The sequence below is a fragment of the Oceanimonas pelagia genome, assembly GCF_030849025.1.
Taxonomy (GTDB): Bacteria; Pseudomonadota; Gammaproteobacteria; order Enterobacterales; family Aeromonadaceae; genus Oceanimonas; species Oceanimonas pelagia.
In genome coordinates this window covers 971,391-1,082,540 of sequence record NZ_CP118224.1, presented here as the reverse complement: position 1 = coordinate 1,082,540, position 111,150 = coordinate 971,391, and the positions used below count along the sequence as shown (strand labels likewise).

Here is a 111,150-nt window from a genome sequence, read left to right as displayed (position 1 = left end):
CCTTCAGGTTTTTGGTGCCGGTTTCGATGCTCATGGCCGGGTTGTCCGGCGCCTCTATCTGCACCGGGAAGGCGTTATCCACCCCAGCGTAAGGGAACACAGCATCAAAGCCGCGCCGGCTGGGGGAGGACAGGAACAGCAGGAACTGGGCCGCCAGGCTCTTGGCCGTGGGCTCGTCGTGGGCAAAGATTGCCACCTGGGCCCGCACCTCGCCGGCCACCATGCGCATTTGGAAGAACCGGCACTTGTCGTCACCCGGCAACTGCACGTCGATGGCATCCGCTATCTGAGTGCCCATGTTGCCGGCAATGGGGGTGTAGTCGTTGGCCACGCCCACCAGAATAACCGGCAGTTTGGGTGGCCGGGTTGGCGCCTGCGCGCTGTCGTTCTTCATCCAGGCACCCAGCATGTCCTCCGCCTTGTCCACCATGCGCCCAGGGGCCCAGGCCACGCACTGAGCAAAGCCCCGGGCGGTGAACTCGGTCAGTGGCCTGGTGGTCGGCACCAGCCCCAGATAAAAGTCCTGCATAAAGCCGCCCAGACCGGCCTTGACGGGTTCAAACATGGCGGATCACCTGACTGGTCAGGGCCAGGTACTCCCGCTCTGCCTGCTTGTCTTCTGGCTTGCGTTCGGGGTTGATAAAGGCCGGCAGGGTGGAATCGAGGAACATGAGGCGCTCACGCTCGATGCGCTCCGCCTCGCTCTGCGCGCGCTTGCCGGCGGCGGAGTCCAGCACGGCGGCCGCCAGTGAATCGCCAGCCTGATGATTGGCACGGGCCAGGATCTCCAGCAGCTCATTGTTGTCCTGCTCGAGGCGGGCGGCGGAATCCAGTGCCAATGCCATTTGCCTCTCCATCACCTCCATCAGGGCGGTCTGGCTGGCCAGTCGCTCCTGCTGCTCGGCCATCAGCACGTCAAGGAAGCTCATGCCGCCGTCGGCCGCACTGTCCAGTGCCAGCTGATAAGGCCGGTTGGTGGAGTAGTTGGGGTCATTCACCCAGTCGAAGCCGTACAGCTCGTTATCGACCGGATCAATGGCAGAGCTGAAGCCGCCCACCCGATTGGCGTACATGCGGGCAGCAATGGCGCCGGGCTCGGTGTCGAGGAATTCGGTTCTGTGCTCCACGTCCCCGTTCGGGTGCGCCTTGAGGTAGACGGTCACCACGGCGGGCTCCACCGAATGGGCCTTGCCGCCGAACAGCCCACCCTCGGGCGGCTCCATGCCGAAGCGGATCCGCGGCCAGTGACCCAGATACCCCAGCATGCCCCGGGTTTCGACCCGCTCCTGGGTGGCCGGGCCGTTGATGGACGCCACCAGGGCGGGAATGTTAAAGCTGCGCTCCTGACCGCGATACTTGCGGCCGCGCTCCTTGAGGTTGTAGGTGATCACCCCTGGTTGTTGCATGAAAAAACCCTCAGTGCGGTTGCATTGAGGGTTATGGTAGGGCTGGCTGATTGATGTAACGCTCTGTCTTTTCCTGAAACCTAGTGAAACGCGATGAGAACTACCTGTACTCGGCAGGCTTGTTGAGATACTGCAGCACCTGCTCCAGATCCTGAATGCGCACGTTGTAGGAGTGCACCAGGCAGCTGGGTTGCTGGCACTGGTTGCGCTCCTTCACCCACTTGCGCTGGTCCTGCTTCCAGTATGTCTTGTCGTCGCCCATTTGCAGCACAGAGGCATAACGGGCGGCCAGGGTGGTGTCGAGCTCAGCCAGGGCGGCGTCACTGCAAATCATCTTCTCCACCCGAGTGCTCGCCTTGGCACAATCAAAGCTGGCCTGAATGGCCGGCGATGAAGATGCGGCAGCGCTTTTCGACCCTGCGCCACCACCGCCGCGGCTGATAATCACCTCGCGCTCATTATCCAGCAGGCTCCTGACATGCAGAAGGCGCATGGTCTGACCGTTGGGGGGTGAAGATCTCAAGCGTGCCACCCACCCGGTTCAGCGAGTACACACCGCCAAGCTGGTTGGTCATCACCGCCTTTATCTGGATGGGGCTGACAATGGTAACGTCGTTGATCTCAAACGGGATCAGGTTGCCGCCCTGGACGAAATAGGCGGTATCGCCGTCGCGCTCAATGAATGCGGGGCCCAGTGCTGAACGGTCGCTGTATACCCCAGACACCCATTCATCAAAGGCCTTGCCGTGCACCACGTTCAGTGCCTGCGCCGGTAGCGCCACCAGGCCCAGCAGGGCGGCCATCAGTAGTTTTTTCATGTCGTGCTCCTTGTTGTTTTTGTTTGAGCCTGCATTGCAGCAGAAAGGGGTGAGGCTGTCACCCTCCTTCAGTGACCACCACATCAGGCAAGGACTCTGCCGTGATGCGGCTTATCGCATCCCTTTTCCCTTTCGGGTGGCGCTTGGCCAGCGGCCTGACAGAGCCCTTGCGGATGCAGCAATCAAGCATCATCCACCTCATCTTTCCCTCAGCGGGGGCCGGTTATGCCCGGCCCTGGTGGTTACGGCCAAATTTGGTCTTTGAGTTTGCCGATCACACAGTTCAACTGGTGCCGTTCGTCTTCGCTCAGTGTTTCAGTGCCATAGTCGTATGCCTTGAGCACGGTCATGGCCTCAAGCTGGGTCAGTTCGGCTTTCACCGGCAGTGGGCCTTGAGGCACCAAGTCTTTGTAGTAATCCAGTCCCTTCATGATCCTTCCTCTCATTCTTCCAGGGCGGGGCAGTCGTCAAAATCAGTGCCTTCTGCACCATCTATCACGACGCACCCGCATGGGGCAGGGCCACCCGGCCCCCATTGGAAATAGCGGCACTCATGGCATGAGTCGCTGGTCTCAAACACGGCGATCACTTGCTCAATACTGGCCATTGTCTTTCCCTCAGAAAATACCTAGTTCAAGATCTTTGGGCAGGTTGTTTGCGCAATCCCTGATCGACTGTGACGAGATCAGGTCGCTGCTTTCCTCATGGCCTTCGATGCTGTCGGCCAGAGTGTTCAGCGCGGCCATCGAATGTTCGAGTCGCAGCTTGTCCAGGCACTCCACTGTCAAGCCGTGAGACAGGCGCTCGACGGCGGCCCAGGTGCTGTCGTGGATCGGCCAGTCCGACTCAACCACCACACACTCTAGCGGCGTTTTACCCGCTACCTCCCGGTGGGCTGCCACCTTCTGCATCAGTGCCGCCAGTTGCCCCCGCTCCTGTTCAGTCAGTGCAGCATTGGCATCTGACACTTTCGCTACCCAGTAGCGGAATTCACGATGAAATGTGCTCATACCCCATCTTTCCCTCAGTTGGATTCCCGCGCAATTTCGCGCTCGTCAATTTCTTCGCACTCGTCTTCGGTTAGCCCAAACACCGAGCCATGCCGCTCAAATTCTTCTGAGCCTGAATCCCACCAGGCTACCCACCAGGTGGAATCAAACCGTATCCAGTAATACCCCTCGTTCCTCACGGCACCCCTCCTCTCAAATTTCATTTAATGGGTGACCAAATCGGTCAAGTGACCTATGGGATGATCCGCCAGTCAGTGCCTCATGCGGCCGATTCACGCAAATTCCAGCTCATACTGCGGCTCACCGTTGAAAATCTCGCAGCTCTCGGAACAGCTGCCGGTGTCGTAGCGTTTGGCCGCCAACATGTCGGCATAAAGCCGTTGGTATTCCATGTCACTGTGCATTTTCGCTATCCCCTCCAGCGACAGGTGGCCCCGGTACATCACCTGCTTTGGTGTGGCCCGGTGCCCGTCTCGGGTCTCCTTGCTGTTGATGACGTCGTGGTTGAAAACACGCATTGCGCCCGGTTCGTCGAGGGTGGCGAGACCTACTTTCTGGGTGCTCTTCTTGATGCAGAAAATGCAGTTGCCCAGGTGCCCGGGTATCAGTAGGTCAAAGGGCTGATCTTTCCACCAGTCGAGCACATCCTGCTTGTCGAAGTCGGACAGCTCAGCCAGGTAACGGATACCCACCCTCTCCTTTAGTCGGCGCGGTTCGTCGGCCCGAATGCCGATCCAGGTGGTGTAATTGCCCTTCCCGAAAGTGTCGTCGCACCACTTCTTGAAGGGCTGCAGCTTCATTCGGTCTGTGCAAAACTCACCTCCGATATACGGCGTGCCGTACTTCCTCACCACATCCATAAACGGCGTCAGCGCCGGCATTCTGTGGGTCTGTATGTCGGCGGGACTGAACACCTCGTAGCCGTTGCCCTGGCCCAGCTGCGGGTTGATTTTCACGCGCAGCACGGTCAGCGGAATATCCCAGAACTTCACCACCTCGCGCACAAAGCGGTAGGTCAGGGGGTGTTCGGCGCCCGTGTCCATGAAGACATAATGCACGTCCCACCCTTCATCCCTGCGCTTCTGCTCCATCAGGTGGACCAGATAGGCGCTGGTTCGACCTCCAGAAAAACTCACCACGTGCGTCACCACTACCCCTCCCTCACCCCTCTTGCGGCATGACCTCATTCCCCACAGAAGGCCTGTCCATTAATTAATGTCTGTACAATAATTATTGTACACACAAAAATATCTGTTTCCAGTCTTTATTGTCTGTACTAATATGGCGCTCATGAGCAAAGAAGAAACTAAGCGCGGCCCAGGCCGCCCAAAGACCAGCAATCCAGCAACCCGCCGGCTTGATATGCGCATCACTGATGAGCAGCACGAACGCTGGAGCAATGCTGCTGTGCGGGACGGCTATGTCCGTGCCGGCGATGCCAATATCTCCGGCTGGCTGAAAGATCTGGCTGACAAGTCCGCAAAATAAAAAGCCGGCAGCAATGCCGGCCTCTTCTCGCCCACGAACAATCAATCCCCTCAGATTTCACACGTCAGCAAACAGCTCGTCCACCTCGCTCTCCACGCTGGCCCCGAGATCACGCTCAGCATCACCGGCGCCAGACACCGGGTTGTAGCCCACGCCCTCAAGGAAAGCGAAACATATCGCATCCCACAAGTCCGGCGACGGCATCCCTTCCCACTCGGTGCTGTGCTTGGGTGGTACCCGCACTCGCCCCTTGTCGGTGAACGTCTTGGGAATGCGGCTGGACTGGGCCAGCAGCACGTTGCGGTGTTCGTTGGTAAGGATGGACAGTCGCCCCTCTCTCGCTGCCCTGGCCGCCTGGTGCATGGCCTGGGCGCGCAGGTTGAGGTAACGGTCCTTGTTCTTGTTCTGAAAGCAGGGGTTACCCCAGTTCACCCGCTCCACCGGCTTATTCATGTCCTCCAGATCCTGGCACACGTTAATGCCCAGACCGCCGGAGTCCACCACATACCGGGCGCCCTCGCAGTCGTCCCCCGCCTCCACCATGGCGCCGGCGAAACGGTTGGAACGAATGCCGTTGGTGTGAATGGGCACCGCCACCACTTCCACCCGCCGCGCGTTCGGGCCCCGATCGCCGTAGCCGATCACTCGGGCCAGCACCACCGCCGACTTATCGCGCAGGCCTTCGCCGCTGGCCACGTCACCCAGCACCAGCCAGCCGTAGGCCTCGCCGGGCTTGATGATGCGCCCCCGCTTGTACATGGCCATGGCGTCCGGCAGGCTCATCATGTGCTTGCTGCTGTCTTGCGGGAACAGGCCCAGAAGACGCACCCGGCGCTCGTCGTCGTCGTAGCTGTCCCACAGTTCGCGCAGGGCATCGTCGGACACCAGGGGCGATTCCAGCGAGCTGAAGGTCAGGTTGGCCCACTCACCGCCGTTGGTGCGGGCCAGTTCGTGATGGGTACGCCAGAAGAAGCCAGCGTTGCGGGTGGGCTGGCTGGTGAGCAGCATGCGGTTGTGCTGCTCGGTCAGCGCGCCGCGCAGAGTGGTCAGTACGGTATCGGACAGGGTGGAGGCCTCGTCCCCGATGATCATCAGCCACTCACCGTGACGGCCGGCCATTTTGTTGGCGGTTTTGTCGTTGGCGGTCTTGGACTCCACGAACCAGGTGTCCTCAAACCCACGAATGCGCATGGTGGCGTTGGCCAGAATCTCGATATGGTCGGCAATCCAGCCGTGCGCACTGCGCCGAATCTTCTCTACCGCAATGCCAATCTCTTTCCATAGAGTTGCCTTGAGCTGGTCCATGTCATTGGCGGTCACCAGGGTGATGGACTGGGGGAAGCAAAGCAGGTGCCACAGCACCATGTTGGCTACGCTGGTCGTCTTGCCGGTGCCGTGGCCGGACGCCACCGACACCCGGGAGCGTGACGGAGCCACTTCGGCATACAGCTCCAGCTGCTGGGGTGTGGGCGTCACCCCCTGCACTTCCACCGCAAAACGGGCCGGATCCGGCGCGTAGCGCTCGCAGAACGGCAGCCAGCGGGGATCTTCATGCAGGGGAATGCGCTTGGCCATCAGGCATCGCCCTCGTCGTCGTGAGCAATGATCACCTCGTCGTCGCGCACCGCGCCGCCCTTTTCGCTGTCCATCAGCAGACCAAGCCGTTCAGCCCGGCTTTGCAATGCGGCCCGCTTCTGCTCGGCCTCCTGCAGCACCTGCTCATACACCTTGTCCATGGCTTCCTTGTCCACCAGGGCAATGGTCGGCTTCTCGATAACCTCGACTTTCTCTTTCCACAGCTCGGGCTGGCGGTTGATCAGCCAGAATCGGGCGCTTTGCGGATCCGGCGGATAGTGCTTGGTGGTCATTACCCGTTCAATGCCACCGTCCACCACCTTGATTTCCTCGGCTTCGTGGGTGTAGCCCATGGCGCGCTGATACAGCCGGCTGGCCACGTTGGCGTCGGCGGTGTTGCGGCCGTTGTTGATGGCCGTTGAAAACTCGGGGTGGGTGTCCATCCAGGTATACAGGGTGGTTTTCGATACACCGATCAGGCTGGCCAGATCTTCCATGGTGGCACCCAGCAGCATAAAGCGAAACGCAATCACCGAATACTCCCGACGATACACACCGAATCCGCCCGGGGCGGGGCCCAGCAGATCACGCAGGCCGCCATAGGCAAAGTCATCCATGCCGGGATCGCGTGTGCGCGCGCGCGTACGTTCAGGTGAACAATCGGTCCCCCGCTCGCCATGCAGGTAGTCGTGCGCCGCGTCGATTTCCTCTTGGGTGGGTTCGTGCGGGTCTTTTCTGCTGGCTGGGTTTCTGGTTTCCGGTTTCTCGTCGGTTTTCGGTTTTCGGCTTTTGGTTTCTGGTTTCTTGGTTTTGGCCGGCATTTTCGGTTTCTGCTTTTTCGCGGAAACCTTGCTCCACTCCTGCTTAAGCGCGGTCTTGCGCACCGCCGGCGCGGAAACCGGCAATTCCAGTTCCCGCACCAGCCAGGTGTATCCATCGCGGGAGTCGGTTTCCCATACCCGCCTTACCTCGGCCCATTGCTCGGCCGTGAGTTTCGGTACTGCCATGTCGTCACACAAACACCAGGTCAAGTTGAGGGGCACCGCCGGCGGCCACATTCTCAGCCCGGAACCGCTTGATATTCTTGCGGGCGGTACGGGAGGCGGCAGCCGTGCGCTCGATGGCGGAGGCCAGCCGTGCGCCGCCCTTCATGTCCTGCCAGTCATCGGGGTTCAGCTCAGCAACCCGGGCCAGGGCATGAGCGGCGTCTTCGGCCTCCTGCTCTATCAGCAGAATACTGTTCTCCACGTGCTTGATTCGGTTCAGCATTCCTACCTGCACCAGTACGTCCCGCTCGCGGATCCGCTCCCAACGCTCGCGCATGTGCACCATCATTTCACGCAGGGCGGTATGGCGACTGTCTTCCTGCTCCATGGTCTCGGTGATACCCATCAGGTAATCGAGGGACACGTCATAGATTTCAGCGGCGCGCTTGAGCACCCAAATGGGGATCTGGCTGCTGTGCTTACCGCTCTCAATTTTGCTCAGCTTGGTGGAGTTGCTGTAGCCCAGCTGCTTGGCGGCATTGAGCTGGCTCAGTCCGACCATTTCCCGGGCCTCTTTCAGGCGCAAGCCCACGGCGCGGGCCAGTTCGGCCTGCTCCTGCCGATTGGGGATGCCTGAGGTGCTGATACGGGTTTTCTTGTGCTGTTCTGACATGGCGCGCGGCTCCTTGTGTGTATTCCCGGGTGTTGCTCTCATTGTTGTTGTGTGGCGGTTACTCTGTGCGGATAACGATGCGGCCCTCCACACCCCATCGCTTGCTTACCCTGCCATCCCAGATACGGCAGTCCTCACCAAAAATAGCGTCCAGCAGGGCCTTTTCGAGGTTGTCCTTGTCTGGTTTTTGCTGATGCGGTTGACCGGCCATTTCCAGACGCTTGCGCTTACTCCAGCTGGCCGGCATGGGCAGATAGAAGGTGACGTGATACCCCGCCTCCGGCAGGGTGACGCCGGCAGCGCGCACCTGGTCGCAGTAGTCCCGGTAGCGCAGCACGGCGGGGCGCCTGGCCCACTTGTCACGCTGGGTCATGCGGGGCTTGGGTACCGGAGTGATCTGGAATATCTGCTCAGACACGACACGCCCTCTCCTGCTCCACTTCAGCCCGCACCTGCTGCAGCAGCTCTTCCTCGGTGCCGTGCTCCAGCTGCCAGCCTCTGGGGTCGGCGTGAAAGCCGGTCAGGTAGCAGGCGCGGTGATGGCGAGGGCAAAGCGGCAGCACCTCGGTATGTTTGGCCCGTTGCGCCATTCCCTGGCCGGCACGAATGTGGTGAATTTCAGCGGGCGATGCCCCCAGTCCCAGGTTGCGACAGCACACACAACCCAGGCCGGCCACGTCACTCAGCCACTGCCGCTCTGCTTTGGTTTTTGAGCCCCTGGCCATTACGCATACCCCATCATCTGGTTTACTGCGGCTTCCGCCTCGTCTTCGCTGGCAAAGGTATTCACCAGCACATGCCGCCAGATCACGCCAAAGGCGGCCTTGTACAGCTCGTTGAACTCGTGCTCGGTCATCTTGCTGAACTTGAGCGAGCGGGCCTGTTTGCGCACGGAGCCATCCGGCAGGGTGATCAGGTCATAAAATCCGGCTTCTTCCACCACCCACTTGCGGTAGGCCTCGAACGACTTGGCAGGAACCGGAAACCTGTCAGCTCTGTGCTGCTCCAGCTGCGCCAGAAAGGCGTCCGCCGCCTGGGTCATGGTGTCCAGCGCCGCCCACTGGCTCAGGTACTTCACAAAGGCGCGCACGGCACGGGTCTCTGCCGGGGTGACCAAGCCGCCCGCCGGCTCCCAGTAGTCAAAGCCAAGGTTCAGCAGGCTGAAGAACTTGCGGTGAAAGCGCACATTGCGCCGGCCGCTGCCCTTGCCGGTGAACAGGGTGCCAATGGGCAGCTGCGCGGTGGCCTCATGATCCACTTCAGTGGCGGGGAGCCATACCCCGCCCAGGTGCTTAATCAAGCTGAACTCGGCCATCACGCAGCGCCTTTATCGAGCGGATAATCCGGTTGCAGGCCTTGCGCTCGTCGTCCGGCAGGCTCAGAAACCACTGTCTGGCCCGCTCCGTGCTCCAGGTCAGCGATTCCTGACAGCGCTGGTACCGCGCCAGGCACTCCTGCTTGTGCGCTTCCACGGCCTGACGCTCGGCCTCGGTCTGCCCGGGATACGCGACGTTGATCCACTCCCCACAACGGGTCATTGCCATACCTCACATGAACAAGAATGTCGTCCAGAACATTGCCTGCCAGCAGCAGGGTGAAAGTGAGCAGATTGAAGGTCTCGACGGTCATCAGCTCGCCACCGCCTTGAGCACGCCGGCAGAGATCAGCCGGTTGGTGAGCCACTGCTCGCCCTTGCCGGTGATCAGCGGCGTGTGATTGATGCGGATCTCGGAGTTGGCTTCGTAGGTTGACTGGCGCACGGTGAAATACCCCCGATCCACGAACTCCTGATAGGGCAGGTTGTGCCGGGCGCCGCCGGTCATCAGTACGCGCTGCTCACGCAGAATGTCGAACACCTTGCGCGGACCCAGGCCCACCGATTTAGCGAAGTTACCCAGGTGAACACCCTTCTCGGCGCTGGCAATGCGCTTGGCGAAGTCAACGGCGGGTTTCTGCTGCTCAATCAGGGCGCGCTGCTGCTCCAACTGCTCCGCCTGCTCGGCAGCCAGACGCAGGGCTTCAGGCAAGGTCTGAGGGATGCGAAAGGCGCTTTGGGCTTCCAGCTCCTGCCAGCGGTCCACCAGGCGGGCGGTGAACTCGGGGGATAACTGGGCAACCACGACGTAACTGTCGCGCTTGTTGATCAGGTACACGCTTTCCGTTCGCATCCGGCCCATTGCGTCTGGCTTCTGTTCATCCCCCATTGGGGGGCGAACAATTACGCCGCGATCGGCTAGCCGCTCGATGGACTGCTTCACCTTGTCGTGGCGGGATTCCACCAGTTCCGCAATTTCGCGGCTGCTCATGGTCGGCTGGGCATTGGCGGCGATCAGTGTCAGTTCGGTCATTTCAGTTGGTCCTTTTGGTTGAGTTGGTCCTGTTTGCTTTTCAGCTCTGCGCGCTCGGCGTCGGCCACTACGGAGATCATCAGCAGCGCGAAAACCAGGGTGAGCAGGCTTGCGCCCATCCAGAATTCATAGGTCACAGCGCACTCCCCACCACGTCCACGCCCCTTGCCCGGTAGTCGCCCAGCAGCGATTCGGTGGCGGCACTGATGGCTTCCTCGCTCACTGCCTCACCAGCCAGATACAGGCTGGACTCGGCAATCATGCGCACGGCAGACAGCGAGATCTGCGGCTTCCGCTCCCCCCGCTTGCGCTTGGCGGCAGCTTCCCGACACAGGTCCAGAAACTCGGCCGGCCGCGGCGCAAACTCCCGATCCTGCTCCAGAGCCATCAGGTGGCCGGCGCGAATGTCACCCACGGTCAGCCCGCGACCGGTCAGGAACTCGGTGTACACCCTGGCCATGTTCGGCAGATTGCTGTCGATGCGGCCGGCGCTGCCCGGGTAGTGCACGCACCAGGCCGGCAGTATGGTGTTGGTCAGCAGCACGGTGATCTGGTCTGTCGGGCTCATGCCATTGGCAGTGGCCACGGCGCGCTGCTGGGTGCCGGGGTGTCGCTGGTTGATAACGCTCAGTTCGCCCACGTCACACCTCCTGATCATCGTCAAGCAGGTCGGCGTAGGCGGACGCCCGCTGCTGAGCAGCCAGCACGTTACCCATGGCAGCCGGCCTGGCGCTCTGGGTGGCGTTGGCGGCCTTCAGGCGCAGCGTGTCCCAGTTGTCGCGCAGCTTGGCGGGGGATTGGGTGAACTCCAGCTCCCGGTGATGGGAGCACACGAACTTGAACAGCTCGCAGATATCGCGGTGACTGCGGCCGTCACGGTCGCGCATCAGGCGCACGTCGTTGGCCCACAGCGCCATGTCTGGCCGCTTGGGCTGGGCCAGCTCGCGGCGCTCAAAGGCCTGGTCTCGCAGTCCGGCCAGCCACTCGGCACAGCGCAGATCGTCATGGGTGCCCCAGAGGGTGCGCTTGCCGCGCTTGGCGTGGATGGCGGCCCCATCAGGAACGCCATGATCGTCAGGCTCCTGCCCTTCCGGGCCGGGGGAGTGCCCGGCGTCAGCCGTGCATGACCCAACAGAATCAATACTCTGATCTTTACTTTGTTTATTTGTTTTATTGTTTAGATCTTCGGCGTGGTATTCGGCGTGAAAACCTGCGGCTAATTCGGCGTGCCCACCCTCTGAGCCCAGCACTGGCGCGGCTTTAAAATCGGCGTCAAAACCTGCGGAATAGGTTTCTGTAATTCCGCGCTGATAATCGTCGTAATTGGACAGGGTGATCACCGAATAACCACGGGTGCCGCGCTTGGTGAACAGGCTGACCATGCCCTCGCTCTTGAAGAACTCCAGGCTGCGACGGGCGCTGTCTTCGGTAATGCCACAGGCCTGCGCCAGGTGGCGGGCAGAGGTAACCACCTGGCCGCGGCGGCGCTTGATGGTGTTGCGGTTAAACGATACCTCGGTGGCCTCAAAGCCGGCTTCCATCAACAGGTGGACCCAGAGGCAAAACCGATCGGGGTGTTTTTTGAAAGGGGCGTCCTGCAGGCTGCGATACAGCAGCACAAAGCCGGAACGTTTATTGTCGGACACGCGCTTACCTCGCGCAGCATCAGAAACGGGCAAGGCCGGTGACGCATCATCCGGCCGCAATTGAAAGACGTTGTTACTGCTCATGGTCTTTGGTCCTTATCGTCTTGGTGGCGCAACCTGCTTAGTGAATCAGAACTGGCTCGGGGGCTTCCTCTGCGGTCTCTTCAGAGGCGGGCACCAGCTTCATGTTGATCTCTTCGGCCAGTGCCTTTACCAGCTCTTTCACTCTCGGGTCGGTTGCTGCTGTCATGGTTTATCCCTGCTTGTTGGTGATGGATCTCTGTCGTTCGTTGGCCAGTAGTTCAACCACCGGCCCCTCGCGCAAATCTTCCAGCAAGCCGATCAGGGTTAGAGGCTCATACCCCTGGCCGGCCAGCACCCGGTTGGCTCGTTTGATGGCCCTCGCCATCAATTCCGGATCGTGCTTTGCTAACAGCACCAGAGTGAGCTCCATTGAGCCCCTGGCGAATTCGGTAGGCAGCTGACCAAGCTCGCCGGCTACCTCGCGGCATAACTGCCCCTTTGAGGCGTTAAACCGCATTTTGATGGTCTTGCGATCATCCATTCGTTCATCTTGGGGGAGGTTTTTACGGCCCATGGCAGGCTCCTTTTTTATTGGGTGGCAGCTCCGTTCGCCGTTCGCCCCGGCATATCGACAAGGCGAAACTGGGTAAACGCACCGGACGTCATTTCCAGCAACTGACGGGCCCGGACTTCCGGGATGTAGTCAGGCCAGCTGGTGATGGCAGATGGAGAGATGCCAAACGCCTGTGCGGTTTTTACGCGGTTTCCAAAGTAGGAAATCACGTCGTCCTTGCGTACAAGGCACTTTTGGGGTCGTGCATGAACTGTCATGGTGGTCCTCTGTAAGAGCTGGCTGGTCCTAATTTAAATTTTATTAAATTCTCGACCCCAAGGAAAGCGAAGTCAACCGCCCGTTACCATTTAAGTCATCTTTAATTTCTGAACGGAGTGACGGTGGAATCCTTAGGTGCGCGACTGAAACAGCGACGGCTTGACCTGGGTTTGACTCAGATCCGCCTTGGCAAGCTCGTAGGGGTGTCTGGGGTAACCATTTCACTGTGGGAGTCTGGTGACGTCCGACCCAAGAATATTCACCGACTGGCTGAGGCGTTAAGAACCAGCGTTACCTGGCTGGAAGAGGGGGTTGGCGATCCGGACACGATTGGTGACGTTACCGATGTGCAGGCCGCTGTCAGGGTGCTGAAGGGCAAGGCCAGCATCGCGCTTCTGCCCATACTGCAAACCGGGCAGGAGGTGCGGGAGTGGCTTGCCAGCGGCGTCTCGGCCGACCAGGCTGAGGCATCGGGGCTGACGGCAACTCACCTTGAAGTCAGCGACCGAGCCTTTGCTTATGTGATGAATGATGAAGCCATGAAGGGCTGCCTTGAGCCCTCCGACATTGTTGTGCTGGATCCGGCTGCAACCCCTCGCCCTGGCGATGTGGTGGGAATGATGAGCAAGAGCGGAGAATTCCTGGTTCGGCTTTATCAGCTGCGCAGCATGAGCAACCCCGACGATTTTGCACTGGCGCCTGCCAATCCGGCCTACCCCGGGGCCGGCGCGGACATGCTGGATGGCAATGCCGCCGTCATGGTTGAGAGGAGAAGTTTTCGGCGCTGACCGGCAAAACAAAGCAAAAGCCCGCTGCGATGCGGGTTTTTTTATGGGCGCAGAAAAAAATTTAAATAAACTTAAATTCTCTATTGACCTTGAAAGGCTGCAGATCTAAATTACTTACCAAGCAGGACTTAAGAAAACTTAAGTTTAAGTGAAGGGAGAAACCCCTCGGACCAACAAGGGGTTTCAAGCGGTGGCAAACCACCAAGACTATAACCGCGTTCAGAGGACCAACTCTTGTGCGGCCATGCCGCCAAGAGGACCAACTCAGGCGACACAGGGGAAATATAACATGACCACTCCATTTTTTGCCAGGGCCAAGAAAATCATCACCACTCGCGCCATCAACCTGCGCGACCTGCTCAACGGCAACGCCGGCCGCCGTCAGCGCCTGCGCGCCAAGGCACTCTACGCCACTGTCTGCTGCGAAAGCCACCACATCATCAAGGCCAGGGAAGCAGCCCGGCACAAACTCCAACACCCCTAACGGCCCGGGCTCGGCCAGCGAGCCCAAAGCCAAGCACCTTTCAGAACCACGCATAAGGGTTCTTGGCTTTCTGCGCCCGAATTTCGGGCCACAGAACAATTACAGCGCCGGAGCAACCCCGGATAGCAAGGAGAGTGGCGAAGCACTCTTCCAGACCCCGCGAGGGACCGACCTGCAATGAGTTCTTTACCGAAGCCCGCTTTCGAGCGGGCAACGGCAAGCCCATTCCCTCCCCTTTTACCTTTACTTGGCAGTTCAGCGGCGAAGATGGGGAGTGGGCTTGACCGTTGTGGTGAATGCGCAGTGATGTTGATGTGGCAAGCCTCTCAAGGAAGCTTAAACAAGCGCGTAGGGTTACGGCCACGACCTACGTAAGCCGGAAATGCACCGGCCACCACAACCCACTCACTAGCACCGTTGTTAGCGGTGATGTTTCACCCCGGCCAGTCCGGGGCTTTTTATTCCAATGGAGAAGTTCATGAAGAAACAAGACACCTTGCTGCTTGGCGTGATTGTCGTTTTGATGGCCGCCGCCAACTTCATCGTCAAATTCTTTGGCATTGAGCTGGATGAGGTAACCGAGGCGGGTATCGCTCTGGCACTCGCGGTTATCGGAGTCCCGGTCATCCTGTTGGCTAACCGAAAGACCAAATAAGGCCACTGGCCACAACCAAACATCTGTGCCCCAGCCGGCGGTGGGAAACACCGGCAACCGGGCCGCGCACCTCCAGTGTGGCTGCCTGCCACCAAAAAAAAGCGCGGTGACCGGCTGACCGAGGGGAAAGGCCCTCACCCAGCCCTTATTGCAGGGTGCGTCCAGCACCTTGTTAGAACTGTTCCGTCCCTTTTCTTCAACCCGGGCGCATCCTGCCATAGGAGGCTGCATGCTGTTCATCAAAACCCAACCACCCATCAAGCGACCCAGCCTGAGGCAACTCAGGACTGAACTGGCCGCCGACGGCTGGCAACTCTGCTACAGCCTTCGGCGCGAGCGCACCAGTTTTTATATCAAGGGCGAACGCCATGCCGCGCGCGTCCAGCCGCTGCCTGCCGGCGGCGCCCAGGCCGATATCGGCATTCTCAACTGAACAAGAGGACCAACCATGGACCAGATCACCCGCACCGTTGAGCCCGCCCAGGGCTTTGTATTCAACGCCGAGCAGATCAAGCCCGGCATTTATCAGGGCATCAGCAACGACGACTACCAGCGCGGCCCCGGCATCAGCAAGGGCCATATCGACCACGCCCTCACCAATGGCCGGGTTTACCAGTATTACAAGGTGGACGGCAACGAGCAGAAAGAAACTGCCGCTTTCCGTGAGGGCAAAATCCTGCACAAGGCGCTGCTGGAGTTCGACGACTTCCACACTGAATACGCCGTGATGCCAGCCATGCCCGAAGGTGCCCTGAGCAGTGCCGACGAGTTGAAAGGCTGGATTGAGCAATACAACGCCGGCCTGCCGCAAAAGCCGGACGCCGCCGACCTCATCACCGCCATCGAGGCTTATAACGAGGGCCTGGCCGCCCCCCTGCCCGCCGGCAACCTGGAAGAAGCCGAGGCCAGCTACAGCAAGCTGCCCGCCGAGCACCAGAAGATCGGCGAAGATGAAAAGCGCACCCTCACCCGGCTCAAGGCCTGCATCAAGGCCCACAACGACACCCTGCCCAAGCCGCTCAAGGCCAAGGGCAGCTACGCCACCCTGCTGGAAAGCTACGCCGCCTGCAGCAGCGAACACGCCGCCCAGGTGGAAGAGTGGAAGCAATACCCCGAGCCCCTGAGCATGGGTGGCAGCAAGGCCGACCTGATTGAGCGGATCCGCTCGGTAGACGAAAGCGTCCAGTTCGTGGATGAAATCGTGGCCGAGTTCAAGGCCCACCACGAAGGCAAGGAAATCCTCAGCCAAGACGAATGGATCCACGTTCAGCGGATCCGCGAGGCGGTGCTGGCCGAGCCCGAGGCCGCCATGCTGCTGGAAGAGGGTGTGGCCGAGCAGAGCATTTACTGGCGGCACCACAAAACCGGTGAGCTGCTGAAATGCCGGCCCGACTGGGCCACCCCCGACCATGTGCTGGTAGACGCCAAGTTCGTGCTGGACGCTTCACCCGCCGGCTTTGCCCGGGACGGCAGCAAGCACAACTACCACATTCAGGACGCCCACTACAGCGAGGGCTACGAGTCCGTTACCGGCATCAAGCCGGGCTTCGTGTTCATCGCTATCCAGAAGGACGCGCCGCTGGGCCAGGAGGCGTTCAAGCCGGTGCTGGTGGGTGTGTACCACTACAAGGACGAAGACCGCGCCCGGGGTCTTGCTCTGCGCGACCTGGGGCTGACCAGCATTCTGCGCTGGCGAGCCGCCGGTTACTGGCCGGGATACGACGGCATTCATGAAATTGAAGTGCCGCAATACCAGGCCAACCGCGAAAAAGCACTGATCGACGGTTACGACTGGTCACTGGCCGACCTGCAGACCGACGAGCAGGAAGAAGAGTTCAACGAAGTGCTGTTTTCATAAGGAGCGACGATCATGTTCGGACAACAACAAGAGCAATACCAGCAGCCGGCCGCCGCTCCGGTGGTCAGCCACCCGGCCAGCGTGGCCAATGAGCGCGGCCAGCAGAGCGTGCTGTCGCTGATGATGAACCCGGCGCTGATGCAGAGCATCGACAGCCTGGCCACCCTGATGGCCGAGGGCACCGTGTCCACACCCCAGCACCTGCGCGGCAAAAAGGCGGATTGCTTTGCCATCTGCCTGCAGGCCATGCAGTGGGGCATGAACCCCTTCCCGGTGATGCAGAAAACCCATCTGGTTAACGGTGTGCTGGGCTACGAGGCGCAACTGGTCAACGCCGTGATTGTGAACTCGGGCGTTATCAAGGGCCGGTTCTCTTACCGCAAGTTCGGCCCCTGGGAGCGGGTGCTGGGCAAGTTCGCGGTGCGCGAGAGCAACAAGGATGGCAAAAAGAGCACCTACCGGGTGCCCGCCTGGACCCCGCAAGACGAAGAGGGCTGTGGCGTTGAGGTGAGCGCCACGCTTACCAACGGCAAGACCGAAACCATTGAACTGCTGCTCACCCAGGCTCGCACCCGCAACTCCACCCTGTGGGCCGACGATCCTTATCAGCAGCTGTGTTACCTGGCAGTGAAACGCTGGTCCCGACTGTATACCCCGGACGTGATCATGGGCGTGTACACGGTGGACGAGCTGCAACCAGAGGTGGAGATAAACCCACCGGGCGACGACGCCAAAAGCCGCATGGAAGAAATGGCCGAGCGCGCGAAGAAACGCCGCGAAGCCATGCGCGCCTACCAGCAGGACGCCGAGGAGGTGGTGGTTGACGACGAGCCGGCCGAGCCCGAACAAGCCGAGTTCGACCGCGACACCGGCGAGGTGTACCAGCAGGAAGACGACGCACCGCCCAGCCCGGCGGACGAGTTCAAGATTTACATTGGCGAGTGCCAGACCCTGCAGGAGCTGAATGCCCTGGGCAAGGAAATTGGCATGAACAAGCAGTTGTCGGATGCCGACAAAGCCGCCATTCAGCAGGCCTACACCCAGCGCGCCATTGCACTGAAAGGCCAGTAACCCAATCAGGCCGGGGCAACCCGGCCCTCACCCACGGAGGCAGTTATGGAAGAGCCCTGCGTGTCACTGGAAGAGGCCCAGGCAAGGGGCCTCAAGTTTTACTGGACCGGCGAGGCCTGCCGGCGCGGCCACGTCGATTACCGCTACACCAGCAGCAAAAGCTGTGTGCAATGCCTGCGCGACCGAAGCGGCGGCAAGCCCGCGGCGCCCACCTCATTCACCAGCAACCAGACCCGCAAGCGGGCCGCCCGATTGGCCTTTGACCTGGAGCTGAAGCGGATAGAAAAGGAGCACCAGCTTTGAAGTACACCCTGATTTATGCGGACCCGCCCTGGCAATACCGCGATAAGTGCAACAGCGGCGAGCGCGGCGCCCACTTCAAGTACCCGGTAATGAACCTGACCGACATTTGCCGGCTGCCGGTGCACACCCTGGCCGCCGAAAGCTGCCTGCTGGCGATGTGGCATGTACCAACCATGCCCGCCGAAGCGCTCAAGGTGATCGATGCCTGGGGCTTTCGGCTGATGACCATGAAAGGCTTTACCTGGGGCAAAACCTACAAAAACAAGACCGACAAACACGCCATCGGCATGGGCCACATGACCCGGGCCAATAGCGAGGACATGCTGTTTGCAGTCAAGGGCAAGCTGCCGCCCCGCGTGAACGCCGGCATCTGCCAGCTGCAGATTTACCCCCGCATGGAGCACAGCGCCAAGCCACCCGAGTTTCGCGATCACCTGGTAGATCTGCTGGGTGACGTGCCGCGCATTGAGCTGTTCGCCAGAGATTCGGCGCCCGGCTGGGACCACTGGGGCAACGAGCTGAAAAGCGAAACGTCGCTAATCCCCGGCGGATTCCTGAAGGGAAAGTGGGTAGCAAAGCCAGATAGCCTGAAGCCAGACAGGCGGGAGATAGATCGCCTTGTGAACATTGTTAAGGGGAGCAACACGGCATGCAAAGACCCGATTTAAACACCGTTATCAACAGCGCCTTTACCGGCCTGCGCGCCCAGATTAACACCGCGCGCGAGCTGGCCGCCGGGGCCTCCGCCGGGATCCTGGATACCCTGCTGAGTGAGACCGGCTTGCTCAACATTCATCACCAGAGCCTGACCGACGCCGCCAGCGCCGAGGCTGACGACTACAACGAGCTGATCGGCGAGGTAGAGCGTCGGGACGAGCAAATCAGCAACCTGCAGCTCAAAGCCGAGAGCAAGGAAGCCGAGCTGCGTCAGGCCCGGGCCGACCGCGACGGCGCGGTGGCGGACAAGGCCGAAATGGCTGCCGCCCTGGCATCCAGCGAGGCCCGGCTTGCCCTGGAGCAGGACGCCACCAAGCAACTGTCTCGGGAGCGCATCACTCTGGCCAAGGAGCTGAAAAACGCACAGAGCGAGCTGGAAGGCATGGAGCGACTGCGCAAGCAGAACAAGGCCAAGCAGCAGGAGCTGGTTGAGCTCAGGAAGGCCGCGGATCAGCTGCGCGCCACCAACATCCAGATCCGCAACGACCGCGCCGAAACCGAAAAGCGCCTGGCTGACCTGGTGAAAGACAACCTGCGCATGAAAGAGGAGCTGGAAAACGCCCGCCTGCGGTTGATGGACAACGACGGCAGCGTGATCAACAAAACCTACGAGGGCGAGGATGGCGTTGCCTGGTATGTCTACCAGTTCAACTTCGGCCTGCGCTACCACCGCTGTGGTGACATGGATCTGGTGGGCGATTTGGAGTGGCATGCCGAAATCCGCACCACCACCGGCCATTGCGCCCTGGTGCTGGTGGATGAATACCTGCGACCCGAGCACCCCGACACCAGCCATTACACCGGTGCCGTGCCCGGCGAGCTGCTGACCGACCTGCAGGAGCTGATCCTGCGCCGCTGCCAGGACAGCCACCCGGACCACTACCAGCGACACCTGTGGGCCCGCGACACCGGCATCGAAACCCTGGGGATGACCACGCAGCTAACCAACAAGCTGATCAGCCTGGGCTACTGCACCGTGCTGGATCTGCTGTCGGCCACCGTCGCGCAGCTGGCCAAGCACCCGGGACTGGGTGACAAAACCGCCCGCCACGCCTGCGAGCAGGCCCGAAGCGCCGCCCGCATCTGGATGAAGGAGCGCAAAGACGAACTGCGCCGCCAGGCCAAGCAAGAGAAAGCCGCATAACCAACAAGAGGACCAACCCATGATTTTCAAAAGCCTGATGATTTACCGCTTCACCTGCCCCTTTGAGCTGACCGCCGAGGAGCTGGAGCAACAACTGGCCACCCTGCCCTTCACCCCCTGCGGCAGCCAGGAGCAAACCCGGTTCGGCTGGGTATCCCCGCTGGGCAAACAGGGCCAGACCCTGACCCACATCGCCGGCCGGCAGATTCTGATCTGCGCCAAGCGGGAAGAAAAGATGCTGCCGACCTCCGTGGTCAATGATGAAGTAGCCGAGAAGGTGGAAGCGCTGGAGGCCGAGGAAGGCCGGGCGCTGAAGAAAAAAGAGAAGGACGCCATCAAGGAAGAGGTGATCGTCAGCCTGTTGCCCCGCGCCTTCAGTCGCTTTCAGCAGACCATGGCCTGGATAAACCCGGATGCCGGCTTTATTGCCGTGGACGCCAGCTCCGTCCGCCGCGCAGAAGATGTGCTGGCCCTGCTGCGCAAGAGCATTGGCTCACTACCGGTGGTACCGCTGGCCATGACCACCCCGCCCGAGCTGACCCTGACCGACTGGCTGAAGGCGCAGCAGGCACCGGCCGGCTTCAGCCTGGAGGACGAGGCCGAACTGCGCTCAGCGCTGGAGCATGGCGGCATTATCCGAGCCAAGCAGCAGAACCTGCTGGATGACGAAATGAAGGCCCACCTCGATGCCGACAAGCTGGTCACCAGCCTGGCCCTGAACTGGGCCGACAGCCTGAGCTTTGTGCTGAAGGACGACATGAGCATCAAGCGCATGAAGTTTTCGGAAGAGCTGCGCGAGCAGAACGACGACGTGGGCACCGAAGACGTCCTCGCCCGCTTTGACGCTGACTTCACCCTGATCACCGGCGAGCTGACCCGTTTTATTGCCGATCTGATTGAGGCCATGGGTGGGGAAGAACGTGACGGCAAGGAGCAGGCAGCATGAGCACCAAATACTACAAAACCAGCGAGCCGGCAGTGATTGCCGCCTACCAAAAAATGATGGCCGACGCCCACGACCTGCGCGACCGCGCCCAGGCCTGCTGCAACGAGTTTGACGCCATGCCGGTGATTGGCCAGTGCGCCAGGGAGTACCGCTACCATGGCATGCGCCTTAACGGCTTCGACGTCCGGGAAGACCGGCACCTGTGGACCAGGCCGGACCCGAACTATGGGGGGCTCAGCAAGGTTCGCAGCCGGTTGACCGGCCACAGCGCCGAGCTCAAGGAGCTGAGAGCCAGAGTTAAGCAACACTGGCCGGAGCCCGACACGGTATCAAAGGACGGGCTCTATCAAGCCCTGGGCACCAACTGGGGAAACATCCTGCTGTGTGGCATAGCCATCACCGAGTACAACGGCACCCTGTACTTGGCCACCTCCGCCACCCTTACCGGTTGCACCGAGATAACCGGCAGCGAGTACCAACAGGCTGAGCGCGAAGAAAGGGAGAAAGCCGCATGAGCAAGTACCGCAAGGGCAAGCTGTACATTCGTCGGATGAAACCCACCGACAAATCAGACAGCTTCTTCACTGCCATGGATATGGCCGTCAATCAAATGATATGCCAGACGCACAAACGCAAGCCACCCATGGTGCTGGTGCGCCACGGCTTCAAGCGCGCATCGGTAATGACCGCGGGCTACTCCCGCCGGCAGGTAGAGAGACGCCTGCTTGGTCGCGGTACCGGCCCCAAGCAGGGCGGCAACCGTTTCAAGCGCATGGCCAGGAGCTGGAAGGTTAAGGAGGCGGCATGACCAAACTAAGCCAGGGCCTGCTGCACACCTGCGCGAATGGTGACTGCACCTGCGGCGCCATTCTTGATCATCAGTCCGACTATATAGCTACGGCGCACAACCCTGACAACCAGCGCCGGCTGGTCGCTTGCTGGAACGCTTGCCACGGGCTCAGCACCGAAGACCTGGAAACAAAAGGGCTGGCCATGGCGTTCGGCAATCAGCTGCTGGAATTGGAGCGGCAGCGTGATGAGCTACTAGCTGCACTGGAGAGCCTTAACTACGCGGCATCAGCCGATAGTCGTAACGCAAAGATCGTGCGGGCCGCTATCGCCAAAGCCAAGGAGGCATCATGAAACCGCTCAATTTCATTGAGGAGGCGGCCAGGAAGAAGCTGGCCGCCCCAGCTGGCTGGGCAATGTCCGGGTGGGAGCGAGTAGGCGACACCAACGACCTGATTGTTAAAGGCGGCATCCCCTACACCGTCAAGTCCGGCACCAACAAAGGCAGGCGTTCATGGCAGGGCGTAAAGCTGGACCGCGCTGCCGTGACCGAGGCAGAAACTCGTCAGGCAAAGCTGGACTACGAGCGAGACACCGGCAACTGCGCCGTGTGCCAAGGCAGCGGAAAGGCCTGGGCAGGCTGGGACCACATTGACGGCAACAGATACGAGCCATGCCAGCGCTGCGGGGCTACGGGCAAAGCGCCACTGATCGCCAAGGAGGCATCATGAAACTGGAAGTCAGCAGCGTCACCAAGCTCCGCCTGACCGAGCTGGAGAAACTGGATCCGGTCACCGTCATCCTGGAAGACATGGGGCCCGGCCGCGGCAAAATTATCATCGAGAGCTTCGGGCAAAGCTGGGCCAGCTTCTGGCCGGCTATGGGTAGTAGGAACATCGCCCAGTTCTTCGTCAGCTGCGACGAGCACTATCTGGCGGGAAACCTTGCGGGCAGCATCCGGGATGAAGTAAACGATGAAGACGCCGTAGAGCTCGCCTGCAAACAGGCCATTCTTCGTGTTCGCCGGCAGCGCCCGGAAGACCTGAGCGCGGAGGACGCCCGCCTGTTGTGGGATGACAGCATTGGCCTTGAAGATCTGGCGCACAGGCACTTCCTCATTAGTTACGAGCGTGACCTTTGCGAACTGCTTTTCGAGTGCAGCTTTTACGAATGGGATATTCCCCAGAAACCCAACCCCTACTATGAGCGCCTTTGTCTGCTGATCCGCACGGTTCAGGATGGACTACGCCAGTACCTGAAGGGCCAGGAAGATGCAGCCTAAGAAACCCACCCGGGGCGCCAAGGTAGAGCGCCCCTGCGCAACCTGCAGCAAGCCCATGCAGGTGCGCGCAGCAGATGTAAAACGCGGCTGGGGCCGCTTCTGCTCAAAGTCCTGCAAGGCCAAACACAAATCCAATGAATGCCAGGAGGCACCCATGTTCAACCCGCCCCGCCCCACCCTCACCCCTGACATGATCAAGGCCGCCGCCGAGAAGCTGGTAAGCCAGCCCTACTTTCCGCTCGATGAGATCGGCGTAAGCAAAGACGAAGCCATTGAACACCTGACCTGCTGCTACCGTCACCATATGGACAGCTACGAGCTGGCCAAGTCGCTGGACGACAACCACGGCTGGCACGTCAACAGCGTGCTGGTGGATGACCTGGGGTGCATGGGCGCCTTCGTCAGTGGCGCACTCAAAGAAGCAGAGCGGGCGTGGCTGGCAGAGCACAACATTCAGCCGCCGCTGCCGGTGGGCACCGAGCTGAACATTGGCGTGATCACCGACGTTGCCTGTCACCACTCCCCCGGCTGCTACCTGGTCAAACTGCATGACGACGGCCCGGACGAGCAAACCGGGCACCGCCGGAGCATTGTCCGGTTTGAGGACGCCAAGCTGAAGGAGCAAGCAACATGCTGAACCACCACCCCAGCCAAATCGGCATCTGGTTTGAATACGACGGCGGCCGGTATAAGGACGTCTATCACATTCGCCTGCACAGCGGCGAAGAGCTGCGCTGCATGTACCCCAACGGCAACGCCTGGTTCCGAGGATTTAACGGTGACGAGGCGGCTATCGGTCGCGATATTCGGGACATTGATGTATCCCACATCATGCTGGCTCCCGATGAAGACCTGCACGAACTGAACTTTACCGGCGAAGAGCGACTCAAGCGAAATCTGAGGATGTTTGCCGGACTCATACCCGAACTGGAGGCCGATAATCCATGACCAAGCGATACGAATGCAGCCGCCGGCACTGTCGCTGGACCGGCACCGATGACGAAAAGAACCGCACCACCGAGAAAATGGACAAGCTGGAAATCACCACCCTGGTTTGCCCCAAGTGTGGCTGCGACAGCTTCTATGAGCTGCCCGACCCGGCCCCCAGCGAGCGGGCGGACAAGGCCAATGAATGGCTCAGATTTATCGGCGACCACGGTCGCCGTTTCTTTTTCCACGATGGCCACTACGCCACCCTGGAGCAGGACGCCCGTGGCCGGGTGTGGTTCGTTGACTACTACAGCCGGCGCCGCATCTATACCCATACCGAACGAAAGTGGCGCGGCTTTACCAGCGGCGGCACCCTGCGCGGCGTGGTAGAGGTGCTGCGCGATTACATCCGACTCGGTCATCAGTTCAACCCGGGGTACTTCACCCATACCCGCCTGAGCGGCGGCCATATCTGGGGCTACAGCACCGAGGACATGACAGCCATCCGTGACGAGGGCGTCCGGCTGGGCATCGTCACCAAGCCGCAGGAGGCCGCAGCGTGAGCACACCAGGGCACATAGATCGCATCATCGAGCGCCTGGATCCGGTAGGCCGGGAGGCGCTGGAACAACAACAAGCTGAAATGGAGGCCGGAGTGAGCAAAGAAGGTGAATCCAGCAATGAATTGATAATCCGAGCGCTGTCTTTTATTGCCACAGCAAAAGAAGAAGATGGCGGTGAGTACAACGCGCTTATGGATGGGGCAAAGCGGATTAGTTCGCTATCTCAAGAATGCGAGAAATTGAGACAGGAACGGGACGAGCTGGCGGCGCACGCAACAGAACTGGCCTTACATGCCGGAAGATGTGCTACCGAGTTGGCCGATCTGATAGACAGGCACAACACCCAGGGCCCTGATGACGGCTCTATGCGCTATGACCACCAGACACCCTGGGAGACGTTACAGGTAACTCGTCGCCGCCCTGTCGCCAGCCTGGCTGAGGTTAAGGCCAGAGCCATTGAAGACGCTATGAGCCGAATCAATGTCTCCTCGAATGGGAGAATTTGTTATTACGAGCTGATGGATCACGCTGACCACCTGCGCAAGGAGGCCCAATGAGTGAGGCTTCAGAGAATCCACAATTGCTGCAGCCCTCGGTGCTGGATCCCTGCTGCGGCTCACGAATGATGTGGTTTGACCGTCAAAACCCGAATGTGATTTTCGGTGACCAGCGACACGAGGTGATTACAGTCACCGACAGGAGCCACGGCAAAGCGGACGGCACAAGAACCTTGCGCATTGAACCTGACGTAATGCTCGACTTTCGCGACCTGCCGTTTCCCGACGGGGCATTCAAGCTGGTCGCATTCGACCCGCCACACCTGGAGCGGGCCGGTCCCAAGTCATGGCTGGCAGCAAAGTACGGAAAGCTGTCGGACAACTGGCGTGAAGACTTGCGCCTGGGCTTTGCTGAGTGCTTCCGCGTACTGGAGCCACACGGAGTTCTGGTGTTCAAGTGGAACGAAACCCACGTCAAGCTGAAGGAAGTTCTTGCCCTCACCCCAGAGCAGCCGCTGTTCGGCCAGGTTTCCGGGCGCGGAGGCCTCACGCATTGGCTGGTTTTCATGAAGCCAGGCCGCACACAGGAGGCCAAGTGATCTACACCTTGAGACCCTACGGTGGCCCCCACGCCGGCAGCCTGCATCATGTTGTGCACGCCGAAACCGGCGCTGTTATCCGCAACGCTACACGGCTGGAGGTAAAGCTCTGGCGCCACTGCCAGGCGCTGGAGAAAGCCAATCGTAATCTGCAGGCGCAGCTGGATGACATGACCGCCGAGCGGGATGAGCTGGACATGCAGCTCGCACAGCAGTCCGCCACCAGCGAAACCGCAATCTAAACCTTCTACCGCAACACCCCAAGAGGACCAATCATGACTTTATCCGTCACCCATGTGCTGGAGGGCAAGCTGTACTCCGGTGAAACCGTTATTGCCGAGTTCATTGATCACCAGATGGCCGAAGACGCCGCCGCCATCCTGGCCGAGCGCGACGAGCTGGCCCAGAAGCTGGAATGCGCCACCGACGTGGCCGGTGAGTACCAGCAGATGCTTGATCATATCGGCCAGATCCTGCAGGTGCCGGCCGAGCCGCACCAGGGCCGCGACTACCTGATCATGGAGGCCGCCGCCAACCTGGTGGAGCACAACCGCCGCATGAAAGGCGCCATCGGAAGCCTGACCGCCGAGAGCGCCGGCGTGGCCGGCCTGCATGGCAACGGGGAGATTGCTCCCTGGGGTGAGCTGATGGCCGGCGGCCGGTTCGAGGAGTGGCTGCTGCCCTTCTCGGAGGGGGTTGAATACCGCGAAAGCCACCGGGTTGCCGAGGCGGTCAAGGAGGAAATGGAGCGCTGCATCAGGGCGGTTGAGGTGGAGCCGGAATACCCCGACAAGGCACCACCCGAGTTGATGGAATACATTCGAGAGGCGATAGAAAGCAAGGATGAAAAGCACATCCTTCACATGATGCGTCACTCGGTTCGCCTCACCAAGGGAGACGTCACCAACCGGATCCGCCGGGGCGCGCTTGAGCCGGTGGAGGTGATCAGGGCCGCGGGCGGAAGTTACCTGCACCCCGCCCTGCCGGAGGATTTTTTAGACGAAGGAACCAGCATTGATGGCTGGCACCATTGGCTCAACAGTATGGGCATCCAGTACCTGTGGAGCAGAATGGAAAACGACGCCGACGAATCGGTATGGGAGGCCTATGACCGTGACGGCTCGTTAAACCACTGGACTCCAAGCGCCCCCGAAGGCAGCGGCTGGTTCCTGCTGACCCTGCATGACACCGAAAACGGCCCGGTTTGCCTGTGGGGCCGCAAAGTCTGCCTGGCCGAAGGCAACCGCCCCCGCCGAGGCTGCCCGGATTGCGGCCCGGTGATGGGTGAAGCCACCTACCGGGAGTGCGAGCAGGCACTGAAGGACGCCACCGAGATGGGAGTCTCGAGATAATGACCCACTGGCTGGAGCAGGCGCTTTGCCCGCACGAGCACCACCGCGGACCTGACGGCATCGTCCGCTGCTGCATGTGCGGGCACGTCACCAATAAAAAGAGAACCAGGGTAAGGTCGCGCACCGTTTACTGCGTCGCCCTCGCCTTCATCATCATTCCCATCGCTGTATCCCTGGCCATATTCGGCTGATAAAGAGGACCAACATGAACTGCATTGATTTGTTCGCCGGCTTCGGCGGCTTTTCTACGGGCGCCCGCATGGCCGGCGCCAACGTATTATGGGCGGCCAACCACTGGCCCGACGCTGTGCACTGGCATAGCGTCAACCACCCCGACACCGCTCACGCCTGCCAGGACTTGCATCAGGCCGACTGGTCACAGGTGCCGGCCCACGACCTGTTGCTTGCGTCGCCCTGCTGCCAGGGCCATTCCAAAGCCCGGGGCAAGGCCAACGGCAACCCGGAGCATGACGCCAGCCGCTCCACCGCCTGGGCCGTGGTGTCCGCCGCCGAGTATCACCGGCCCGAGTTCGCGCTGGTCGAGAACGTACCGGAATTTGTGGACTGGACCCTGTTCCCGGCATGGGAAGCAGCCATGAATGCGCTGGGTTACAGCCTGGCACCTCACGTGGTGGACGCCGCGGATCTGGGTGTGCCGCAAAACCGGGTGCGGCTGTTTATCGTGGCCAGCCGCTCAAAGGCGCCGCTCAGGCTTAACCTGCCAAAACTCGACCATGTGCCGGCCAGCTCGTTCATCGACTGGGAGGGCGGGCGCTGGTCAGCCATCGACAAGCCAGGCCGGGCGGCTGCAACGCTCGAACGGGTCGCCAACGGCCGGGCTCAGTACGGCGACCGCTTTGTCATGAGCTACTACGGGAATACTAAGAGTGGGCGGGATGCTGGCCGGCCCATTGGCACCATTACCACCCGTGACCGCTGGGCCGTGGTAGACGGTGACCGTATGCGCATGCTCAGCGCTGACGAGAATCTGGCCGCCATGAGCTTCCCGGCATGGATCCAGCGCCCCAACAACCACCGCCTCACCGTGCACATGGCCGGCAACGCCGTGGCGCCGCTGGCTGCCAAGCACCTGATTGAAGCCATTAAACAGGCCGCATAAGCGAGAGCCAATTATGTACAAGAGTTCCTTTGAAAAAGAACGAGAGCAGGCGGAAGACGCCGCCAAGGCAATTCGCATTGGTCGTGCCACCGTGCCATTCGGATATATCAAACAGGAGAAAGCCAAAGGCTGGCTACTCCCCGGCGGCAGGCACACTTTTATTCGCGGTGAAGCCGTGAAAGCCGCTATTTCAATCAACAGAAAGCTAAATGAGCCCAGCAGTAAAAAAATCATCACCAGGAGAAAGTCAAAATGACCGATATCAGTAAAAAAATAACCGATCTTGAGGCTTCCATTGCTCGCCAACGCGAATCGGCAGCTTATGCAGAAGGCAGTTCTTACCGGGAAGAAATGAGCCGCCTCAGCCGAATGGAGCGGGAGCTTCACCAGCTCAAGAAAGAGCGTGATGCCAATGCGATCACTTAAACGAAAGCTGGCCCATGCCAGGCGGCAGTGGTATTGGTATCACAGCAGGATCCTGCCGCCGCTTGCATAGCATTTCATGGCCCTGTTAAACCCGGCGCCCGCTGACCATAATTCAACCAACTGGTCAGGAGGCGCCACCATGTCAAAGTCCGAACAGCAATTGATACTCGCTTTCAGAGAAGATGAAGATCTTATTTGCGAACTGCTCAACATAGTGCGTTCAACCACCCTGAGCCACAGTGCCAAGGTGGCGGAAGTATCGCGCATGCTGAGACCGTTCGGGCTCGACATAGCCCCCATAGAGTGCGAGCAAGCCACTTGGACCGCCACAGAGATCGCCACCGAACTTGGCGTAACCGCCGCCCTGGTGGGGCGCATAGCCAACCAGCACCAGTTAAAAACCCCCGATTATGGCGAGTATCGCCTGAGTAAGTCTCGCTCCAGCAGTAAGCAAGTTGAAACCTTCTGCTATTACGAAGCGGGCAGGCGCGCCATTATCGATGCAGTAAATCAGAGGACCAATGACCACAAGAACACCAGCGCGAAGAAGCGCAAAGGCCAGTAACCCCACTCCCTATGCTTACCCGTGCGCCCGCTGGGTAAGACCAAAGAAATTCGCCGAACTGACCGGCATGACCGAAAAAGCCGCCGAAGGCCGTCGCCTAAAGGGTGACTGGCCAGAAGGCGTGATATGGGTAACCGCCCCGGACGGACAGATCAGATACAACGTGCAGGAGTATGATGCGTGGGTAGAGTCAAGCCTGATGATCTGACCAGTGGCGTTAAGGGGGTAGAGATCCACGGCAAGAAAATTCGCATCTGCTTTACCTACAAGAAGCAACGCTGCCGCGAAGTGCTCGATATCCCCACCACCAAGCAGAACATAAAGTTCGCCGAAAAAAAACTGAATGCCATTAAATATGAAATTGCCGCCGGCAAGTTTTCATATTCCGAGCACTTCCCCAACTCGAAAAAAGCCACGGCGTTTGGTGAGTCGAACAAGAATGTCACCCTGAGCCGGGCGCTTAAAATATATTGGCCCATAAAGCAATCAAGCATCGGACTGTCAAGCCAGCGAACTTATATTAACGCCATCAATCAGGCAGTGAATATCATTGGCGGCGGGCGCCTGCTGCTGACATTAAAGCCAATGGAGATTGAAGGGCTGCGAAAGGAATTAATGGAGAAGTACAAGCCAAGCACCGCCAATTATTATTACATCTGCTTCTGCGACCTACTTAAGTGGTGCGAGGCCAACAAGATGACCGACCCCGCCATTAATTTCTCGGAGCACATAAAGAAAATACCGATCGGCAAGGGGAATGCCGATCCCTTCAGCAATGAAGAGCTGAGCGCAATCATCAGTGCCTGCATTCACCCACAGCACCGGCACATGATCCTGGTGTCGGTATACACCGGCATTCGGGTTGGTGAGCTGCGGGCGCTGTGCTGGGAGGACGTGGACTTCGACAGGAGGCAACTGCATATTCGTCGCAACGTCATCGATCTCATCGGCGGGGAGCGCAGCTTTAAGCTGCCAAAAACCGGCTTTGCCCGCACCGTAGATCTGCAGCCTCCGGCCTTTGATGCCCTGGTGGCGCAGATGAAATACACCTACCAGCATCTACCGACCACCATTACCGTAGACACGGACGGCGTTCCGGTGGCCATTGCTGTTCGCCCGGTGTTTTCACCCCTGGTGTCAGCAATCAATAAAACCAGCCGGGCCGGCCTGTTCTTCTCCCAGCCGGCGATCACCAGCATGTGGAGCAAGCTGACCAAAAAATCCGGCGTTCGCCACCGCCACTACTATCAACTGAGGCACACCTACGCAAGCTGGAACCTGACCGCTCATGGTAACCTGGCTTACATCGCCAACCAGATGGGTCACACCAGTTACAAAATGCTGCAGCAGGTGTACGGCAAGTGGATTCATTCGGCAAGCAAGTCAGAAGCCGAGGTGATCTGGGAGAAAATGAAAAATCACACCCTGTTTGCCCCAGTGGTGCCCCAGGATTTCAGTGATCCGCCGCAAGATGATGATAAATAATGGAAATTATAAACAACAACGAATACTGTAACTACGAGCTGATGTTCCCCCACCAGGGCAAGACCATGAGCGCCGACGACGTCAAGTGCGCCCAGGCCGCCCACGGCGTGTCCATTCTCACCCTTGAAAAGCGCGACGGCCGCTGGCGCATGGTGAAGGACGGCCAGTACAACCGCCGCATTCACGCCAACACCCCCATGGCCATCAGCGGACCGGCCAAGGGCCACGATCTGCTGAAAACCGCCGCCGACCCCAAGGGTGAGCGCGCGCTGGGCACTTTCAACAACTGTGCCAACGGCATGACCCCCTGGGGCACCTACCTCACCTGCGAGGAAAACTTCAACGGCTACTTCGGCAGCCGGCAGCAGGCCGACATCACTCCCGCCATGGCCCGTTACGGCATTGGCCGGGAAGACGCCGGCTGGCAATGGCACCGGCATGACCCGCGTTTTGATCTGGCCGAGCACCCCAACGAGCCCAACCGCTTTGGCTGGGTGGTGGAAATCGACCCCAGGGATCCGCACGCCATGCCGGTAAAACGCACGGCGCTGGGCCGCTTCAAGCACGAAAACGCCGAGCTGGTGATGGACGACAGCGGCCATGTAGTGGTGTATCTGGGGGACGACGAACGTGGCGAGCACCTGTACCGTTTTGTCAGCCAGGGCAAGTACAACCCTGATGACATGGCCGCCAACCGGAACCTGCTGGACGAGGGCACCCTGTACGTGGCCCGCTTCCATGAAGGCGAGAACGGCGAGCTCAGGGGCAAGGGCGAGTGGCTGGAGCTGACCCACGGCAAACACGGCCTCACCGCCGAAAACGGCTTTGCCAGCCAGGCCGACATTCTTATTCACGCCCGCCTGGCCGCCACTCAGGTGGGCGCCACCACCATGGACAGACCCGAGTGGGTAGCCGCTCACCCCACCGAGCCGGTGGTATTCTGCACCCTCACCAACAACAAGAACCGGGGCGTGAAAGACAACCAGCCGGTGGGCGGCCCCAACCCCCGCGCCGAAAACCACTACGGCCAGATCCTGCGCTGGCGCCCGGCCGGTGGTCGCCACACCGCCGCAGAGTTCGACTGGGATCTGTTTGTGCTGGCGGGCAACCCCGGCGTGCATGCGGACAACCTCTACGCCGGCTCCGCCAACATCAACGCCGACAACATGTTCAACAGCCCCGACGGCATCGGCTTTGACCAGAGCGGCCGGCTGTGGATTCAGACCGACGGCAACTACTCCAACAGCGGCGACTTTGCCGGCCAGGGCAACAACCAGATGTTGTGCGCCGATCCCGGTACCGGTGAAATCCGGCGTTTCCTCACCGGCCCCGTGGCCTGCGAGGTCACCGGACTGGCCTTTACTCCGGATCAGAAAACCCTGTTCGTGGGCATTCAGCACCCGGGCGAGGAGCTGGCCGGCTCCCACTTCCCCTTTGGCGGCGACAGTACGCCCCGCTCCAGCGTGATGATGATCACCCGGGAAGACGGCGGCATTATCGGCGCTTAAAAGCAGGGAGTGGGAAATTGGGACTGGGGAATGGCAGGCCAGGTGCTTCGACCATTCCCTAATCCCTGCTCCCTGGTCCCCGCCCGGACAACCGTGATCTTCCGCACAGTTTGCTGGTATGCTGTTTTTCAAAAAACGGCACCAACCTGTGGGGAGCGCAATGCAATACCGAAAACTGGGTAACACCGATATCGATGTCAGCCTGATTGGTCTGGGCACCATGACCTGGGGCGAGCAGAACACCGAGGCCGATGCCCACGCTCAGCTCGACCTGGCCCTGGATCAGGGCGTCAACCTTATCGACACCGCCGAGCTCTATCCCATTCCGCCCCGGGAGCACACTCAAGGGGCCACCGAAACCATGATTGGCAACTGGCTGGCCGCCCGTGGCCACCGCGACCGGGTGATACTGGCCACCAAGGTGGTGGGCCGGGCCCACGATCCCAAGCGCCCGTCCTACTTTCGCGACGGCAAGCCCATGCTCGACCGGGCCAATATCGTTCAGGCCCTGGACGACAGCCTGCGCCGGCTGCAGACCGACTACATCGACTTCTACCAGCTGCACTGGCCCGACCGCCAGACCAACATGTTTGGCCAGCTCGGTTTTGAGCAACTGGATGAAAACGACGCCGATACCGTGCCCATCGCCGAAACGCTCTCGGTGCTCGATGAACTGGTGCAGGCCGGCAAAATTCGCCACATTGGCCTGTCCAACGAAACCCCCTGGGGCGTGCACACATTCCTGCTGGAAGCCGAACGCCACGGCTATCCGCGCATTCAGGGCATTCAGAACCCCTACAACCTGCTCAACCGCACCTATGAAATCGGCCTGTCGGAGTTTTCCCTGCGCGAGCAGGTGGGGCTGCTGGCCTACTCGCCCCTGGCCTTTGGCATGCTTACCGGCAAATACGAAAACGGCGCCCGCCCCAAAGGTGCCCGGCTCACCCTCTACAACCGTTTTCAGCGCTACAACAGTGCCGATGCCCGGGCTGCCACCAGCGCTTATGTGGCCTTGGCTCATGAGCACGGCCTGACGCCCGCCCAGCTGGCCCTGGCCTTCGTCAACACCCGGCCCTTTGTCACCAGCAACCTGATTGGCGCCACCAGCCTGGAACAACTGCAGGAAAACATCGACAGCGTGCATGTGGTGCTCACCGAGGAGCTGAGACAGGGCATCGCCGACATTCATCGCCGCTACTCCAACCCGGCACCCTGAGCACCGGCGCGGCTCACCACTCGCTGCCACAAGGCGGGGCGTTCAGCCAGCGGGCCAGACCGGCGGCGCCGTCCCGCATCACCGCATGGTGGCTCCAGATAAACAACGGCCTGGCCAGGGGGGCCGCCAGGTTCATCCAGCGGCGGGTGGTTCGCACCCGCCACTCGTGGCGGACCCCGGTCAGGCCGCCCCTTTCCCTCAGCTGCCAGCAGCCCCATCCTTCCAGATCGCCGCAGACCTTTCCCACGATAACCTTCGGCGCATAGTGCCGAACCAGATACACATCAAACACCAGCCGGTAACCCAGCCGGCTCTGCCAGTGGTAGCGATAGCCCCTGCCAATGCCCCGCGCGTTACCGGCAGCCAGCTCCCTCACATCCACCAGCCCCCGCCACCACAGGGGCCAGTACCGGGACTGGCTGATGGCCCGGTAAACCGCGACCTGGGGCGCGGCTATCTGCCAGCGGGTCACCAGCCGGTAAGTTGCCATACCGGTCCCTTCACGGAAAAAACACATCACCGGCAAAGTCCGGATCCAGCTCGATATGCTCCAGCCAGACGGTTTCCATTAAATTGCCCCTGGCATCATGGCTGATTACCCGCACGGGGAACAACAGGGTCTTGTCCAGCCACAGCTCGTAACGGGCCACCTGCCCGGGATCTGCCGGGCCCCGCACCCGCAGTTGCCATACCTCCCGCTCCGCCAGGCTGAGGCTGCGCGCACTCAGGCTCGCCCCCCGCCGGCGCAGACGCTGCACATTTTCCAGCAAGGCTCCCACGTCGGATCTGTCCAGCCGGTGACCATGGGGGCTTTGCACCAGCCGGTTGTCGGGACTCATGCTCAGGGAAGGCCCTTCAAGGCCAAAGGGCCAGAGCCGGACCCGCCGGCTCCAGGGGCTGTAGATCAGCACGGCGCCGGCGTAAGGGGAGATCACATCGAGCCGTACCAGGCCGGGTTTGCGGTAGGCATAGCGCAGCCGCTGGCTGCCCCCGGGGCCTTCGCTGCGCAGCTCCAGCCGGTAGCCCTGCAGCCGGTCGAACCGCGCCCGGGCCTGGGCCAGCAGATCCGGGCTATCCAGCGCCAGTGCCATCAGCAACAGCATGCCGCTCAACATGGCTCACTCCACCACCTCCATTATTCCCGCCATGCCGCGCGCCCGGTGGCCGGCAAAAAACAGCAGCTTTTCCCGGCAGTAAAACGGGGTCTGGCCGGTGCTTTCGGGAGTAAAGCGGATCACCCGGCCCAGGCTGTTGAGCGTGACCTCCACGTCGATACCCATGCGCGGCGACCAGATCACCAGGCTGTGGGGCACCAGTCCCGGCTCCCTGCTGACCGTCAGCTCCACCGGCACGCCCGCTTTCACCACTATGTGATCGGGGCGAAAAAAATAGCTGCCTCCGACCACTTCCAGCCGCTGCACCCCGTCGGGGTCAAGCCGGGCCGGCACGGGCGCTGACATGGCTTCCGGCACCAGTGGCATCAGCCCCAAAACCAGCCCCCTCAGCCATCGTCCCTTCATCATGCCCTCCCGCTCTCTCCTTGCTGAGTTGAGCATAGCAACCACTCGGACCGACCGGACACCGGTGCCGCCCCGGGCCACACCAGACGACGCGATAACGTTCGAAAATTATATTCTGTTGAGTCCGCCCCGCTTTGCCGTTCAGTTGCTAATCTTGTTGAAAACAAATGTAAAACAACGAGCAGGGGCCATGTCATACATTCGCTCTTCCAGGCTTACCCTTTTTTCCTGGCTGGTGCTTGCCGGCGGTCTGGTGCTCTCGCCACTGGCCGCACTGACCATGACCCGGGCCGAAGAAGCCCGCGCCGTGGCCGAGTTTGCCGCCCGGGCAGACCGTATCAGTCAGGGGCTGAAAGACCGCCTGGCCGGCCACGGGCTCGTACTGCGCAGCGCTGCCGCCCTGTTTGACGCCTCCGATCTGGTCACCGAGCAGGACTGGCACCGGTTTGTGGAGCGGCTGCAAGGGGGCCCGGCCCTGAGCGGGCTGGACAGTCTGGGATTTGCCCGCTTTGTGCGCGAGCCCGAGCGCCATGCCCACGGCGCCTGGCTGAAGCGAAACAACATTCAGGCTCACACCATTATTCCCTCCGGCAAGCGCGAGGCTTACGGCTATGTGCTTTACAGCAGCACCCTGAACGGCACCGGTCGCATGGCTCCCGGCCTGGATTTGCTGACCATTCCCGCCTACAGCGCCGCCATGGCACGCGCCGAGCACACCGGCAAAACCAGTCTGTCGGGCAGGGCCGGCCCGGACGAAGACACCGGGCCCGAACCCCTCACCATGATGTTTAAGCCCGCCTATGTACAGGGGGAGCTGCTGGGCTGGGTATTTGCGGCGGCAAGCCCCGGCGGGCTGGTCAAGCCCATGCTGGAAGCGGATCTGCACCGGCAGGCGCCCTGGACCACCCTGCGCATCTACGACGGCAATACTCCCGCTGCCGGCAAGCTGATTTACCAGCACGGCACCGCACACCGCCCCGGCACCGCCTTTCTGCAGCAGCGCTTTATCGATTTCAATGGTCATCAGTGGCTGCTGGAGTTTGATCACCTCAACCCGGCCGCCGTCATCAGCCATCAGCAGAGCCTGCTGGTGCTGGGGGGTGGCCTCGGGATGAGCATTCTGCTGTTTCTGTTGCTGCGCTCGGCGCTGACCTCGCGGGCGCGGGCCGAAGCCCTGGCGGAGCAACTGAGCAATGAAATGAGCGCGCGTGAAGGCCGCTACAGCCGCCTGCAGTCCCGCTTCGACAATATCGCCGCCCGGGTTTCCGGCATGCTGTTCGAATACCGCCTCGAGCCCAGTGGCCGCAGCACCTTTCCCTATGCCAGCGACGGCATTCGCCAGCTCTTTGGCCTGGCCCCGGAGCAGGCCAGAGACAATGCCGCCGCCATGTTTGATGCCATTCACCCCGACGACGTCGAAGCCACGGCCGAGACCATGCTCAGCTCGGCCCGCACCCTCACGCCCTGGCATCACACGTTTCGCGTGAACGGCGCCGACGGCCAGCCACGCTGGCTGCTGGGAGACGCCCTGCCCCGGCGGGAAGCGGATGGTGCCACCAGCTGGTTTGGCATTATTTACGACATTACCGGGCGCAAGCAGGCCGAGCAGGCGCTGAAAGCGGCCCACAGCCAGTCCCGCCACTTTCGCGCGGCCCTCGATCAGGTGTCGTCCTTTATTTACATGAAGGACACCCGCTTTCGCTATATCTACGCCAACCGGGCGGCACTGGAGCAGTTCGGTTGCAACGGAACCACCCTCAAGGGCTGCATGGACGAACAGTTTTTTGCGCCGGCAACGGCCCGGGCTCTGCGCGAGTCCGACAGCAGGGTGCTCGCCGGCGAGCCCTGCTCGGAAGAGGTGGAAATTATCGGCAAGGACGGCCGCCGCACCGTGTTCATGGACGTGAAAACCCCCATTTTTGATGATGCCGAACACCGGGAGATCGTCGGCCTGCTGGGCATTCGCACCGACATTACCCTGCTGAAAAACAGCGAACAGCAACTGCGGCAACAGGCCCACTTCGACCCCCTCACCCGGCTGCACAACCGGGTGCTGCTCTCCGACCGGCTGCGCCAGGCCATGACCCAGGCCCGCCGCCATGAGCAGTCGGTGGCGGTGGTCTACCTGGATCTCGACGGCTTCAAGACCATCAACGACACCCATGGTCATGCCGCCGGCGACAAGCTGCTGATGGCGGTGGCCGGGCGCATGAAGGAAGTGATCCGTGAGGGCGATACCCTGGCCCGGGTAGGCGGTGACGAATTCGTGGCCATCTTGCTGGATCTGGCCGATACCCAGCACTGCACGCCCCTGCTCGAACGGCTGCTGCAGGCCGCCGCCCGGCCGGTCAATGTAGACGGACTCAGGCTGCAGGTGACCGCCAGCCTGGGCGTCACCTTTTATCCGCAACCCGAAGAGCTGGATCCGGACCAGTTGCTGCGCCAGGCGGATCAGGCCATGTATCAGGCCAAGCTGGCCGGCAAAAACCGTTATCACCTGTTTGATGCCGAGCGGGACCGCTCGGTGCGCACTCACCACGAAAGCCTGGAGCATATTCGCCACGCCCTGCACAACGGCGAATTCGTGCTTTACTACCAGCCCAAGGTCAACATGCGCACCGGCCGGGTGGTGGGCGCCGAGGCGCTGATCCGCTGGCAACATCCGCAGAAGGGCCTGTTAACGCCCTATCACTTTCTGCCCGCCATTGAAGAACACACCCTCAGTATTGAGCTGGGCAACTGGGTGATTGATGCCGCCCTGCAGCAAATTCGGGAATGGCAGGCCCGGGGCCTGAAGCTGGTGGTCAGTGTCAATTTAGGCGCCCGCCAGCTGCGCCAGGAGAATTTTGTGGAGCAGCTCAGACAACTGCTGGGCCACTACCCCGACATAGATCCGGCCTGGCTGGAGCTGGAAATTCTGGAAACCAGCACCCTGGGGGATCTGGCGCAAATTTCCGAACGGCTGCGTCAGTGCCGGGAACTGGGACTGGGCGTGTCCCTCGACGACTTCGGCACCGGCTATTCCTCCCTCACCTACCTCAAACAGCTGCCCGCCGGCACCGTCAAGGTGGATCAGAGTTTTGTGCGCGACATTCTGGAAGACCCGGAAGATCTGACCATTCTCGACGGTGTCATCAGCCTGGCCCGGGCCTTTGGCCGCCAGGTAATTGCCGAAGGGGTGGAAACCGTCAAGCATGGCGACATGCTGCTGCGCATTGGCTGCGAGCTGGCCCAGGGTTATGGCATTGCCCGCCCCATGCCCGCCGCCGAGCTGCCCGGCTGGGTGGCCCGGTGGTGCCCCGCCCCCCACTGGGCCAGCCTGCCCCGGGCCGAGCGCGACATGCTGCCGCTGCTCTATGCGGTGATCGAGCACCTGGCCTGGGTCGAGGCCATTGCCGAAGCCCTGCACCAGCCGGGCAGCCCCTGGCCGAGCCTTGACGCCGAGCAGTGCCGCTTCGGCACCTGGTACCGCCATTGCCCCGGCGACACTCGAGAGCGCCTGGGCTCCCTGGCTGCGCTGCACCGGCAGTTGCATCAGCAGGCCGGCCAGCTGCAGCAATGGCAGCAACAAGGCGAAGAGCAGCTGGCGCGGCAGGGCCTTGACGAGCTGCGGGTGCTGCACCGGCGGCTCACCGACGAGCTGGAGCTTCGTCTGGCCCCTCCCAGCAACATCGCCGATCTGCGACCCAAACTGAAGACGGTATGACCCGGCTCAGGGCATCAGAAAACGGCTTTCGGTGCGTGCCTTGTCCTGCGCACCGCGGGCCACAAACACGATGGGCCGGGCCCCCTGCCCCTGCGCCCTCAGCGACAGGCTGATCGGCACTTCCGTCACCTCTCCCGGCACCAGGATCAGTTGCCGCGGGCCATGCCAGTCGGGCTGCTCCAGCCCCTCTACACTCAGCACCACCCGTTGCGGCTGCTGGTGCCTGTTGGCGAGCTTGAGGGTAAAGGTGTTTTCCACGTCGCCATTCAGGGTTTCCCGGTACAGCTGATGACGATCACGCACCACCTCCAGCGCCAGGGTCGAGCGGCCGGCCACCGCCAGCACCAGCAGGATCAGTGCCACCACCGTCACCACACCATAACCCCAGACCCGCACGTGGGCGCGACCGGGGCCACCGCCGGCCAGGGCATTTTCACTGGCGTAACGCACCAGGCCGGTTTCATAGCCCATGCGCTGCATGGTCTGATCGCAGGCATCGATACAGGCGCCGCAGTTGATGCACTCGTATTGCAGGCCGTCACGAATATCGATACCCGCCGGACACACCTGTACACAGAGGTTGCAGTCGATGCAGTCCCCCAGTCCCTGAGCCCGGTGATCACTGTGGCGGGAGCGGGGCCCACGCCGCTCACCCCGGGCCGCATCATAGGCGGCACTCAGGGTATTGGCATCGAACATGGCCGACTGAAAGCGGGAGTAAGGGCACATGTGGGTGCACATAATGGTGCGCATCCAGCCCGCATTGAGGTAGGTGCACAGGGCAAACAACCCCACCCAGAATACCGGCCAGGGCGCCGCCGACAGGGTCAGCAGCCCCTGCGCCAGCTCGGTGGCGGGGGTGAAATAGGCCACAAAGGTAAAGCCGCTCAACAGGCCGATCAGCAGCCAGAGCAGGTGCTTGCCCCCCTTGCGCAGCAGCCAGGCGGCATTGCGCGGCCCCCTGTCCCGCTGGCGACGGCGGTTGGCGCTGCCTTCCAGCTTTTCTTCTACCCAGATAAACCAGAAGGTCCACACCGTTTGCGGACACAAAAACCCGCACCATACCCGGCCCAGCCAGGTGGTGATGAAAAACAGGGCAAAGGCGGCCACCGTCAGCAGCAGGGCCAGCAGGGTCAGATCCTGGGGCCACAGGGTTATACCAAACAGGTGAAAACGCTGCTGGGCCCAGTCCAGCAGAATGGCCTGGCGCCCGTTCCAGCTCAGCCAGGGCCCGGCCAGAAACAGCAGCATCAGCCCCCAGCCCAGCCGGCGGCGCAACCGCTGCCAGCGCCCCTGCTGGGCCCGCACATAGATATGCCCCTGATCACGGGGCCGGGAAGGGGTGGTACATACCTTGACGTCGATTCGGGAGGAAGTGTCGTTCATAAGGCTCACTTGCGTTGTGGTTCAGGCTCCGGCAACAGGCCGGCGCCGTGCGCAGTAGAGCACGTGGCTCCCGGCCACGACATAAACAGTCGTGGCCGCAAAAACCATAACAGTTCAATTCCGGGGTTACACAAAAACTATAACAGTGGCCGCTCAGCGTGCTGCCAGCAGCTCAGCGGTCAGCACCGCCAGCCGGGCCACCGCCGCCTCGCTGGCGGCATTCCAGGGCAGTGACACATTCAGCCGGAAACAATGCCGGAACTGCTCGCCGGCGGCAAACATGCGACCGGGCGCCAGAGTGATGTTCGCGGCCAGGGCGCGATGATACAGCACGGTGGCATCCAGCCCGGCGGGCAGACTCAGCCAGAGAAAATAGCCGCCGCGGCTGGCATGCACCCGCACCTCGGGCGGCAACTGCCGGCACAGGGCCTGGTAAAACCGCCCCTTGCGCCGGGCCAGGCGCCGCCGCAGGGTATGCAGGTGGCGGTCGTAGTGGTGCCCCCCCAGGTAATCGGCCAGTGCCAGTTGCATGGGGGCGCTGGTGGACAGGGTGCTCATCAGTTGCAACCGCTGAATGGCGGGGGCGAGCTCCCCCGCCGCCACCCAGCCAAGGCGCAGGCCGGTGGCCAGGGTCTTGGAAAAGGACGAGCAGTGCAGTACGCCTTCATCCAGTGCCCTGAGCGGCACCGGCACCTGGTCACCGTCGTAGAGCTCGGCATAGACGTCGTCTTCCACCAGCGGCACGCCATGCTCCTTCAGCAGCGCCAGCAGACGGGCACGGGCCGGCGCGTCCAGGCTGACCCCGAGCGGATTCTGGCAGTGGCTCATCAGCCAGCAGGCCTTGACCGGATACCGGCCCAGAGCGTCGGCCAGAGCGTCGAGATCCAGCCCCTGCACCGGATCCACCGGCACCGCCAGCGCCTTCAGTTGCAGCCGCTCTATTGCCTGCAGGGCACCGTAAAAGGCCGGTGCCTCCACCACCACCCAGTCACCGGGCCGGGTCAGCGCCTGCAGGCTCAGGTTCAGTGCCTCCAGCGCTCCCGAGGTGATCACGATTTCTTCCGGCGACACCGCCATGCCCCGCGCCGCATAACGGCGGGCCAGGGCCCGGCGCAGCTCGGCACAGCCCGGCGGCAGCACCAGCTGATGAGCCGGATCCAGACGCCGGGCCACCCGGCTCAGGGAGCGCGCCAGCTGCTCCCTGGGAAACAGCGACGGATGGGGAAAGGCCGAGCCGAAGGCCACCTTGCCGGGTCGCTGGCCCGCCTGCAGTACATTGAAGATAAAGGCGTTGATGTCCACCGCCTCGGCGGCATGCAGGGCCGGCCGGGCGGCGTTGGCGGGGCTGTGCTGACGCGGCGCCACCCGGTAGCCGGACTGGGGCCGCGCCAGGATCCAGCCCTGGCTTTCCAGCAGCTGATAGGCGCTGAGCACCGTCATCAGGCTGAGCCCGGAGTGCCTGGCGGTTTCCCGCAAGGACGGCAGCCGGTCGCCGGGTTGCCAGACACCGGCTTCAATCTGTCCCTGCAGTTGCGCCGCCAGGCGGCGGTATTTGCTGCTCACATCAGAGCGCCAGCTGGCAGTTTTCTCCTTCCAGCTCGGCCAGCTCCTGATCCAGGCTGAGGGACTGGCGCAGGTCGGCCACCGCCTGCTGATGGCTGCGGCGCAGCTTTTTACGCAGCTTGCCCATCACAAAGCGGCGGATTTCCTGCTCGTCTTCCAGCACCAGGCCGGGCACCGAGGTGGGCTTGCGGGTCTTTTCGTCCAGCGCCACCATGGTGAAATAGGAGGTGTTGGTGTGCTTGACGATGCCCTGTTTGAAGTCTTCCGACACCACCTTGATGCCCACTTCCATCGAGCTCTTGCCCACGTAGTTGACCGAGGCGTACAGGGTAAGCAGCTCGCCCACTTCCACCGGGTTGAGAAAGTCCACCGAGTCGACCGAGGCGGTCACGCAATAGCCCTTGGCATGGCTGGCGGCACAGGTGTAGGCAATCTTGTCCATCAGCGACAGAATAATACCGCCATGCACCTTGCCGCCGAAATTGGCGTAGGACGGCACCATCAGCTCCTTGAGGATCACCTGGGACGACTTGACCTTACTGAAAACCGCTTCGCTCATTACTTCACCTGAAAAATACATGCTGTCTGGTTAAATAAAAACCTGCCGGCGGGAGGCCGCCGCGCAGGGTGGCAAGCATGGACGAGCCGGGGCTTGAGGTAAACCGCCAAGACGTGCAAAAGCCGGAATTTATCACGTTTTTATCGCCGCTCCGGTCGCCTGCTGCGGTAAGTGTAAGGTATTATTTACACTCAAACGTTCGACCAAGCCAAACCATGCGCCTGAAAGTAAACTGTGAAGACCGTCTGGGCCTGACCCGGGAGCTGCTCAACATTCTGGTGGAGCACCGCATCGATCTGCGCGGCATCGAGATCGACACCAGCGGCATTATCTACCTCAACTTTCCCGCCCTCGACTTTACCGAGCTGCAGCACCTGATGCCGGCCATTCGCCGCCTGCCCGGGGTGCACGACGTGCAGACCATTGCCTGCATGCCCTCGGAGCAGGAGCACAACGCCATTGTCGCCCTGCTCAGGGTGCTGCCCGACGCGGTGGTGGCGGTGGACGTCAAGGGCCGCATCACCTTGGCCAACGACGCCGCCTGCGCCCTGTTCGACCAGCCCCAGGCCCAGTTGCTGCAGCAGCCCCTCGGGCCCCGGCTGAAAGGGGTGTTTGTCAGCCGCTGGCTGGAGCAGGACGAACCCCGGCCGCTGAGCGAGCGGGTCACCATCGAGGGCGAACCCTGGCTGGCCGACTTTCTGCCCATCTGGGTCACCGAGGAGTCCGGCGAGCGAAGCCTGGCCGGCGCCGTGGTGGTGTTCAAGTCGGCCTGGCGCATCGGCCAGCACTTCAAGGCCATGCGCCACCGGGAGTCCCGGCACTTCGACAACTTCATCGCTCACAGCCCGGCCATGACCGAACTGCTGAGTGAAGCCCGCCGGCTGGCGGTGCTGGACGCTCCCCTGCTTATTCAGGGGGAAACCGGCACCGGCAAGGAGCAGCTGGCCCGGGCCTGCCACCGTGCCAGCCTGCGCGGCGAAGGGCCCCTTATTTTGCTGAACTGTGCCGCCATTCCCGACGACGCCGCCGAAAACGAGCTGTTCGGCTATGCCCCCGGCGCCTTTGGCAACAATGCCAGGGGCAAGCGCGGCGTGCTCGAGCAGGCCAACGGCGGCACCCTGTTGCTGGACGAGATCGGCGAGATGTCGCCGCTGCTGCAGCGCAAGCTGCTCAGGGTGCTGCAGGACGGCGTGTTCCGCCGGCTGGGAGACGAGCAGGAAGTGAAGGTGGACATACGGGTTATCTGCACCAGCCAGCAGGATCTGGCCGCCCTGGTGCAACAGGGCCAGTTTCGCCAGGACTTGTTCTTCCGGCTCAATGTGCTCAACCTGCGGGTGCCGCCCCTGCGGGAGCGGCAGAAGGACATTCTGCCCCTGGCCCGGCAACTGTGCACCCGCCATGCCGCCGAGCTGGAGCGGCCCCAGCCCCGGCTGTCGGCCCGGCTGGCAGACTACCTGCAGCACTACCCCTGGCCCGGCAACGTGCGCCAGCTCGGCAACTGCCTGTACCGGGCCATCAGCCTGCTGGAAGGAGACGAGCTGGATGTGGACGACCTGTCACTTCCGGAGCAGAGCGGTTTGCCGGGGCTGGACGCCCTGTGCGAAGGCACGCTGGAAGACGCGGTCAAGGGCTTTGAGCGCCTGCTGCTGGAACGGCTCTATCCGGAATACCCGTCCAGCCGGCTGCTGGCCAGGCGCCTGGGCATCTCCCACACCGCCGTGGCCAACAAGCTGCGCGACCACGGCATCGGCAAGCACAAGAAATAGGGCCTGCGCACGGGGCCCAAGCAGGCAACCGTAAAGTTTGGCTGTGTGCGGTTCTGCAGGTGAACGTTATGGGCAGGATCGTGCGCCGTGCTCTGGATTCACACCGTCGTGGGAATGACCAGCAAAGCGCCGCCTGCACTCCCCCAAATGAGGCTACTCATTATGAAACACGGGTTATTACTGCTGATATTTGCCACCCTGCCGGCCTGGGCACAAAGCGCGCCGCCGTGCTCTCCCGCGTGGGCGCAATGGGTGGAGCAACGCGTGCCAACCGGCGATGGCCTGGGCCACGGTCCCGACGCGGGCTCCGGGGAATGGAAGTCGGTGGTGGAATTCCGCTTAGGCATTCGTGGTGCTACCGGTGTTCCCGAGCGCGAGACTCAAGCCTGGTGCGAATATATCGACGGGCTGGTCAAACAGGGGCCGTCGTTTTCCTGCCAGCGCATTCAGCCCGGCAGTATTGAGGCGGTGATCTGCCAGGATGCGGGGCTGGCGGCCCGGGACCGGCAACTGGCCGGAGTCTACCGGCGGGCGCTGGCCAAGACCCGCCATGAGCGGCCGCCCGTGCTCAAGGCCGAGCAACGGGGCTGGCTCAAGGGGCGCAACGAATGCTGGAAGAGCGAGGACCGGCGCACCTGCGTGCAACAGCAATACGACATGCGCACCGCCGAATTGCAGGCCCGCTACCGGCTGGTGCCCGAACGCGGCCCGTTCCGCTTTGCCTGCAACGGCAACCCGGCCAACGAGGTGGTGATCACCCACTTTGAAACCGAGCCCCCGACCCTGATTGCCGAATACGGCGACCGTGTGTCACTGATGTCTGCTCAACCGGCCGCCAGCGGCAGCCGCTATGAGGGTCGCAACGAACGCTTTTGGGAGCATCAGGGAGAAGCCACCCTTCGCTGGGGACATGACGCCCCGGAAATGCGCTGCGAGAGGGTGAAGTAACGCTCCCATCTTCCCCTCACTCCCGTTCTTCAGGGATGACCAACAAAAAACCCAATAAAAACGGCCTGCACCAGGCAGGCCGAAAAACAGGACCGTGTCAGACCTTAATCAGGCAAACACAAAGTACTTGCGTACGGTTTCCACCACTTCCCAGGTGCCCTGAAAGCCCGGTTCCACCACGAAGATATCGCCGGCCCTGAGGTGAATGGGCTCGCCGCCTTCGGGAGTGAGAATGCAGTAACCTTCGCGAAAATCGCAGTATTCCCACTTGGTGTAGTTCACCGCCCACTTGCCCGGGGTGCAGATCCAGGTTCCCATGATCTTGCTGCCGTCTTCCGAGGTATAGGCGTTGAGGTTAACGGTATGCGGGTCACCGGACAGCTTTTCCCACTTGGTGGCATCCAGCAGCACCTGAGGCTGGGTGTCGCGCAGTACCGTGATTTTCTGAGACATGATGGCTCCTTGTTCATGCCGAATGCTTGCGCATTCGAGGGGTAAATGAGTGTCAGCTGCCCAGTACCACCGTCTTGCCCTGGTACATGAACACTCGCTTTTCAATGTGATACTGAATGGCCCGGGCCAGGGTCACGCATTCGATGTCGCGGCCCTTGGCCACCAGATCTTCCGGGTAATGGCTGTGATCCACCGCCTGCACCCCCTGGGTAATGATGGGCCCTTCATCCAGCTCGTTATTGATGTAATGGGCCGTGGCCCCCACCAGCTTCACCCCCTTGGCGTAGGCCTGGTGGTAGGGCTGGGCGCCCTTGAAACCGGGCAGCAACGAGTGGTGAATGTTGATGGCGCGGCCCGACAACTTGTCGCACAGATCCGGGCTCAGCACCTGCATGTAGCGCGCCAGCACCACCAGATCGGCGTCGGACTCCTGCACGATTTTCCACAGTTGCGCCTCCTGCTCCGCCTTGGTGTCGGCGGTGATCGGCAGGTGGTAGTAGGGAATATGGTGCCAGTCGGCCAGTCGCTGCAGATCCGGGTGGTTGGAAATGATGGCCGGAATCTCGATGGCCAGCTGACCGGTGCGGTAGCGATACAGCAGGTCATTCAGGCAGTGATCGAACTTCGACACCAGAATCACCACGTTGGGACGGCGGCTGCGCTCGGTCAGCTCCCACTCCATGCCGAACCTGTCGGCCCGGGGGGCAAAACCGTCGCGAAACGCGGCTTCATCGAACTCGCCCTGCTCGGGCTTGCGAAACTCCACCCGAATGAAGAAGCGGCCGGCACGGGCATCGTCAAAGGTCTGCATGTCGGCCACATAGCAGCCCTGCTGAAACAAATAACCGGTCACCGCATCCACGGTGCCCAGCCGGCTTTCACAGCTGGCGGTGAGGATCAGGGTTTCGTGCTGGTTCATGCTGTGCCTCCCATGGCGCTGCGTGTTCCCTTGCTATATGGACCCCCGCCTTCGCGGGGGTGACGGCTCTGAATTGTCATTCCCGCGCAGGCGGGAATCCAGTACCTGCTTACTTGCCGATCACCAGGCCGTATTCCCGGCTGGCGTCCTGCAGCCACAGCCACAGGTAGTCGGCAAAGCTGCGGCGGATCACCAGCTCAAAGCTGTCGGCACCGGTGCGGCGCAGCAGCGCCGTGCTCTTGGCGAATACCGTGCCCACGCACTTGCCGGTGGGGAAATTGGACGGATGCACGTCGTAGGGGCACGACTTGCGGATCACCATTTCCGCCTTGGGTCCGGACAGTTCAATGATGGTCTGGCCGCCGCTCACGTCGGTGATGGCATAGTGGCCGGACAGCTGCTCGCGCAGCGCCTGCTGCAACGGGCCTTCCTGCCCGCCCTCGGTGATGATCAGCCACTCGTCCGGTGACAGCCACTGCACCAGCGCCTTGCTGTTCTCGGCCGAGCTGCAGGCCTGGGTGGGCAGCGCCACCCCCAGTACCTTTTCCACGGTTTTGGCGAACAGCTCATTGCCGGCGTTGCCGCGCAGCACCAGGTGGCCCATAAGCGCCTTTTCGCGCAGCACCACCTCGCCCTGCTGATCCTGATTGGCCAGCGCGGCCAGGTTGGCGTGATACAGCGGGGACTCCACCCGCACCTGGCGTTGTACCTGGGTCACTTTGGCGGTGTTGTTAGACATGCTGACGCTCTCCTTTGGGATCATAGAAAATCGGGCTGGTGATTTCGGCTTCCAGCACCCGGCCATCGGCCAGCGGGCAGTACACGGTTTCGCCCATTCGGTTCAGGCCATCCTTGACCACACCCATGGCGATGTTGTGGCCCAGATTGGCACTGTAGTAACTGGATGACACATGGCCCACCATGGGCACCGGCACCGGATGGTTGGGATCCAGCACGATCTGGGCACCTTCCGGAATCACGGTTTTGGCATCCTTGCACTTCAGCCCCACCAGCTGCTTGCGGTCGCTGCGCGCGGTGTCGCTGCGCGCCCAGGAACGCTGACCGATGAAGGGGAACGGCTTGTTCTTGCCCACACACCAGTCCATGTTCAGATCCTGCGGCGTCACCGAGCCATCGGTGTCCTGACCGACGATGATGAAGCCCTTTTCGGCCCGCAGCACGTGCATGGTTTCGGTGCCGTAGGGGGTAATGTTGAACTCGGCCCCCGCCTCCATCAGCGCCTCCCACACATGCAGCCCGTAGTTGGCCTGCACATTCACCTCAAAGCTCAGCTCGCCGGTGAAGGAAATGCGGAAGATGCGGCCTTTCACGCCGGCAATGGTGGCGTCCTTCCAGGTCATGAAGGGGAAGGCCTCACGGCTCAGATCCACATCTTCACAGACCTTCTCCAGCACGCGGCGGCTGTTGGGACCGGACACCGTCATGGTGGCCCAGTGATCGGTGACCGAGGTGAAATACACCTCCAGCTCCGGCCACTCGGTCTGGTGCCACAGCTCCAGCCAGCGCAGCACACCGGCGGCGCCACCGGTGGTGGTGGTCATGATGAAATGCTCGTCGGTGATGCAGGAGGTCACGCCATCGTCAAACACCATGCCGTCTTCCTTGCACATCAGGCCGTAGCGGCAGAAACCGGGGCTGAGCTTGGCCCAGGCGTTGGTGTAGATGCGCTGCAGGAATTCCCGCGCGTCCTTGCCCTGAATATCGATCTTGCCCAGGGTGGAAGCATCGAGAATGCCTACGCTGGTGCGGGTGGCCACACACTCGCGGTTCACCGCCTGGTGCATGTCTTCGCCCGCCTTGGGGAAGTACCAGGGGCGCTTCCACTGGCCCACATCCTCGAACTCGGCGCCGTTTTTCACGTGCCAGGCATGCATGGCGCTGAACCGGGCCGGATCGAACAGGTGACCCGCATCACGGCCGGCAAAGGCGCCCATGGTGATCGGGGTGTAGTTGGGGCGGAAAATGGTGGTGCCGGTTTCCGGAATGCTCTTGCCCATGGCATTGGCGGCAATGGCCATGCCGTTGATGTTGCCGAGCTTGCCCTGATCGGTACCAAAGCCCATGGCGGTGTAACGCTTGATGTGCTCGATGGACTCAAAGCCCTCGCGCACGGCCAGCTCGATGCCGGCGGCGGTCACGTCGTTCTGGTAATCCACAAACTGCTTGGGCGCCCGGCTCACGGCGCGGCTGTGGGGCACCAGAAACAGCGCCTGGGCCTGATCTTCCCGCGGATCCGTGGTATTGACGTCGGCGTCGGTCACGCGGGCGGCCAGCTCGCCGTAGCCGGTGGCCTCGGCCGCCTCTCGACCGGCCTTCAGTCCCTCCGCCAGCACGGCCGAGAGCGCATAGGTGCCCTGCACGCCGCCGGCCAGCAGCTGCTGCTGCACGGTGTCGCCGGGCACAAAGCCGATGACGTCGGCGTTCCACACCGGACGGGAGCCGGTGTGGGCAGACAGGTGCACCACCGGACTCCAGCCGCCGGAAGTGGCGATGGTGTCACAGCTGAGCTGAACGGCGTCGCCGGTCACCCGGCTGCCGTCGCTGGTGATGGGCGCCACCTTGGCGCCGTTCACCCGCTTCTTGCCGGTGGCTTCGATCAGGCCGTGGCCGGTGTAAATCTTCACGCCCCGGGCCTTGAGCTGCTGATAACGGTCGCCGCCGGGGTTGGCGCGGCTGTCCACCACCGCCACCACCTCGCGGCCGGCGTCCAGCCAGTCGAGGGCGGCCTGGTAACCGTAATCGTTGCAGGTCATCAGCACCAGGCGCTCACCCGGAGCCACGCCGTAGCGGTTAACGTAGGTGGACAGGGCACTGGCCACGAAGCAGCCGGGCAGATCGTTGTTGGCGAACACCAGTGGCCGTTCCTGGGCGCCGGTGGCCAGGATCACACGGCCGGCGCGAATGCGGTGCAGGCGCTGGCGGGTCTTGCCGGAAATGCGCTCACCCAGGTGATCGGTGCGCCGCTCCATGACCGAGACGAAGTTCTGATCGTAATAGCCGGCGGCGGTGCTGCGCGGCAGCAGGGTCACGTCGGGCAGGTTCTCCAGCTCCTTCACCGCCGCTTCCACCCAGGCCGCCGGGGCCTGGCCGTTGATGGCTTGAGTGCTGTGCAGCAGGTGGCCACCGAATTCGTTCTGCTCGTCCACCAGGATCACCCGGGCGCCCCGGCGGCCGGCGGCCAGGGCCGCGGTCAGGCCGGCGGCACCGCCGCCCACCACCAGCACGTCGCAGTGATGGTTGAGCTTGTCATAGGTGTCCGGATCCCGCTCGTTGGGCACCCGGCCCAGGCCCGCGGCCTTGCGGATCAGGTGCTCGTATTTGGGCCACATGGACTGGGGATACATAAAGGTCTTGTAGTAGAAACCGGGAGGCATCATGCTGCCGCCGAGCTTGCCCACCACGCCCATGATGTCCTTGTCGACATTGGGCCAGCCGTTGGTGCTGGCGGCGGTCAGGCCGTCATAGAGCTCGGCCTGGGTACCGCGCACGTTGGGGATCATGGTGGCTTCACTGCTGCCCACCTGCAGAATGCAGTTGGGCTCGTCGGCACCGGCGGCCATGATGCCGCGGGGGCGGGAATACTTGAATGAACGGCCGACCACGTCCACGCCGTTGGCCAGCAGGGCCGAGGCGATGGTGTCACCGGCATAGCCCTGATAACGCTTGCCGTTGAAAATAAAGCTGAGCGGCTTGCCGGTGTCGACCCGGCCCTTGCCCTGAATGCGGTTCTGCTGGCTCATGACTGGCCTCCTTGCTGCGGCTGTTCGCCCACCTTGTAGGTTTCCTTGATTTCATAGGTCACGGTATGCCGGGTGGCATTGAAGAACTTGCGGCAACCGGCGGCGTGGTACCACATCTCCTGATGCAGGCCACGGGGGTTCTTGCGAAAGAACAGGTACTGGGCCCATTGTTCATCGCTCAGCGCATTGGGATCCGCCGGGCGGGCAATGTGTGCCTCGCCGCCGTACTGAAACTCTTCCTCTTCCCGGTGTTCGCCGCAGTGCGGACAATAAATGTGCAACATTGTCTCTCTCCTTTAGTGGGCAACGCCGGCCGCGCCGTGCTCGTCGATCAGGTGGCCGCTGACAAAACGGTCAACGTTAAAGGGCTTGGCCAGGGGATGGGGCTCATCCTTGGCGATGGTGTGGGCGAACACGTTGCCCGAGCCCGGGGTGGCCTTGAAGCCGCCGGTGCCCCAGCCGCAGTTGAAATACAGGCCCTTGATGTGGGTCTTGGAAATAATCGGACAGGCGTCGGGACAGGTGTCCACAATGCCGCCCCAGGTGCGGTTCAGGCGCACCCGGCTGAAGATCGGGAACATTTCCACAATGGCCGCCATGGTGTGCTCCACCACCGGGAAGGAGCCGCGCTGGCCGTAGCCCAGATAGCCGTCGATGCCGGCGCCGATCACCAGGTCGCCCTTGTCGGACTGGGACACATAGCCGTGCACGTGGTTGGACATCACCACGGTGTCGAGGATGGGCTTGACCGGCTCGGACACCATGGCCTGCAGCGGGTGGGATTCCAGCGGCAGCTTCATGCCCACCATGTTGGCCATCACCCCGGAGTTGCCGGCGGTGACGCAGGCCACCTTGGGCGCCTTGATAAAGCCGCGGGTGGTGTCCACGCCGGTGACGGCGCCGTTTTCGCGGCGAATGCCGGTGACTTCGGTCTGCTGGATCAGGTGCACGCCCATGGCGTCGGCGGCGCGGGCAAAGCCCCAAGCCACGGCATCGTGGCGGGCGGTGCCGCCGCGGGGCTGCCAGGAGGCGCCCAGCACCGGATAACGGGCGTTTTTGGAGCAGTCGAGAATGGGCACCAGCTCCTGCACCTGTTTGGCATTGAGCACTTCACCGTCAATGCCGTTCAGGCGGTTGGCGTTCACCCGGCGCTCGATGTCACGCATGTCCTGCAGGGTATGCCCCAGGTTGAGCACACCGCGCTGGCTGAACATCAGGTTGTAGTTCAGCTCCTGGGCCAGGCCTTCCCACAGTTTCATGGAATGTTCATAAAGCCAGGCCGCCTCGTCCCACAGGTAGTTGGAGCGCACGATGGTGGTGTTGCGGGCGGTGTTGCCGCCGCCCAGATAGCCCTTTTCGATCACCGCCACATTGGTAATGCCGTGCTCCTTGGCCAGGTAGTAGGCGGTGGCCAGGCCGTGGCCGCCGCCGCCGACGATGATCACATCGTAGCCTTCGTGCTTGGGGGTGGGGTTGCGCCACACTTTCTGCCAGTTTTCGTGGTGGGTCAGGGCATGCTTGAGCAGCCCGAATCCTGAATATTTCTGCATGAGGGTCACCTGTTGATTGAAATCCGTGTCCTGATGGGGTGAAACCGCTTAGCGATACACCGGAAAATAGCTGCACAGGCTGGCCACCTGATCCTTCACCGAGATAATCACCTCGGGGTCGTCCATGTGCTCAAGAATGTCGCAGATCCAGCCCGCCAGCTGACGGCAGTGCTCTGCCCTGAAGCCGCGGCTGGTGACCGCCGGGGTGCCGATGCGCAGACCCGAGGTCACAAAGGGAGGCTGCGGGTCGTTGGGCACGGCATTCTTGTTGACGGTGATGTTGGCTTCGCCCAGCACCCGGTCCGCGTCCTTGCCGGTAATGCCCCGGGCAGAGAGGTCAAGCAGGAACAGGTGGTTTTCGGTACCGTTCGACACCACGTCAAAGCCGCGGCTCTGAAACACTTCCACCATGGCCTGGGCGTTTTCCACCACCGCCTGCTGGTAATCGCGAAATTCGGGCTTCAGCGCCTCGGCAAAGGCCACGGCCTTGGCGGCAATGGCATGCATCAGCGGGCCCCCCTGGCCACCGGGGAACACGGCGGCGTTGAGTTTCTTTTCCAGCTCGGGATTGGCTTTCGCCAGGATCAGGCCGCCCCGGGGGCCACGCAGGGTCTTGTGGGTGGTGGTGGTGACCACGTCGGCAAAGGGCACCGGGTTGGGATAAACACCGGCGGCCACCAGGCCGGCGACGTGGGCCATGTCCACAAACAGCCAGGCCCCGACCTTGTCGGCGATGGCGCGAAAGCGGGCCCAGTCCATGATCTGGGAGTAGGCGGAGAAACCGGCCACGATCATTTTCGGCTTGTGCTCCAGCGCCAGCCGCTCGACCTGGTCGTAGTCCACCTCGCCGGTGGTGTCGTTCAGGCCATACTGCACGGCGTTATAGATCTTGCCGGAGAAGCTCACCCTGGCACCGTGGGTCAGGTGGCCACCGTGGGCCAGACTCATGCCCAGCACGGTGTCGCCGGGAGCGCACAGGGCCATGTACACGGCGGCGTTGGCCTGGGAGCCGGAATGGGGCTGAACGTTGGCGTAGTCGGCACCGAACAGCTCTTTGGCACGATCGATGGCCAGCTGCTCCACCTTGTCTACCGCCTCGCAACCGCCGTAATAACGCTTGCCCGGGTAGCCTTCCGCATACTTGTTGGTCAGCACCGAGCCCTGGGCTTCCATCACCGCCGGGCTGGTGTAGTTTTCCGAGGCAATCAGCTCGATATGCTGCTCCTGACGGCTGGCCTCCTCTTCCATGGCCGCCCACAGGGCCGGGTCGATATCCTGAATGCGGGTGTGCTTGCTGAACATGTCGTAACCTCCTTGGCTGCTCCGGGGTTGCCCGGTCCTTGTTCCTGTCGCCGGAGCCGTTTTTTCGGCATTCCGGTGATGCTTTGCCGGCATACTACTGCCGGGGAAAGACCCGCAGATGACTGGTTGCGGCCCAATGCTGCGTATTTGCGACAAAAAATCACATATCGGCAACATTCGTGATCGGGATCCGCCCTTGTCTTCAGCCGTGTATACAGAGCAAAGAGTGCAAAGGGGGGAACGGCGGGGTAAACTCCGCTTAACACGCAGTAACACAACAAGGCCGCGTCTTCGCGGTGCCTTCACTCTGAACAACATGTCCCAAATCAGTGAAAAGCGTCATTTCAGCCACCGGCTGCGTGACACCAACAGCGCCTTTCTGCCCGCCCGCGCCGCCGGCAATGCGCCGGTACGGGTGGGCTTTGTGCTGCTGCCCCATTTTTCCATGATGGCCTTTACCGCCGCCGTCGACGCTCTGGTCACCGCCAACCTGGTGCAGTCCAGTCCCCTGTTCACCATTACCAGCTACGGTCTGCACAGCACCACGGTGCAAAGCGATCTGGCCATCGACATTTCCGCCAACCACACCCTGGACGCCCTGCCCCTGGAAGGAGACGAGGCCCTCGATGTGGTGGTGGTGTGCGGCGGCTTTCGCTGCGATTTGTCCGAACACGGGGCACTGAGCCGCAAGCTGAAGCTGGCCCACCGCAAGGAAAAGGTGCTGGCGGGGCTGTGGAACGGTGCCGTGGCCCTGGCCCATGCCGGCGCCCTCGACGGCCTGTGCTGCGCCATTCATCCCGACAACCACAGTTTTGCCCGGGAACGCTTTGCCCAGGTGGAGGTCTCGAACCAGGCCATGGTGGTGGACGCCCGCATTCTCACCAGCGCCGGTCCCAGCAGCGCCCTGGAAATGATGCTGATGCTGATTGAACGGCTGCACGGCGCCGACACGGTACGCGCCATTCGCGAGATCCTGAGCAGCGATCGCCTCGCCGACGACAGCGAAACCCGTTTGACGCTTGCGGAAAATGACCCCGCCCTGCCCGGCCCGCTGCGGGATCTGCTGCGGCTGATGAACAGCAATATCGAGGAGCCGCTGGGCATCGAGGAGCTGGCCGGTTACGTGGGACTGTCGCGGCGGCGGGTGGAGCGGCTGTTTCAGACCCACCTGCAGGCCACGCCATCACGCTATTACCTGGAGCTGCGCATCACCCAGGCCCGGCGTCTGCTGCTGCAGAGCGACGACAGCATCGCCAACATCGCCGTGGCCTGCGGCTTTGCCAGCTCCACCCACTTCAGCCACTGCTTCAAGGACTTTTTCGGCGTGTCCCCCAGCCAGGCGCGGCAACTGCGGCGCGGCGGCCCCCCCCGGCTAGCGCGTTGACAAGGCGACAAGGGCGGTGATAGATCACTCGAGCCAAGTACGGCATCACCAACGACACGGGCAGGATATGGATATCAGCATTCTGATAGTGGAAGACGACGACATCACCCGGGACTGCCTGGCAGATTACTTTCGCCAGGAGCAATACCGGGTGCACTGCGCCGCCAGCGCCGAGGAAGCGGAGCAGCGGCTGGCGCAGGAGTCCATCGATCTGGTGTTGCTCGACATTCGTCTGCCGGGCAAGGACGGCCTCACCCTGACCCGGGAAATTCGCGCCACCAGCGACACCGGCATTATTCTGGTGACCAGCCGCCAGGATGAAATAGAGCGCATCATCGGCCTGGAATGCGGCGCCGACGAATATGTCTCCAAGCCCTTTAATCCCCGCGAGCTGCTGGCCCGGGCCAAGAACCTGGCGCGCCGGGTGCGGACCGCCGGTACCGGGGCCAGAGCCGTCCCCAGCCTGCGCCGCTTTGACGACTGGCGCATCGATCTCGACCGCCGCCTGCTGCTTGACCTCAACGACGAAGCCACGCCCTTCACCCAGGGCGAATACCAGTTGCTGTGCGCCTTTATGAACCACTCGGGTCAGACCCTGTCCCGGGACCAGTTGCTGGATCGCATCAAGAACCGCGAGTGGGCCCCCAACGACCGCACCGTGGATGTGCTGGTGGGGCGGCTGCGGCGCAAACTGGGGGATGATCCGGCCAGTCCGCGCATTATTCTGACGGTACACGGCGCCGGTTACGTGTTTACCCCCAGGGCGGTGCCGTGTTGCTGATGCTGCGCCTGCTGCTGTTGTGGCTGCTGCCCGCGCTGGCACTGGCCGAGCCCCGTGTACTCACCGCCTGCGGCCACCCCGTGTATCCGCCGCTGTCCTGGGCCCAGAACGGCGAGCTCACCGGCATTGCCCCGCACCTGGCGCGCAAGCTGCTGGCCGAGCAGGGTTACCAGCTGGACATGCGGGTCTTCGGCAACTGGGAACGCTGCCAGCTGGCGGCCCGCCGCGGCAAGGTGGACCTGATTGTGGCCGCCTACAAGACCCAGGCCCGGGAAACGGACTTTTTATTCAGCAGCACGCCCATCGTGGCCGACCCTGTGGTGCTGTTCACCCATTTCGGCAATGGCAGCCGGGTACCCTGGAATCTCACCGACAAGACCCTGGGGCTGCTGTTTGGCGACAGTTTCGGCGACGAATTCGATAAGCTGGCCGCCACCCACCCCCATGTGGAGCGGGTCTCCACCGGCGAGCAGAACTTTCACAAGCTGGCCCTGGGCCGCATCGACTACATGCCCGTGGGCCTGGCCACCGGCCGGCTGCAGGCGCAAAAGCTCGGGCTGACCGAGCGCGTGCTGCCCCTGCCCGAGCTGCTCACCCTGGAATATTACCACCTGGCCGTGCCCAGACACTCGCCCCTGGCGCCCCTGCTGCCGGCGCTGTCAAACCGGTTATCGCAGCTTGCCGAAACCGGGTATATTGAACAAATCACGCCGTACTTTGAACGCCATTACCTGGACGCCCCCTGAATGAATGCCCTGCTGACCCTGCTGCCCCGCTACCGGCGGCGGCACCCGTTAAGTTTTCGCCTGTTCTGGCTGATCATCGGCGTCAGCCTGTGCTTTACCCTGCTGTCCACCGCCGTGCAGGTGTGGCTGGATCACCGCAAGATCGGCCGGGAAATGGAAGAGCGCCTGGTGCTGATTGAACACAGCTACCTCGACAGCCTGTCCCAGAGCCTGTGGGATCTGAACCTGCCCCAGGCCCGGCTGCAGCTGGAAAGCATGCTCGACATGCCCCACATGGCCAGCCTCACGGTCACCGGTGACGGCCTGGAGCAGCCCCTCACCCTCAGCCGGGGCCCGGAACGTGACGAAGTCAACCGCCACCGTTTCGAGCTTGTGTATGCCAGCCCGTCGCTGGGGCCGCAAAGCGTGGGACAGCTGGAAGTGGCCTTCAGCCGGCAGAGCATTCGCCACCAGCTGATCAGCCGCGCCCGCAGCATATTGCTGGGCCAGTCGCTCACCGTGCTGCTGATTGCCCTCAGCCTGATGCTGGTGTTTCAGCGCCGGGTCACCCGCCATCTGGAACGCATGGCCCGCTATGTGGAGCAAATCGGCGAGGGCCGCCCCGACCCCGCTCCCCTCGGCCTGGCGCGCAGCCCGGGCGCCCTGCCCGACGAACTCGACACCCTGGTGGGGGCCATCAACACCATGCGCCAGTCGGTGGAGCGGCGCCAGAGCGAACTGCAACACGACAAGGCCAAGCTGGAGGCCCTGGTCGACAAGCGCACCCGGCACCTGCGCCAGGCCAAGGAAGAGGCGGAAGCGGCCGACAGCGCCAAGTCCCGTTTTATTGCCAACATGACCCACGAGCTGCGCACCCCCATGAACGGCATTCTGGGCACCCTGGCCCTGCTCAAGCCGGCCATGGAGCACAGATCTGAAAAAGGTCTGATCGACACCCTGCAACATTCGGCCGATCACCTGCTGATGCTGCTCAACGACGTGCTCGACTACGCCGCCCTGGAGCAGGGCCCGCTGCCGGAAGAGCCGGCGCCCTTTGCCCTGAGCGAACTGCTGGAAAGCACCATTGGCATGATGCAGGGTTATGCCGGCGCCAAGCAGATACGGCTGCGCCTGAACGCCCCCGATACCCTGCCCTGGCTCTCGGGCCATGCCGGCCGGGTGCGCCAGGTGCTGATCAACCTGCTCTCGAACGCCATCAAGTTCACCGACGAGGGCGGCCAGGTGCGCCTGGCGGTACGGCCGGTGGGCAAGGGCTGGCAGTTTGTGGTGGAAGACAACGGCATCGGCATTGCCGCCGAGCAGCAGGACCGCATTTTCGACCGCTTTACCCAGGCCGACGAGAGCATCAGCCGGCGCTATGGCGGCACCGGCCTGGGACTGGCCATTTCCCGCCGGCTGATTGAGGCCATGGGCGGCTCGCTTACGCTGGACAGTGCTCCCGGCCGGGGCAGCCGCTTTGGCTTTACCCTGCCGCTGACCACGGTGAGCGCGCCGGCCAGAACCCGCCACACCGAGCTGACCGCCCTGCCCAGCCTGAGTCTGCTGCTGGTGGAGGACGTGGCCATCAACCGGGGCATTCTCACCGCCCTGCTGGAGCAGCATCATCATCTGGTGAGCCAGGCCGAAAGCGGCGAACAGGCGCTGGACATGGCCCGCCAGCAGGCCTTTGACGTGATTTTGATGGACATGCACCTGCCGGGCATGGACGGCCTGGAAACCAGCCGGCTGATGCGCGAACAGCTTACCGGCCTGAACCAGGACACCCCCATCATAGCGCTCACCGCCAGCGTCACCCCGGAAGACATTCGCCGCTATCTGGATGCCGGCCTGAAGGCGGTGGTGGCCAAGCCGGTGCAATGGCCCCGGCTGACCCAGGCCCTGGCCCAGGCCATGGGCATCAGGCTGCAACCGGAGCCGGCCCTGACCCGGCCGCTGCTGCAGGAACACCTGCGGGTGCTGGGCCGCGGCCGGCTGCTGGCCATGGCCAGAAACTTTGCCGGCGAACTGCCCGGCAAGCTGGCGGAGCTGCAACGGGCGGCAGACGACGAGGATCATGACGAACTGGCGCGACTGGCCCACCGCCTGGGAGGCACCGCCGGCATGCTGGATCAGCCCCGCCTGGCCGAGGCACTGGCCGAGCTGGAGCGCGCCGCCGAAAACCAGACGTTTTTGCTGCCCCACCTGCTCATCGCCGTGGAGCGGGCGGCAAAACAGGCCCGGAACGACCTGGCTACCCTGTGCCGGCGACTGGAACGCGCCACCTGATACAAATCTTTTACAACTTTTTACAACTGGCACAACACCGCCATACATTCTCCCCTTAGCCTGACCCTGTTACAGGTATGCCGCCCGGCACTCCGCCGGCCGGCACTGGCTCAAGGAGAGAACCATGACAACACAAGCCCCCCAAAAACCCGGCTTCTGGCTGGCCTGCCTGCCCATCGCCCTTACCTTTGTGGTGCTGGGTGTGCAGCTGTTTTATTTCGGCAATTTCACCCCCCATGTGCCCCTGGCCATGGGCGTGGCCATTACCGCGCTGATCGGCTGGCTGCGCGGCTATCGCTGGCACGACATGGAAGACGGCATCATGCACGTGGTGCGTCTCGGCCTGCAGTCGGTGGGCATACTGATCATCGTGGGCATGATCGTCGGCATCTGGATCGCCAGCGGCACCGTACCCTACCTCATCAAGCTGGGCCTCAGTCTGATCTCGCCGGAATTGTTCCTGGCCGCCTGCGTGCTGATCTGCGCCGTGGTGTCGGTGTCACTCGGTACCTCCTGGGGCACCACGGGCACCGTGGGCCTGGCGCTGATGGGCATTGGCAACGGCTTTGACATTCCCATGTACTGGACCGCCGGTGCCGTGGTGTCGGGCGCCTTTTTCGGCGACAAGATGTCACCGCTGTCGGACACCACCAACCTGGCCCCGGCGGTGACCGGTGTGGACCTGTTCGACCATATTCGCAACATGCTGCCCACCACGGTGCCCGCCATGCTGATTGCCCTGGGCATTTACCTGGTGGCAGGCTTTTCCTTTATCGGCGATCAGGCGGTGGACTTCGCCCGTATCGACGGCATCATCGCCGGCCTGGATCGGCACTTTGCGCTGTCCTGGATCCTGCTGCTGCCGCTGGTGGTTACCATTGGCCTGGCACTGAAAAAGATGCCGGCCCTGCCCACCCTGTTTGCCGGTGCCCTTCTGGGCCTGGCCACCGCCATGCTGACCCAGGGAGTGGGACTGCAACAGGCCTTTGAGTTCATGTTCAGCGGCTATCAGATAGACACCGGCGTGCGTGAAATTGACGCCCTGCTCAACCGCGGCGGCATTCAGAGCATGACCTGGGTGATTACCCTGATGCTGGTGGCGCTGGCCTTTGGCGGCGTGCTGGAGCGCACCGGCTGCCTGACGGTGATCGTGGAGAAGATTCTCGGCCGGGCCAAAAGCTTTGGCGCCATGCAGGGCTCCGCCATTGCCACCTCGGCCATGACCAATGTGGTGGGCGGCGACCCTTACCTGTCCATCGCCCTGCCCGGCCGCATGTATGCCCCCGCCTACAAGGCCAAGGGCTACTCGCCGCTCAACCTGTCCCGCGCCTGTGAAGAAGGCGGCACCCTGATTTCGCCGCTCATTCCCTGGAACGCCGGCGGCGCCGTGGTGATCACCGCCCTGGGGCTGGGCATTGCCGAAGGCCACACCGAGAACCTGCTGTACATTCCCCTGGCCTTTGCCTGCTGGCTGTCGCCGCTGATCGGCATGGCCTATGGCTACCTGGGCTGGTTCTCCCCCAGGGCCACGGCAGCAGAGCAGGAACAATGGCAGCGGGAAGAGGCCGGGCCTGCCCCCGAACCGCTCGCGGTGAAATAAGTCCACTGCTGACTTGAATACAAACGGGCCGTCAGGCCCGTTTTTTGTGCCCGCCCTTTTCGGGTCGTTTCCGTCGCCTTTTCGGCCGCTTTCAACACAGTCCGGCAGCGAAAAAGTGGCCATGCTGGCCATTATTCATTCGCCTGGATACCGTTATGAGTCCTTACCAAAAAGGTGTGCTGTTGACCCTGGCCGGGGTGGCCGTGCTCAGCCTGGATGCCCTGCTGATTCGCCTGATCAGCGCCGATCACTGGACCTTGCTGTTCTGGCGCGGGCTGCTGCTCAGCCTGTGCATCGGCACCGCCTGCCTGTGTCGGCGGCACCGTTACCGTCCCAGCCGCCGGCTGTTCGGCCTGGGCCTGGGCTCGGCGCTGTTTTATGCCATTTGCACCATCACCTTTGTGATCTCCATCCGGCTGACCAGCGTGGCCAATACCCTGATCATTCTGAGCGCCGCGCCGTTGATCGGCGCCCTGCTCAGCCGCTTTGTGCTGCGGGAGCGCGTGTCCGGGCGTACCTGGCTGGCCATCGGGTTGTGCATCAGCGGGCTGGCGCTGGTGTTTTCCGGCAGCCAGCATGAGGGCCATTTGCTCGGTGATCTCACCGCCCTGCTGTGCGCCGCCAGCATGGCCGCCAAGTTTGTGGTGGAGCGGGCCGCCAGTCCCGCCAACATGACCCCGGCGCTGGTGCCCGCCGGTCTGCTGGTCAGCCTGTTTGCCCTGTTTCAGACCCCTACCCTGACCATGCCCGCCGAAGACATGCTGTGGATGGCCCTGCTCGGCCTCGGCGTAGTGCCCCTGGCCTATGCCCTGATCACCCAGGGGCCGCGCTATCTGCCGGCGGCAGAGGTGGGTCTGCTGATGATGCTGGAAATGATCCTGGGGCCGCTGTGGGTCTGGATGGTGCTGGCTGAAGCACCCGGTGAGCAGGCCTGGATGGGCGGCCTGGTGGTGTTGCTGGCACTGTTACTGCAACGCCTGCCGGCGCCACGGCGCCTATCAACCCCGCTGCTCGCCAAATAAAAAAGGCCCCCGGCGTGATGCCGGGGCCCAATCCTTGGTACTCACCAAGACTTACAACTCAATACCCGCCAGCCATTCCTTCCAGCGCATGGTCAGGTTGGCGCCCACCGACAAGAAAGGCTCGGGCGGCAACCGCCTAGGCGCCTCATAGCTCATAAACTCATCCAGCAGTTCAGATCTGTGGTTCAACGCCAGGTCCACCGCCAGCATACCCGAAAGCGTCCCTTTCACCGTACCCAGACCGTTCTGGCAGGCAGCGGAATATACCCGCGACTCCAGCTCACCAAAGGCCGGCACCGAGTTCCAGGACAGGCACAGCCGGCCCCCCCAGCGGTGCTCCATCGGCACCCCGTCGAGCATGGGAAAGCGGGCGGCAAAGGCGCGGTCGTGAGCCTTGAACACATCCCTGAGCTGGCGCTCGGAAATTTCCATCGACTGATTCAGGGTAAAGCGGTTGCGCACCGTCACCCGATCGCCGCTGCCCATCAGGCTTGATACTCGACGTACCGTGGTGCCCATGGGATCCGCCGGCAACACGCCCCAGTCCGGTGTGCCCCCCAGCCGGGCCGCTTCGCCGGCCGACAGGGCCCGGGTCATGGAGGCATAGGTAAACACGTGCAGCAGCTGGCGCGGGTAGAAGCCGAACGACTGAATATGGCCGTTCACCGCCAGGATCACATGGCGGGCACGAACCCGGCCCTGGGGGGTATGCAGCACATGCTCGTCGCCCAGATCCATTTTCAGCACTGGGCTCTGTTCGTAAATGGCCACCCGCTCGGCCAGGCCCTCTGCCGCCATGCGAATAAAGGCGGCCGGCTGAATCATCACCGCGCCCGGGGTATAAAGCCCTTTCTGGTAAAAATCGATGCCGGTGTGGGCCTTCATCTCGCCGGCATCAAGCAGGCGATACTGCTCACCCAGGCCTTCCAGGTGGCGGGCATAGCTGTCGATATGCTGCGCACCCTTGGCGGTGGCGGCACCGGTCAGCTTGCCACAGGGATCAAACACCCGCTCGGGCATGTCAAACTCCCGGGCCATGTTCCGGGCAAAGTCGATGGCCGCCCGGTTCAGCCGGATCTGCAGCATATCGGCCTCGGCCGCGCCGGCATAGGTTTCCGAGTTCAGTTCGTGGGGCAGATCAATCATAAAGCCGCTGTTGCGCCCCGCCGGCCCCTGGGCCAGCCGGCCCGCTTCCAGCAGTACCACGCGGTCATCGCCAACCAGCTGGCTCAGGCGCCGGGCGGCGGCCATGCCCGCAAAACCGCCACCCACGACCACCCAGTCGGCCCGAATATCCTCTTTCAACTCAGGGTGAGTACGCGCAGGCGGAAGAATACTGTTCCAGCCGGCCGGCCCGGTATCCCTGGGAAGGCGGCGGACATTAATGGTTTTGGTCATTCTCCGATTCCTCTCGAAGAAAAGTAGGTCACGACAAGCCCGGCGCCGTGCGCCGGGCGTTATCGGCTTAGTCGTTCAGATCCAGCCAGATGGTTTTCAGCTGGGTGTACTGATCGTGGGCATGAACGGAGTTGTCACGGCCGCCAAAGCCGGATTGCTTGTAGCCGCCAAAGGGGGTGGTGGCATCTCCCTCACCGAAGCAGTTCACGGTAACGGTACCGGCGCGTACCGCCCGGGCCGCCCGCAGCGCCTTTTTGGCATTGCCGGTGAATACCGAGGCCGCCAGGCCGTAGTCGGTATCATTGGCAACCGCGATGGCCTCCTCGACGCTGGACACGGTGATCACCACCAGTATCGGGCCGAAGATTTCTTCCCGTGCCAGCACGTCGCCGTTCTTCACGCCGTCGAAAATGGTGGGGGGCACGCAGTTGCCTTCCATCGGCTCACCGCCCAGCAGCACGGTATGACCGTCCTGCTTGCCCCGGTGCAGATAGCTCACCACCTTGTCGAAATGCCCCTTGTCGACCAAAGCACCCAGTTTGTTGGCCGGATCCAGCGGGTCGCCGGTGCGCCACTCGCGGGTCTTGGCGCAAACACGCTCGAGCAGGGCATCCTTGATGTTTTCATGCACGATAAGCCGTGAGCCGGCAGAGCAGTTTTCGCCCATGTTCCAGAAGGCGGCGGCCACCACATGGTCGGCCACGCTGTCCAGGTTTTCGGCATCGTCCAGCACGATGCAGGGGTTCTTGCCGCCGCATTCCAGCACCACTTCCTTGAGGTTGGACTCGGCGGCGTAGTTCAGGAACAGGCGGCCGGTCTCGGTGGAGCCGGTAAAGGTCACCATGTCCACATCGGCATGGCGGCCAATGGCGGCCCCGACCACGGAGCCGCGGCCGGTGACCACGTTAAGCACACCGGCGGGCAGGCCGGCTTCGTGCGCCAGCTCAGCCACCCGCAGCGTGGTCAGCGAGGTCTGCATCGCGGGTTTGAGCACTACAGTACAGCCGGCCGCCAGCGCCGGGCCCAGTTTCCAGCCCAGCATCAGCAGCGGAAAGTTCCAGGGCAGCACCGCGCCCACCACACCGATAGGCTCGCGCACCACCATGGCCACGGCATCCGAGCCGACGGGCGCGGTCTGATCGTAAATCTTGTCGACCGACTCGGCGTGCCAGCGAATAAAGTGAATGGTTTCGGGCACGTCGACCGTCTCGCACTCGGCGATCGGCTTGCCGGAGTCCAGGCTTTCCAGCACCGCCAGTTCAAGGCTGTGCTGCTCCATCAGATCGGCCAGCTTCAGCAATACCGCCTTGCGCTCGTTGGGATGCAGCTCGCTCCAGCGGCCATCGTCAAAGGCGTCACGAGCGGCCTGCACTGCCAGATCCACGTCTTCGGTGCCGCAGGCGGCGATCTCGGCCAGAACTTCGCCGGTGGCCGGGTTAATGGTCGGCAGGGTCTCACCGGACAGCGCCGGACGAAAACGGCCGCCGATAAAGCTCTCGGTGGGGAATTGCAGCTCGGCCGCAAAGGCGTGGTACTGTTCCCGGGTCAGCAGTTCGCTCATGATTTATTCTCCCTTCTCGATGCCGGCGATGGCCGCCTTCAGGGTGCCGATAACCTGTTGCAGTTGCTGCTTTTCGTCCTCTTCCAGGCCCAGCAGGGGCTTGCGGGTCGCGCCGGCAAACTGGCCCGACAGGGTCACGCCGTGCTTGACACACTGAATGAACTTGCCACCCTGCTCCAGCACACTCATCAGCGGCATCATGGCGGCCATGATGCGGCGGCCCTTGTCAAAGTCTCCTTCCACCACACAGGCGTTGTAGAGGGCCACATGTTCCTCGGGCAGGAAGTTGGAGCCGGCGCACACCCAGCTTTTCGCACCCCAGGCGAAGAATTCCAGGGCCTGATCGTCCATGCCGCAGGAAGTCTGCAGTTCGGGATATTTCCCTACCAGCAAATGCAGGCGATTGATGTCACCAGAGCTTTCCTTGATGGCGCAGATATTGGCCGAGCCGCTCACCCGCTCGAAAAACTCCTCGCCCATGGTCACACCCATGCGCGCCGGGTAGTTGTACAGCATAATTGGCAGGTTGGCGGCCTTGTCCACGGCCAGCACATGCTCAGCCAGCTCCCGTTCGGTGGGCAGGGAATAGGGCGGAGTGGCCACCAGAATGGCATCGGCGCCCTGCTCCACCGCCGCCCTGGCCAGGCTGATGGACTCTTCGGGGTTGATGGAGCCGGTGCCAAAGATCACCGGCACCCGGCCGGCGCTGCGCTCCACGGCCACCTGCAGCAGCTGGCTGCGCTCGGCCTGAGTTTCCACGTAGTATTCACCCGTGGTGCCGCCAACGATAATGCCGTGAACGCCGGCCTCGATGAGGGAGTCAATCAGGGCGCCAAATGCCGCATAATCAATGCTGTTGTCTTCGGCAAAGGGGGTAATAACGGGAGTGTAAATTCCTTCGAATCGCATGGGCTTCACCTATATCCATATGTGTTTTCGTTTGAAGACGCCGCCCAAATAATGTTGTCAACATTCAGGCGAGGCCGGCTTTTTGATAACAAAATATTAACCACCAGCTCTCACCACTCACAACTTACTTTTATTAACGGTTAAACATAACCTTATGTTATCCATACCAAGGAAATAAAAGAGCCTGCTTACAGCAGGCTTAAAATAAAAAAGCTTCTCCCCAAAGAATGGAGAGAAGCAAACGGGCTGACACAACAACCTGCATCAAAATGCTAAATTCAAATAAAAAAATGGCGAGTCATGTTTATTTATCAGAAATAATAACCTCGGGTTATCGAGCACTCAGACAGGCTCATCACTATTACATTAACCCGTCGAGTGCTCTTCAGCCCTCATTCGGTGAAACCGAAATACTGTCATCATGCATGTACCCAAGAAACCAGTCACGAAAACGGCACAGTGTCTCGTTATCGGCCTTGCTTTCCGGGTAAGTGAGAAAATGACGTTTTTCCCTGAAAACCACCTCCTGCTTGACCGGCCGCACCAGCAGCCCTTCTTCCACCAGGGGGGCCACCAGGTGATGCCAGCCCAGGGACACGCCCTGATGATTGAGCACCATCTGGATCAGCATGTTGTAATCATTGGCGTTGAACAGATGCTTGTCGGCAGCGGTGCGTTTTTCCAGGTTGATATTGAAAAAGGAAAACCAGACATTCCAGTCTACATGCTCCGCCACCTGGGCCCGGCCGTAAGGGCTCAGGTTCAGTAAAACGGCATCACTCAGCCCTTCCAGACTGGAGATAGCCGGGTTATCGCGCAAAAAAGCCGGGGTACAGACCGGGTAGATCAGATCATGAAACAGCGGAATGGAATGGTAGCCCTCTCGGGGATCGGAAATCTTGTTGATAAAAAGATCCGGGTGTACACCAGGCTCCATTTGCAGGAAGTTGCCGGTGGTCACCACATTGATGTCGATGTCCGGGTTACCGGCAAAGAAGTCGGGCAGGCGCCGCGACAACCAGAGTGCGGAGAAGGCCGTGGAGCAACAGATGGTCAGGGCCGGTTTCACACTGCTGGTGCTCTGAATGCGCTCGGCGGCCTGGGCTATGTTCACAAACGACAGATAGGCCGCATCATAAAAGATGTTACCGGCCTCGGTCAGTTCAACCGCCCTCCCGGTACGCTTGAACAGCTCCACCCCCAGGTGGGCTTCCAGCTCGCGGATCTGCCGGCTGATGGCCGCCTGAGTAACACAAAGTGCTTCCGCCGCCCGGGTGAAGCTCAGATACTTGGCCGCAGCCACAAAGGATCTGACGGCTCTCAATGAGGGCATTTTTACCAGAATCTTGTCTGGCTCCAGAGGCTTTACCATAGTCTTTTTTTCTGATTCCATCGCCGCAATCAACATTCCTTTATTGTATCCCACTTGTTATGCCGGCGCAGTAAACTGGCCGATATTCACCGGCCACAACAGCCCGCCCTCTTCCGCGAAAACGATGCGGCAATACCCCCTTTGTCTTTCCCCCGGGAAAACCCCGACATGGATTAAAAATAATAAAACTTTATCAGCCAGAATGTGCCCATACCTGCCATCAGGGGCCAGAACACCCCTTTTGAATACCAGGCCCACAGGGCCGTTACCGCCGCGGCAACAAGCTGAGCACCACTCTGCGTGGCCATGGTGTTGCCCTGCTGAAAAATAATGGCCGGCACCGAAAGTGCAGCCAGCACGGCAGGGGCCAGCAGGCTGAATACCTTTTGACACTTTGCCATATTAAAAGACAGGCTACCGTGAAGCTGAATAAATGAAAGCCTAATGGCAAAGGTCCCTATTCCTACCCCTACAAAAAGTAGCCAGAGTTCGACGCTATTCATTACTCCCCCTCCTCAACGCCCGTCTTTTTTGTGATAAAACGGCCACTAAACACATATCCCATGGCCACTCCCCCGACAATGGCGGCCATAAAGCCCATGTTATAGGGAAGGGATGAAAATACCGTTGCTATTCCGCCTGAGCACAGGGCTGCGGCTAATGTGGCCTGATCACGCACCACGGAAACCAGCATGGCAAGAAAAGATAATGGAATGGCAAACTCAAGCGACCAAGACGAAGGTATTTGTTCGCCCACCAGCATACCCACCATCACAAAGCAAACCCAGCTCACCCACATCATCAAGGCCGCACCACTGTAGTAAAACAGCTTCTTTCGACTATGGTCATCAGCCGCAAACCGAGCAACACACAAGCCATAGGCCTGATCGCTCAGCAAGTAAGCCAGGGGCCATTTATGACGTTTTTTTATGGAATGAAACAAGGGGGCAAAGGCGGCACTGTAAATCAAAAAACGGATGTTTATCATCAGGGTGGTAAACAGGATCACCACCGGCACCGCATTATCCTGTATCAGTTGATAGGCTGCCAGCTGCGCCGAACCGGCAAAGAACAACAAGGTGGCACCCAATGTCATTTCGGGACTGAACCCAAGGCTTGCACTGCTTGCACCCGTCACCAGGCCAAAGGGCAAGACCCCGGGTATCATGGGCAGCAGATCCCTGGCCCCCTCAATAAAAAAGTGACGTCTGGTTGCTTGAGTCATCTCTTCACCTTGCATTTCAGGCAGGCTCCGTTATCAGTACAACAGACAAGAAGCAGGCTCTGAGGCCTGCCGCTTGTCTGTGAGTCAGCATTAATTGATGTATCCGAACAGCCTGGGCAGATAGAGTGCCAGCGGCGGCCAGTAAGTGGTCACCAGCATAACAGGCAATGCGGCAAATGCCATAAAGCTCAGGGCAGGACGCATGACCTGAGACATGCCCACCCTGCCGATACGGCAGGTCATAAACAGAATGGGTGCCATGGGCGGGCTGTTGCAGCCAATAACCACACTGGTGCCCACAATGGCGGCAAAGTGCACGGGATCCACGCCAATATCCACCATCACCGGCAACAGTAACGGGCTGACTATCGCCACCACGCTGACATCATCCATGATCATGCCAAGCAGGATCAGAAAGATGTTCACCACCAGCAGAATAAGCAACTTGTTCTGGAACAAGTCCATCAGCAATTCCGTCAGTTGCTGGGGCACCCGTTCATAGGTAAAGATACGGCTGGCGACAAAGGAAAACACCAGGATCACCATGATCACGCCGGTGGTGGTGGCGGCGGCCAGCAGGCACTGGGCCATCTTTTTGAGATCCAGTTCCCGGTAGACAAAAAGACCAACCGGAATGGAATACACCACGGCGATGGCGGCGGCTTCGGTGGGTGTGAACACGCCGCCGTAAATACCGCCAAGAATGATCACCGGCAGCATTAACGCCGGCAGCGCCTTCCACATGTTGCTGCCTACGGCTTCAACCCGTTGGCGAAGATTGAGCACCTCGGCGGCCCCATCGGGATGACGGCGCATCTTGAGCCAGTTCAATACACAAAGCATCATGATCAACAGTATGCCCGGGCCAATGGTGGCCAGAAAACAGGCGGCAACCGACTGCCGCGTGACCACGGCATAAAGGATCATGGTAATGCTCGGGGGGATCAGCAGACCCAGCAGGGAAGAAATGCCCAGCAGTGCACTGGTGTATTCCCGCTTGTAACCATGTTTTTCCATGGGATCGATCATGATGGTTCCAATGGATGCCACGGCGGCGGATGCGGTGCCGGAAATAGCGCCGAATACGCCGCAGGCCACCACCATGGAAGAGCCCATGCCACTGCGTGACTTGCCCACCAGGGTCTCGACAAAGCTCACCAGCCGGGCCGCCATACCGCCGGCCTGCATCAGATAGCCGGTCATAACGAACAAGGGCAGCGCCAGCAGAATGATGGAGTTAACCGACCAGAATCCCGTGGTCATCAGGGATGAAATATCCACATCGTAGATAATCGAAAGAATAAAGGTCATGGCAGCGAAGGAGAACACAACCGGCACACCGATCATCATCAGCACAACGACTGCCACTATTGCAAGTAAAGCGCCCATAATACAATCCTGTTAAATATCAATACTGCTTTTCTGCCTCAGCCAAGGTCTGGTTGGCCGAGCAGACATCTCGCAAATCGCTGATGAAGTCCCGGAATAAATAAAAGATAAAAAGTACACTGGCAAAAAACAGGCTGCCTTGGGAAAAATACCAGGGCAGCTTAAGCACTGTGCTGGTTTGTCCCTTGCTGATACCCCATGCCAGCAGATCAAAACTCCAGGTCGCAAACATGAATGCCATAAACAGCGATATCAGTGTTGCTGTCATATGCATCACACGGATCACCGTTTTATTCTTGCAGATCACCTGAATAAAATCGGCACTGAGATGGGAGCGCTCGCGGGAAGCCAACACCGCCCCTAACATATACAGCCACATGGCCCCCAGAAGCACCAGCTCCTCCAGACCAAATACCGGCGCATTCAGCACTGCACGGGTGAATATGCCATAGGCCAGCATAATGGCAACGGCAAGGCTGATGAACACAACCACAGGCTTGATAATAAAGGCCAGCCCCCTGTCTATGGCTGCCATGATTCCAAGTAACTTGTTCATCACAAACTCCATTTAAATAAAGGGGCACCCATCCGGATACCCCGTCAACCTGACTTACTGAGTTACGGCATTCGGATCGGAGGCATTCTCCTGAAGCTTATCCATCAACTCCTTGCCCACTGCCGGCTCGATCTGAGGCCACACCTCTGCCCGTACACGCTCAACCCAGGCCTGCATTTCTTCCGTGCTCGGCACGATATATTCCATGCCGGCATCCTGAGCGGCTTTTATCCACTTTTCATCTTCCGCCCTGGCGTCCTTGAACTGCTTTTCGATAACAGCCTGAGCCGCATCGGCAATAATTGTCTGATCTTCCTGATCCAGCTCTTGCCAGGTTTCGTCGTTCATCAATATGGCGTAGGAGGAAAAGTTGTGCTTGGTGTGAACGAAATAATCGAGCTGATCGCGGAAGTATTCGTAGTCCCAGTAAATGACATTACCTGAATCACCATCTACCACACCGGTCTGAATGGAAGTATAAACTTCGGCCCAGTCAATGGGGACGGCCTGGAAACCCAGGGCTTTCACGGTTTGGGGAAGAGGGAACACCGGCGTTGAACGCACCTTGATGCCCTGGGCATCTTCAAAATTGGTGGCGTAGCGGCCCTTGGTGGCCACACCACCAAAACCTTCGGGATAAGGACCAAAATACTTCAGCCCAATATCTTTATAAACGCCACCCAGTATGTCTTTCAGCCAGCCGTTTTCACCATAAGCCTTGAGCGCATCTTCCCAGCCCAGTGTGAGGTAAGGAATATAATTAACCGCCAGTCGCTCATCATATGACGTTTGCGGCCAGGTCACCATCATGTCGATATTTCCCTTTACCAGCTGGTCAAAGAGCTCCTGCTGGCCGCCCAGTTCGCCCTGATAAAAAATACCCACCTTCATTCGACCATCGGATTTCTCCTTGATCAGATCAGCCCACATTTGCATTGATTTTCCCTGGGCTGAATCACGGTCACCGGACTCCAGTGCCAGTTTGAAGTTATATTTCTGATCGCTGGCAACCGCATTGGCACTGGCAACAATAATGGTGGTCGAGATGGCAACGGTTCGTGCGAGGGTAAACGCATTGCTTAAAGAAAATTCCATCTTGCTTTCTCCCAACTAAGTCTGAACACTCAAAACCTTTTGGTAACAATATTGTTTAATCCTTGTAACCTCAACCAACATACTTTGCACAGAATTAATAACTTCAGGTTATTGATCGGTTTTGGTACAGGCTCAGAGCCGTATGTATACCACCCGCAAAAAAGCCGCCCCTCGGGCGGCTTGTTTCGACTCAGAAGCTCAGTGTGTCTCCATCTGCGGGGATCTCGACACGTTCCTCCAGTCCCTTCTCCCGGACATAATTGCTGAGTTCATCCCGGGTCTGGCCCATGTGGTTGATGGCATCCATATGCACCGCCACCACGGTTGCCCCTGGCGCTTGTTCTGCCAGGCGCACCACATCTTCCTTGCCCATGATAATAGCGCCGTCATAGTCGTTCAGGCGCGCATAGCCGGCGTTTGCCACCACCACCTCAGGGTGATACTCGGCCAGCGCCTGACCGACCTCATTACGCCAGATGGTATCGCCCACCAAGTACAGGGTTTCGTGCTCCGGCGCCTCAAACACCACCCCCATGGCCTCTCCCAGGAAACCCGCCAGCATTGAGTTCGCAAACATCTCGTCGGTGCCGTGCTGGCCCCCCGTCCGGCTGAGGGTAACACCGCCGAACTCGGCGCTGTCGCCAAGCACGCGCACATCCTTAAACCCCTGGGAGCGGATCAGTTTGGCATCGGCTTCATGCTGCGCGAACAGCGGAGTGTCCTTGGGCAGCAGCGCCTGTGCCGCGTCATCCCAGTGATCAAGGTGGGTATGGGTAACAATGATGGCGTCCACATCGTCAAAGACTGCTTCCGCCGGCATCGGCAGCTCAACCAGGGGGTTACGCAGGTGGCTGCGGTAAGTGTCCTCAAACCCCGGATATGCCCCTTTTTTGGCGAGCATGGGGTCAATCAAAAAGGTGGTGTCGGCGTAGCTGATCTTGACCGTGGCGTTGCGAATAAGCTGCAACTGAACCTCACCATCCTGAGTGGCTGCCGGCTCTGCGGCCCAGGCCCCGTGATTGGTCAGCAGTCCCAAAGCCAGTGCAACGGAGGCGGTAGCGCGCTTGATGTTCATAAATTAATTCCTGTCTGAATGGAGCATTTCCGGTCCCCGCCTGAGAGGCGCTTCGTCCGGTTCTGCTCCGGTGGCAACTGAGTCGACCCGGGCTGCACCTCGGGCCGTTTAAGCCTGATCAGTTTGCCGGGAGCGACAGTGAGCCGCCATTGACCCGAATGACAAGATTGGATAGTTTTGGGCCATTCTTGTTAGACGAGGTGCTCCATGTCTCCCACCCGTATCGCCGTGCTCGCGTTTGGAGGTGTCAGCCTGTTTCAGCTCTCCGTCCCGGCGATGGTCTTCGGCGCCGTCAATGGGCCGGCAGATTTTCCCCGTTACGAGGTGCGCTACTGTGCACAACAGCCCGGCGCGGTGCGCAGTGATCAGGGTCTGATGATCGAGGTCACAGACGGATTGAACGCGCTAACCGAGGCCGACATCGTCGTGGTACCTGCCTGGAGCAGTCCCGAAGTAGCGGCCCCGGTTGAACTGACGGAAGCCCTGCGCCGGGCCCACGAGCGGGGTGCACTGACCGTGGGCTTGTGTCTGGGTGCCTTCGTGCTGGGCGATGCGGGCCTGCTCGACGACCGGGAAGCCACCACCCACTGGGTGGCAAAAGACCTGTTTGCCCGGCGTTTTCCCCGCACCCGGTTCCGGCCGGATGTGCTCTATGTTGCGGACGGCAACGTGATCACTTCGGCGGGTACGGTGGCCGCCATCGACTGTTGCCTGCATCTGGTGCGTGAGCGCCATGGCTCGGACGCGGCCAACCGCATGGCCCGGCTGCTGGTCACCCCGCCCCACCGCCAGGGCGGCCAGGCCCAGTACATTGAGCGGCCGGTGCCGCAGATCCACAGTGAAAACCGCCTGCCCGGTGTACTGGAATGGGCCCGGGCACATGTGTCCGAGCCGCTCACGGTTGATCAATTGGCCGAAGTGGCCATGATGAGCCGGCGCACCTTTACCCGGCGCTTTCGGGAAGCCACCGGCACCACAGTGCTCAAATGGCTTAACGCCGAGCGGGTGGCCCGGGCGCAACAACTGCTGGAAACCACCGAGATGCCCATAGAATGCATTGCCTCGGAGGTAGGCTTTGGCACGCCTCTGTCGCTGCGTCAGCAGTTCAGCGCCCAGCTGGGCACCTCGCCGTCCGATTACCGACGCAGTTTTTGTCAGCGCCGGCAGGCTGGGACTCAAGGACAAGGCAACGCATGAGTGAAAGAAGACTGATCGAAATCGGCATCATCCGCTATTCGGGGGCTCAGCAATCGGCGGTGCTGGGGTTGACCGATTTGTTCGACATGGCCAACCGCATCGCCGTCAGCCGCGGCCAAAACAACACGCCGATATTGCGTATCAGCCACTGGCAGGCGGAGGCTGCAGCCGCCGCGCCGCACCGGGTGTTTGACAGCTGCCCGGATGCACAGCCAGGCACCCTGACGGCGCTGATCCTGCCGCCGACGCTGGGCGAGCCGATGGCTGCGGAAACATCCGCCCCACTGGCAAGCTGGCTGTGCGGCCAGCACGCCGGAGGAGCGATCCTCGGATCGGTATGCGCCGGCGCCTTTGTGCTGGCGGCCACCGGCCTGATGGCACATCGCCGCATGACCACCCACTGGACCTACGCCGAGAGCCTGCAGCAGCGTTTTCCCTCGGTGCGGGTCGACGCCGATAAACTGATCATTGATGACGGCGACATCATTACTGCCGGCGGCCTGATGTCCTGGACCGATCTGGGCCTGCGCCTGGTGGATCGCCTGCTCGGGCCCACCGTGATGCTGGAAACGGCCCGCATGCTGCTGGTTGACCCGCCCGGTCGTGAACAGCGTTACTACAGTGTGTTTTCCCCCCGCCTCACCCATGGCGATGCTGCTGTGCTCAGGCTGCAACACTGGCTGCAGGCCACCGGTGCCAGAGACATGGCACTGGCACGCCTGGCCGAGCAGGCCGGACTGGAGCAACGCACCCTGTTGCGCCGTTTTCAAAAGGCCACAGGCATGACCACCACGGAGTATTGCCAGCGGCTGCGGGTGGGCCGGGCACGGGAGCTGCTGCAATTTGGCGGCGCCACCATAGAGCGGGTGGCCTGGGAAGTGGGCTATGGCGATACCGGTGCCTTTCGCAAGGTATTTACTCGCTTGGTGGGCCTGTCACCGGGCGAATATCGCCGCCGTTTTGGCGTAGCTTGATGGATGAGCACCACGCAAAGTGATCCGGTGCCAAGCGCGCCCCTACGGACTGTCGGTCATAACTCTTGGCAACGAATGCGAGGTATAAACGTTAATGGCCAAGCGCGACATTTACCCGCCGCATTGTATGTCCAGCCAGCGAAGCACCGTGGCAGCCAGCTTCTCAGGCTGTTCCAGGGGAATCATATGACCACTGTCATAAAACACCTGAAGGGACGCATCGGGAATGGCATCAACCAGCTCATCGGCTTCTTCAAGGGAGCGCAGGGAATCGTTTGCGCTGGCAATGACCAGGGTTGGGCAGCGCAGGCTTGCCGCAGGAACATCCGCCCTGCGTAGTGCCGATTGCGTCACCAGGGCCTCATAGCCCAGCCGGCTTCCCATTTTTCTGATGCGGGAAACCAGGCCCGTATCGGAAGCGCGATCTGGATGCAGCGACCTGGCAATGGTTCCCGCACTCAGCCCGGTGAAGGTGTGCGCAGACAAAGCCTCTATGGCACGCTGTTTTGACTGCATTTGCTGCGTCGTATCCTCGCGCAGCGAGCTGGCGATGAGAATGAGCGCTTCCACCCGTTCCGGATAATCTGCCGCCAGTTGCCGGGCGATGTAGCCGCCCAATGAAAAACCAACCAGAACAAAGCGTGGAGGCAGTGCCGCCGCCATTCTCCCTGCTATCTCACGAATGGTCTGCCCGCCATTTAAAGATGGCGTATGCACCGACCATGTTTCGGGAAGGTAGCCTTGAAATTCATTCCACAGGGTTTCATCCAGCATAAACCCCGGGATCAGCGCAACGGCGCATGACGACATTCCCACCCCCTTCCATTCAACGAGCCATCAGTATCAAGCGAACTAAAAATACCGCATCACGGCGGCGGCTACCATGCCGCCAGCTATGGCCGGCAAGGGCTTTTTCAGCAGCAGCATGATGACCGCCGTGGTCAGCAAGGCCACTCGGGCGGCGTTATCCCCCGCCACCGCCATGGGCGCCAGCAGCGCCACCAGCACAGAGCCCGACATGGCCTGAATAAACCGCTTCACTCGATAATTGATGGGCACGAACGACATCAGGTAAACGCCGCCCCAGCGGGTTGCCAAGGCCACCAGTGCCATGATGAGTACGATAGCCAGGGTCCCTGTTCCGGTGGTTTCAATGTTCATGGTCGTGCGTTCCCCATACGGTGCCAATCATTCCCCCGGCCAGAGCGCCCACAAGCACATGGCTGTTGTCCGGCAAGTACCAATAGGCCAGCAAGGATGACAGGGCCGCCACCAACCAGATGATCAGCATGCGCGGGCTTTTTTCTCCACCAACGGCCATGGCCAGCAGGAAGCATCCCATCACCATGTCCAGCCCCAGCCTTTCGGGGTGACTGATGGCATTGCCAAAATAGACGCCAAGCCAGGTGCCGGACACCCAGAAGAACCACAGGGCCAGGCCACCGCCCAGTAACAGGCCAAACCCCGGCCTGCCGCCACTGAATGCCCGCATGGACATGGCCCAGTTGGCATCGGAGGCAAGCAGCATCACGCCATAGCGTTTTGCCGGGGTCAGCCGGCATAGCCAGGGATAAAGCGTGGCCCCCATCAACAGGTGCCGGGCATTGATGGCGAGGGCCGTCATCAGCATGGCAAAGAGCGGGATCTGTGCACCCCACTGCTCCAACAGTGCGAACTGGGCATAACCAGAGAAGGCCAGGGCACTCATGGCAATGATCGATGTGTCACTCAGGCCTTTTTGCTTTGCGGCCAGGCCAAAGGCCGCACCAAAGACGGTAACAAACACGGAAATGGGCGCCAGTTGCCGAAAACCGGACCAGATCAGGGAGCCGTCGAGTTGATATAACCCGGTATTGGCGGTTGTCATTTGCTGAACCTCACAGTGCTGTTTCTTACTCCGCTACTGTGCAGTTGGCATAATCTTTATAAAAGCGAATAATTCAAAAACAAACCATTCGATAACCTAATAAAGAGCCTCGACAACATGACCTATCAAGACCTGCAGATGGACTGGCTCAAATGCTTTGTTGCCGTGGTGGATGCCGGCTCGCTCTCCGCCGCGGCGCCACAAGTACACCGCTCCCAGTCTGCGGTCAGCATGCAGCTTAAAAAGCTGGAGGCCGCGCTGGAATGCCAGCTGCTGTTGCGGGGGCCCCGTCAGCACCAGCTGACGCCGGAAGGCCAAACGCTACTGGGGTATGCCCGCCGCATGCTTGATCTGCATGCCGAGACCCAGGCGGCATTTCATGGCAAGGAGCTCACTGGCCGCATTCGCCTCGGGGTACCGGATGACTATGCCGCCACCTATCTGACTCCGGCGCTCAAACGGTTCGCGCCCTATCACGGCAAGGTGGAAATCGAGCTGAACTGCGAGCAATCGACCTCCCTTATTCCTCGTATTGAACGTGGAGATCTGGATCTGGCACTGGTTTCCCGGGACTCCAGAAAGGGCGCCTTTCTGTTTTACGAACCCATGGTATGGGTTGGATCCCCGCAATTTGAAGTCTGGCGACGGGATCCCTTGCCCATTGCCGTGTATGAAAGCACCAGTCTCGCCAAGCACAATGCCATTAACACCCTGGCGCTGCAGGGGCGCCGCTACCGGGTGGTGTACAACAGCTCCAGCCTGGCCGGGCAAATTGCCGCCGTAGAAAGCGGACTGGCCATTGCCGTGCTGACCCAGTGCAGTGTGCCCGCCCACCTTGAAATTCTTGGCAGTGATCACGGTCTGGGCCCCCTGGCCCCCATGGAAGTGACCGTGATCAGAAGTCAGGCTTCCAAAGGCGCGGAAGCGGTAGACAGGCTCTATGAGGTACTGGTTAAAACCCTTCGCATTACAGGCGCCTCATAGAGCCGGCTCAAGTTGTTTGCTGTTGCAAAACCTGACGCTCCTGTATTGGCCAGTGCACCAGGGCGGAGAGCAGCGCCAGCAAGCCACCGAGCCACCAGACCGCATCGTAGTTGCCCGTCAGCTCAAACAGGACGCCGCCCAGCCAGACACCACAGAAACTGCCGAGCTGATGGCCAAGAAAGACGATGCCGTAAAGCAGTGACATATAGCGGGTACCGAACATCACCGCAACAAGACCCGACGTCGGCGGTACCGTGGCGAGCCAGAAGAAGCCCATCACCGCGCTGAACACCAGCACAGACGCCAGGCTTAGTGGCAGCAGCATGAAACCAATCACAGCCAGACCACGCACCAGGTAGATAATTACCAGTACCTCCCGCTTGGGATAGCGGCCGGATAAAATGCCCGAAAGATAAGCACCAATCACATTGCACAACCCGATCAAGGCGATGCTCCAGGCCCCCACCCCTGCGTCGAAGCCATTGTCGTTCAGGAAGGCTGGCATGTGCGCGGTAATGAAGGCGATCTGGAATCCACAGACAAAGAACCCGGCTACCAGCAACAAAAAGGAGCGGTACCGCAGTGCGGTCACTATCACCTCTTTCATCGACCGGTTTTCCATCTCCACCGCCACAGAGCCCTTCGCCGGTCGGCCGCCCCGGGCCAGCGGCAGCGCAAGCAATGCCATGCCCAGCGCCGAGAACGACAGCAGTTGCAGTGCCTGAATCCAGCCAAAATGGGCGATCAACTGCTGCGCGACCGGTACCACCACAAACTGTCCGAGCGAGCCCGCAGCGGTACCCAAACCCAACACCCATTGGCGACGCGATGCATCAACTGCACGAGCCATCGCCGGCAACACAATACCAAAGGCGGTACCGGCGATGCCGGCCCCCACCAGCAGGCCTGCCGAACTGTTGAGAACCCAGGGGCTGTCGACACCGGCCATCAGCCACATGCCCGCACTGTAGAGAATCGCACCCGCGGCAATGACACGGCCGGTTCCGAATCGGTCTGCCAGACCACCGGCGAACACGGCAATCACCCCCCAGACAATATTCTGGATAGCCAGCGAGAGTGAAATAACCTCTCGTGACCAGCCATTGCTCTCGGTGATCGGCGGCACGAACAAGCCAAAGCCCGAACGGAAACCAAAAGACAACATCAACAACAAACAGCCACTGGCTATTAGCAGCAGCACGCTGCGACGTTCACTGGAATGCATGACTTCACCTATCAAGAGTAGCAATATATGAAACAGATTTTTGACGAGCGGGGCCAAGCATACAAACCATAAATTCTGTCACATGGAATAGAAAAACTACTCCATAATGGGCGCTCATAACTTACGCCGGAAATTTGGAGCCCCGATGAAAACCCCACTCCCTCCTCTGCGCGCGCTGATCGCTTTCGAAGCCGCCGTCCGTCATGGCAGTTTCAAGCTTGCGGCCAATGAGCTGAACATCAGCCCGGGGGCGGTATCACAGCAGATCCGCAAGCTCGAGGACTGGCTCGGCTTTACGCTCTTCGTACGCGACATCCGCCAAGTGACGGTGACGGAACCAGGCCTTGAATATTATGGGCGTATCGCGCCGCCGCTCGCACAGATCCGCCAGGCAAGTGAGGCCTGTCGCAAACACCACGACCATTCAGTGTGCCTGTCATTAACCCCGGCCCTGGCCGCCCGTTGGCTGGGGCCACGCATTGCCGACTTCATTGAAGTCCATCCGGGCATTGACTTGCGTATTAACTCCGTGAGTCACCCAGTCGACTTCGAACGCGAGTCGGTCGATCTGGCGATTCGGCACTTTGATGGCCGAAACCCGCACCTTGAGGTTCATCTGCTGCAACAGGATGAAGTGATGGCACTTTGCTCACCGGAGTACCGTGATCGGCTGGGGTTGAGTGAACCCGACGACATCGCCGGAGCAGTACTGTTGCATATCGCACCCTACGTGCAGTGGGATGAATGGCTGGACCGTTTTACTGCTCTCGGCAAAATGGCAAGGCAGCGGATCCGCGCGTTATATTTCGACCAATCGCTGCTGGCGATTGATGCTGCCAAACGCGGCCAGGGGATGGTACTGAGCAACGGACTACTGGCGGCGGAAGAAATAGGCAGTGGCGAACTGATAAATCCCTTTGGTTGCAGCCTCTGCACATGCAAGGGCTACTATCTGGTTCACCCCAAGCGATCGCCGCTAAGCCCGGAAGCCAACCTGTTGAAGCAATGGTTGATTAAGCAGTTTGAACAGCTGCCTAATAGTTTTAGATAAAAAAGGCCGCCACAGACGACCGTTCAGCTTGACTCAGAAATAATCGGCGCAGCGCAGCACAATGCGCTGCGACATCGACATGGCGCTGTGACTCCGATGATAGGCAGCCTCATTGATAAACAGGGGATAGGCGGTGTAGTCCCCTTCCCAGCAAATCGGGACACCGTCAAAGGTTTCCATGATCACATCGCCCGGCTCAACCGGATGAAAGTCCCGCCGATCAAGACGCTTTGACACCATGGCGAGCCGCTGGCCCTGTTCATCCGTTGGCAGCACCAGGTCTTCCGTATACTGAAAAGCCTCAAACCCGGCCGGCAGCGAAGCCAATTTATCATCGTTATACAGCACCACATAATCGAGGATGTGAGCAGTCATGGTCTCCATCAGCTCCAGAGTTTCCTGCTGCAACACCGAATTCGGCTGAGGTCCCACCTCCACGGTAACCCCCTGCTGGGCCACGGATATCAGAAAGCGCTTGCGCTCTTTCGGCAGGTTGTCCTGAAAATAGATAACGGCTTCCGGCATGCGATCCTTTACATAGGCCGCCATACCAATATTGAAGGCGTCCTTGCGCAGCAACATCAGGCAAGCCCCCATGTTGGAAGTGGTATTGTGCAGATCGATCATCAGCTCAACCGGCGACCGGCCTCTGGGGCCAAACTGCTGGTTGAGCTTCTTGGCCAGCAACTGTTCGTAACCCACCAGCCGGTAATTCTGCAAATCCTCAAGGGCAAACTCCCGGTTCAGATCGGTTTCCATGTAGCGCACAGAGTGCTCGCAGGCCCTCGGGTTGGCGATGGTTTGCGTCAGCTCGAGCTGAGGCCAACGCGCGAACTGGCTGGTTTTATCCCATTTCTTCAGCAGATAGATGCCGGACAGCTCATTGCCATGAGTGCCGCCCACCAGGGCAACACGAGTAATATTGTGCATGATGTTCTCCGTCACAGGGCCTCAGGACAAGGCCAGGTTGACAATGGGTAAGCCGGATCAGTGATTCGGCCTGGCTCGGGACGCCGGCAGCGGCATCCCGAGCATGAAGGATTCGGTAACAGGATCAGGACCACTGCAACCATTGCGCCAGCATAATGAAACCCCAGCTAAGCACATAGATCAGGGCGACCAGCGGGAAAATCACTTTCAGCCAGTCCGAATAACCGACCCGGGCCAGGGCCAGCATGGCCAGAGTGCCTCCCGAGGTGGGCACTATCATGTTGGTCAGGCCATCCCCCACCTGAAACGCCAGTATCATGACCTGATAGGTAATGCCCACCAGATCCGCCAGCGGGATCAGCACCGGCATGGTCACCAGCGCCTGACCGGAGCCACTCGGAATAAAGAGGTTAATCACTCCCTGAATCACACTGATGCCGACTGCGATCAGCGACTCGGGCATCACGTCAAGGGCAAGGTTCAGGGTATTGACGATGGTGTAGATGATCTGGCCATCTTCCAGTACCACCTTGATCGAGGCAGCCAGGCCTATTACCAGGGCGCCGCCGGTGACCCGGGACGCCCCTTCAACCATGTGGGCCACATAACGATCGGGGGCAATGCGGCAAATGGCAGCAATGACAATCGACATCAGAATAAAGACGGCGGTGATTTCCTTTATATACCAGCTTCTTCCCAAGGTGCCCGTACCAGCCAGATAAGAACAGCCCGCAATCACCACAATGCCAAGGAAGAACACCGAGATGATGCCCAGATCCCGGGAGCTGAGGTGATAGTCCTCAATCTTTTTTGAAAGCGCTCCGGCGTCCCCCTCGCCTTTGCTCGCCGAATGTCTGGGCGCCACAAAGGTGGTGATATACCAGGCCAGCAGGCTTAGAGCCACAAAGGCCATGGCAAAACGCAGCAGGCCGCCAGAGAAAATGGGCAGGCCGGCAATGCTCTGTGCCACACCCACGGTATAAGGATTGATGGGTGATAGGGTAAAGCCGATGCCGATGCCGCCAATGGCGATGCACGCCCCCACCAGGTTGGTGTAACCCAAGGCGCTCGACACCAGCAGGGCGACGGGCACCAGGGCAATGTTGTTTTCATAGCCAACCGAAATTCCGAACAGGCCATAGAGATAGGTGGCCAGCCAGATCAGCAGGTTGCCCCGGCTCAGGCCGATTCGTTTTACCGCAGTGCCCACCAGGTTTTCCAGCGCATGGCTACGATAGAGAATATTGAACAGTCCGCCGGCAATAAAGACGATAAACAAATACTGTCCGGACTGGACCAACCCCTGGGGAATGGCCACAAAGAGATCGAACAGCTGGTTGATGGCGCCACCGATGGAATAGCCCGTGTTGTGATCTTCAAGGTAATGGAAGGAGTCTGCCACCACGCGTTGCCGGCCATCTACCAGCTCGGTCTCATAGGCACCCTTGGGAACGACCCAGGTCAGAAAGCCGGCCAGGATCAGGATATAAAAGATAAGCACCATGGGATCGGGAAATTTCTGATACCAGCACTTCCCTTCTTTGGAGACCAGTTCGCCCGCCCCGTTCTCATGTTCAAGATGCTCTTGCATTGTCACTCTCCATGTTCGTTGCTTGAGTGCAGGTTAAATGTGTGGGACGGGACTATTCCATAGCGAGAACATTTGCACAATGTCACTTTTTGTGCAGCATTATTTGAAAATGCTATATGGAGATATCATGAAATACCGGCAATTACAGGCTTTTTTGGCCACCATTCAGCAGGGCAGCTTTTCCCGGGCCGCCCTGATACTCTCCCTGTCTCAACCCTCCATAAGTCGTCTTATCAATGATTTACAGGATGATGTCGGCTTTGAACTGTTCAAGAAACAAAAAGGCAGGATGGTACCGACCCCGGAAGGCGTGGCGTTTTACGAAGAGGTCAGCACTATTTTTAACGGTATTCATCATCTGGAAAATTTTGCCGACAAGCTGAAAAAATCCACCCACGGCAACCTGACCATAGGTGCCACTCCGGCCCTGGCGACGATTCTGACTCCCATGCTGATCAAGTCGTTTATCGATAAGCACCCGCAGGTACATGTCAGTCTGCTGGTCGACAGCGTGGAGCAGTTGATCCGGGGCCTCGACAAACAACAGTATGATCTGATCATGACCAACCAGACCGAAGCCCACTCCGGGTTTATTGAAGAGCCGCTGGCTGAGGTTTCCTGGGTCTGTGTTATGCCGGCCACGCATGCCCTGGCCGAAAAGGCGATTATTACGCCCGCCGATCTGCAGGGTGAATGCCTGCTGAAGCTGGTGGATGAAAACGGCATGGAATGGAGCCACCATAAAAGCCTGCTGAAGGAGCATCACATCAAGGTTAACGAGCAGTTTTCCACCCAGCGCTCCTTATCGGGCTATGGTATGGTGGCCGCCGGCCTGTGCATTGCTCTGCTCGAGCCCTTCAATGCCTCGTTGTGGGAAGGCAGCAACCTGGTAATACGTCCTTTCGCACCCGAACTCAAATATCACTATTCCATGTATTATTCCACCGGCCAGGTTCGCAGCGAACTGTCCCGGGCCTTTACCCTGTGCGCCCGGGACTCGATAAGCAAGCTGCCAGACTATTGCTGAAGTATTGGCAAAAGGCTGTGCCAAAATGAGAGCCATTCCGAGGAACAATGTGGGTACAATGGCCTGGCAATCGCCAAGTTACATCCCGGTAAAATGCGGGAGTGACCGGGAAGCGACCACAGCGAATCGCACAATCCACTCCCTCATCGATAAGATCAACTACCCGCTCACTGCAACCGATATCTAAATGGATCTCTGGAAACCTGGAGGCGAAAGCCGGCAACGCGGGGACGATAAATAAAATCGCAGGGCAAACAAAAAAGCCGGCCCCGGGGCCGGCAAAGGTAGTGCTTGGAGACGTATCAAATATCAGGCCAGGCCGTGCAGCTCTTTCCAGTTGCCCGGGTGCACCACATAACCGAACAGGGCATGCCCGCCATATATCAATTCGGTGCCTTCGGGGATCCACAGCATCTGGCCGGGGCGCACCTCATGCTTTTTGCCGTTGGCGGTGAGCTCAAAGCAGCCTTCGATCACAAACACCACCTCGTCGTACAGTAGGGTCCAGGCCACTTCGGCCCCTTCCCAGCGGGCAAAGCCCACGCCGATGTTCGGCGACACTTCCGGGCTCAGGGCCCGGGCCACGTACGCCATGCCGGGTGAGTCGCCCCGTACGGTAAAGTCCAGCTCCTTGCTGTCAATCAGTTTTACTTCTTTGGTCACAGTTCACTCCTGCTCTGCCATTTGGCGAGGCGAATACGGCTTTTCACGCCCAACCCCAGGAAGGGCTCGGGCGGGTTCAGGCTGGGCATGCCGGTTACCTGGCGAATGTCGCGCAGCGCCTGGGTGTCCGCGCCCACCGCCATGTCCGCCAGCAGGGTGCCGGAAATGGTGCCCCAGGCCGCGCCCACGCCATTGTCGCAGGCACTGGCATACACACCGTCTTCGAGCTCGCCAAAGAAATTGGTGAAGTTGCGGGAAATGGCATACACGCCACCCCAGGTATGGGTAAAGGGCACCTCGGCAAGCTCAGGGTAACGGTCCAGAAACGCCTTGCGGTGATCGGCCCGAATTTTACTGCGCATACCCTCACTCACACTGGCGCCATATTTGGGCACGTGCTTGTAGCTGTTGCGAATGAGAATGCGCCGGTCGGCGGTCATGCGCAGGGTGGTGCCGGCATGATCCGCCGGGGTCAGGCCCCAGTTCAGCTCACCGCCGTAACGGGCCAGTTCGTCGTCGGTCAGCGGCCGGGTCCAGCTGGCAAAGGTCATCACCGGCAACAGCCGGTTTTTCAGGTAACCGAACTCGCGGGTAAAGATGCTGGCACCCAGCAGCAGGGTCGGCGCCTGAATCTCACCCTCGTCGCCCTGCAGCCGCCACAGGCCACCTTCACGGCGCAGCGAGCGAATGGGCGACTGCTCCAGCAGCTCCACGTTCTCGGGCAGGTGCTCGGCCATGCCGCGCACCAGGGCCGCCGGCTGCATCAGGTAGCAACCGGGAGTGAAAATGGCCTGGCGATAGAAGCCGGTGCCCAGCACCCGGCTCAGCTCGGCCTTGTCCACCCAGTGGTAGGGCTCGCCCAGATCCTTCATCAGGTGCTCGAAATGCTCGAGAAAGGCAATGCCGCGCTCGCCCACCGCGCCCTGATACTTGCCCACGGCGGACCACTGGCAGTCAATGCCGTGGCGCTCCACCAGCCCCTGCAGCTGGGCAATGGCGGCCCGGTTGAGATCCAGCAATTTCTGCTTGTGCACCGGATCCGGGTGCTCCAGGGCGAACTTGTGAGGCAGGTCAATCACAAAGCCGGAGTTGCGCCCGGAAGCGCCTTCCGCCACCCGCTGGGCATCCACCAGCACAATGCGGGCGTCGGGCTTGAGCTCGGCCAGCCGGCGGGCGGCGGCCAGGCCGGCAAAGCCCGCCCCCAGCACCGTATAATCGGCTTTCTGGCTGCCCTTGAGCCGGGTGGCGGGCGCCGCCGGGGGCAGCGCCTGATACCAGCCGCAGCTGTTGTCGTCGTTGGGTAAGGCAATCATGATCTGTTCCTCAGGCCACGTTTCGTGCCGGATTAAGTTGTTCCAGCCACTGGCTGCGCTGGCTTTGCAGCTCGCGGCCCAGCAGCGCAAAGCCGTTCAGGCTGCCGTCGGATCCGTAAAAACCGGCGGCCAATTCCTCGCCGTGGGCTTCTACCCGCCATTCGCCGGGGCCCACCGCCGGCTGTACCGACAGCGGCAGCACCGGGGTTTTCACCAGCACCGGCGAATCCTTGAGGCTGGCCTGGGTGGGCCGGCCCAGCAGGGTTTCCACCAGGGCGGGAATGGCCTGGTTAATGGGGGCGATATAGGGCGCCCACTGCCCGGCCACCTCGGCACAATCGCCCAGGGCGAAAATGGCGGGGTCGCTGGTGGCATGGGCCAGGTCGACGCTGATGCCCCGGCCGGTGGCCAGCCCCGCTGCCTGGGCCAGGCCGGTGTTGGGCCTAAGGCCCACGGCGCTCAGTACCAGATCCGTGGTCAGCTCGTCACCGCTCTGCAGCTGCAGACGATAACCCTCGCCCTCGGCGTCGATGCGGGTAATGCTGTTCTGCAGCGCCCACTCCACGCCCAGGCCGCTCAGGGCCCGCTGCAGCGCCTCGCCCAGAGGCTGCGGGATCAGCCGCTCCATCGGCCACTGACCCAGACCCACCACGGTTACGCTTATGCCCTGGGCCGCCAGATCGTTGGCGAACTCACAGCCGATCAGGCCATCACCGAGAATGGTGACGTGCCGCTTGCCGGCCAGCCGCTCGCGAAAACGGCGGTAGTCCAGCAGATCGTTGACGCTTACCATGGCGCTTTGCTCGCCGGCCACGGGGATCTCGATGGCCGCGGCACCGGTGGCCAGTACCAGGCGACCATAAGGGTATTCGCCAATGCTGGTGTGCAGCCGCTTGTTTTCCCGGTCGATTTTCTCGACCCGGGTATGAGGGTAAACCCGCACGCCCAGGCGCTGCTCCCAGGCCAGAGCGGTTTCACTGACCAGGCCGTCGCCGTCCTTGCCCAGTGCCAGGGCATTGGACAGCGCCGGCTTGCTGTAAAGGGCGCCGTCGTCGGCGGTGAACAGGGTAATGGGCAGTTCGGGAGAACGGGCGCGCAGCGCCGCCGCCAGCTGATAGCCGCCATGGCCGGTGCCGATGATCACCACCGGCTCCAGCACGGGGGCAACCGCCGGCGTTTCGGCTTCGGCCACCGCCGCCACCGGGGCGGGCGCGTCGTCGGTGATTTCGATCATTTCGAAATCCGCCTTGCCCACCAGGCAATCGGGGCACAGCCAGTCGTCCGGCACATCTTCCCAACGGGTGCCCGGGGCAATGCCGTCCGACGGCCAGCCCTTGGCTTCGTCATAAATCAGTCCGCAGATGATGCATAACCACTTTTTCATCTTCCTCTCCCCACTACCCTGTTACTACTGAATCACGATTGCTGCACCGCACATGACTGGACAGAGGTCAGGTTGCGATAAGCAGACCCTCTGCGTCAGGGATGACGCAGCGGAGCCCCCATGGATGGGTTCACGGCGTGTCTGCGTTCGTTTCTGACCTCTGGCATGCGGTAGCGCCCGCTATTTATGACTTAACCATGACGCAGGCGAATGCCGATATTGCGGGTCTGCACATAGCTGTAGATGGCTTCCTGGCCCTTTTCGCGGCCAAAGCCCGACAGCCCTACCCCGCCAAAGGGGGTTTCAATGCCGCCGGCAAACCATTCGTTGATAAACACCTGACCACCGCGCAGCCGGTTGGCCACCCGCAGGGTCTGGCTCAGGCCTTCGCCGAACACGCCGGCCACCAGGCCGAAGTCGGTGCCGTTGGCCAGGGCCACGGCCTCGTCTTCGTCATCGAAGGGCATCAGCACCAGCACGGGGCCAAACACTTCTTCCCGCGCAATGCGCATGTCGGCGGTGGCCTCGATCACGGTGGGCGCCACAAAGTAGCCGGACAGGTCCGGCGCCTTGCCGCCGGTGAGCACGGTGGCGCCCTCGTTGCGGGCCTGCTCGATCATCGCCAGCACCTGCTGTTGCTGCCCTTCCGACACCACCGGAGTGAGATCCGGGTTGCCTTCGCCCTGACCGATGCTCAGGCCCTCGGCCAGGGCCACCACGGCGGCCTTGACCTCGTCGTAGCGGCTGCGGTGCACCAGCAGGCGGGACATGGCCGAGCACACCTGGCCGGCGTTGAAGAAAATGCCGACCTTGACGCTGGCCAGCAGGGTGTCGAGATCCACGTCTGCCAGGGCGATGGCCGCGGACTTGCCGCCCAGCTCCATCACCGAGGGGGTGGCGCGCTCGGCCGCATCCTTCAGAATGCGCTGGCCGGTGGGCACCGAGCCGGTGAACACGATCTGGTTGGTGTCGACGTGTTTCACCAGGTGGCTGCCCACCTCGGAGCCCTTGCCGCACAGCAGGTTGACCGCGCCCTGAGGGAAACCGGCCTGCTCCACCGCCCTGACCAGCAGGGTCATGGCCAGGGGCGAGATTTCCGGTGACTTGATCACCACGGCGTTGCCGGCGGCCAGCGCCGGCGCCAGGGAACGGGCACAGATGGACACCGGAAAGTTCCAGGGCACAATCTGCACCGAGACGCCAAAGGGCACGTACTGGGTAAAGTCCACATAGTCCTTGCCCAGGGGCACCGAAATGCCCTCAATCTTGTCGGCCATGCCGGCGTAATATTCAAAGTAACGGGCCGCCTCGATAAACTCGTCGCGGGCATCGTTCAGGCTCTTGCCGTTTTCCCGGCAGGCCACCAGGGCACCGTCGTCGGCGATGGCGCGAATGGCCTCGGCGGCCTTCAGCATCCAGGTGGTGCGCTGGGCCGGACGCACGTCGCTCAGGGCACCGCTGTTCACGCAGCGGCGGGCGGCGGCCATGGCCTGGTCGGCGTCTTCAATGCCGGCCTGGGCGATGGTGGCATAGGGCTCACCGGTGCCCGGGTTCATTACGGTGATCTGGCGCTCGGCGTTCCGCCACTGGCCGTCGATGTAGTTCAGGTAATGTTGCATTGTTCAGTCCTCCAGGGCGACTTTGGTCTGGGTGGCGAGCCATTTCTGGAAGAAATGGGTGGGCAGATCCATCTCGGGCGAGAACACACCACCGCCAAAACCGGGGGAGTGACGGCCTTTTTGCATGCCTTCCACGGCGCCGATGTCTTCGCCGAACACCACCCGCCAGGATTCCAGGGTGGCGGTGCGGCAGGCGGCGTATTCGTCCTTGGTGGCTTCGTCGCCCACGTAGTAGAGGCGCAGCCGTTCAATGGTTTTTTCCGCGTGAATCGGGTCAATCATCATGGCAAAGGCATGATCCGCCTGAATGCCCAGCAGCACGTTGGGGAACAACGCCACATATTCGGCATGGCGCAGCTTGTCTTCCGGCCAGCTCGGGAAGGTGGGCAGGTGGGTGCCGGCGGTGCCGGACAGGTCGTACTTGTAGCTGCCCTGACCCGCAAAGCGGTCTTCAAACATGATGTTGTAGTGATCTTCCAGCTTGGAATAGGTGTTCAGGGCCGGGTGCACCCAGGGCAGATGGTAGGCTTCGCAGTAGTTTTCCACCGTCAGCTTCCAGTTGCTTGCCACTTCAATTTCCAGGTGGCCGCCCATGTTGACCCGGCGCAGCAGGCCGAGGCCGTCGTTGCCCAGAAACTCGCTCCAGCGGCTTTCAAGCGGGGCGATGTGCTCTTCAAAGGAAGGGGCATCACCGGACAGGTTAACGAACACCATGTCCATCCAGATAGCGGAGCGCAGCGGCTTGAGACCGTGCTTTTCGCACTTGAAGCGGTCGTCCTTGTGCTTGGCAATGCCGCCGATGTGGGGCGTGCCTTTGAGGTTGCCGTTCAGATCATAGGTCCAGGAGTGGTAGGGGCAGCGGATCATGCCCTGCACTTCGCCGGCTTCCTGCACCAGCTGCATGCCGCGGTGGCTGCAGACGTTGTGGAACACCTGCACTTCACCGTCCTTGTTGCGCATCATCAGCAGCGGCAGGTTCATAAAGCTGACCGGCATCACGTAGCCATTCTTGATAAGGTCGGACGCAAAGCCGATGCAGGCCCAGGTTTTGCCAATGACCTTGTCACGCTCAAAGGCGAAATATTCCTGGCTGACATAGGCGGTGTTGGGCATGCCACTGGCTTCCACAATCGGGTTCAGTACGCTGTCTACCTGCTGCACAGGAATGATGTTCTGGCTGACGTTGCTCATGTTGCTTTCTCCACAGTAACGCAGTGCTCACTGCGTGGTTCCTTGTTGTTGGCACGCTGGGTGCCGATGGGGTGGATTCTGGTTAACAAGGTGGCAACAAACAAACGACTTTTTGGCCGGGTGTGGATGAGCTTTTGTCATCCGTAAAAAATGTGATTCAAATGTAACCCCCCTTCCCTTCGAGGCGGTTAAATACCCAACGCATGAGCTGTTATCACTGACGGATGAGAAAAAATAACTTGAGCGCGTGTTGCGCTATCCCTACTCTCACGCCGTTAACAGACCGTTAACCAATTTCACCTGAAAACGTAATACGCAGAGGGAAGAGGGAGGAGTTATGCGTGCTACATCCGGGATCCTGAAGGGACTCAACCCAACGGTGACCATCGCCTCCAAGGTGCTGGTCATCGGCTTTGTACTGTTTTGCGCCATCATGGCCAACCAGGCCGGCCAGTATTTTGAAACCGTGTCGGGCGCCCTGTTGCAAAACATGAAATGGTTTTACCTGCTGGTGGTCAGTCTGGTCACCGGCCTGCTGCTGTATCTGATGATCAGCCGCTTCGGCCACATTCGCCTGGGCAAGGACGATGAAAAGCCCGAGTTCAGCTACCTGTCGTGGATTGCCATGCTGTTCTCGGGCAGCATGGGCATTGGCCTGGTGTTCTGGTCGGTGGCCGAGCCCATGTGGCACTATGCCAGCAACCCCTTTGCGGAAGGCCTCAGTAACGAGTCGGCCCGGGTGTCGATGTGGCTCACCTTCTTTCACTGGGGCCTGCACCCCTGGTCGATCTTTCTGATCGTGGCCCTGGCGCTGACCTATTTCTCCTACCGCAAGGGCCTGCCGCTGACCCTGCGCTCCATTCTTTATCCGCTGATCGGAAACCGCATTTATGGCCCCATCGGCCACGCGGTGGACATTCTTACCGTGGCCATCACCGCCTTTGGCATTTCCCAGACTCTGGGCATGGGGGTCATTCAGATTAACTCCGGCCTGAACCAGGTGTTTGGCACCAGCATCGGTCTGGGTGTGCAGCTGCTGATCATCGTGGTGCTGTGCACCTGCGCCGTGGCCTCGGTGCTGTCGGGGGTGGGCCGGGGCATTCGCCGGCTGTCGGAGTGGAACATGGTATTGTCGGTGCTGATGGTGCTGGTGGTGCTCTACATCGGTCCTACCCGCTATATTCTGCACTCCTTCCTGGAAGGCGTGGGCGACTACAGCAGCCAGGTGGTGGGCATGAGCTTCTGGAGCGACGCCCAGAGTGACTCCGGCTGGCAGAACTGGTGGACCGCCTACTACTGGCCCTGGTGGATGACCTGGGCGCCCTTTGTGGGCATGTTTGTCGCCCGCATCTCCCGAGGCCGCACCATTCGCGAGCTGATTGGCGGCGCCCTGATCGTGCCCACCCTGATGACCTTTCTGTGGATGGCCGCCTTTGGTGGCTCGGCGCTGAAGGTGGAGCAGGACGCCCGGGTGGCCTATGAGCAACAGGCGGTGGCGCTGGCCGAAGCCGGTGAGCCGGCCCAGGCTCCCTTTGCCGGCGGCCCCATTCTGGAAGCCACCAAGAAGGACACCACCCTAGCGCTGTTCACCCTGTTTGACGAGCTGGACGCGGGCGCCATGGGCAGCCTGCTGAGTGTGCTGGCCTGTTTGCTGCTGGGCACCTATTTCATTACCTCGGCCGACTCCGGCACCCTGATCCTCTGTACCCTGGACTCACTGGGTAACCCGGAGCCCCCCAAACCAATACGGATCTTGTGGGGCATCATGATCGCGGCCATTGCCGGCGTGCTGCTCTATGCCGGCGGCCTGAAGGCGATGCAAACCGCCTCCATTATTGCCGGTTTTCCCATCTGCATCTTTATTGCGGTGATGAGCCTGACCCTGGTGCACAGCATTCGCCGCGAGCCCAAGCCCTGGGCCATGGTGCCGGACAACGTGCGTCCGGCCCCGGCCAAGCTGGACGGCTCAGTGCAACCCCTGGTGGACGACGGCGTCGAGGCCACTCCGGCGGTGAACTGGAATAACCCCATAGTGGGCAAGTAAGCAGCCTGACAACCAGCGTTAACAACAAAAACCGGCATGGCGACATGCCGGTTTTTTGTTGAGCACCGTCGCTTCCGCGCAGGTGGAAGTCCAGAGCAGACGTGCACGGTATTAGAGCAAGACAGCGTCTGAAAAATGGATTCCCGCCTTCGCGGGAATGACAAATAACAACGCGGGAATGACAAAAGCGATAAATGGATCCTCGCTCAACTGCCGTCGTGCAGGCCCTTTTCACCCACCTGACCCGGCAACTGCTCCAGCAGCCAGCTGCGGAACAGTTTCACGCTGTTGGGCACCACGCCCCGGTTCAGCGGCTCCAGCATGCAGAAACTGGCGGGGGTGCGCAGCACCGTGTCTACCGGCCGCACCAAAGCGCCGTTCTCCAGGTACTCATCCACCAGCGAGCCCCAGGCCAGGGCAATGCCCTGGCCGTTCACGGCGGCCTGGATCAGCATGGGGTAGTTGTTGATGTTAATGCGGTTGCGGGGCTGAATGTTCGACCAGCCCACCTGCTCGAACCATTCCTGCCAGGTCAGCCAGTCACGCTGGGATTCATCCAGATAGAGCAGCGTTCTGCTGAACAGCTCTTCCGGTGAACCCCAGTCTCTGGTGCGTTCCAGATAACCCGGGCTGCACACCGGAAACACCTCTTCGGGAAACAGCCGGGTCACCTTCATCTCCGCCGGCGGCAGCCGGCAATAAAACAGTGCAATATCGCAGTCGAGCCGGCGGAAGTCGGTGACCTGATCCGAGGCGAGAATGCGCAGATCCACTTCGCCATGCTCGCGCTGAAACGCCGCCACCTTGGGCAGCAGCCACAGCGCCGCCATGGCGTTGGTGGTGGCCACGGTAATTTGCTGCTCACCCTGCCACTTTTTAATTTCGCCGGTGGCCTGGGCCACATCCAGCAGGGCGCGGTAAATGGTCTGGTAATACTGCATGCCGGTGGGGGTAAGGGAAATATTGCGGTTGGCCCGCACGAACAGGTCCTTGCCCAGATATTCTTCCAGCTGGCGAATTTGCCGGCTGATGGCGCCCTGAGTCACGCTCAGTTCATTGGCGGCCAGGGTAAAGCTGAGGTGGCGGGCCGCCGCCTCGAACACAATCAGGCTGTTCATGGGCGGCAGTGGCTTGATTTTCATGGTCGCTCCTGACGTAGATGGACGAACTGCTCCGGTCCGTTTCGGCGCGCACTCTAGCATTATTTCCGGCGGCGACCAGCGGCAACAGGGTGCCAAAAGGCACGAATGTGATCCCGCCGAAAATAATGCTGCTGGCTCCCGCAAAGGCGGGAGCCAGAACAGGCCTAATCGGCCAGCAGGGCCGCCTCAAAGGGGTAGGAAGTCAGGTTTTCCACGCCGGTGTCGGTGATCAGCACCTGATCTTCCAGCTTGACCCCTTCCCGGCCGCCCACGGCGCCCACATAGGCCTCCACGCACAGGGTCATGCCCGGCTCCAGCACGCCGTCGTAACCGTGGCCCTCCAGATCTTCCGGGTAGCGAATGCAGGGGTATTCGTCACACAGCCCCACGCCGTGCATCATCACGCCATAGCGCTGGGCCCGGTAAGGCTCGGGCAGCAACAGGCCGGCCTCGGTCACCTCCCGAAAGCTCATGCCCGGCTTGAGGATGCTCATGTTGTGCTGAATATGCTCGTGGGCCACACGATACAGGTGCTTCTGCTCCGCCGTGGGCGCGTGGTCACCAATCAGCCAGGTGCGGGAAATGTCGGCGCACATGCCGTAGGAGCCGATAAGGTCGCTGTCAAAGGCCAGCAGCTCCCCTGCCTGCACCACCCGGGGGCCGCACTCCTGAAACCAGGGGTTGGTGCGCGGGCCGGAAGACAGAATGCGGCATTCAATCCACTCGCCGCCCCGGCGAATGTTTTCCGCATGCAGAATGGACCAGATGTCGTTTTCGGTGACGCCCGGCACCGAGGCCTGCTGCATTTGCTTCATGGCGATTTCGGTTGAGGCAATGGCGCAGCGCATGGCGTTGACTTCGTCTTCGTTCTTGATGGCCCGGGCCAGCTCCATCACCTCCTGGCCGTCGAACATGTCAATGCCGAGGCGCTGCAGCTGGGTAAAGCCGGCCATTTCGATTTTGTCGATCGCCAGCCGCCGGTTGTTGCCACCGTGCTCCCGCAGCACCGACTGCACCTCGGCGGCAAATCTGGCGGCGTGCTGCTCGGTTTTGTTGCCGGTTTCGAAATAGAAAAAGGCGGCGCCGCCGCGCACCTCCTTTACCAGCGGCAAGTGGGCCGACAGGTGCTCGCAGTTGTGAAAGTCCCATAAAATCACATGGCCCGCCGCCGACACAAAACAGGCCCGGGCATGGTTGTGGGTGATCCACAGCTGCATGTTGGTGGTGTCGGTGGCATAGCGAATATTAAGCGGGTCGAACAGCAGCACCCCGGCCAGATCCCGCCTTTGCAGCTCGCCGACAATGCGCTGCAGCCGGTATTCCCGCATGCGGCTTAAGGTGGGTGGCGTGAGCCCCCGCTCCCGCCATTCGGCAAAGGCCAGCTCGGTGGGACCGATTTCGACCCTGTCGTTGTCGTTGAGGGAGCCATCGGGCTTGAACTGCCCCCGGCGACGGGAAGGATCGATCTTTCTGTTGGAAGATACCGACGTAAAAAAGCCAGCACTGTTCATGGTTTACCCCTGCTGATAGTGACCGTGATTAATATTCCTGCCCATGCAGAAATGTTAATAAGTTGTCACAACCAACCAGAGTGAAAAAGCGACAAAAACTCAGGCTCGCATGAGTGCAGAACATGCGAGCCGTGTGGCCTCAGGCACTGGCCATGGCCTGGGCATAGCGCCGCGGGTTAAAACGCAGGGTGGTGAGCAACACCACGCTCACCAGGCCGAGATGCAGGGTCCAGCCGGCGGCAAAGGTGCCGGTGCACTCCAGCAACAACGACACTGCCAGCGGCCCCAGCGCCGCCAGCAAAAAGCCGCCGCCCTGCATCAGCGCGGTGAGCACACCGGCCTGCTGAGGCTGTGGCAAGTGATCCAGCGCTGTGACCAGCGACATGGAGAAGTTGCCGCCCAGCCCTGCACCACACACCGCCACCCACAACCAGGGCGCCAGCTCCGGCTGCAGCAGCAGGCCGGCAAAGCCGGTGAACTGCAGCAACAGGGTCAGCCACAGCCAGGGGCGCCTGTCCTGGCCCCGGGCCAGCAGGGTAATGCCCACCGCCGACACCGCCTGGGCCACCGCCATTACCGACACCAGGCCGGCGCTGCTCGCCGCCGTCCAGCCCAGTTGCTGATAATAGGGCGCCAGCCAGGTCACCATGGTGGAGTAACCGGCGTTAACAAAGCCAAAGCACAGCATCAGCTGCCAGGTGCGGGGCCGGGCCAGCAGGCGCTTCGCCAGCCCCGGCTCGGGGCGCTTGCCGCCCTGCTCCGCCAGCACCTTGCGGGCACACCACCAGGCCAGAGCCACCGGCAGTGCCAGCCAGGCCAGCGCCTGCTGCCAGTGATGCTCGCTGCCCGCCAGCCAGGGCGTAAGCTGGGCGCCAAAGGCGCCGCCGCCCATGATCATGGCGGAATAGAGACCGGTGACCATGGCCATGCGCCCCGCAAACTGCTGTTTGATAATGCCGGGAAACACCGACTGCACAAAGGCCACGCCCATGCCACAGAGCAGCGCGGTAAACAGCAGGGTAACGCCGTTACCGGCAATGCCCCGCAGGGCCGAGCCCAGCATCAGCAACGCCAGGGCGGTAAGCAGCCCCCGGCGGGTGCCCCACCTGGCCTGCAGCCCGGGCGACACAAAGGCACCCACCCCCATCAGCAAAAACGGCAGCAGGGTGAGCAGCGACATGCCCACATAACTGAGACCGGTGCCGGTGCGGATCATCTCCATCACCGGGCCCGGGCCGGTAATAAAAGGACGCAGGTTCAGGCCAACAAGCACCACCAGCAGCAGCATGGCGCCCTGCTCTCGGGCAAAAGAACGGGATTGAGCGGTCATTTATGCATTCCGGTTACGGGGGTAAGGTTCAGTGGGCGCCGGCCTGTTCCAGCAGCCGCACCATGCCGGTGTAGCCGCGCTTCCGGGCATGCTGCAGCGGGGTGATGCCGTCGGCGTCGGCAATGTTGGGGTCGGCGCCGGCGTCCAGCAGCAGCGCCACAATCCGAGTATGTTCCGGCCCGCCCTGCCCCAGCACAATGGCTTCCATTAAGGCGGTCCAGTGCAGCCGGTTGATGTGATCCACATTCACCCCGGCGGCGATCAGCATGTTCACCGTATCCACATGGCCGCGCTCGGCGGCGGGAATCAGGGCGGTACCGCCATAACGGTTGGTGCTGGCCAGATCGGCACCATGGGCCAGGGTGAGCGCCAGAATATCGTTATAGCCACTGGCGCCGGCATACAGGTAGGGGCTGTCGTGAATATGGTCCTTGGCGTTCACGTCGGCACCGGCGGCGATCAACACCCGCGCCGCCTCCACCCGGTTGTGACGGGTGGCCAGCATCAGTGCGGTGCGGCCGTCGTCGTCCCGGCTTTCCAGCCCGGCGCCCTGTTCCAGCAGGGTGACAATGCGTTCGGCATCGCCCTTGATGGCCGCCGCCCGCAGTTGTTGTTCCGGCTCGCCGGCCATCGTTACCACAGACATCAGCAGGGCTCCCAGCCAGACAAGGTAAATGGGCAAACGCGAACGCTTCACAAGCAGCTCCTTTTTATCGGTGTGAGCATGACTCGACTAAATGCATGGTAGAAGCCCGCCTGTTTATTGAAAAATTAAATATTCAAATGAGATTTATTGAATAAAAGAATAAATGGCAAGAAGGGGCGACAGCGCACCTGACTTAGCCTTGCGCCAGCGTCTTGCGCTGGTAAAAACGGTGTTTATCGGCATACATCTTGTGGTCGGCCTGGTTCAGCAGGGCCTGCGCCGTGGCGCCGTCTTGCGGGTACAGCGCCACCCCCACACTGACGCAGCTGTGTAATAACACCCCATTCATCCGAAACGGATCCGCCATGGCCCCTTGATGCGCGCCACCGTGTGCGCCACTCCCTGCGGGTCTGACACCTGCGTCAGCAGTGCCACAAATTCATCGCCACCCATGCGGGCCAGGGTATCGGACTCTCTCAGCAACGGTTTGATGCGCATGGCCACCTGCTGCAAAAGGCAGTCTCCCACCTCATGGCCATGGCTATCATTCACCTGCTTGAAACCATTGAGATCGATAAACAGCACGGCCAGCGGCACGCCGGTACGCTGAGCCAGCGCAATTGCCTGCTGCAGACGTTCGTGGAGCATGTAACGATTGGGCAGGCCGGTGAGAAGGTCGTGATGCGCCAGGTACTGCATTTTCTCTTCGGCCACCTTGCGCGCGGAAATATCGGTGAGCATGTTCAGGGTAGCCGGCCGCCCTTGCCACACAATGGCGACACCGCTGAGTTCAATGGGATAACTGCTGCCGTCCTTTTTCAGAAACAGGCTTTCATAGCGTTGCGGAGACGGCTCACCGGCCAGCCGGCGCAGATGATTCGCCATCATGACGTCCCGCACGGAAGGATCTATCAGGGGCAGAAAGGACGGCAACGCTTTCAGCTCGGCTTCACTGTAACCGGTCATCTCGCACATACGCGGATTCAGGTAGACCAGCCGTTTATTCTGCACCACCACGATGCCTTCGTGAGCGGTTTCAACCAGATAACGAAAAGAGTCGGCATTTTCACCCAGCTCCTGCACCCGCCGTTGCAGCGCTTGCAAACGCTTGTGACAACGCCAGAAAAGCCACAGCCCCGCTCCCGTGAGACTCGCTACCAGCGCCAGAGCAGCCCAGGCCGAATATACACTTATCCAGTAACCCGCTTCGGTGACGGCCAGCATGCCGTACTCGTGATATTCCATAAATTCACCATCCATGACCCAACCTTCCCTTGACCGCACCCTGCAACATACGCACCAACCTGCCTGACCGTTTGCTCACCCAGGCAATCCCCTATCTGAGCCCCCACTTAAAGCGCAAGTTATTCAAATACTTAAACCAGACTCGGTCATAATCAAGATATCCCGAACAACAACGCATGTGCCTTGCACAGCCTCGCTTCATGTCAAAACTTTCTCACCTTAAAACGTCAAAATACGGTATATTCCCCCCTCGATTTTTTGACTGTAGCGACACTACAGAGGAACTCACATGCAATTTTCATCTCTGGATCTGGCCCCCGAGCTGCAGCGCGCGCTGGCAGACTGTGGCTACAGTGCAATGACCCCGGTACAAACCCAGGCCATAGTGCCCGCCCGCCGCGGCAAGGACCTGCAGGTCACCGCGCAAACCGGCACCGGCAAAACCGCCGCCTTTGCCATTCCCGTGCTGCAACGCATGCTCGACAACCCCAGGGCCACGGTGGAGCGACGCCCGCGGGCGCTGATCCTCACCCCCACCCGGGAACTGGCCGAGCAGCTGGCCGACAACATTACCGCCTATGCCAAATACCTGGACCTGAGCGTAACCGCCCTCTATGGCGGCGTGAAAATGGGCGGCCAGGCCAACAAGCTGCGCGCCGGCAGCGATCTGGTGATCTCCACCCCCGGCCGGCTGATGGAGCACATTACCCTGGGCAACGTGGCCCTGACCGACGTGGAATTTGTGGTGCTGGACGAAGCCGACCGCATGCTCGACATGGGCTTTATTGCCGATGTGCTCAAGCTGATGCAGCTGACCGCGCCCAAGCGCCAGACCCTGCTGTTTTCCGCCACCACCTCACCGGCGGTAAACGAGCTGGCCCACAAGGTGCTGCACAACCATCAGCAAATTCGCGTGACTCGCGTAAACAGCACCGCAGACACCGTGCGCCATGCGGTGTATCCGGTGGAAGAAAGCCGCAAGATTGAGCTGTTTGAACAACTGCTCGACGAGCAGAACTGGTTTCAGGTGCTGGTGTTCACCAGCACCAAGGAGCAGGCAGACCGGCTGCAGGCCGGGCTGAAAAAGCGCAAGGTGGAAGCGGCGGTGTGCCACGGTGACAAGAGCCAGGGCAGCCGGCGCCGGGCCATTGCCGACTTCAAGTCCGGCAAGCTGCAGGTGCTGATCGCCACCGAAGTGGCCGCCCGCGGCCTGGACATTCAGGGCCTGGAGCAGGTGGTGAACTTCAACCTGCCCTACCTGCCGGAAGACTATGTGCACCGCATTGGCCGCACCGGCCGCGCCGGCGCCCCGGGCAAGGCCATTTCCTTTGTAAGCCGGGAAGAAGAGCAGACCCTGGCGCGCATTGAGAAACTGATTGGCGCCCCCATCAAGCGCATCAACAAGCCGGGCTATGAAGTCTCCAACCGGGATGTACTCTTGAAGAAGATCTCCCGCAAGGTGCTCTCCGGCCGCTCCAACAAGGCCACCGCCACCACCATTGAACTGGAAGGCGCCGGCGGCCACAACCCGCCCAAGAGCAACCGCACCGACAGCGGCAAAAAGCGCAGCCCAAGCCCCGTGCGCCTGAAAAAGACCACCACCGAAAAAGCCGGGCCGAAGAAAAAGAAACTGCGCGGCAAGCGTGCAGAGCGGTATTCTCGATAACCAAGTGCAAAAGCCGGCCACATTGGCCGGCTTTTTGTTTTTAGTCATTCCCGCGAAGGAACGTCATTCGCCGCAAAGGCGGGGGACGGGAACCCAGAGCAGACGCCACCAAACTCACCCCAAACACCCTGCCCTAAACGCCGCACATCACCAAAAACCACCCATAAACCCCACCAAAATCCCACACCAGCCTCGCAAAATGCCCTCTCCCCGTTGCTTTTTCAGCCTCATACGACAAAAATACAGCCCCAAAAGAGTACCTCAGGCATGCGCTTACGCCTCAGCAACAGTGAAGGGCGGTAGCCTGGCCTGATGCAGACCAAAAGCCTGATTTTTGTACAGTGTATTTTTAACATTCAGCCAACCATGCACATATGGCTGCGCAAGCATGCTCAAAAATAAAGGCTGCTCGATAAAAATGCAATTTAGATAAAAAGGTTATACGTTTCACATTCGGGAATAGTGAGCAAGGCCTGAGCGTAAGTGAGCATGCTCATTTTTCACACTTTCAAAAAGTTTTAATATTGATTGTTTACGCAATGAAATCAGTAACTTAAATAAAGCTCTCACTAAATCACCAAAGAAAAAATATGAGCATACTCGTTATTAAAATGTTAAACGGTAGCAAGGAACTAGCATCGTGCTATTTGAAAAAGCCAATCTAAAAAGGCCTGTATCGCTTGATTTCGTCGGGATGGTTTGTATCGTTGTGATAACCACAGCGTATGTCACCTATGGCGCCTGCATTATATTCGGAGTTGTGAGTGGATACGAGTCCAGTGCCCAAATAACGTTTTTAGACCTCATCAATGGCATCGCACAAATAGCTACTGCATTAGCTTTTATTTTGGCTTATGTTCAATTCCGAAAAAACAGGATTCAGCAGAGGCAGGCAATAATTGCCAAAGAGGCGGAGTCACAGTTGGAGAAAATGATTTCGGTTATTAGTGACATGGAAGTTGGTGAGAGTTCGGACTTAAAGAATCTCAATAAATCATTAACTCTTCTTTCTAATTTGGCCACCAATTTTGATGAACTATTTAAAGCCATGAATGAAGATATTCAAAAAGGCATCGTCAGGATGCAGTGGCAAGATATGTATTTCAACTATTTAAGTCATGCACTGGGTGATATAGATCCAGTGGCAATCTTGAAAAAGGAAGCATCAATTGATGAGGCTGTTTTAGAGGAAGCAGTCTCTGAAGCTAAAAAGGAGTCTGAGGCAGAGAATATTTTGCCCGTATTCAAGAATTATGTATTTACCGATAAGCTACTTAATCACCCGAAGATAAAAGAAACATATAGCCTTATCGGTAAAATAGATTCTCTCGATATGTTTGTATCGCACTATCTAAATGACCATAACTTAAACGATCTCTTGTATGGCCTTCTGTCTAGAATCGATATTAGAGTCCACGCTCCTCTATTGGCGGTCTCTGGGCCAAGCGACTGGGCATTGGGGAAGTCGGCATGAATCGCTTAACAAGCGCGTCAATTAGGACGCTCGCAAGCTCGCGCCTATTACGCGGGCGTTACGCTCTCCTCAACAAGAGGATAAGCCTGCTTCACAACCTCACCAGATGAAACTCATATGATCAGCCCAAAACGCCCAATCAACAACCACAATGCCTACCATGCCCATGTTTATTTCGATGCAGATACACTGGCGTTTGCCACAGCATTATGCCAGCGCATTGCCGAGGAGTTTTCACTGGAAGTAGGGCGTATTCATCAAAAGCCGGTAGGGCCGCATACCAGGTGGAGCTGTCAGGTGAAGTTCACTCATGCCGACTTTGATCGCTTTATTCCCTGGCTGAATCGGCATCGCGGCACGCTGAGCGTGCTGGTGCATGCCGATACCGGCAATGATCTGGCCGACCATACCACCCATGCCTGCTGGCTGGGTGATGCGGTGCCGCTGGATTTACGCCAATTCAGGTAGACTCGAAATACTTCTCCATCAGCCGCATATTGCGCCGGTTGGCCTTAAAGCCAAAATCGAACAGGTCACCCAGCACGGGAATACTGCCGATCAGCACTTCCAGCACTATGTTCAGGCCCATGCGCGCCAGCAGGGTGGCCGGCAGTTTCATACGGGCGGCCTGCAGCAGTATGTAACCCGAGAAGGCGGCGCCGGCCAAATCCCCCACCCCGGGCACCAGCCCCATAATGCCATCCAGACCAATGCGAAAGCCGCCGGGCAGGCGGATGGCGCTGTCCAGCAGCCAGGCCAGGCGGTCGAGTTTTTCACGGGTTTCCTGGGTGTGGTTTTGGGCATTTTCTGGCATGGGGGTCCTGGTGTTTGGGGTGAGCTCGGTGGTGTCTGTTCTGGATTCCCGCCTTTGCGGGAATGACGGTGTACGGGTTGTCAGGGACACCATTTTCTCACCGGGCCGGTATTACTGCACCGAATGGCGCCGGGCCATTTGCTGGTGCCAGCGTTTCAGGTGCGGCAGGCGGTCATCCAGGGTCAGCTCCAGTCTTTGCATAAAACCGCAGAGCACCCAGGCGGAGATGTCGGCAACGGAAAAGTGCTCACCCGCCACCCAGGGCTGTTTGCCCAGCTGCGCATCCAGCACCGGCAGAAACTGTTTCAGTCGGTGGCGCGACTCCTCCCCCCACTCCTTGATGCAGTGTTCACGATCCTGATATACGCCGGACAGGTTACGAAAGGCCTGAAAGGCAGGCACCAGGCCCTGCAGCTCCACCATACGCTGCCACATTTCCACCTGCGCCTGCTCCAGCGCAGTGCGGCCAAACAGCGCCTTGTTATTGGGGGTGGTGGCATCCAGATAGCGGCAAATGGCCAGGCTTTCACAAATGCAGGTGCCATCGTCCAGCTCCAGCACCGGAATAAGGCCATTCGGTGCCTTTTCCCTGAACGCGGCCGAGCGGTTTTCACCGCCGCGAATATCCACCTCAACACTTTCAATGTCCATGCCCAGCTCCCGCAGGAAAATGGTCACGCGCTGTGCACTCGGGGTGCCGGTTTTATGGTGAAGTTTCATGTTTGCTCCCTGTGGTGATGTCCAACGGCTGTCCTCAGTTAAGCACGGTTCATGGGGCAGGAGCACGACTCAACACGCAAAAAAAACGCCGGCAGTTGCCGGCGTTTTGCGCTGTCTTCCGAAAGCACAGTGCTTATTTGCGCAGTACTCCTTCCTCGACCAGCAGGTCGTAAATGGCCTGGGCGGCGGCCTGAGGATCATCACGAATGATTTGCCCCTTGCCGCCCTGGGCCTTGGCGGTGGCCTGCTTGAAGCGGTCGGCGGCGGTCTTGGCGCGGGCCACCTTCAGGCGCTTGGGCCTGGGTTTGGCGTCCTGCCACTGCCAGCCATGGCTTTCGGCATCACGGCGCGGGGCCACCGGTTGCTGCTCGGTGATGGCACCGCGCCGGGCCCGGGCAAAGGCGAGCTGACGGGGGCTGGCGGCGGCTTCATCCACACTGGCCACCAGCGGCAGCCGGGTGGTAATGCGCCGGCGCTGACCCCGCGGCAGGGCCTGCAACAGGGTGACCTCGTCCCCCTCGATGGACTCGATGGCGGCAATGCCGGTCACCAGCGGCCAGCCCAGATGCTCGGCCAGCAGGTAGGGCAGCATGCCCGAGCCCTCGCCCTGCTCGGCATGAATGCCGGTGAGCAGCAGATCGGGCTGACGTTCGTCCAGGTAGGGCGCCAGCACCGACAGGGCATCGTCGTCCGGCCCCTGACGCAGCACCGTCAGCCGCTCCAGGCCCATGCCCAGGTAATCCTGCAGCGCCGGGCACTCGGGGTCGCCGGCGTGGATCACCTCAAGCTCGCCCCCCAGAGCAAAGGCCAGCTCCAGGGCGCAGGCGTCCTGCAGGGCCCGGCGGGCGCGGCCCGACACCGGGTGGCGACCTTCACTTACCAGCACCGCAATATTCAACTGCTCAGGCTGCATCGCTTATCTCCTGCTCCGATTTGGCCGATGCCAGTTCCATCAGCGCCGCCAGAATGTCGCGGCTGTCGCCAATGGCGCTCAGGTTCGCACGTTTCACCATGTCACAGTCACTGTCCTGGTTGATGGCCACCACCTTTTCCACCTTGCCGAGGCCCTGCAGGTGCTGCACGGCACCGGAAATGCCCACGGCAATGTAAACCCGGGCACTCACCCAGGTACCGGTGGCCCCCACCTGGCGGCTGCGCGGCATAAAGCCGTCGTCCACCGCCACCCGGCTGGCGCCCTCGGCGGCCCCCAGCAGAGTGGCGGCCTGGTGGAACTGCTCCCAGTCGTGCACGCCATTGCCGGCAGAGAGAATAAACTCCGCCTCGGCCAGGGGAATGTCGGACGGGTCCACCGCCACCCGGCCCTGATCCTGTACCCGGGCGGTGGGCAAGGCATCGGCCTCAAATTCCACCGGCAGGGTCTGATAGCGGTATTCGGTGCAGGGCATGGCGCACTCTTCCAGCAGCAACAGCAGCCGGCACAGCGGCCGGGTAATGTCCTGATGACCGGCGCCGCTGCGGGCGATCAGTTGTTCGCCCTCCCACTTCCACACCCCGGTGGCGGGCCGCTCGCCCAGGGCCACCGCCAGCCGCCGGCCCAGCTCGGCCGACTCGCCGGCATCGGGAAACAGCCAGTGCAGCGGCTGGAATTCGCTGTCGGCCTGCAGGCACAGCTCGGTCCAGGCTTCGGGCTGGTAGCCGTCCACCCCGTGCAGTTGCAGCAGCCGATCCACGCCCGCTTCCTCAATGCCTTCCTTCAGCTCGCCGCACACCAGCCCGAGCACGGCGGTGGCCTGGTGTTGCGCCGCCGCCAGTTGCTGGGCCAGGCCGAGCACGTCCTTGCCGTGGCCGGTGAGGCGGCCGCCGGACAGCGGCAGCCACACCGCAATGTAATGCTGCGGATTGTCCACCACATGCAGCGGCAATTGCGGCTGCTCGCTGGCCTTGCGCACCAGGGTGGTGACCCCGGCGGCGCCGTGCATGTTGAGCCGGTCCAGCCGGCGCAGGCCGCTGGGGCCATATTGCCACTGGGGCCGCGGGTTCTTGCGCAGCAGCCCGGTGGGGCCGCGGCTCGGCTGGCCGCTCAGCTCACCATGGCGCGGATGCAGCCGGTTGCGGGCAATCCAGGCCAGCCGCGGATCCTTGCGAATAACGTCAGACATGGGCTTCCTCCTTGTTCGGCTGTTCGGCAGGCTGCACCAGTGCTTCCAGCAGCAGCTCGGCAATGTCCTTCACCTCGGGCCGCGGCTCCACCACCCCTTCCATCATCAGGGTGCACTGGGGGCAGGCCACCGCCATCAGCTCGGCATCCACCGACCGGGCATCGTCCATGCGCATGTCGGCAATACGGCGTTCGCCGGGAATGTCGGTGACCGGCGCGCCGCCGCCGCCGCCGCAGCAACGGGAGCGGAACCCGCTGCGCTCCATCTCGGTGCGCTCAAAGCCCAGCTGATCGAGCAGGTAGCGGGGCGCATCATAGACGCCGTTATAGCGGCCCAGATAGCAGGGATCGTGGTAGGTCAGCCTGCCGCTCTGGCCATTGCTGAACGCCAGTTTGCCCTGCTGGTGCAGCTCGGCCAGCAGCTCGCTGTGGTGCACCACGTTCAGCTCGCCGCCCAGCTCGGCATATTCGGTGCCCAGGCTTTGCAGCGAGTGCGGATCGGCGGTGACAATGCGATTAAAGCGGTACTTGCCCAGGGTACGAATATTGGCCCTGGCCAGCCGCTGGAAGGTGGCTTCGTCGCCCAGGCGGCGGGCCAGATCGCCCGAGTCCAGCTCTTCGTTGCCAAGGTAGGCAAAGTCCACGCCGGCGGCACGCATCAGCTGCACCAGGGCACGCAGAGTACGCTGGTTGCGCATGTCAAAAGCGCCGTCACCCACCCACAGCAGCACATCGGCCTCGCCCACTTCCTTCATCAGCGGAATGTTGAGATCGGCGGCCCAGTTGCTGCGGCTGGCCGGGGCCAGGCCGCCCGGGTTGTCGGTGGCAATCAGATTTTCCAGCACTTCCTGGCCTTTGCCCGGGGTCTGGCCCCGCTCCAGGGTCAGGAAGCGGCGCATGTCCACCACGGCGTCCACGTGCTCGATCATCATGGGGCACTCTTCCACGCAGGCGCGACAGGTGGTGCACGACCACAGGGTCTGGCTGTCGAGCATGCTCTCCACCAGCGGCTTGTCGGGGCAGCCGGTGCGGGCGGCGCCTTCCTGACCCGGGTGCGGGCTGCCCCGGTAGCTCACTTCTTCCTGGGCGGCCAGGCTGGTCACCATGTCCTGAATGAGCTTTTTGGGGTTGAGCGGCTGGCCGGCGGCAAAGGCCGGGCACTTGCTTTCACAGCGGCCGCACTGCACGCAGGCGTCAAAGCCCAGCAGCTGGTTCCACTTAAAGTCGGTGACCTTTTCCACCCCCAGCTTGTCGGCGTTCAGATCGAGCGCCTTCAGGCCGGTGTCGCGGCCGCCGCCAAAGCGGGCCGGACGGCGGTGAAAGGCCAGGTGCAGGGCACCGGCAAAGGCGTGCTTCATGGGGCCGCCCCAGGCCATGCCAAACACCAGCTCGCCCAGACCCCAGCCGCACACCGCCAGCAGCAGCAGACCCAGCAGGGTACTGCCGGTGCCCTCGGGCAGAATGCCGGCGGCCGGCAGGGTGGCGATAAAAAAGCCCAGCGAAAACGCCAGCAGGCTTTTCGGCAGTCGTTGCCAGGGGCCACGGGACAGCCGCGAGTTGGGCAGTTCGCTGGCGGGCTTTCGGCGGCGCTTCCATACAAACAACGCGCCCACCGTCATCAGCAGGCTGGCACCCAGCAACGGCCATACCAGCCAGGCGCTGTGCAGGCCCAGGCCGTGCACCAGCACCACCAGCACCAGCGCCAGCACAAAACCGCCGCCGGTGGCCACGTGGGTATTGGACATGTACTTGTCCCGCGCCACCACATGGTGCAAGTCCACCAGATAGCGGCGCGGCATGGCGGCCAGCCCGCTCCAGAAGGCCACGGGGCTGGCCCGGCCCCGGCGCCACAGCCGCACCCGGCGCATGGCACCGATGGCGGCCAGGGCAAAGGCCAGCGTTAACAAATAAGGGATCACAGGCTCAAACATAGCGGGCTCCTTGCAGGGCCGGGGTTGCCCCCGGCCCCGGACTCAGAAGTCTTTACACAGACGCAGGGCGTCGTAGATGGCGGCGTGGGTGTTGCGCTGGGACACGCAGTCGCCCAGACGGTAGAGCAGATAGCCCTTGCCGTGCTCGGCCAGGGCCGGTTGAGGCTTGGCGTCGTACAGGGCCTCCAGATCGATCTGGCCCTTGTTGACCGCATCGCCCTTCAGCTCGTAATAGAGCCGCTCGTCCGGACGCAGGCCGTTCTCCACCACAATCTGATCCACCACCCGCTCTTCCTGCTGGCCGGTGTATTCGTTTTCCAGCACCGCCACCAGCTTGTCGCCCTCCTTGTAGACCTTGTGCAGAGCCAGATCGGAGGTCATGATCACCTCGCGCTCATAGAGCGAGCGGTAATAGGTGGGGAAGGTGGTGCCGCCAATGGCCGCGCCGGGCTTGATGTCGTCGGTCACCAGTTCCACCAGGCTGCCCTTGGAGGCCAGGTAGTCCGCCGCCGACATGCCGGAAAACTCGCAAATGGTGTCGTACACCAGCACGTTCTTGGCCGGCTCTACCTTGCCGGAGAGAATGTCCCAGGTGCTCACCACCAGGCCTTCTTCCGCGCCCCACTCGGGGTTCTGCTCCAGGAAGGGAGTGCCGCCCACCGCCAGGATCACCACGTCGGGCTGCTCGCCCATGATGGCGGGCAGATCGGCGGCGGTGTCCAGACGCACATCCACCTTGAGGCGGTTAAGCTCCAGGGCGTACCAGCGGGTAATACCGGCAATCTGGTCACGCTGGGGCGCCTTGGCCGCCAGGGTGATCTGACCGCCCAGCTCGGGCGCCTTTTCAAACAGCACCACGTTATGGCCGCGCTCGGCCGCCACCCGGGCCGCCTCCATGCCACCGGGGCCGCCGCCCACCACCACCACCTTGCGAATGGGACCGTCGGTTTTCTCGATGATGTGGGGCATGCCCAGGTGCTCGCGGGAGGTGGCCGCGTTCTGAATACAGAGCACGTCCAGGCCCTGGTACTGACGGTCGATACAGTAGTTGGCGCCCACGCACTGCTTGATCTGGTCGACCTGACCCAGCTTGATTTTGGTGATCAGGTGCGGATCGGCCATGTGCGCCCGGGTCATGCCCACGAAGTCGACGTAGCCGCCTTCCAGAATGCGCTGGGCCTGGTTCGGATCCTTGATGTTCTGGGCGTGGATCACCGGCACTGTGACCACTTCCTTGATGCCCGCCGCCAGGTGCAGGAAGGGCTCCGGCGGGTAGCTCATGTTGGGGATCACGTTGGCCAGGGTGTTGTGGGTGTCACAACCGGAGCCGATGACGCCAAAGAAGTCCACCATGCCGGTGTCGTCATAGTATTTGGCGATCTGCTTCATGTCGTCGTGGCTGAGGCCGTCGGGGTGGAACTCGTCACCACAGATGCGCAGGCCCACGGCGAAGTCGGGACCCACTTCGGCGCGAATGGCCTTGAGCACTTCCAGGCCGAAGCGCATGCGGTTTTCAAAGCTGCCGCCCCACTCGTCGGTGCGCTTGTTGACCCGCGGGCTCCAGAACTGATCGATCAGGTGCTGGTGCACGGCGGACACTTCCACCCCGTCCAGCCCCCCTTCCTTGGCGCGGCGGGCGGCCTGGGCATAGTCGCCGATAATGCGCTGAATTTCTTCCGGCTCAATGGTTTTACAGGTGGCGCGGTGCACCGGCTCGCGAATGCCGGAGGGCGACACCAGGGTGCTCCAGTTGTAACCGTCCCAGCGGGAGCGCCGGCCCATGTGGGTGATCTGAATCATGATCTTGGCGCCGTGCTTGTGCATGGCGTCGGCCAGATTCTGAAAGTGAGGAATAATGCGATCGGTGCTCAGGTTAACCGAGCTCCACCAGGCCTGGGGACTGTCGATGGACACCACGCTAGAGCCGCCACAAATGGCCAGGCCCAGGCCGCCCTTGGCCTTTTCTTCGTAATACTTAACGTAGCGATCCGTGGTCATGCCGCCGTCGGTGGCATACACCTCGGCATGGGCCGTGCTCACCACCCGGTTGCGAATGGTGAGCTTGTTGATGTTCATGGGTTGAAACAAGGCGTCGAACTGTCCCATCCTGGAATCCTCTTGTACATGCGGCGGGCCGTGCTCCCGGCCCACCGAAAATTAATACTTGCCAGGAGCGCGCCTTACAGCGGGCTCACTTCAAACAGGCCGTAATCGCAACCAGTCTGGGCACCGCTTTGCACCTGGCGGGCCCGGGTGCGTACCGGATAACCCAGGCTTTGGGCAATCTGATCCATGGCGCCGGCGAACCAGCCGGTGAACATGTAATCCACCATGCGCTCCACCTTGCCGTACTGATAGACAAAGGCGGAGTGATCCAGGCGAACCCGGGCGGTGCCGGCGGCAATATCCAGCTGCTCAATGGTGAACAGGCCCCAGCCACGCTGAGACAGGCGCTTCATGTAGTGCTCAAACACGGCGTCGCCGCTGATGCCGTGGCACTCGGCCTCTTTTTCACACCAGTGCCAGGCCGACTTGTAACCGGCCTTGTACAGGATTTCGGCATAGCGCTCCGGGCCCAGCTCTTCCTCGATGGCCATATGGTTGTTCACGAAGAAGTGACGCGGCACATAGAGCATGGGCAGGGCGTCTGTGGTCCAGACGCCGGTGTCGGCATCTACTTCAATCGGCATTTCGGGTGCATGTACTGACATTGTTGTTTCTCCCTTGCTTCCTTGATTCTGCTTATTCGCCCCAGACGTCCTTGAGCACACGAACCCAGTTGCCGCCCATGATCTTCTCCACCAGCCGCGGAGAATAACCATTGCGCAGCAGGGCCTCGGTGAGGTTGGGGAATTCACCTATGGTGCGAATGCCTTCGGGGTTGATGATTTCGCCAAAACGGGTCAGGCGGCGGGCATAGCCCTTGTCGTGAGTGAGCCACTCGAAGAAGTTCTGATCGTGCCCCTGGGTAAAGTCGGTGCCGATGCCGATGGCGTCTTCACCCACTATGTCCAGCACATAGCCAATGGCCTCGACGTAGTCGTCGACGGTGGACTCAATGCCTTTCTTCAGGAAGGGGGCAAACATGGTCACGCCCACAAAGCCGCCGTGCTCGGCGATGAAACGCAGCTCGGCGTCCGACTTGTTGCGCGGGTGATCCTTCAGGCCAGCGGGCAGGCAGTGGGAATAGCACACCGGCTTTTTGGACTCGAGGATCACCTCTTCCGAGGTCTTGGCACCCACGTGGGACAGATCGCACATAATGCCGACCCGGTTCATTTCGGCCACCACCTCGCGGCCAAAGCCGGACAGGCCGCCGTCGCGCTCGTAACAGCCGGTACCTACCAGGTTCTGGGTGTTGTAGGCCATCTGTACGATGCCCACGCCCAGTTGCTTGAAAATTTCCACGTAACCGAGCTGGTCTTCAAAGGCATGGGCGTTCTGGAAACCGAGAATAATGCCGGTGCGGCCTTCTTCCTTGGCGGCCAGAATGTCGGCGGTGGTGCGCACCGGCCGGATCAGGTCGGCATGCTCCTGAAAGTAGCGGTTGAACTCGGCAATGTTGTTGACCGTGGCCTGAAACCCCTCCCACACCGACACGGTGCAGTTGGCGGCGGTCAGCCCGCCCCGGCGCATGTCTTCAAACAGTTCGCGCCCCCAGTTGGCGATAATGAGGCCGTCAATGACAATGGCCTGATTGTGTACTTCTGCTGCGTTGTGCATAGCCTGCCCTTCCTCGCATTCGGTTAGCGGTGACACGGGGTTCACCGGATTCAGGGGCAGTCTATCCCGCGCCAATGGGGGCGCTGTGGCTGAAAGCGACCGGGGCATAGTTAAAAGCGTCACCTGTCATACCTTGTGACTTACCAGCAGGCTGCTACTTACTGTAGGCGCCACTTCAGTTGGCGCAGACTCACAGACAAAGATGTCTTCAAGGCCTGTTGTACAGGCCCTGCCGGCTAAAGCGGCAGCTACAAAAAAAGTCAAAAAGCAACAAGCCCCGCAGTGCGGGGCTTGTTGCTTATAAAGTGTCAGAACAGTTACAGGATCACAGACGCAAAGGTAGGCTCGCTGCGCGCCGTGTCAAGGTGGGCAGCAAAGTCCGTTCTGGGCAAGACAGGTGCAGCCTCGGCCGCCCTGGGCACGGGGCGGCTGCAACGGTCGTCCCGGGGAGGGACGCCAAAACATTCGCGATAGCATTTGCTGAAATGGGGCATGGACACAAAGCCACAGGCGGTGGCGATATCGATGATCGCCATTGAGGTCTGGCGCAGCAACTGGCGGGCCCGCTTCAGCCGCAGGTTGAGGTAATAACGCGACGGCGAGCATTTCACATGGCGCTGGAACAGCCGCTCCACCTGGCGGCGCGACAGCCCCACATAGTGAGCCAGTTCATCCAGGGTAATGGGCTCTTCCAGGTTGGCCTCCATCAGCGCCACCACCTCCGCCAGCTTGGGCTGGGCCGGCCCCACCAGGTGGCGCAGCAGCACCTTTTGCTCTTCCTGGCCATCGCGAATGCGCTCACACAGGAACATGTCGCAAATGGCGGTGCTGAGGGCGCTGGAATGCTCCTTTTCGATCAGATGCATCATCATGTCAATGGGGGCGGTGCCGCCGCTGCTGGTCAGCCGGTCGCGGTCGATGCAGTACAGGGCATTGCTGGTTTCCAGACGGGGGAAGGCCTCTTTAAACGCGGCCATGTATTCCCAGTGAATGGTACAACGATACCCGTCGAGCACGCCGGCGTCGGCCAGCAGGAAACTGCCGGTACACACGGCCCCCAGCTTGACCTTGCGGTGAGCCAGCTGCTGCAGCCAGGCGCGCAAATGGCGGCTGCGGGCGTTGGCAATGCCCACCCCGCCACACAGCAGCATCATGTCGAGGTGACCACAGTCGTGGGTGGCATGATCCGGCGTTACCTGCACGCCGTCGCTGGCCCGCACCGGCTGGCCGGTTTCGCTCAGCATGACCCATTCATACAGATTTTTACCCGACAGCTGATTGGCCATGCGCAACGGCTCAATGGCCGATGCCAGGGAGATCATGGTGAAGTTTTCTACCAACAAAAAACCAACACGTTGTGGCTGACTCATTGCGTTTCCTCCTGCCCCTGCCGAGGTGCAAGGCGTGAGCCTTGTACTGCCGCTGGCCGTCCAGCGCCATCCTGGGGAACATTTACATTGCTGATGCAAACATTTAAAAAATATATAACACCAGAGTACCGCGCAATATCTCTAACATCGGTTTTCTCCCTGTCTCGAAAACAAACTGTGAGCAAGCTCATAAAGTGTATGCTTCAAGGGCGAATAACCGGTCTTTCCGGTCAGAAAACTCGCGCAGCCACATTGGGTTACCGTGGGTAACGGCAACTTTTGTGCCAACGGGCAAGCCCCGGATAAATAACAAAAAAGTCGCCTTAAAAGGCGACTTTGCGGGCTAAAAGACAGGGGTTATGGGCAGTAAGGAGTCAAATAGCAACAATTTTATGATTCAAGGCTCCCCGTTTCGGGGCAGGACGTTCTCGCCCGCCCCGAAACGGGGAGAATGTCAAGACGATGGCGGCAGCTTCACCGGCACCGTCACCGGCTCTTCCACCGGCATTTCCTGATGCAGGGCCCGGAACAGCCCCCACATCATCACCATGATCACCGCCGAGAACGGAAAGGCGGCAATAATGGCCGCGGTTTGCAGCGCCTTGAGTCCACCCGCCATCATCAGAATGGCCGCCACGGCGGCCACCGCCATGCCCCACAACACCCGCTGACTGCGGGGCGGATGCTCATTGCCCATCGACAGAATGGTGGTCACCACCAGAGTGCCGGAGTCGGCCGAGGTAATGAAATAGAGCGCCACCAGCACGGTGGCCAGCACCGAGGCCGCATAGCCCATGGCACCGTCGTCAAGCAGGGTCAGGGTGGCATACAGGGCCGAGGTGACGTTGTCGGTGACCGCCGCCACTATACCGGCCTGACCAATGGCGGCACTGGCCTCGCCGGCGGCGTTGGTGATGGTGTGGGTCAGCTCAATATACAGCGCCGAGCCGCCGAACAAGGTCAGCCACAGCATGCCCAGCAGGGTCGGCACCAGCAACACACCGCAGATAAACTCGCGAATGGTGCGGCCCTTGGAGATGCGCGCAATAAACATGCCGACAAAGGGCGACCAGGACATCCACCAGGCCCAGTAGAACACGGTCCACCAGGACTGCCACTGGCCGTCCTTGCTGGCATCGGTCCAGGTGCTCATCGGCACCACATGGGCCAGGTAATCCCCTACCCCCTGCACATAGCTCTGCAGCAGGTAACGGGTAGGGCCATACACCAGCAGGAACAGCAGGATCGCCACGGTCAGCCAGATATTGATTTCCGACAACCACTTCACGCCCCGGCCAATGCCGGAGAGCACAGAGGCGGTGGCAATGGCCGAAATCACCAGGATCAACACCAGCTGGTTACCGGTGCTGACTTCCATGCCAAACAGGTGGTTCAGCCCGGTATTGATCTGGCTGACGCCCAGCCCCAGGGAGGTGGCCACGCCAAACACGGTGCCAAACACCGCCAGGGTGTCGGCGGCATGG

121 protein-coding genes (2 of these 121 running past the window's edge) are annotated in these 111,150 nt (G+C 61.0%); 50 read left to right on the top strand and 71 right to left on the bottom strand.

Annotated features, from left to right (window positions below; all coding sequences use genetic code 11):
- The 7 genes from PU634_RS05085 to PU634_RS05055 all read right to left on the bottom strand — a co-directional run.
- Positions 1-565 carry the 5' portion of a hypothetical protein gene (locus PU634_RS05085; RefSeq protein ID WP_306762979.1) on the bottom strand. It extends 161 nt beyond the left edge of the window, so the window shows 565 of its 726 coding nt (coding positions 1-565); its start codon is at positions 563-565; its stop codon lies off the left edge, out of view.
- The gene (locus PU634_RS05080; RefSeq protein WP_306762978.1) at positions 558-1,406 is read right to left on the bottom strand and encodes a hypothetical protein; all 849 of its coding nucleotides are present in this window, start codon (positions 1,404-1,406) and stop codon (positions 558-560) included. Before PU634_RS05080 ends, PU634_RS05085 begins: the two co-directional genes overlap by 8 nt.
- A gap of 100 nt (positions 1,407-1,506) precedes the next feature.
- Complete coding sequence (locus PU634_RS05075; protein ID WP_306762977.1) at positions 1,507-1,899, bottom strand: lysozyme inhibitor LprI family protein; 393 nt, start codon at positions 1,897-1,899, stop codon at positions 1,507-1,509.
- A complete protein-coding gene (locus tag PU634_RS05070) occupies positions 1,865-2,224 on the bottom strand; it encodes a hypothetical protein (RefSeq protein WP_306762976.1) in 360 nt (119 codons plus the stop codon). The genes PU634_RS05075 and PU634_RS05070 overlap by 35 nt, the downstream gene beginning before the upstream one ends.
- Before the next feature lie 242 nt (positions 2,225-2,466).
- Complete coding sequence (locus tag PU634_RS05065) at positions 2,467-2,655, bottom strand: hypothetical protein (protein ID WP_306762975.1); 189 nt, start codon at positions 2,653-2,655, stop codon at positions 2,467-2,469.
- A gap of 186 nt (positions 2,656-2,841) precedes the next feature.
- Complete coding sequence (locus PU634_RS05060) at positions 2,842-3,234, bottom strand: hypothetical protein (RefSeq protein ID WP_306762974.1); 393 nt, start codon at positions 3,232-3,234, stop codon at positions 2,842-2,844.
- 272 nt (positions 3,235-3,506) lie between these two features.
- Positions 3,507-4,382, bottom strand: coding sequence for a phosphoadenosine phosphosulfate reductase domain-containing protein (locus PU634_RS05055; protein ID WP_306762973.1), 876 nt, complete (start codon positions 4,380-4,382; stop codon positions 3,507-3,509).
- 142 nt (positions 4,383-4,524) lie between these two features.
- Here PU634_RS05055 and PU634_RS05050 point away from each other — a divergent pair, with 142 nt between their 5' ends.
- The gene (locus PU634_RS05050) at positions 4,525-4,722 is read left to right on the top strand and encodes a hypothetical protein (protein WP_306762972.1); all 198 of its coding nucleotides are present in this window, start codon (positions 4,525-4,527) and stop codon (positions 4,720-4,722) included.
- A 57-nt stretch (positions 4,723-4,779) separates the two neighbouring features.
- On the opposite strand, the gene PU634_RS05045 is transcribed toward PU634_RS05050, so the two are convergent.
- The 14 genes from PU634_RS05045 to PU634_RS04980 form a co-directional block, all read right to left on the bottom strand.
- Positions 4,780-6,297: a DEAD/DEAH box helicase family protein gene (locus PU634_RS05045; protein WP_306762971.1), complete on the bottom strand. Its 1,518-nt coding sequence runs from the start codon at positions 6,295-6,297 to the stop codon at positions 4,780-4,782.
- Positions 6,297-7,304, bottom strand: a complete 1,008-nt coding sequence (locus tag PU634_RS05040; protein WP_306762970.1) for a hypothetical protein — start codon at positions 7,302-7,304, stop codon at positions 6,297-6,299. Before PU634_RS05040 ends, PU634_RS05045 begins: the two co-directional genes overlap by 1 nt.
- Before the next feature lie 4 nt (positions 7,305-7,308).
- Positions 7,309-7,956, bottom strand: coding sequence for a helix-turn-helix domain-containing protein (locus tag PU634_RS05035; RefSeq protein ID WP_306762969.1), 648 nt, complete (start codon positions 7,954-7,956; stop codon positions 7,309-7,311).
- A 58-nt stretch (positions 7,957-8,014) separates the two neighbouring features.
- Positions 8,015-8,374, bottom strand: coding sequence for a RusA family crossover junction endodeoxyribonuclease (locus PU634_RS05030; RefSeq protein WP_306762968.1), 360 nt, complete (start codon positions 8,372-8,374; stop codon positions 8,015-8,017).
- Positions 8,367-8,681, bottom strand: a complete 315-nt coding sequence (locus tag PU634_RS05025; protein ID WP_306762967.1) for a Ref family recombination enhancement nuclease — start codon at positions 8,679-8,681, stop codon at positions 8,367-8,369. Before PU634_RS05025 ends, PU634_RS05030 begins: the two co-directional genes overlap by 8 nt.
- The gene (locus PU634_RS05020; RefSeq protein WP_306762966.1) at positions 8,681-9,271 is read right to left on the bottom strand and encodes a DUF1367 family protein; all 591 of its coding nucleotides are present in this window, start codon (positions 9,269-9,271) and stop codon (positions 8,681-8,683) included. Before PU634_RS05020 ends, PU634_RS05025 begins: the two co-directional genes overlap by 1 nt.
- Entirely contained in the window at positions 9,249-9,494 is a 246-nt protein-coding gene (locus tag PU634_RS05015; RefSeq protein WP_306762965.1) for a hypothetical protein, read from the bottom strand. The genes PU634_RS05020 and PU634_RS05015 overlap by 23 nt, the downstream gene beginning before the upstream one ends.
- Before the next feature lie 90 nt (positions 9,495-9,584).
- Complete coding sequence (locus PU634_RS05010) at positions 9,585-10,304, bottom strand: phage antirepressor KilAC domain-containing protein (protein WP_306762964.1); 720 nt, start codon at positions 10,302-10,304, stop codon at positions 9,585-9,587.
- Positions 10,301-10,441 (bottom strand): hypothetical protein, encoded by a 141-nt coding sequence (locus PU634_RS05005; protein WP_306762963.1) that lies wholly within the window; start codon positions 10,439-10,441, stop codon positions 10,301-10,303. Before PU634_RS05005 ends, PU634_RS05010 begins: the two co-directional genes overlap by 4 nt.
- On the bottom strand, positions 10,438-10,944 hold the full coding sequence (locus PU634_RS05000) for a hypothetical protein (protein ID WP_306762962.1): 507 nt from the start codon (positions 10,942-10,944) through the stop codon (positions 10,438-10,440). The genes PU634_RS05005 and PU634_RS05000 overlap by 4 nt, the downstream gene beginning before the upstream one ends.
- 1 nt (position 10,945) lies before the next feature.
- Entirely contained in the window at positions 10,946-11,950 is a 1,005-nt protein-coding gene (locus tag PU634_RS04995) for a phage replication protein O (RefSeq protein WP_306762961.1), read from the bottom strand.
- Between the two features lie 121 nt (positions 11,951-12,071).
- A complete protein-coding gene (locus tag PU634_RS04990; protein ID WP_306762960.1) occupies positions 12,072-12,200 on the bottom strand; it encodes a hypothetical protein in 129 nt (42 codons plus the stop codon).
- A 3-nt stretch (positions 12,201-12,203) separates the two neighbouring features.
- Entirely contained in the window at positions 12,204-12,515 is a 312-nt protein-coding gene (locus tag PU634_RS04985; RefSeq protein WP_306762959.1) for a hypothetical protein, read from the bottom strand.
- Between the two features lie 47 nt (positions 12,516-12,562).
- On the bottom strand, positions 12,563-12,805 hold the full coding sequence (locus PU634_RS04980; protein WP_306762958.1) for a Cro/CI family transcriptional regulator: 243 nt from the start codon (positions 12,803-12,805) through the stop codon (positions 12,563-12,565).
- A gap of 123 nt (positions 12,806-12,928) precedes the next feature.
- Here PU634_RS04980 and PU634_RS04975 point away from each other — a divergent pair, with 123 nt between their 5' ends.
- The 31 genes from PU634_RS04975 (at position 12,929) to PU634_RS04830 (ending at position 33,104) form a co-directional block, all read left to right on the top strand.
- Positions 12,929-13,594: a helix-turn-helix domain-containing protein gene (locus PU634_RS04975; protein WP_306762957.1), complete on the top strand. Its 666-nt coding sequence runs from the start codon at positions 12,929-12,931 to the stop codon at positions 13,592-13,594.
- A gap of 289 nt (positions 13,595-13,883) precedes the next feature.
- The gene (locus tag PU634_RS04970) at positions 13,884-14,078 is read left to right on the top strand and encodes a hypothetical protein (RefSeq protein ID WP_306762956.1); all 195 of its coding nucleotides are present in this window, start codon (positions 13,884-13,886) and stop codon (positions 14,076-14,078) included.
- A 478-nt stretch (positions 14,079-14,556) separates the two neighbouring features.
- Positions 14,557-14,733 (top strand): hypothetical protein, encoded by a 177-nt coding sequence (locus PU634_RS04965; protein WP_306762955.1) that lies wholly within the window; start codon positions 14,557-14,559, stop codon positions 14,731-14,733.
- Between the two features lie 229 nt (positions 14,734-14,962).
- On the top strand, positions 14,963-15,166 hold the full coding sequence (locus PU634_RS04960) for a hypothetical protein (RefSeq protein ID WP_306762954.1): 204 nt from the start codon (positions 14,963-14,965) through the stop codon (positions 15,164-15,166).
- A 15-nt stretch (positions 15,167-15,181) separates the two neighbouring features.
- Complete coding sequence (locus PU634_RS04955) at positions 15,182-16,591, top strand: PD-(D/E)XK nuclease-like domain-containing protein (RefSeq protein WP_306762953.1); 1,410 nt, start codon at positions 15,182-15,184, stop codon at positions 16,589-16,591.
- 12 nt (positions 16,592-16,603) lie between these two features.
- The gene (locus PU634_RS04950; protein ID WP_306762952.1) at positions 16,604-17,662 is read left to right on the top strand and encodes a RecT family recombinase; all 1,059 of its coding nucleotides are present in this window, start codon (positions 16,604-16,606) and stop codon (positions 17,660-17,662) included.
- 45 nt (positions 17,663-17,707) lie between these two features.
- Positions 17,708-17,965, top strand: coding sequence for a hypothetical protein (locus tag PU634_RS04945; RefSeq protein ID WP_306762951.1), 258 nt, complete (start codon positions 17,708-17,710; stop codon positions 17,963-17,965).
- Positions 17,962-18,633, top strand: a complete 672-nt coding sequence (locus PU634_RS04940) for an MT-A70 family methyltransferase (protein WP_306762950.1) — start codon at positions 17,962-17,964, stop codon at positions 18,631-18,633. The genes PU634_RS04945 and PU634_RS04940 overlap by 4 nt, the downstream gene beginning before the upstream one ends.
- On the top strand, positions 18,615-19,826 hold the full coding sequence (locus PU634_RS04935) for a helix-hairpin-helix domain-containing protein (protein ID WP_306762949.1): 1,212 nt from the start codon (positions 18,615-18,617) through the stop codon (positions 19,824-19,826). Before PU634_RS04940 ends, PU634_RS04935 begins: the two co-directional genes overlap by 19 nt.
- Positions 19,827-19,845: 19 nt before the next feature.
- Positions 19,846-20,772: a recombination-associated protein RdgC gene (rdgC, locus tag PU634_RS04930; RefSeq protein WP_306762948.1), complete on the top strand. Its 927-nt coding sequence runs from the start codon at positions 19,846-19,848 to the stop codon at positions 20,770-20,772.
- Positions 20,769-21,287 (top strand): Mu-Gp12 family protein, encoded by a 519-nt coding sequence (locus PU634_RS04925; RefSeq protein ID WP_306762947.1) that lies wholly within the window; start codon positions 20,769-20,771, stop codon positions 21,285-21,287. The genes rdgC and PU634_RS04925 overlap by 4 nt, the downstream gene beginning before the upstream one ends.
- Positions 21,284-21,580: a hypothetical protein gene (locus tag PU634_RS04920; RefSeq protein WP_306762946.1), complete on the top strand. Its 297-nt coding sequence runs from the start codon at positions 21,284-21,286 to the stop codon at positions 21,578-21,580. Before PU634_RS04925 ends, PU634_RS04920 begins: the two co-directional genes overlap by 4 nt.
- The gene (locus PU634_RS04915) at positions 21,577-21,915 is read left to right on the top strand and encodes a hypothetical protein (protein WP_306762945.1); all 339 of its coding nucleotides are present in this window, start codon (positions 21,577-21,579) and stop codon (positions 21,913-21,915) included. Before PU634_RS04920 ends, PU634_RS04915 begins: the two co-directional genes overlap by 4 nt.
- Positions 21,912-22,292: a hypothetical protein gene (locus tag PU634_RS04910; RefSeq protein ID WP_306762944.1), complete on the top strand. Its 381-nt coding sequence runs from the start codon at positions 21,912-21,914 to the stop codon at positions 22,290-22,292. The genes PU634_RS04915 and PU634_RS04910 overlap by 4 nt, the downstream gene beginning before the upstream one ends.
- Complete coding sequence (locus PU634_RS04905; protein WP_306762943.1) at positions 22,289-22,843, top strand: phiTE_072 family protein; 555 nt, start codon at positions 22,289-22,291, stop codon at positions 22,841-22,843. Before PU634_RS04910 ends, PU634_RS04905 begins: the two co-directional genes overlap by 4 nt.
- Positions 22,833-23,480 (top strand): hypothetical protein, encoded by a 648-nt coding sequence (locus PU634_RS04900; protein ID WP_306762942.1) that lies wholly within the window; start codon positions 22,833-22,835, stop codon positions 23,478-23,480. The genes PU634_RS04905 and PU634_RS04900 overlap by 11 nt, the downstream gene beginning before the upstream one ends.
- Complete coding sequence (locus tag PU634_RS04895; RefSeq protein WP_306762941.1) at positions 23,474-23,791, top strand: hypothetical protein; 318 nt, start codon at positions 23,474-23,476, stop codon at positions 23,789-23,791. The genes PU634_RS04900 and PU634_RS04895 overlap by 7 nt, the downstream gene beginning before the upstream one ends.
- Positions 23,788-24,336: a YoqU family phage-derived protein gene (locus PU634_RS04890; RefSeq protein WP_306762940.1), complete on the top strand. Its 549-nt coding sequence runs from the start codon at positions 23,788-23,790 to the stop codon at positions 24,334-24,336. Before PU634_RS04895 ends, PU634_RS04890 begins: the two co-directional genes overlap by 4 nt.
- On the top strand, positions 24,333-24,893 hold the full coding sequence (locus PU634_RS04885; RefSeq protein WP_306762939.1) for a hypothetical protein: 561 nt from the start codon (positions 24,333-24,335) through the stop codon (positions 24,891-24,893). Before PU634_RS04890 ends, PU634_RS04885 begins: the two co-directional genes overlap by 4 nt.
- Positions 24,890-25,432, top strand: coding sequence for a class I SAM-dependent methyltransferase (locus tag PU634_RS04880; RefSeq protein WP_306762938.1), 543 nt, complete (start codon positions 24,890-24,892; stop codon positions 25,430-25,432). The genes PU634_RS04885 and PU634_RS04880 overlap by 4 nt, the downstream gene beginning before the upstream one ends.
- Positions 25,429-25,674, top strand: coding sequence for a hypothetical protein (locus PU634_RS04875; protein WP_306762937.1), 246 nt, complete (start codon positions 25,429-25,431; stop codon positions 25,672-25,674). Before PU634_RS04880 ends, PU634_RS04875 begins: the two co-directional genes overlap by 4 nt.
- Positions 25,675-25,707: 33 nt before the next feature.
- Entirely contained in the window at positions 25,708-26,784 is a 1,077-nt protein-coding gene (locus PU634_RS04870; RefSeq protein ID WP_306762936.1) for a hypothetical protein, read from the top strand.
- On the top strand, positions 26,784-26,975 hold the full coding sequence (locus PU634_RS04865; protein ID WP_306762935.1) for a hypothetical protein: 192 nt from the start codon (positions 26,784-26,786) through the stop codon (positions 26,973-26,975). The genes PU634_RS04870 and PU634_RS04865 overlap by 1 nt, the downstream gene beginning before the upstream one ends.
- Positions 26,976-26,989: 14 nt before the next feature.
- Entirely contained in the window at positions 26,990-27,904 is a 915-nt protein-coding gene (locus tag PU634_RS04860) for a DNA cytosine methyltransferase (protein WP_306762934.1), read from the top strand.
- A gap of 13 nt (positions 27,905-27,917) precedes the next feature.
- Positions 27,918-28,160, top strand: a complete 243-nt coding sequence (locus tag PU634_RS04855) for a hypothetical protein (RefSeq protein WP_306762933.1) — start codon at positions 27,918-27,920, stop codon at positions 28,158-28,160.
- The gene (locus PU634_RS04850; protein WP_306762932.1) at positions 28,157-28,330 is read left to right on the top strand and encodes a hypothetical protein; all 174 of its coding nucleotides are present in this window, start codon (positions 28,157-28,159) and stop codon (positions 28,328-28,330) included. Before PU634_RS04855 ends, PU634_RS04850 begins: the two co-directional genes overlap by 4 nt.
- Positions 28,331-28,469: 139 nt before the next feature.
- Positions 28,470-28,895, top strand: coding sequence for a hypothetical protein (locus tag PU634_RS04845; RefSeq protein ID WP_306762931.1), 426 nt, complete (start codon positions 28,470-28,472; stop codon positions 28,893-28,895).
- Positions 28,852-29,103 carry an excisionase family protein gene (xisR, locus tag PU634_RS17250; protein ID WP_503366774.1) on the top strand — a complete coding sequence of 84 codons (252 nt, stop codon included), beginning with the start codon at positions 28,852-28,854 and terminating at the stop codon, positions 29,101-29,103. Before PU634_RS04845 ends, xisR begins: the two co-directional genes overlap by 44 nt.
- Positions 29,076-30,380, top strand: a complete 1,305-nt coding sequence (locus PU634_RS04840) for a site-specific integrase (protein ID WP_306762930.1) — start codon at positions 29,076-29,078, stop codon at positions 30,378-30,380. Before xisR ends, PU634_RS04840 begins: the two co-directional genes overlap by 28 nt.
- Positions 30,380-31,888, top strand: coding sequence for a PhoX family protein (locus PU634_RS04835; protein WP_306762929.1), 1,509 nt, complete (start codon positions 30,380-30,382; stop codon positions 31,886-31,888). The genes PU634_RS04840 and PU634_RS04835 overlap by 1 nt, the downstream gene beginning before the upstream one ends.
- A gap of 160 nt (positions 31,889-32,048) precedes the next feature.
- Positions 32,049-33,104, top strand: coding sequence for an NADP(H)-dependent aldo-keto reductase (locus PU634_RS04830; protein WP_306762928.1), 1,056 nt, complete (start codon positions 32,049-32,051; stop codon positions 33,102-33,104).
- A 13-nt stretch (positions 33,105-33,117) separates the two neighbouring features.
- Here PU634_RS04830 and PU634_RS04825 read toward each other — a convergent pair whose 3' ends face one another.
- From PU634_RS04825 to PU634_RS04815, 3 genes are read right to left on the bottom strand one after another with little or no spacing between them, the layout of a single operon-like run.
- Entirely contained in the window at positions 33,118-33,594 is a 477-nt protein-coding gene (locus tag PU634_RS04825; RefSeq protein ID WP_306762927.1) for an SRPBCC family protein, read from the bottom strand.
- A 10-nt stretch (positions 33,595-33,604) separates the two neighbouring features.
- Positions 33,605-34,219, bottom strand: coding sequence for a LolA family protein (locus tag PU634_RS04820; protein ID WP_306762926.1), 615 nt, complete (start codon positions 34,217-34,219; stop codon positions 33,605-33,607).
- 3 nt (positions 34,220-34,222) lie between these two features.
- Positions 34,223-34,627: a cupredoxin domain-containing protein gene (locus PU634_RS04815; RefSeq protein ID WP_306762925.1), complete on the bottom strand. Its 405-nt coding sequence runs from the start codon at positions 34,625-34,627 to the stop codon at positions 34,223-34,225.
- Between the two features lie 187 nt (positions 34,628-34,814).
- Between PU634_RS04815 and PU634_RS04810 the strand changes: the two genes are divergently transcribed.
- On the top strand, positions 34,815-38,330 hold the full coding sequence (locus PU634_RS04810; protein WP_306762924.1) for an EAL domain-containing protein: 3,516 nt from the start codon (positions 34,815-34,817) through the stop codon (positions 38,328-38,330).
- 6 nt (positions 38,331-38,336) lie between these two features.
- Here the strand turns inward: PU634_RS04810 and ccoG are convergent, their stop codons facing one another.
- From ccoG to PU634_RS04795, 3 genes are all read right to left on the bottom strand, one after another.
- The gene (gene ccoG, locus PU634_RS04805) at positions 38,337-39,716 is read right to left on the bottom strand and encodes a cytochrome c oxidase accessory protein CcoG (RefSeq protein ID WP_306762923.1); all 1,380 of its coding nucleotides are present in this window, start codon (positions 39,714-39,716) and stop codon (positions 38,337-38,339) included.
- 153 nt (positions 39,717-39,869) lie between these two features.
- Positions 39,870-41,279 (bottom strand): aminotransferase-like domain-containing protein, encoded by a 1,410-nt coding sequence (locus PU634_RS04800; protein WP_306762922.1) that lies wholly within the window; start codon positions 41,277-41,279, stop codon positions 39,870-39,872.
- A 1-nt stretch (position 41,280) separates the two neighbouring features.
- Positions 41,281-41,838, bottom strand: coding sequence for an acyl-CoA thioesterase (locus PU634_RS04795; protein WP_306762921.1), 558 nt, complete (start codon positions 41,836-41,838; stop codon positions 41,281-41,283).
- 215 nt (positions 41,839-42,053) lie between these two features.
- Here PU634_RS04795 and tyrR point away from each other — a divergent pair, with 215 nt between their 5' ends.
- On the top strand, positions 42,054-43,604 hold the full coding sequence (tyrR, locus tag PU634_RS04790; protein WP_306762920.1) for a transcriptional regulator TyrR: 1,551 nt from the start codon (positions 42,054-42,056) through the stop codon (positions 43,602-43,604).
- A gap of 264 nt (positions 43,605-43,868) precedes the next feature.
- Positions 43,869-44,552, top strand: a complete 684-nt coding sequence (locus PU634_RS04785; RefSeq protein ID WP_306762919.1) for an MliC family protein — start codon at positions 43,869-43,871, stop codon at positions 44,550-44,552.
- 108 nt (positions 44,553-44,660) lie between these two features.
- Here the strand turns inward: PU634_RS04785 and PU634_RS04780 are convergent, their stop codons facing one another.
- The 7 genes from PU634_RS04780 to glyA form a co-directional block, all read right to left on the bottom strand.
- On the bottom strand, positions 44,661-45,005 hold the full coding sequence (locus PU634_RS04780; RefSeq protein WP_306762918.1) for a cupin domain-containing protein: 345 nt from the start codon (positions 45,003-45,005) through the stop codon (positions 44,661-44,663).
- A 52-nt stretch (positions 45,006-45,057) separates the two neighbouring features.
- Entirely contained in the window at positions 45,058-45,924 is an 867-nt protein-coding gene (gene purU, locus PU634_RS04775; protein WP_306762917.1) for a formyltetrahydrofolate deformylase, read from the bottom strand.
- Positions 45,925-46,033: 109 nt separating this feature from the next.
- Positions 46,034-46,663 carry a sarcosine oxidase subunit gamma gene (locus PU634_RS04770; protein ID WP_306762916.1) on the bottom strand — a complete coding sequence of 210 codons (630 nt, stop codon included), beginning with the start codon at positions 46,661-46,663 and terminating at the stop codon, positions 46,034-46,036.
- On the bottom strand, positions 46,656-49,685 hold the full coding sequence (locus tag PU634_RS04765) for a sarcosine oxidase subunit alpha family protein (protein ID WP_306762915.1): 3,030 nt from the start codon (positions 49,683-49,685) through the stop codon (positions 46,656-46,658). The genes PU634_RS04770 and PU634_RS04765 overlap by 8 nt, the downstream gene beginning before the upstream one ends.
- Positions 49,682-49,969: a sarcosine oxidase subunit delta gene (locus PU634_RS04760; protein WP_306762914.1), complete on the bottom strand. Its 288-nt coding sequence runs from the start codon at positions 49,967-49,969 to the stop codon at positions 49,682-49,684. The genes PU634_RS04765 and PU634_RS04760 overlap by 4 nt, the downstream gene beginning before the upstream one ends.
- 12 nt (positions 49,970-49,981) lie before the next feature.
- Positions 49,982-51,235 carry a sarcosine oxidase subunit beta family protein gene (locus tag PU634_RS04755; protein ID WP_306762913.1) on the bottom strand — a complete coding sequence of 418 codons (1,254 nt, stop codon included), beginning with the start codon at positions 51,233-51,235 and terminating at the stop codon, positions 49,982-49,984.
- A 48-nt stretch (positions 51,236-51,283) separates the two neighbouring features.
- The gene (gene glyA, locus PU634_RS04750; protein ID WP_306762912.1) at positions 51,284-52,537 is read right to left on the bottom strand and encodes a serine hydroxymethyltransferase; all 1,254 of its coding nucleotides are present in this window, start codon (positions 52,535-52,537) and stop codon (positions 51,284-51,286) included.
- A gap of 316 nt (positions 52,538-52,853) precedes the next feature.
- Between glyA and PU634_RS04745 the strand changes: the two genes are divergently transcribed.
- The 6 genes from PU634_RS04745 (at position 52,854) to PU634_RS04720 (ending at position 60,335) form a co-directional block, all read left to right on the top strand.
- A complete protein-coding gene (locus PU634_RS04745) occupies positions 52,854-53,921 on the top strand; it encodes a GlxA family transcriptional regulator (protein WP_306762911.1) in 1,068 nt (355 codons plus the stop codon).
- A gap of 67 nt (positions 53,922-53,988) precedes the next feature.
- Positions 53,989-54,702: a response regulator gene (locus PU634_RS04740; protein WP_306762910.1), complete on the top strand. Its 714-nt coding sequence runs from the start codon at positions 53,989-53,991 to the stop codon at positions 54,700-54,702.
- Positions 54,702-55,448 (top strand): substrate-binding periplasmic protein, encoded by a 747-nt coding sequence (locus tag PU634_RS04735; RefSeq protein ID WP_306763663.1) that lies wholly within the window; start codon positions 54,702-54,704, stop codon positions 55,446-55,448. Before PU634_RS04740 ends, PU634_RS04735 begins: the two co-directional genes overlap by 1 nt.
- Positions 55,449-57,713: an ATP-binding protein gene (locus tag PU634_RS04730; protein ID WP_306762909.1), complete on the top strand. Its 2,265-nt coding sequence runs from the start codon at positions 55,449-55,451 to the stop codon at positions 57,711-57,713.
- Positions 57,714-57,837: 124 nt separating this feature from the next.
- On the top strand, positions 57,838-59,313 hold the full coding sequence (nhaC, locus tag PU634_RS04725) for a Na+/H+ antiporter NhaC (protein WP_306762908.1): 1,476 nt from the start codon (positions 57,838-57,840) through the stop codon (positions 59,311-59,313).
- Positions 59,314-59,468: 155 nt separating this feature from the next.
- Positions 59,469-60,335 (top strand): DMT family transporter, encoded by an 867-nt coding sequence (locus PU634_RS04720; RefSeq protein WP_306762907.1) that lies wholly within the window; start codon positions 59,469-59,471, stop codon positions 60,333-60,335.
- Between the two features lie 51 nt (positions 60,336-60,386).
- On the opposite strand, the gene PU634_RS04715 is transcribed toward PU634_RS04720, so the two are convergent.
- From PU634_RS04715 to PU634_RS04670, 10 genes are all read right to left on the bottom strand, one after another.
- Positions 60,387-61,733 (bottom strand): NAD(P)/FAD-dependent oxidoreductase, encoded by a 1,347-nt coding sequence (locus PU634_RS04715; RefSeq protein ID WP_306762906.1) that lies wholly within the window; start codon positions 61,731-61,733, stop codon positions 60,387-60,389.
- A gap of 67 nt (positions 61,734-61,800) precedes the next feature.
- On the bottom strand, positions 61,801-63,294 hold the full coding sequence (locus tag PU634_RS04710) for an aldehyde dehydrogenase (RefSeq protein ID WP_306762905.1): 1,494 nt from the start codon (positions 63,292-63,294) through the stop codon (positions 61,801-61,803).
- A 3-nt stretch (positions 63,295-63,297) separates the two neighbouring features.
- A complete protein-coding gene (locus PU634_RS04705) occupies positions 63,298-64,203 on the bottom strand; it encodes a dihydrodipicolinate synthase family protein (RefSeq protein ID WP_306762904.1) in 906 nt (301 codons plus the stop codon).
- A gap of 385 nt (positions 64,204-64,588) precedes the next feature.
- A complete protein-coding gene (locus tag PU634_RS04700; protein WP_306762903.1) occupies positions 64,589-65,575 on the bottom strand; it encodes a LysR family transcriptional regulator in 987 nt (328 codons plus the stop codon).
- A gap of 173 nt (positions 65,576-65,748) precedes the next feature.
- The gene (locus tag PU634_RS04695) at positions 65,749-66,078 is read right to left on the bottom strand and encodes an AzlD domain-containing protein (protein WP_306762902.1); all 330 of its coding nucleotides are present in this window, start codon (positions 66,076-66,078) and stop codon (positions 65,749-65,751) included.
- Complete coding sequence (locus tag PU634_RS04690) at positions 66,078-66,815, bottom strand: AzlC family ABC transporter permease (protein WP_306762901.1); 738 nt, start codon at positions 66,813-66,815, stop codon at positions 66,078-66,080. Before PU634_RS04690 ends, PU634_RS04695 begins: the two co-directional genes overlap by 1 nt.
- A gap of 75 nt (positions 66,816-66,890) precedes the next feature.
- Complete coding sequence (locus PU634_RS04685) at positions 66,891-68,189, bottom strand: TRAP transporter large permease (protein ID WP_306762900.1); 1,299 nt, start codon at positions 68,187-68,189, stop codon at positions 66,891-66,893.
- A gap of 19 nt (positions 68,190-68,208) precedes the next feature.
- A complete protein-coding gene (locus PU634_RS04680) occupies positions 68,209-68,745 on the bottom strand; it encodes a TRAP transporter small permease (RefSeq protein ID WP_306762899.1) in 537 nt (178 codons plus the stop codon).
- A 54-nt stretch (positions 68,746-68,799) separates the two neighbouring features.
- The gene (gene dctP / locus PU634_RS04675; protein ID WP_306762898.1) at positions 68,800-69,840 is read right to left on the bottom strand and encodes a TRAP transporter substrate-binding protein DctP; all 1,041 of its coding nucleotides are present in this window, start codon (positions 69,838-69,840) and stop codon (positions 68,800-68,802) included.
- Between the two features lie 190 nt (positions 69,841-70,030).
- Positions 70,031-70,915: an MBL fold metallo-hydrolase gene (locus PU634_RS04670; protein WP_306762897.1), complete on the bottom strand. Its 885-nt coding sequence runs from the start codon at positions 70,913-70,915 to the stop codon at positions 70,031-70,033.
- A 207-nt stretch (positions 70,916-71,122) separates the two neighbouring features.
- Between PU634_RS04670 and PU634_RS04665 the strand changes: the two genes are divergently transcribed.
- Together PU634_RS04665 and PU634_RS04660 are read left to right on the top strand one after the other, a co-directional pair.
- On the top strand, positions 71,123-72,112 hold the full coding sequence (locus PU634_RS04665; RefSeq protein ID WP_306762896.1) for a GlxA family transcriptional regulator: 990 nt from the start codon (positions 71,123-71,125) through the stop codon (positions 72,110-72,112).
- Complete coding sequence (locus PU634_RS04660; protein ID WP_306762895.1) at positions 72,109-73,086, top strand: GlxA family transcriptional regulator; 978 nt, start codon at positions 72,109-72,111, stop codon at positions 73,084-73,086. Before PU634_RS04665 ends, PU634_RS04660 begins: the two co-directional genes overlap by 4 nt.
- A 111-nt stretch (positions 73,087-73,197) precedes the next feature.
- Here the strand turns inward: PU634_RS04660 and PU634_RS04655 are convergent, their stop codons facing one another.
- Genes PU634_RS04655 through PU634_RS04645 form a run of 3 tightly spaced genes read right to left on the bottom strand, consistent with a single transcriptional unit; the run spans position 73,198 to position 74,953 of the window.
- On the bottom strand, positions 73,198-73,896 hold the full coding sequence (locus PU634_RS04655) for an alpha/beta fold hydrolase (RefSeq protein ID WP_306762894.1): 699 nt from the start codon (positions 73,894-73,896) through the stop codon (positions 73,198-73,200).
- A 42-nt stretch (positions 73,897-73,938) separates the two neighbouring features.
- The gene (locus PU634_RS04650) at positions 73,939-74,247 is read right to left on the bottom strand and encodes an AzlD family protein (RefSeq protein ID WP_306762893.1); all 309 of its coding nucleotides are present in this window, start codon (positions 74,245-74,247) and stop codon (positions 73,939-73,941) included.
- Positions 74,237-74,953 (bottom strand): AzlC family ABC transporter permease, encoded by a 717-nt coding sequence (locus PU634_RS04645; protein ID WP_306762892.1) that lies wholly within the window; start codon positions 74,951-74,953, stop codon positions 74,237-74,239. The genes PU634_RS04650 and PU634_RS04645 overlap by 11 nt, the downstream gene beginning before the upstream one ends.
- A gap of 117 nt (positions 74,954-75,070) precedes the next feature.
- On the opposite strand from PU634_RS04645, the gene PU634_RS04640 reads away from it, so the two are divergent.
- Positions 75,071-75,937 (top strand): LysR family transcriptional regulator, encoded by an 867-nt coding sequence (locus PU634_RS04640; protein ID WP_306762891.1) that lies wholly within the window; start codon positions 75,071-75,073, stop codon positions 75,935-75,937.
- 7 nt (positions 75,938-75,944) lie between these two features.
- On the opposite strand, the gene PU634_RS04635 is transcribed toward PU634_RS04640, so the two are convergent.
- Positions 75,945-77,162, bottom strand: a complete 1,218-nt coding sequence (locus tag PU634_RS04635; RefSeq protein WP_306762890.1) for an MFS transporter — start codon at positions 77,160-77,162, stop codon at positions 75,945-75,947.
- Between the two features lie 145 nt (positions 77,163-77,307).
- Here PU634_RS04635 and PU634_RS04630 point away from each other — a divergent pair, with 145 nt between their 5' ends.
- Positions 77,308-78,213 (top strand): LysR substrate-binding domain-containing protein, encoded by a 906-nt coding sequence (locus PU634_RS04630; protein WP_306762889.1) that lies wholly within the window; start codon positions 77,308-77,310, stop codon positions 78,211-78,213.
- A gap of 33 nt (positions 78,214-78,246) precedes the next feature.
- Here the strand turns inward: PU634_RS04630 and PU634_RS04625 are convergent, their stop codons facing one another.
- Together PU634_RS04625 and PU634_RS04620 are read right to left on the bottom strand one after the other, a co-directional pair.
- Entirely contained in the window at positions 78,247-79,143 is an 897-nt protein-coding gene (locus tag PU634_RS04625; RefSeq protein WP_306762888.1) for an aspartoacylase, read from the bottom strand.
- 124 nt (positions 79,144-79,267) lie between these two features.
- Positions 79,268-80,647, bottom strand: a complete 1,380-nt coding sequence (locus PU634_RS04620; RefSeq protein WP_371319622.1) for a YfcC family protein — start codon at positions 80,645-80,647, stop codon at positions 79,268-79,270.
- Positions 80,648-80,861: 214 nt separating this feature from the next.
- Here PU634_RS04620 and PU634_RS04615 point away from each other — a divergent pair, with 214 nt between their 5' ends.
- On the top strand, positions 80,862-81,761 hold the full coding sequence (locus tag PU634_RS04615; RefSeq protein WP_306762886.1) for a LysR family transcriptional regulator: 900 nt from the start codon (positions 80,862-80,864) through the stop codon (positions 81,759-81,761).
- 309 nt (positions 81,762-82,070) lie between these two features.
- On the opposite strand, the gene PU634_RS04610 is transcribed toward PU634_RS04615, so the two are convergent.
- From PU634_RS04610 to PU634_RS04585, 5 genes are all read right to left on the bottom strand, one after another.
- Positions 82,071-82,424: a EutQ-related cupin domain-containing protein gene (locus PU634_RS04610; RefSeq protein WP_306762885.1), complete on the bottom strand. Its 354-nt coding sequence runs from the start codon at positions 82,422-82,424 to the stop codon at positions 82,071-82,073.
- Entirely contained in the window at positions 82,421-83,737 is a 1,317-nt protein-coding gene (locus PU634_RS04605) for an NAD(P)/FAD-dependent oxidoreductase (RefSeq protein ID WP_306762884.1), read from the bottom strand. The genes PU634_RS04610 and PU634_RS04605 overlap by 4 nt, the downstream gene beginning before the upstream one ends.
- Positions 83,738-83,747: 10 nt before the next feature.
- Complete coding sequence (locus PU634_RS04600; RefSeq protein WP_442604707.1) at positions 83,748-85,121, bottom strand: FAD-dependent oxidoreductase; 1,374 nt, start codon at positions 85,119-85,121, stop codon at positions 83,748-83,750.
- Between the two features lie 191 nt (positions 85,122-85,312).
- On the bottom strand, positions 85,313-86,740 hold the full coding sequence (locus tag PU634_RS04590; RefSeq protein ID WP_306762883.1) for an aldehyde dehydrogenase family protein: 1,428 nt from the start codon (positions 86,738-86,740) through the stop codon (positions 85,313-85,315).
- Positions 86,741-86,743: 3 nt separating this feature from the next.
- Complete coding sequence (locus PU634_RS04585; protein ID WP_306762882.1) at positions 86,744-87,931, bottom strand: aromatic ring-hydroxylating oxygenase subunit alpha; 1,188 nt, start codon at positions 87,929-87,931, stop codon at positions 86,744-86,746.
- Positions 87,932-88,268: 337 nt separating this feature from the next.
- On the opposite strand from PU634_RS04585, the gene PU634_RS04580 reads away from it, so the two are divergent.
- Positions 88,269-89,975: a BCCT family transporter gene (locus PU634_RS04580; RefSeq protein WP_306762881.1), complete on the top strand. Its 1,707-nt coding sequence runs from the start codon at positions 88,269-88,271 to the stop codon at positions 89,973-89,975.
- A gap of 206 nt (positions 89,976-90,181) precedes the next feature.
- On the opposite strand, the gene gcvA is transcribed toward PU634_RS04580, so the two are convergent.
- From gcvA to PU634_RS04550, 6 genes are all read right to left on the bottom strand, one after another.
- Positions 90,182-91,117 carry a transcriptional regulator GcvA gene (gene gcvA / locus PU634_RS04575; RefSeq protein ID WP_306762880.1) on the bottom strand — a complete coding sequence of 312 codons (936 nt, stop codon included), beginning with the start codon at positions 91,115-91,117 and terminating at the stop codon, positions 90,182-90,184.
- Positions 91,118-91,281: 164 nt separating this feature from the next.
- Entirely contained in the window at positions 91,282-92,628 is a 1,347-nt protein-coding gene (dddP, locus tag PU634_RS04570; RefSeq protein WP_306762879.1) for a dimethylsulfonioproprionate lyase DddP, read from the bottom strand.
- Between the two features lie 139 nt (positions 92,629-92,767).
- Positions 92,768-93,958 carry a cyanate transporter gene (locus PU634_RS04565; RefSeq protein WP_306762878.1) on the bottom strand — a complete coding sequence of 397 codons (1,191 nt, stop codon included), beginning with the start codon at positions 93,956-93,958 and terminating at the stop codon, positions 92,768-92,770.
- 28 nt (positions 93,959-93,986) lie between these two features.
- Positions 93,987-94,655 (bottom strand): ankyrin repeat domain-containing protein, encoded by a 669-nt coding sequence (locus PU634_RS04560; RefSeq protein ID WP_306762877.1) that lies wholly within the window; start codon positions 94,653-94,655, stop codon positions 93,987-93,989.
- A gap of 142 nt (positions 94,656-94,797) precedes the next feature.
- On the bottom strand, positions 94,798-94,944 hold the full coding sequence (locus tag PU634_RS04555) for a hypothetical protein (protein ID WP_306762876.1): 147 nt from the start codon (positions 94,942-94,944) through the stop codon (positions 94,798-94,800).
- Between the two features lie 5 nt (positions 94,945-94,949).
- Positions 94,950-95,864 (bottom strand): diguanylate cyclase domain-containing protein, encoded by a 915-nt coding sequence (locus PU634_RS04550; RefSeq protein ID WP_306762875.1) that lies wholly within the window; start codon positions 95,862-95,864, stop codon positions 94,950-94,952.
- Between the two features lie 274 nt (positions 95,865-96,138).
- Here PU634_RS04550 and PU634_RS04545 point away from each other — a divergent pair, with 274 nt between their 5' ends.
- The 3 genes from PU634_RS04545 to PU634_RS04535 all read left to right on the top strand — a co-directional run bounded on the left by PU634_RS04545 (position 96,139) and on the right by PU634_RS04535 (position 99,457).
- The gene (locus PU634_RS04545) at positions 96,139-97,515 is read left to right on the top strand and encodes a DEAD/DEAH box helicase (RefSeq protein ID WP_306762874.1); all 1,377 of its coding nucleotides are present in this window, start codon (positions 96,139-96,141) and stop codon (positions 97,513-97,515) included.
- A gap of 640 nt (positions 97,516-98,155) precedes the next feature.
- Complete coding sequence (locus tag PU634_RS04540) at positions 98,156-98,989, top strand: hypothetical protein (protein ID WP_306762873.1); 834 nt, start codon at positions 98,156-98,158, stop codon at positions 98,987-98,989.
- 117 nt (positions 98,990-99,106) lie between these two features.
- Complete coding sequence (locus PU634_RS04535; RefSeq protein WP_306762872.1) at positions 99,107-99,457, top strand: DOPA 4,5-dioxygenase family protein; 351 nt, start codon at positions 99,107-99,109, stop codon at positions 99,455-99,457.
- On the opposite strand, the gene PU634_RS04530 is transcribed toward PU634_RS04535, so the two are convergent.
- From PU634_RS04530 to PU634_RS04485, 10 genes are all read right to left on the bottom strand, one after another.
- Positions 99,450-99,803, bottom strand: a complete 354-nt coding sequence (locus tag PU634_RS04530; RefSeq protein WP_306762871.1) for a DUF4112 domain-containing protein — start codon at positions 99,801-99,803, stop codon at positions 99,450-99,452. The genes PU634_RS04535 and PU634_RS04530 overlap by 8 nt on opposite strands.
- A gap of 111 nt (positions 99,804-99,914) precedes the next feature.
- Entirely contained in the window at positions 99,915-100,523 is a 609-nt protein-coding gene (locus PU634_RS04525) for a glutathione S-transferase family protein (protein WP_306762870.1), read from the bottom strand.
- A 133-nt stretch (positions 100,524-100,656) separates the two neighbouring features.
- Positions 100,657-101,436: an electron transfer flavoprotein subunit beta gene (etfB, locus tag PU634_RS04520; RefSeq protein WP_306762869.1), complete on the bottom strand. Its 780-nt coding sequence runs from the start codon at positions 101,434-101,436 to the stop codon at positions 100,657-100,659.
- Positions 101,426-102,643: an electron transfer flavoprotein subunit alpha gene (gene etfA / locus PU634_RS04515; RefSeq protein WP_306762868.1), complete on the bottom strand. Its 1,218-nt coding sequence runs from the start codon at positions 102,641-102,643 to the stop codon at positions 101,426-101,428. The genes etfB and etfA overlap by 11 nt, the downstream gene beginning before the upstream one ends.
- Positions 102,636-104,573: a (Fe-S)-binding protein gene (locus tag PU634_RS04510; RefSeq protein ID WP_306762867.1), complete on the bottom strand. Its 1,938-nt coding sequence runs from the start codon at positions 104,571-104,573 to the stop codon at positions 102,636-102,638. The genes etfA and PU634_RS04510 overlap by 8 nt, the downstream gene beginning before the upstream one ends.
- A gap of 42 nt (positions 104,574-104,615) precedes the next feature.
- Positions 104,616-106,679 (bottom strand): dimethylglycine demethylation protein DgcA, encoded by a 2,064-nt coding sequence (dgcA, locus tag PU634_RS04505; RefSeq protein WP_306762866.1) that lies wholly within the window; start codon positions 106,677-106,679, stop codon positions 104,616-104,618.
- 74 nt (positions 106,680-106,753) lie between these two features.
- Positions 106,754-107,284, bottom strand: coding sequence for a 4-vinyl reductase (locus tag PU634_RS04500; protein ID WP_306762865.1), 531 nt, complete (start codon positions 107,282-107,284; stop codon positions 106,754-106,756).
- Between the two features lie 31 nt (positions 107,285-107,315).
- Positions 107,316-108,296 carry a dipeptidase gene (locus PU634_RS04495; RefSeq protein WP_306762864.1) on the bottom strand — a complete coding sequence of 327 codons (981 nt, stop codon included), beginning with the start codon at positions 108,294-108,296 and terminating at the stop codon, positions 107,316-107,318.
- A gap of 317 nt (positions 108,297-108,613) precedes the next feature.
- The gene (gene gbdR, locus PU634_RS04490; RefSeq protein WP_306762863.1) at positions 108,614-109,666 is read right to left on the bottom strand and encodes a choline metabolism transcriptional regulator GbdR; all 1,053 of its coding nucleotides are present in this window, start codon (positions 109,664-109,666) and stop codon (positions 108,614-108,616) included.
- Between the two features lie 454 nt (positions 109,667-110,120).
- Positions 110,121-111,150: the 3' portion of a BCCT family transporter gene (locus PU634_RS04485; protein ID WP_306762862.1), read on the bottom strand. Its footprint extends 569 nt past the window's final position; 1,030 of the gene's 1,599 nt are visible here — the last part of the coding sequence; its start codon lies off the right edge, out of view; it ends in the stop codon at positions 110,121-110,123.

Excerpts from the sequence above, each read along its gene's own strand:
- PU634_RS05080 (WP_306762978.1), bottom strand. The coding sequence starts at position 1,406 with ATGCAACAACCAGGGGTGATCACCTACAACCTCAAGGAGCGCGGCCGC.
- PU634_RS05075 (WP_306762977.1), bottom strand. The coding sequence starts at position 1,899 with ATGCGCCTTCTGCATGTCAGGAGCCTGCTGGATAATGAGCGCGAGGTG.
- PU634_RS05070 (WP_306762976.1), bottom strand. The coding sequence starts at position 2,224 with ATGAAAAAACTACTGATGGCCGCCCTGCTGGGCCTGGTGGCGCTACCG.
- PU634_RS05065 (WP_306762975.1), bottom strand. The coding sequence starts at position 2,655 with ATGAAGGGACTGGATTACTACAAAGACTTGGTGCCTCAAGGCCCACTG.
- PU634_RS05060 (WP_306762974.1), bottom strand. The coding sequence starts at position 3,234 with ATGAGCACATTTCATCGTGAATTCCGCTACTGGGTAGCGAAAGTGTCA.
- PU634_RS05050 (WP_306762972.1), top strand. The coding sequence starts at position 4,525 with ATGAGCAAAGAAGAAACTAAGCGCGGCCCAGGCCGCCCAAAGACCAGC.
- PU634_RS05045 (WP_306762971.1), bottom strand. The coding sequence starts at position 6,297 with ATGGCCAAGCGCATTCCCCTGCATGAAGATCCCCGCTGGCTGCCGTTC.
- PU634_RS05040 (WP_306762970.1), bottom strand. The coding sequence starts at position 7,304 with ATGGCAGTACCGAAACTCACGGCCGAGCAATGGGCCGAGGTAAGGCGG.
- PU634_RS05035 (WP_306762969.1), bottom strand. The coding sequence starts at position 7,956 with ATGTCAGAACAGCACAAGAAAACCCGTATCAGCACCTCAGGCATCCCC.
- PU634_RS05025 (WP_306762967.1), bottom strand. The coding sequence starts at position 8,681 with ATGGCCAGGGGCTCAAAAACCAAAGCAGAGCGGCAGTGGCTGAGTGAC.
- PU634_RS05020 (WP_306762966.1), bottom strand. The coding sequence starts at position 9,271 with ATGGCCGAGTTCAGCTTGATTAAGCACCTGGGCGGGGTATGGCTCCCC.
- PU634_RS05015 (WP_306762965.1), bottom strand. The coding sequence starts at position 9,494 with ATGACCCGTTGTGGGGAGTGGATCAACGTCGCGTATCCCGGGCAGACC.
- PU634_RS05010 (WP_306762964.1), bottom strand. The coding sequence starts at position 10,304 with ATGACCGAACTGACACTGATCGCCGCCAATGCCCAGCCGACCATGAGC.
- PU634_RS04990 (WP_306762960.1), bottom strand. The coding sequence starts at position 12,200 with ATGACAGCAGCAACCGACCCGAGAGTGAAAGAGCTGGTAAAGGCACTG.
- PU634_RS04985 (WP_306762959.1), bottom strand. The coding sequence starts at position 12,515 with ATGGATGATCGCAAGACCATCAAAATGCGGTTTAACGCCTCAAAGGGG.
- PU634_RS04980 (WP_306762958.1), bottom strand. The coding sequence starts at position 12,805 with ATGACAGTTCATGCACGACCCCAAAAGTGCCTTGTACGCAAGGACGAC.
- PU634_RS04970 (WP_306762956.1), top strand. The coding sequence starts at position 13,884 with ATGACCACTCCATTTTTTGCCAGGGCCAAGAAAATCATCACCACTCGC.
- PU634_RS04965 (WP_306762955.1), top strand. The coding sequence starts at position 14,557 with ATGAAGAAACAAGACACCTTGCTGCTTGGCGTGATTGTCGTTTTGATG.
- PU634_RS04960 (WP_306762954.1), top strand. The coding sequence starts at position 14,963 with ATGCTGTTCATCAAAACCCAACCACCCATCAAGCGACCCAGCCTGAGG.
- PU634_RS04955 (WP_306762953.1), top strand. The coding sequence starts at position 15,182 with ATGGACCAGATCACCCGCACCGTTGAGCCCGCCCAGGGCTTTGTATTC.
- PU634_RS04950 (WP_306762952.1), top strand. The coding sequence starts at position 16,604 with ATGTTCGGACAACAACAAGAGCAATACCAGCAGCCGGCCGCCGCTCCG.
- PU634_RS04945 (WP_306762951.1), top strand. The coding sequence starts at position 17,708 with ATGGAAGAGCCCTGCGTGTCACTGGAAGAGGCCCAGGCAAGGGGCCTC.
- PU634_RS04935 (WP_306762949.1), top strand. The coding sequence starts at position 18,615 with ATGCAAAGACCCGATTTAAACACCGTTATCAACAGCGCCTTTACCGGC.
- rdgC (WP_306762948.1), top strand. The coding sequence starts at position 19,846 with ATGATTTTCAAAAGCCTGATGATTTACCGCTTCACCTGCCCCTTTGAG.
- PU634_RS04925 (WP_306762947.1), top strand. The coding sequence starts at position 20,769 with ATGAGCACCAAATACTACAAAACCAGCGAGCCGGCAGTGATTGCCGCC.
- PU634_RS04920 (WP_306762946.1), top strand. The coding sequence starts at position 21,284 with ATGAGCAAGTACCGCAAGGGCAAGCTGTACATTCGTCGGATGAAACCC.
- PU634_RS04915 (WP_306762945.1), top strand. The coding sequence starts at position 21,577 with ATGACCAAACTAAGCCAGGGCCTGCTGCACACCTGCGCGAATGGTGAC.
- PU634_RS04910 (WP_306762944.1), top strand. The coding sequence starts at position 21,912 with ATGAAACCGCTCAATTTCATTGAGGAGGCGGCCAGGAAGAAGCTGGCC.
- PU634_RS04905 (WP_306762943.1), top strand. The coding sequence starts at position 22,289 with ATGAAACTGGAAGTCAGCAGCGTCACCAAGCTCCGCCTGACCGAGCTG.
- PU634_RS04900 (WP_306762942.1), top strand. The coding sequence starts at position 22,833 with ATGCAGCCTAAGAAACCCACCCGGGGCGCCAAGGTAGAGCGCCCCTGC.
- PU634_RS04895 (WP_306762941.1), top strand. The coding sequence starts at position 23,474 with ATGCTGAACCACCACCCCAGCCAAATCGGCATCTGGTTTGAATACGAC.
- PU634_RS04890 (WP_306762940.1), top strand. The coding sequence starts at position 23,788 with ATGACCAAGCGATACGAATGCAGCCGCCGGCACTGTCGCTGGACCGGC.
- PU634_RS04880 (WP_306762938.1), top strand. The coding sequence starts at position 24,890 with ATGAGTGAGGCTTCAGAGAATCCACAATTGCTGCAGCCCTCGGTGCTG.
- PU634_RS04870 (WP_306762936.1), top strand. The coding sequence starts at position 25,708 with ATGACTTTATCCGTCACCCATGTGCTGGAGGGCAAGCTGTACTCCGGT.
- PU634_RS04865 (WP_306762935.1), top strand. The coding sequence starts at position 26,784 with ATGACCCACTGGCTGGAGCAGGCGCTTTGCCCGCACGAGCACCACCGC.
- PU634_RS04860 (WP_306762934.1), top strand. The coding sequence starts at position 26,990 with ATGAACTGCATTGATTTGTTCGCCGGCTTCGGCGGCTTTTCTACGGGC.
- PU634_RS04855 (WP_306762933.1), top strand. The coding sequence starts at position 27,918 with ATGTACAAGAGTTCCTTTGAAAAAGAACGAGAGCAGGCGGAAGACGCC.
- PU634_RS04850 (WP_306762932.1), top strand. The coding sequence starts at position 28,157 with ATGACCGATATCAGTAAAAAAATAACCGATCTTGAGGCTTCCATTGCT.
- PU634_RS04845 (WP_306762931.1), top strand. The coding sequence starts at position 28,470 with ATGTCAAAGTCCGAACAGCAATTGATACTCGCTTTCAGAGAAGATGAA.
- xisR (WP_503366774.1), top strand. The coding sequence starts at position 28,852 with ATGACCACAAGAACACCAGCGCGAAGAAGCGCAAAGGCCAGTAACCCC.
- PU634_RS04835 (WP_306762929.1), top strand. The coding sequence starts at position 30,380 with ATGGAAATTATAAACAACAACGAATACTGTAACTACGAGCTGATGTTC.
- PU634_RS04830 (WP_306762928.1), top strand. The coding sequence starts at position 32,049 with ATGCAATACCGAAAACTGGGTAACACCGATATCGATGTCAGCCTGATT.
- PU634_RS04825 (WP_306762927.1), bottom strand. The coding sequence starts at position 33,594 with ATGGCAACTTACCGGCTGGTGACCCGCTGGCAGATAGCCGCGCCCCAG.
- PU634_RS04820 (WP_306762926.1), bottom strand. The coding sequence starts at position 34,219 with ATGTTGAGCGGCATGCTGTTGCTGATGGCACTGGCGCTGGATAGCCCG.
- PU634_RS04815 (WP_306762925.1), bottom strand. The coding sequence starts at position 34,627 with ATGATGAAGGGACGATGGCTGAGGGGGCTGGTTTTGGGGCTGATGCCA.
- PU634_RS04810 (WP_306762924.1), top strand. The coding sequence starts at position 34,815 with ATGTCATACATTCGCTCTTCCAGGCTTACCCTTTTTTCCTGGCTGGTG.
- ccoG (WP_306762923.1), bottom strand. The coding sequence starts at position 39,716 with ATGAACGACACTTCCTCCCGAATCGACGTCAAGGTATGTACCACCCCT.
- PU634_RS04795 (WP_306762921.1), bottom strand. The coding sequence starts at position 41,838 with ATGAGCGAAGCGGTTTTCAGTAAGGTCAAGTCGTCCCAGGTGATCCTC.
- tyrR (WP_306762920.1), top strand. The coding sequence starts at position 42,054 with ATGCGCCTGAAAGTAAACTGTGAAGACCGTCTGGGCCTGACCCGGGAG.
- PU634_RS04780 (WP_306762918.1), bottom strand. The coding sequence starts at position 45,005 with ATGTCTCAGAAAATCACGGTACTGCGCGACACCCAGCCTCAGGTGCTG.
- purU (WP_306762917.1), bottom strand. The coding sequence starts at position 45,924 with ATGAACCAGCACGAAACCCTGATCCTCACCGCCAGCTGTGAAAGCCGG.
- PU634_RS04770 (WP_306762916.1), bottom strand. The coding sequence starts at position 46,663 with ATGTCTAACAACACCGCCAAAGTGACCCAGGTACAACGCCAGGTGCGG.
- PU634_RS04765 (WP_306762915.1), bottom strand. The coding sequence starts at position 49,685 with ATGAGCCAGCAGAACCGCATTCAGGGCAAGGGCCGGGTCGACACCGGC.
- PU634_RS04760 (WP_306762914.1), bottom strand. The coding sequence starts at position 49,969 with ATGTTGCACATTTATTGTCCGCACTGCGGCGAACACCGGGAAGAGGAA.
- PU634_RS04755 (WP_306762913.1), bottom strand. The coding sequence starts at position 51,235 with ATGCAGAAATATTCAGGATTCGGGCTGCTCAAGCATGCCCTGACCCAC.
- glyA (WP_306762912.1), bottom strand. The coding sequence starts at position 52,537 with ATGTTCAGCAAGCACACCCGCATTCAGGATATCGACCCGGCCCTGTGG.
- PU634_RS04745 (WP_306762911.1), top strand. The coding sequence starts at position 52,854 with ATGTCCCAAATCAGTGAAAAGCGTCATTTCAGCCACCGGCTGCGTGAC.
- PU634_RS04740 (WP_306762910.1), top strand. The coding sequence starts at position 53,989 with ATGGATATCAGCATTCTGATAGTGGAAGACGACGACATCACCCGGGAC.
- PU634_RS04735 (WP_306763663.1), top strand. The coding sequence starts at position 54,702 with ATGCTGCGCCTGCTGCTGTTGTGGCTGCTGCCCGCGCTGGCACTGGCC.
- PU634_RS04730 (WP_306762909.1), top strand. The coding sequence starts at position 55,449 with ATGAATGCCCTGCTGACCCTGCTGCCCCGCTACCGGCGGCGGCACCCG.
- nhaC (WP_306762908.1), top strand. The coding sequence starts at position 57,838 with ATGACAACACAAGCCCCCCAAAAACCCGGCTTCTGGCTGGCCTGCCTG.
- PU634_RS04720 (WP_306762907.1), top strand. The coding sequence starts at position 59,469 with ATGAGTCCTTACCAAAAAGGTGTGCTGTTGACCCTGGCCGGGGTGGCC.
- PU634_RS04715 (WP_306762906.1), bottom strand. The coding sequence starts at position 61,733 with ATGACCAAAACCATTAATGTCCGCCGCCTTCCCAGGGATACCGGGCCG.
- PU634_RS04710 (WP_306762905.1), bottom strand. The coding sequence starts at position 63,294 with ATGAGCGAACTGCTGACCCGGGAACAGTACCACGCCTTTGCGGCCGAG.
- PU634_RS04705 (WP_306762904.1), bottom strand. The coding sequence starts at position 64,203 with ATGCGATTCGAAGGAATTTACACTCCCGTTATTACCCCCTTTGCCGAA.
- PU634_RS04700 (WP_306762903.1), bottom strand. The coding sequence starts at position 65,575 with ATGGTAAAGCCTCTGGAGCCAGACAAGATTCTGGTAAAAATGCCCTCA.
- PU634_RS04695 (WP_306762902.1), bottom strand. The coding sequence starts at position 66,078 with ATGAATAGCGTCGAACTCTGGCTACTTTTTGTAGGGGTAGGAATAGGG.
- PU634_RS04690 (WP_306762901.1), bottom strand. The coding sequence starts at position 66,815 with ATGCAAGGTGAAGAGATGACTCAAGCAACCAGACGTCACTTTTTTATT.
- PU634_RS04685 (WP_306762900.1), bottom strand. The coding sequence starts at position 68,189 with ATGGGCGCTTTACTTGCAATAGTGGCAGTCGTTGTGCTGATGATGATC.
- PU634_RS04680 (WP_306762899.1), bottom strand. The coding sequence starts at position 68,745 with ATGAACAAGTTACTTGGAATCATGGCAGCCATAGACAGGGGGCTGGCC.
- dctP (WP_306762898.1), bottom strand. The coding sequence starts at position 69,840 with ATGGAATTTTCTTTAAGCAATGCGTTTACCCTCGCACGAACCGTTGCC.
- PU634_RS04670 (WP_306762897.1), bottom strand. The coding sequence starts at position 70,915 with ATGAACATCAAGCGCGCTACCGCCTCCGTTGCACTGGCTTTGGGACTG.
- PU634_RS04665 (WP_306762896.1), top strand. The coding sequence starts at position 71,123 with ATGTCTCCCACCCGTATCGCCGTGCTCGCGTTTGGAGGTGTCAGCCTG.
- PU634_RS04660 (WP_306762895.1), top strand. The coding sequence starts at position 72,109 with ATGAGTGAAAGAAGACTGATCGAAATCGGCATCATCCGCTATTCGGGG.
- PU634_RS04655 (WP_306762894.1), bottom strand. The coding sequence starts at position 73,896 with ATGTCGTCATGCGCCGTTGCGCTGATCCCGGGGTTTATGCTGGATGAA.
- PU634_RS04650 (WP_306762893.1), bottom strand. The coding sequence starts at position 74,247 with ATGAACATTGAAACCACCGGAACAGGGACCCTGGCTATCGTACTCATC.
- PU634_RS04645 (WP_306762892.1), bottom strand. The coding sequence starts at position 74,953 with ATGACAACCGCCAATACCGGGTTATATCAACTCGACGGCTCCCTGATC.
- PU634_RS04640 (WP_306762891.1), top strand. The coding sequence starts at position 75,071 with ATGACCTATCAAGACCTGCAGATGGACTGGCTCAAATGCTTTGTTGCC.
- PU634_RS04635 (WP_306762890.1), bottom strand. The coding sequence starts at position 77,162 with ATGCATTCCAGTGAACGTCGCAGCGTGCTGCTGCTAATAGCCAGTGGC.
- PU634_RS04630 (WP_306762889.1), top strand. The coding sequence starts at position 77,308 with ATGAAAACCCCACTCCCTCCTCTGCGCGCGCTGATCGCTTTCGAAGCC.
- PU634_RS04625 (WP_306762888.1), bottom strand. The coding sequence starts at position 79,143 with ATGCACAATATTACTCGTGTTGCCCTGGTGGGCGGCACTCATGGCAAT.
- PU634_RS04620 (WP_371319622.1), bottom strand. The coding sequence starts at position 80,647 with ATGGTGCTTATCTTTTATATCCTGATCCTGGCCGGCTTTCTGACCTGG.
- PU634_RS04615 (WP_306762886.1), top strand. The coding sequence starts at position 80,862 with ATGAAATACCGGCAATTACAGGCTTTTTTGGCCACCATTCAGCAGGGC.
- PU634_RS04605 (WP_306762884.1), bottom strand. The coding sequence starts at position 83,737 with ATGATTGCCTTACCCAACGACGACAACAGCTGCGGCTGGTATCAGGCG.
- PU634_RS04600 (WP_442604707.1), bottom strand. The coding sequence starts at position 85,121 with ATGAAAAAGTGGTTATGCATCATCTGCGGACTGATTTATGACGAAGCC.
- PU634_RS04590 (WP_306762883.1), bottom strand. The coding sequence starts at position 86,740 with ATGCAACATTACCTGAACTACATCGACGGCCAGTGGCGGAACGCCGAG.
- PU634_RS04585 (WP_306762882.1), bottom strand. The coding sequence starts at position 87,931 with ATGAGCAACGTCAGCCAGAACATCATTCCTGTGCAGCAGGTAGACAGC.
- PU634_RS04580 (WP_306762881.1), top strand. The coding sequence starts at position 88,269 with ATGCGTGCTACATCCGGGATCCTGAAGGGACTCAACCCAACGGTGACC.
- gcvA (WP_306762880.1), bottom strand. The coding sequence starts at position 91,117 with ATGAAAATCAAGCCACTGCCGCCCATGAACAGCCTGATTGTGTTCGAG.
- dddP (WP_306762879.1), bottom strand. The coding sequence starts at position 92,628 with ATGAACAGTGCTGGCTTTTTTACGTCGGTATCTTCCAACAGAAAGATC.
- PU634_RS04565 (WP_306762878.1), bottom strand. The coding sequence starts at position 93,958 with ATGACCGCTCAATCCCGTTCTTTTGCCCGAGAGCAGGGCGCCATGCTG.
- PU634_RS04550 (WP_306762875.1), bottom strand. The coding sequence starts at position 95,864 with ATGGATGGTGAATTTATGGAATATCACGAGTACGGCATGCTGGCCGTC.
- PU634_RS04545 (WP_306762874.1), top strand. The coding sequence starts at position 96,139 with ATGCAATTTTCATCTCTGGATCTGGCCCCCGAGCTGCAGCGCGCGCTG.
- PU634_RS04535 (WP_306762872.1), top strand. The coding sequence starts at position 99,107 with ATGATCAGCCCAAAACGCCCAATCAACAACCACAATGCCTACCATGCC.
- PU634_RS04530 (WP_306762871.1), bottom strand. The coding sequence starts at position 99,803 with ATGCCAGAAAATGCCCAAAACCACACCCAGGAAACCCGTGAAAAACTC.
- PU634_RS04525 (WP_306762870.1), bottom strand. The coding sequence starts at position 100,523 with ATGAAACTTCACCATAAAACCGGCACCCCGAGTGCACAGCGCGTGACC.
- etfB (WP_306762869.1), bottom strand. The coding sequence starts at position 101,436 with ATGCAGCCTGAGCAGTTGAATATTGCGGTGCTGGTAAGTGAAGGTCGC.
- etfA (WP_306762868.1), bottom strand. The coding sequence starts at position 102,643 with ATGTCTGACGTTATTCGCAAGGATCCGCGGCTGGCCTGGATTGCCCGC.
- PU634_RS04510 (WP_306762867.1), bottom strand. The coding sequence starts at position 104,573 with ATGTTTGAGCCTGTGATCCCTTATTTGTTAACGCTGGCCTTTGCCCTG.
- dgcA (WP_306762866.1), bottom strand. The coding sequence starts at position 106,679 with ATGGGACAGTTCGACGCCTTGTTTCAACCCATGAACATCAACAAGCTC.
- PU634_RS04500 (WP_306762865.1), bottom strand. The coding sequence starts at position 107,284 with ATGTCAGTACATGCACCCGAAATGCCGATTGAAGTAGATGCCGACACC.
- PU634_RS04495 (WP_306762864.1), bottom strand. The coding sequence starts at position 108,296 with ATGCACAACGCAGCAGAAGTACACAATCAGGCCATTGTCATTGACGGC.
- gbdR (WP_306762863.1), bottom strand. The coding sequence starts at position 109,666 with ATGAGTCAGCCACAACGTGTTGGTTTTTTGTTGGTAGAAAACTTCACC.